This window comes from Niveispirillum lacus, assembly GCF_002251795.1.
Lineage (GTDB): Bacteria > Pseudomonadota > Alphaproteobacteria > Azospirillales > Azospirillaceae > Niveispirillum > Niveispirillum lacus.
Genome location: NZ_NOXU01000027.1, coordinates 114,485 through 229,303, shown reverse-complemented (window position 1 = coordinate 229,303; position 114,819 = coordinate 114,485). Strand labels below are relative to the sequence as shown.

Annotated in this window: 102 protein-coding genes and 1 riboswitch (2 of these 103 only partly in view); of the genes, 53 read left to right on the top strand and 49 right to left on the bottom strand. The window is 62.4% G+C overall.

Features of this window, described 5'->3' with window-relative positions; translation table 11 throughout:
• The 4 genes from CHU95_RS10170 to CHU95_RS10155 form a co-directional block, all read right to left on the bottom strand.
• Positions 1 to 403, bottom strand: partial view of a Fic family protein gene (locus CHU95_RS10170; protein ID WP_245838107.1) — the start only. The gene continues 650 nt to the left of window position 1, outside the view; 403 of the gene's 1,053 nt are visible here — the first part of the coding sequence; its start codon is at positions 401 to 403; its stop codon lies off the left edge, out of view.
• A 314-nt stretch (positions 404 to 717) separates the two neighbouring features.
• On the bottom strand, positions 718 to 2,148 hold the full coding sequence (locus tag CHU95_RS10165) for an NAD(P)(+) transhydrogenase (Re/Si-specific) subunit beta (RefSeq protein WP_207762438.1): 1,431 nt from the start codon (positions 2,146 to 2,148) through the stop codon (positions 718 to 720).
• Positions 2,149 to 2,164: 16 nt separating this feature from the next.
• Positions 2,165 to 2,593 carry an NAD(P) transhydrogenase subunit alpha part 2 gene (locus tag CHU95_RS10160; protein ID WP_094456218.1) on the bottom strand — a complete coding sequence of 143 codons (429 nt, stop codon included), beginning with the start codon at positions 2,591 to 2,593 and terminating at the stop codon, positions 2,165 to 2,167.
• 10 nt (positions 2,594 to 2,603) lie between these two features.
• Complete coding sequence (locus tag CHU95_RS10155; RefSeq protein WP_094456217.1) at positions 2,604 to 3,761, bottom strand: Re/Si-specific NAD(P)(+) transhydrogenase subunit alpha; 1,158 nt, start codon at positions 3,759 to 3,761, stop codon at positions 2,604 to 2,606.
• A 544-nt stretch (positions 3,762 to 4,305) separates the two neighbouring features.
• Between CHU95_RS10155 and CHU95_RS10150 the strand changes: the two genes are divergently transcribed.
• From CHU95_RS10150 to CHU95_RS10140, 4 genes are all read left to right on the top strand, one after another.
• Entirely contained in the window at positions 4,306 to 4,518 is a 213-nt protein-coding gene (locus CHU95_RS10150) for a hypothetical protein (RefSeq protein ID WP_094456216.1), read from the top strand.
• 102 nt (positions 4,519 to 4,620) lie between these two features.
• Positions 4,621 to 5,016, top strand: a complete 396-nt coding sequence (locus CHU95_RS22080) for a hypothetical protein (RefSeq protein WP_133065500.1) — start codon at positions 4,621 to 4,623, stop codon at positions 5,014 to 5,016.
• Positions 5,017 to 5,026: 10 nt separating this feature from the next.
• Positions 5,027 to 5,512 (top strand): ImmA/IrrE family metallo-endopeptidase, encoded by a 486-nt coding sequence (locus CHU95_RS10145; protein ID WP_165772113.1) that lies wholly within the window; start codon positions 5,027 to 5,029, stop codon positions 5,510 to 5,512.
• 129 nt (positions 5,513 to 5,641) lie between these two features.
• Positions 5,642 to 6,325, top strand: a complete 684-nt coding sequence (locus CHU95_RS10140; protein WP_133065499.1) for a hypothetical protein — start codon at positions 5,642 to 5,644, stop codon at positions 6,323 to 6,325.
• A gap of 243 nt (positions 6,326 to 6,568) precedes the next feature.
• On the opposite strand, the gene CHU95_RS10135 is transcribed toward CHU95_RS10140, so the two are convergent.
• A complete protein-coding gene (locus tag CHU95_RS10135) occupies positions 6,569 to 7,132 on the bottom strand; it encodes a hypothetical protein (RefSeq protein WP_133065498.1) in 564 nt (187 codons plus the stop codon).
• Between the two features lie 103 nt (positions 7,133 to 7,235).
• On the opposite strand from CHU95_RS10135, the gene CHU95_RS10130 reads away from it, so the two are divergent.
• Both CHU95_RS10130 and CHU95_RS10125 read left to right on the top strand, forming a co-directional pair.
• A complete protein-coding gene (locus tag CHU95_RS10130; RefSeq protein WP_094456212.1) occupies positions 7,236 to 8,207 on the top strand; it encodes a helix-turn-helix transcriptional regulator in 972 nt (323 codons plus the stop codon).
• A gap of 64 nt (positions 8,208 to 8,271) precedes the next feature.
• The gene (locus CHU95_RS10125; protein WP_094456211.1) at positions 8,272 to 9,249 is read left to right on the top strand and encodes an NADPH:quinone oxidoreductase family protein; all 978 of its coding nucleotides are present in this window, start codon (positions 8,272 to 8,274) and stop codon (positions 9,247 to 9,249) included.
• Positions 9,250 to 9,359: 110 nt separating this feature from the next.
• Here CHU95_RS10125 and CHU95_RS10120 read toward each other — a convergent pair whose 3' ends face one another.
• Positions 9,360 to 10,649 (bottom strand): ammonium transporter, encoded by a 1,290-nt coding sequence (locus CHU95_RS10120; RefSeq protein ID WP_281255158.1) that lies wholly within the window; start codon positions 10,647 to 10,649, stop codon positions 9,360 to 9,362.
• A gap of 504 nt (positions 10,650 to 11,153) precedes the next feature.
• On the opposite strand from CHU95_RS10120, the gene glgC reads away from it, so the two are divergent.
• The 3 genes from glgC to glgA all read left to right on the top strand — a co-directional run bounded on the left by glgC (position 11,154) and on the right by glgA (position 14,940).
• Entirely contained in the window at positions 11,154 to 12,470 is a 1,317-nt protein-coding gene (glgC, locus tag CHU95_RS10115) for a glucose-1-phosphate adenylyltransferase (protein WP_094456305.1), read from the top strand.
• Between the two features lie 117 nt (positions 12,471 to 12,587).
• Positions 12,588 to 13,421 carry a type I methionyl aminopeptidase gene (gene map, locus CHU95_RS10110; RefSeq protein ID WP_094456209.1) on the top strand — a complete coding sequence of 278 codons (834 nt, stop codon included), beginning with the start codon at positions 12,588 to 12,590 and terminating at the stop codon, positions 13,419 to 13,421.
• A 25-nt stretch (positions 13,422 to 13,446) separates the two neighbouring features.
• Positions 13,447 to 14,940 (top strand): glycogen synthase GlgA, encoded by a 1,494-nt coding sequence (gene glgA / locus CHU95_RS10105; protein ID WP_094456208.1) that lies wholly within the window; start codon positions 13,447 to 13,449, stop codon positions 14,938 to 14,940.
• Positions 14,941 to 14,970: 30 nt separating this feature from the next.
• On the opposite strand, the gene argB is transcribed toward glgA, so the two are convergent.
• Positions 14,971 to 15,885, bottom strand: a complete 915-nt coding sequence (gene argB, locus CHU95_RS10100) for an acetylglutamate kinase (RefSeq protein WP_094456207.1) — start codon at positions 15,883 to 15,885, stop codon at positions 14,971 to 14,973.
• Between the two features lie 178 nt (positions 15,886 to 16,063).
• On the opposite strand from argB, the gene CHU95_RS10095 reads away from it, so the two are divergent.
• The 7 genes from CHU95_RS10095 to yihA all read left to right on the top strand — a co-directional run bounded on the left by CHU95_RS10095 (position 16,064) and on the right by yihA (position 21,919).
• Positions 16,064 to 16,720 carry a glutathione S-transferase family protein gene (locus CHU95_RS10095; RefSeq protein ID WP_094456206.1) on the top strand — a complete coding sequence of 219 codons (657 nt, stop codon included), beginning with the start codon at positions 16,064 to 16,066 and terminating at the stop codon, positions 16,718 to 16,720.
• A 146-nt stretch (positions 16,721 to 16,866) separates the two neighbouring features.
• Positions 16,867 to 18,261, top strand: a complete 1,395-nt coding sequence (gene pgmG, locus CHU95_RS10090) for a phosphoglucomutase/phosphomannomutase PgmG (RefSeq protein WP_094456205.1) — start codon at positions 16,867 to 16,869, stop codon at positions 18,259 to 18,261.
• A gap of 156 nt (positions 18,262 to 18,417) precedes the next feature.
• A complete protein-coding gene (rpmH, locus tag CHU95_RS10085) occupies positions 18,418 to 18,552 on the top strand; it encodes a 50S ribosomal protein L34 (protein WP_094456204.1) in 135 nt (44 codons plus the stop codon).
• Between the two features lie 10 nt (positions 18,553 to 18,562).
• Positions 18,563 to 18,991: a ribonuclease P protein component gene (gene rnpA, locus CHU95_RS10080; protein WP_094456203.1), complete on the top strand. Its 429-nt coding sequence runs from the start codon at positions 18,563 to 18,565 to the stop codon at positions 18,989 to 18,991.
• A complete protein-coding gene (gene yidD, locus CHU95_RS10075) occupies positions 18,988 to 19,257 on the top strand; it encodes a membrane protein insertion efficiency factor YidD (protein ID WP_094456202.1) in 270 nt (89 codons plus the stop codon). Before rnpA ends, yidD begins: the two co-directional genes overlap by 4 nt.
• Positions 19,258 to 19,338: 81 nt before the next feature.
• Entirely contained in the window at positions 19,339 to 21,066 is a 1,728-nt protein-coding gene (gene yidC / locus CHU95_RS10070; RefSeq protein WP_094456201.1) for a membrane protein insertase YidC, read from the top strand.
• 169 nt (positions 21,067 to 21,235) lie between these two features.
• Positions 21,236 to 21,919 carry a ribosome biogenesis GTP-binding protein YihA/YsxC gene (gene yihA / locus CHU95_RS10065; RefSeq protein ID WP_094456200.1) on the top strand — a complete coding sequence of 228 codons (684 nt, stop codon included), beginning with the start codon at positions 21,236 to 21,238 and terminating at the stop codon, positions 21,917 to 21,919.
• 6 nt (positions 21,920 to 21,925) lie between these two features.
• On the opposite strand, the gene CHU95_RS10060 is transcribed toward yihA, so the two are convergent.
• From CHU95_RS10060 to CHU95_RS10045, 4 genes are all read right to left on the bottom strand, one after another.
• Positions 21,926 to 23,269, bottom strand: coding sequence for a sensor histidine kinase (locus CHU95_RS10060; protein ID WP_094456199.1), 1,344 nt, complete (start codon positions 23,267 to 23,269; stop codon positions 21,926 to 21,928).
• Positions 23,269 to 23,928 (bottom strand): response regulator transcription factor, encoded by a 660-nt coding sequence (locus CHU95_RS10055; RefSeq protein ID WP_094456198.1) that lies wholly within the window; start codon positions 23,926 to 23,928, stop codon positions 23,269 to 23,271. The genes CHU95_RS10060 and CHU95_RS10055 overlap by 1 nt, the downstream gene beginning before the upstream one ends.
• Positions 23,928 to 24,272: a PepSY domain-containing protein gene (locus tag CHU95_RS10050; protein ID WP_094456197.1), complete on the bottom strand. Its 345-nt coding sequence runs from the start codon at positions 24,270 to 24,272 to the stop codon at positions 23,928 to 23,930. Before CHU95_RS10050 ends, CHU95_RS10055 begins: the two co-directional genes overlap by 1 nt.
• Positions 24,273 to 24,368: 96 nt before the next feature.
• Positions 24,369 to 24,932: a hypothetical protein gene (locus tag CHU95_RS10045; RefSeq protein WP_094456196.1), complete on the bottom strand. Its 564-nt coding sequence runs from the start codon at positions 24,930 to 24,932 to the stop codon at positions 24,369 to 24,371.
• A gap of 204 nt (positions 24,933 to 25,136) precedes the next feature.
• Here CHU95_RS10045 and CHU95_RS10040 point away from each other — a divergent pair, with 204 nt between their 5' ends.
• From CHU95_RS10040 to CHU95_RS10025, 4 genes are all read left to right on the top strand, one after another.
• A complete protein-coding gene (locus tag CHU95_RS10040; RefSeq protein WP_245838106.1) occupies positions 25,137 to 26,771 on the top strand; it encodes a Clp protease/crotonase-like domain-containing protein in 1,635 nt (544 codons plus the stop codon).
• Positions 26,772 to 26,828: 57 nt separating this feature from the next.
• Positions 26,829 to 27,194, top strand: coding sequence for a VOC family protein (locus tag CHU95_RS10035; protein ID WP_094456195.1), 366 nt, complete (start codon positions 26,829 to 26,831; stop codon positions 27,192 to 27,194).
• A 207-nt stretch (positions 27,195 to 27,401) separates the two neighbouring features.
• Positions 27,402 to 28,037 (top strand): class I SAM-dependent methyltransferase, encoded by a 636-nt coding sequence (locus CHU95_RS10030; RefSeq protein ID WP_094456194.1) that lies wholly within the window; start codon positions 27,402 to 27,404, stop codon positions 28,035 to 28,037.
• A gap of 108 nt (positions 28,038 to 28,145) precedes the next feature.
• Positions 28,146 to 29,105, top strand: coding sequence for a glycosyltransferase family 2 protein (locus CHU95_RS10025; RefSeq protein WP_094456193.1), 960 nt, complete (start codon positions 28,146 to 28,148; stop codon positions 29,103 to 29,105).
• 40 nt (positions 29,106 to 29,145) lie between these two features.
• Here the strand turns inward: CHU95_RS10025 and CHU95_RS10020 are convergent, their stop codons facing one another.
• Genes CHU95_RS10020 through CHU95_RS10005 form a run of 4 tightly spaced genes read right to left on the bottom strand, consistent with a single transcriptional unit; the run spans position 29,146 to position 33,624 of the window.
• Entirely contained in the window at positions 29,146 to 29,442 is a 297-nt protein-coding gene (locus tag CHU95_RS10020) for a hypothetical protein (protein ID WP_094456192.1), read from the bottom strand.
• A complete protein-coding gene (locus CHU95_RS10015; protein ID WP_094456191.1) occupies positions 29,439 to 31,061 on the bottom strand; it encodes a cisplatin damage response ATP-dependent DNA ligase in 1,623 nt (540 codons plus the stop codon). The genes CHU95_RS10020 and CHU95_RS10015 overlap by 4 nt, the downstream gene beginning before the upstream one ends.
• Positions 31,061 to 32,080: a ligase-associated DNA damage response exonuclease gene (locus tag CHU95_RS10010; protein WP_094456190.1), complete on the bottom strand. Its 1,020-nt coding sequence runs from the start codon at positions 32,078 to 32,080 to the stop codon at positions 31,061 to 31,063. Before CHU95_RS10010 ends, CHU95_RS10015 begins: the two co-directional genes overlap by 1 nt.
• Positions 32,080 to 33,624 (bottom strand): AbgT family transporter, encoded by a 1,545-nt coding sequence (locus CHU95_RS10005; RefSeq protein ID WP_094456303.1) that lies wholly within the window; start codon positions 33,622 to 33,624, stop codon positions 32,080 to 32,082. Before CHU95_RS10005 ends, CHU95_RS10010 begins: the two co-directional genes overlap by 1 nt.
• A gap of 134 nt (positions 33,625 to 33,758) precedes the next feature.
• On the opposite strand from CHU95_RS10005, the gene CHU95_RS10000 reads away from it, so the two are divergent.
• Complete coding sequence (locus CHU95_RS10000) at positions 33,759 to 33,965, top strand: hypothetical protein (protein WP_094456189.1); 207 nt, start codon at positions 33,759 to 33,761, stop codon at positions 33,963 to 33,965.
• Positions 33,966 to 33,971: 6 nt separating this feature from the next.
• Here CHU95_RS10000 and CHU95_RS09995 read toward each other — a convergent pair whose 3' ends face one another.
• The 4 genes from CHU95_RS09995 to CHU95_RS22695 form a co-directional block, all read right to left on the bottom strand.
• On the bottom strand, positions 33,972 to 34,763 hold the full coding sequence (locus CHU95_RS09995; RefSeq protein ID WP_094456188.1) for a nucleotidyltransferase domain-containing protein: 792 nt from the start codon (positions 34,761 to 34,763) through the stop codon (positions 33,972 to 33,974).
• A complete protein-coding gene (locus CHU95_RS09990; protein WP_094456187.1) occupies positions 34,744 to 35,745 on the bottom strand; it encodes a DNA polymerase beta superfamily protein in 1,002 nt (333 codons plus the stop codon). The genes CHU95_RS09995 and CHU95_RS09990 overlap by 20 nt, the downstream gene beginning before the upstream one ends.
• An 84-nt stretch (positions 35,746 to 35,829) precedes the next feature.
• Entirely contained in the window at positions 35,830 to 36,093 is a 264-nt protein-coding gene (locus CHU95_RS09985; RefSeq protein ID WP_094456186.1) for a type II toxin-antitoxin system RelE/ParE family toxin, read from the bottom strand.
• 22 nt (positions 36,094 to 36,115) lie between these two features.
• Entirely contained in the window at positions 36,116 to 36,427 is a 312-nt protein-coding gene (locus CHU95_RS22695; protein WP_207762437.1) for a hypothetical protein, read from the bottom strand.
• A gap of 62 nt (positions 36,428 to 36,489) precedes the next feature.
• Here CHU95_RS22695 and CHU95_RS09975 point away from each other — a divergent pair, with 62 nt between their 5' ends.
• Positions 36,490 to 38,763 (top strand): NADP-dependent malic enzyme, encoded by a 2,274-nt coding sequence (locus CHU95_RS09975; protein ID WP_094456184.1) that lies wholly within the window; start codon positions 36,490 to 36,492, stop codon positions 38,761 to 38,763.
• 176 nt (positions 38,764 to 38,939) lie between these two features.
• Positions 38,940 to 40,355: an ATP-binding protein gene (locus tag CHU95_RS09970; RefSeq protein WP_094456183.1), complete on the top strand. Its 1,416-nt coding sequence runs from the start codon at positions 38,940 to 38,942 to the stop codon at positions 40,353 to 40,355.
• A gap of 6 nt (positions 40,356 to 40,361) precedes the next feature.
• On the opposite strand, the gene CHU95_RS09965 is transcribed toward CHU95_RS09970, so the two are convergent.
• Positions 40,362 to 41,372, bottom strand: coding sequence for an AraC family transcriptional regulator (locus CHU95_RS09965; protein WP_207762436.1), 1,011 nt, complete (start codon positions 41,370 to 41,372; stop codon positions 40,362 to 40,364).
• Between the two features lie 121 nt (positions 41,373 to 41,493).
• Here CHU95_RS09965 and CHU95_RS09960 point away from each other — a divergent pair, with 121 nt between their 5' ends.
• Together CHU95_RS09960 and CHU95_RS09955 are read left to right on the top strand one after the other, a co-directional pair.
• Positions 41,494 to 42,678 (top strand): acetyl-CoA C-acyltransferase, encoded by a 1,185-nt coding sequence (locus CHU95_RS09960; protein ID WP_094456182.1) that lies wholly within the window; start codon positions 41,494 to 41,496, stop codon positions 42,676 to 42,678.
• A gap of 27 nt (positions 42,679 to 42,705) precedes the next feature.
• Positions 42,706 to 43,833, top strand: a complete 1,128-nt coding sequence (locus CHU95_RS09955; RefSeq protein WP_094456181.1) for an acyl-CoA dehydrogenase family protein — start codon at positions 42,706 to 42,708, stop codon at positions 43,831 to 43,833.
• A 54-nt stretch (positions 43,834 to 43,887) separates the two neighbouring features.
• On the opposite strand, the gene CHU95_RS09950 is transcribed toward CHU95_RS09955, so the two are convergent.
• Entirely contained in the window at positions 43,888 to 44,409 is a 522-nt protein-coding gene (locus tag CHU95_RS09950) for a YybH family protein (RefSeq protein ID WP_094456180.1), read from the bottom strand.
• Between the two features lie 278 nt (positions 44,410 to 44,687).
• On the opposite strand from CHU95_RS09950, the gene CHU95_RS09945 reads away from it, so the two are divergent.
• From CHU95_RS09945 to phoB, 6 genes are all read left to right on the top strand, one after another.
• Positions 44,688 to 45,728, top strand: a complete 1,041-nt coding sequence (locus CHU95_RS09945) for a PstS family phosphate ABC transporter substrate-binding protein (RefSeq protein WP_094456179.1) — start codon at positions 44,688 to 44,690, stop codon at positions 45,726 to 45,728.
• A 153-nt stretch (positions 45,729 to 45,881) separates the two neighbouring features.
• Complete coding sequence (gene pstC, locus CHU95_RS09940; protein WP_207762435.1) at positions 45,882 to 47,345, top strand: phosphate ABC transporter permease subunit PstC; 1,464 nt, start codon at positions 45,882 to 45,884, stop codon at positions 47,343 to 47,345.
• The gene (gene pstA, locus CHU95_RS09935) at positions 47,338 to 48,657 is read left to right on the top strand and encodes a phosphate ABC transporter permease PstA (protein WP_094456177.1); all 1,320 of its coding nucleotides are present in this window, start codon (positions 47,338 to 47,340) and stop codon (positions 48,655 to 48,657) included. Before pstC ends, pstA begins: the two co-directional genes overlap by 8 nt.
• 2 nt (positions 48,658 to 48,659) lie before the next feature.
• Positions 48,660 to 49,463: a phosphate ABC transporter ATP-binding protein PstB gene (gene pstB / locus CHU95_RS09930; RefSeq protein WP_094456176.1), complete on the top strand. Its 804-nt coding sequence runs from the start codon at positions 48,660 to 48,662 to the stop codon at positions 49,461 to 49,463.
• A 161-nt stretch (positions 49,464 to 49,624) separates the two neighbouring features.
• Positions 49,625 to 50,350, top strand: a complete 726-nt coding sequence (gene phoU / locus CHU95_RS09925) for a phosphate signaling complex protein PhoU (RefSeq protein ID WP_094456175.1) — start codon at positions 49,625 to 49,627, stop codon at positions 50,348 to 50,350.
• 40 nt (positions 50,351 to 50,390) lie between these two features.
• Positions 50,391 to 51,098, top strand: a complete 708-nt coding sequence (gene phoB, locus CHU95_RS09920) for a phosphate regulon transcriptional regulator PhoB (protein ID WP_094456174.1) — start codon at positions 50,391 to 50,393, stop codon at positions 51,096 to 51,098.
• A gap of 115 nt (positions 51,099 to 51,213) precedes the next feature.
• On the opposite strand, the gene CHU95_RS09915 is transcribed toward phoB, so the two are convergent.
• From CHU95_RS09915 to CHU95_RS09890, 6 genes are all read right to left on the bottom strand, one after another.
• A complete protein-coding gene (locus CHU95_RS09915; protein ID WP_207762434.1) occupies positions 51,214 to 52,119 on the bottom strand; it encodes an ABC transporter ATP-binding protein in 906 nt (301 codons plus the stop codon).
• Positions 52,116 to 52,946, bottom strand: coding sequence for an ABC transporter ATP-binding protein (locus tag CHU95_RS09910; protein WP_094456173.1), 831 nt, complete (start codon positions 52,944 to 52,946; stop codon positions 52,116 to 52,118). Before CHU95_RS09910 ends, CHU95_RS09915 begins: the two co-directional genes overlap by 4 nt.
• Positions 52,943 to 53,845 carry an ABC transporter permease gene (locus CHU95_RS09905; RefSeq protein ID WP_094456172.1) on the bottom strand — a complete coding sequence of 301 codons (903 nt, stop codon included), beginning with the start codon at positions 53,843 to 53,845 and terminating at the stop codon, positions 52,943 to 52,945. The genes CHU95_RS09910 and CHU95_RS09905 overlap by 4 nt, the downstream gene beginning before the upstream one ends.
• A 3-nt stretch (positions 53,846 to 53,848) precedes the next feature.
• The gene (locus CHU95_RS09900; protein WP_094456171.1) at positions 53,849 to 54,826 is read right to left on the bottom strand and encodes an ABC transporter permease; all 978 of its coding nucleotides are present in this window, start codon (positions 54,824 to 54,826) and stop codon (positions 53,849 to 53,851) included.
• Positions 54,827 to 54,908: 82 nt separating this feature from the next.
• A complete protein-coding gene (locus tag CHU95_RS09895) occupies positions 54,909 to 56,600 on the bottom strand; it encodes an ABC transporter substrate-binding protein (protein WP_094456170.1) in 1,692 nt (563 codons plus the stop codon).
• 219 nt (positions 56,601 to 56,819) lie between these two features.
• Entirely contained in the window at positions 56,820 to 57,851 is a 1,032-nt protein-coding gene (locus CHU95_RS09890) for a glycoside hydrolase family 3 N-terminal domain-containing protein (protein WP_094456169.1), read from the bottom strand.
• Between the two features lie 296 nt (positions 57,852 to 58,147).
• Here CHU95_RS09890 and CHU95_RS23035 point away from each other — a divergent pair, with 296 nt between their 5' ends.
• The gene (locus CHU95_RS23035) at positions 58,148 to 59,590 is read left to right on the top strand and encodes a cache domain-containing protein (protein ID WP_094456168.1); all 1,443 of its coding nucleotides are present in this window, start codon (positions 58,148 to 58,150) and stop codon (positions 59,588 to 59,590) included.
• Between the two features lie 312 nt (positions 59,591 to 59,902).
• Entirely contained in the window at positions 59,903 to 62,518 is a 2,616-nt protein-coding gene (locus tag CHU95_RS09880) for a TonB-dependent receptor (protein ID WP_094456167.1), read from the top strand.
• Between the two features lie 142 nt (positions 62,519 to 62,660).
• Here the strand turns inward: CHU95_RS09880 and CHU95_RS09875 are convergent, their stop codons facing one another.
• The 5 genes from CHU95_RS09875 to CHU95_RS09855 all read right to left on the bottom strand — a co-directional run bounded on the left by CHU95_RS09875 (position 62,661) and on the right by CHU95_RS09855 (position 67,503).
• Positions 62,661 to 63,374 carry an ABC transporter ATP-binding protein gene (locus CHU95_RS09875; RefSeq protein WP_207762442.1) on the bottom strand — a complete coding sequence of 238 codons (714 nt, stop codon included), beginning with the start codon at positions 63,372 to 63,374 and terminating at the stop codon, positions 62,661 to 62,663.
• Between the two features lie 2 nt (positions 63,375 to 63,376).
• Entirely contained in the window at positions 63,377 to 64,231 is an 855-nt protein-coding gene (gene livG, locus CHU95_RS09870) for a high-affinity branched-chain amino acid ABC transporter ATP-binding protein LivG (protein ID WP_094456165.1), read from the bottom strand.
• The gene (gene livM, locus CHU95_RS09865; protein WP_094456164.1) at positions 64,228 to 65,520 is read right to left on the bottom strand and encodes a high-affinity branched-chain amino acid ABC transporter permease LivM; all 1,293 of its coding nucleotides are present in this window, start codon (positions 65,518 to 65,520) and stop codon (positions 64,228 to 64,230) included. Before livM ends, livG begins: the two co-directional genes overlap by 4 nt.
• Before the next feature lie 2 nt (positions 65,521 to 65,522).
• Positions 65,523 to 66,452, bottom strand: coding sequence for an ABC transporter permease subunit (locus CHU95_RS09860; RefSeq protein WP_245838104.1), 930 nt, complete (start codon positions 66,450 to 66,452; stop codon positions 65,523 to 65,525).
• Positions 66,453 to 66,588: 136 nt separating this feature from the next.
• A complete protein-coding gene (locus CHU95_RS09855; protein WP_094456163.1) occupies positions 66,589 to 67,503 on the bottom strand; it encodes a 2-dehydropantoate 2-reductase in 915 nt (304 codons plus the stop codon).
• 326 nt (positions 67,504 to 67,829) lie between these two features.
• On the opposite strand from CHU95_RS09855, the gene CHU95_RS09850 reads away from it, so the two are divergent.
• The 6 genes from CHU95_RS09850 to CHU95_RS09825 all read left to right on the top strand — a co-directional run bounded on the left by CHU95_RS09850 (position 67,830) and on the right by CHU95_RS09825 (position 79,181).
• Positions 67,830 to 70,730, top strand: coding sequence for an EAL domain-containing protein (locus CHU95_RS09850; RefSeq protein WP_245838101.1), 2,901 nt, complete (start codon positions 67,830 to 67,832; stop codon positions 70,728 to 70,730).
• Between the two features lie 328 nt (positions 70,731 to 71,058).
• A complete protein-coding gene (locus tag CHU95_RS09845) occupies positions 71,059 to 73,293 on the top strand; it encodes a DUF1302 domain-containing protein (protein ID WP_094456161.1) in 2,235 nt (744 codons plus the stop codon).
• A 47-nt stretch (positions 73,294 to 73,340) separates the two neighbouring features.
• Positions 73,341 to 74,678 (top strand): DUF1329 domain-containing protein, encoded by a 1,338-nt coding sequence (locus tag CHU95_RS09840; RefSeq protein ID WP_094456160.1) that lies wholly within the window; start codon positions 73,341 to 73,343, stop codon positions 74,676 to 74,678.
• A gap of 142 nt (positions 74,679 to 74,820) precedes the next feature.
• Entirely contained in the window at positions 74,821 to 75,738 is a 918-nt protein-coding gene (locus CHU95_RS09835) for a WD40/YVTN/BNR-like repeat-containing protein (protein ID WP_245838099.1), read from the top strand.
• A 50-nt stretch (positions 75,739 to 75,788) separates the two neighbouring features.
• Positions 75,789 to 78,161, top strand: a complete 2,373-nt coding sequence (locus tag CHU95_RS09830) for an efflux RND transporter permease subunit (RefSeq protein WP_094456158.1) — start codon at positions 75,789 to 75,791, stop codon at positions 78,159 to 78,161.
• A gap of 135 nt (positions 78,162 to 78,296) precedes the next feature.
• The gene (locus tag CHU95_RS09825) at positions 78,297 to 79,181 is read left to right on the top strand and encodes a calcium-binding protein (protein ID WP_133065497.1); all 885 of its coding nucleotides are present in this window, start codon (positions 78,297 to 78,299) and stop codon (positions 79,179 to 79,181) included.
• 70 nt (positions 79,182 to 79,251) lie between these two features.
• Here the strand turns inward: CHU95_RS09825 and CHU95_RS09820 are convergent, their stop codons facing one another.
• The 3 genes from CHU95_RS09820 to ychF form a co-directional block, all read right to left on the bottom strand.
• Entirely contained in the window at positions 79,252 to 81,126 is a 1,875-nt protein-coding gene (locus CHU95_RS09820) for an autotransporter domain-containing protein (protein ID WP_165772112.1), read from the bottom strand.
• Between the two features lie 242 nt (positions 81,127 to 81,368).
• Entirely contained in the window at positions 81,369 to 82,595 is a 1,227-nt protein-coding gene (locus CHU95_RS09815; protein ID WP_133065496.1) for a hypothetical protein, read from the bottom strand.
• Positions 82,596 to 82,968: 373 nt separating this feature from the next.
• Entirely contained in the window at positions 82,969 to 84,066 is a 1,098-nt protein-coding gene (gene ychF / locus CHU95_RS09810) for a redox-regulated ATPase YchF (protein ID WP_094456299.1), read from the bottom strand.
• Positions 84,067 to 84,339: 273 nt separating this feature from the next.
• Between ychF and CHU95_RS09805 the strand changes: the two genes are divergently transcribed.
• Both CHU95_RS09805 and CHU95_RS09800 read left to right on the top strand, forming a co-directional pair.
• Positions 84,340 to 84,765 (top strand): RT0821/Lpp0805 family surface protein, encoded by a 426-nt coding sequence (locus CHU95_RS09805; RefSeq protein WP_094456154.1) that lies wholly within the window; start codon positions 84,340 to 84,342, stop codon positions 84,763 to 84,765.
• 30 nt (positions 84,766 to 84,795) lie between these two features.
• Complete coding sequence (locus CHU95_RS09800; RefSeq protein ID WP_094456153.1) at positions 84,796 to 86,073, top strand: serine hydrolase domain-containing protein; 1,278 nt, start codon at positions 84,796 to 84,798, stop codon at positions 86,071 to 86,073.
• A gap of 129 nt (positions 86,074 to 86,202) precedes the next feature.
• Here CHU95_RS09800 and CHU95_RS09795 read toward each other — a convergent pair whose 3' ends face one another.
• Positions 86,203 to 86,523: a hypothetical protein gene (locus CHU95_RS09795; RefSeq protein WP_165772111.1), complete on the bottom strand. Its 321-nt coding sequence runs from the start codon at positions 86,521 to 86,523 to the stop codon at positions 86,203 to 86,205.
• 488 nt (positions 86,524 to 87,011) lie between these two features.
• Here CHU95_RS09795 and CHU95_RS09790 point away from each other — a divergent pair, with 488 nt between their 5' ends.
• Positions 87,012 to 88,733: a methyl-accepting chemotaxis protein gene (locus CHU95_RS09790; RefSeq protein ID WP_245838097.1), complete on the top strand. Its 1,722-nt coding sequence runs from the start codon at positions 87,012 to 87,014 to the stop codon at positions 88,731 to 88,733.
• 69 nt (positions 88,734 to 88,802) lie between these two features.
• Here the strand turns inward: CHU95_RS09790 and CHU95_RS09785 are convergent, their stop codons facing one another.
• The 8 genes from CHU95_RS09785 to CHU95_RS09750 all read right to left on the bottom strand — a co-directional run bounded on the left by CHU95_RS09785 (position 88,803) and on the right by CHU95_RS09750 (position 97,199).
• Entirely contained in the window at positions 88,803 to 89,759 is a 957-nt protein-coding gene (locus CHU95_RS09785; RefSeq protein ID WP_094456150.1) for a peptide ABC transporter ATP-binding protein, read from the bottom strand.
• A complete protein-coding gene (locus tag CHU95_RS09780; protein WP_094456149.1) occupies positions 89,756 to 90,721 on the bottom strand; it encodes an ABC transporter ATP-binding protein in 966 nt (321 codons plus the stop codon). Before CHU95_RS09780 ends, CHU95_RS09785 begins: the two co-directional genes overlap by 4 nt.
• Before the next feature lie 10 nt (positions 90,722 to 90,731).
• Positions 90,732 to 91,616 carry an ABC transporter permease subunit gene (locus tag CHU95_RS09775; protein WP_094456148.1) on the bottom strand — a complete coding sequence of 295 codons (885 nt, stop codon included), beginning with the start codon at positions 91,614 to 91,616 and terminating at the stop codon, positions 90,732 to 90,734.
• Positions 91,613 to 92,623, bottom strand: a complete 1,011-nt coding sequence (locus CHU95_RS09770) for an ABC transporter permease subunit (RefSeq protein ID WP_094456147.1) — start codon at positions 92,621 to 92,623, stop codon at positions 91,613 to 91,615. The genes CHU95_RS09775 and CHU95_RS09770 overlap by 4 nt, the downstream gene beginning before the upstream one ends.
• 10 nt (positions 92,624 to 92,633) lie before the next feature.
• The gene (locus tag CHU95_RS09765; protein ID WP_245838094.1) at positions 92,634 to 94,241 is read right to left on the bottom strand and encodes an ABC transporter substrate-binding protein; all 1,608 of its coding nucleotides are present in this window, start codon (positions 94,239 to 94,241) and stop codon (positions 92,634 to 92,636) included.
• Between the two features lie 105 nt (positions 94,242 to 94,346).
• Complete coding sequence (locus tag CHU95_RS09760; RefSeq protein WP_094456298.1) at positions 94,347 to 95,825, bottom strand: FAD-linked oxidase C-terminal domain-containing protein; 1,479 nt, start codon at positions 95,823 to 95,825, stop codon at positions 94,347 to 94,349.
• A 156-nt stretch (positions 95,826 to 95,981) separates the two neighbouring features.
• Positions 95,982 to 96,107, bottom strand: a complete 126-nt coding sequence (ykgO, locus tag CHU95_RS09755) for a type B 50S ribosomal protein L36 (RefSeq protein WP_029014073.1) — start codon at positions 96,105 to 96,107, stop codon at positions 95,982 to 95,984.
• Positions 96,108 to 96,245: 138 nt separating this feature from the next.
• Positions 96,246 to 97,199, bottom strand: a complete 954-nt coding sequence (locus CHU95_RS09750) for an SAM-dependent methyltransferase (protein WP_094456145.1) — start codon at positions 97,197 to 97,199, stop codon at positions 96,246 to 96,248.
• A gap of 444 nt (positions 97,200 to 97,643) precedes the next feature.
• On the opposite strand from CHU95_RS09750, the gene CHU95_RS09745 reads away from it, so the two are divergent.
• Both CHU95_RS09745 and ggt read left to right on the top strand, forming a co-directional pair.
• A complete protein-coding gene (locus CHU95_RS09745; protein WP_094456144.1) occupies positions 97,644 to 98,279 on the top strand; it encodes a cold-shock protein in 636 nt (211 codons plus the stop codon).
• A 334-nt stretch (positions 98,280 to 98,613) separates the two neighbouring features.
• Complete coding sequence (gene ggt, locus CHU95_RS09740; RefSeq protein ID WP_094456143.1) at positions 98,614 to 100,380, top strand: gamma-glutamyltransferase; 1,767 nt, start codon at positions 98,614 to 98,616, stop codon at positions 100,378 to 100,380.
• On the opposite strand, the gene CHU95_RS09735 is transcribed toward ggt, so the two are convergent.
• The gene (locus CHU95_RS09735) at positions 100,377 to 100,946 is read right to left on the bottom strand and encodes a hypothetical protein (protein WP_133065494.1); all 570 of its coding nucleotides are present in this window, start codon (positions 100,944 to 100,946) and stop codon (positions 100,377 to 100,379) included. The genes ggt and CHU95_RS09735 overlap by 4 nt on opposite strands.
• Positions 100,943 to 102,055, bottom strand: coding sequence for a cysteine desulfurase family protein (locus CHU95_RS09730; protein WP_094456141.1), 1,113 nt, complete (start codon positions 102,053 to 102,055; stop codon positions 100,943 to 100,945). The genes CHU95_RS09735 and CHU95_RS09730 overlap by 4 nt, the downstream gene beginning before the upstream one ends.
• Before the next feature lie 315 nt (positions 102,056 to 102,370).
• Between CHU95_RS09730 and CHU95_RS09725 the strand changes: the two genes are divergently transcribed.
• The 3 genes from CHU95_RS09725 (at position 102,371) to glcF (ending at position 105,571) form a co-directional block, all read left to right on the top strand.
• The gene (locus CHU95_RS09725) at positions 102,371 to 103,033 is read left to right on the top strand and encodes an alpha/beta hydrolase (protein ID WP_094456140.1); all 663 of its coding nucleotides are present in this window, start codon (positions 102,371 to 102,373) and stop codon (positions 103,031 to 103,033) included.
• Positions 103,034 to 103,109: 76 nt separating this feature from the next.
• Complete coding sequence (locus CHU95_RS09720; RefSeq protein ID WP_094456139.1) at positions 103,110 to 104,291, top strand: FAD-binding protein; 1,182 nt, start codon at positions 103,110 to 103,112, stop codon at positions 104,289 to 104,291.
• Positions 104,291 to 105,571 (top strand): glycolate oxidase subunit GlcF, encoded by a 1,281-nt coding sequence (glcF, locus tag CHU95_RS09715; protein WP_094456138.1) that lies wholly within the window; start codon positions 104,291 to 104,293, stop codon positions 105,569 to 105,571. The genes CHU95_RS09720 and glcF overlap by 1 nt, the downstream gene beginning before the upstream one ends.
• Here glcF and CHU95_RS09710 read toward each other — a convergent pair whose 3' ends face one another.
• The 3 genes from CHU95_RS09710 to efp form a co-directional block, all read right to left on the bottom strand.
• Complete coding sequence (locus CHU95_RS09710) at positions 105,572 to 106,516, bottom strand: alpha/beta hydrolase (RefSeq protein ID WP_094456137.1); 945 nt, start codon at positions 106,514 to 106,516, stop codon at positions 105,572 to 105,574.
• 119 nt (positions 106,517 to 106,635) lie between these two features.
• Positions 106,636 to 107,466, bottom strand: a complete 831-nt coding sequence (locus CHU95_RS09705) for an inositol monophosphatase family protein (protein ID WP_094456136.1) — start codon at positions 107,464 to 107,466, stop codon at positions 106,636 to 106,638.
• A 121-nt stretch (positions 107,467 to 107,587) separates the two neighbouring features.
• The gene (gene efp, locus CHU95_RS09700) at positions 107,588 to 108,154 is read right to left on the bottom strand and encodes an elongation factor P (RefSeq protein ID WP_094456135.1); all 567 of its coding nucleotides are present in this window, start codon (positions 108,152 to 108,154) and stop codon (positions 107,588 to 107,590) included.
• A gap of 218 nt (positions 108,155 to 108,372) precedes the next feature.
• On the opposite strand from efp, the gene lspA reads away from it, so the two are divergent.
• The 6 genes from lspA to CHU95_RS09670 form a co-directional block, all read left to right on the top strand.
• Positions 108,373 to 108,936: a signal peptidase II gene (lspA, locus tag CHU95_RS09695; protein WP_342744717.1), complete on the top strand. Its 564-nt coding sequence runs from the start codon at positions 108,373 to 108,375 to the stop codon at positions 108,934 to 108,936.
• A gap of 76 nt (positions 108,937 to 109,012) precedes the next feature.
• On the top strand, positions 109,013 to 109,516 hold the full coding sequence (locus CHU95_RS09690; protein WP_094456134.1) for a DUF3035 domain-containing protein: 504 nt from the start codon (positions 109,013 to 109,015) through the stop codon (positions 109,514 to 109,516).
• A 215-nt stretch (positions 109,517 to 109,731) separates the two neighbouring features.
• Positions 109,732 to 110,535: a class I SAM-dependent methyltransferase gene (locus CHU95_RS09685; RefSeq protein WP_094456133.1), complete on the top strand. Its 804-nt coding sequence runs from the start codon at positions 109,732 to 109,734 to the stop codon at positions 110,533 to 110,535.
• Between the two features lie 2 nt (positions 110,536 to 110,537).
• Positions 110,538 to 112,085: a 2-polyprenylphenol 6-hydroxylase gene (gene ubiB / locus CHU95_RS09680; RefSeq protein WP_094456132.1), complete on the top strand. Its 1,548-nt coding sequence runs from the start codon at positions 110,538 to 110,540 to the stop codon at positions 112,083 to 112,085.
• Between the two features lie 46 nt (positions 112,086 to 112,131).
• A riboswitch (TPP riboswitch) is annotated at positions 112,132 to 112,260 on the top strand.
• A 67-nt stretch (positions 112,261 to 112,327) separates the two neighbouring features.
• Entirely contained in the window at positions 112,328 to 114,169 is a 1,842-nt protein-coding gene (gene thiC, locus CHU95_RS09675; protein WP_094456131.1) for a phosphomethylpyrimidine synthase ThiC, read from the top strand.
• 122 nt (positions 114,170 to 114,291) lie between these two features.
• Positions 114,292 to 114,819, top strand: partial view of a hypothetical protein gene (locus CHU95_RS09670; RefSeq protein ID WP_094456130.1) — the 5' portion only. It continues 198 nt past the right edge of the window; the window shows 528 of its 726 coding nt (coding positions 1–528); its start codon is at positions 114,292 to 114,294; the stop codon falls past the right edge of the window.

The following is a 114,819-nucleotide window of genomic DNA, read 5'->3' as shown; positions in this document are numbered from 1 at the left end:
GCGGATTAAGGGTGGAGTGCTCAATACTCCTGCCGCCGATCCACACGACCTGGGCTCTCCATTCCCCTGGATTATCTTGGTAGTCGGGGTTATCGCGCATTACCTCTCGATGCAGTTGGCGAATGAGGTCAAGGCTAAAGATGTTGTGGCCAACGGCGCGTGCTTCCGGCACCAATCTGTCCAATGCCAAGGCATAGGACCGCACTTGACGGGCGTCATTCCGCGCGATGTCGTCGGCTGCTTCCTCGACGCTCAACACCTCGTCCAGTGTGCTGTTCGTGCCTTCGATGGCAGAACTCGACAGGGCTTCCTGGCGGGCAATGATCCGGCTGATAATCCAGGGATCGGAAATTTCCCGTGCCAAGGTTTCTACTTCCCGCAAGGCAGCTATTGCCTCTTCCATGACGGCTCGCCCATCCCCAATAGCAATTGGCTCCTCCGGTGGCGGCAGTGGGACAATCCCGTAGTGGCTTTCGTAGGGTGCTGGTAGCCTGACCAACGTTTGGCGAACGGCGTGGCATAAGGCTTCCCGATTCATCGGTCATAACCTTTAATATGATCTAGTTATCCACAGTTATAATTAATCTTATGATGGTAAGATACAATAAGAACCCTTATGTCACCCCCATATTAAACCTTACGCCTCCGGCCGATACAAAAAGGGCCGCCCCGTCGCCGGAGCGGCCCCTTCGTAACGCCCGTCAACCAGTCAGCGGATCAATGCCCGCTGCCCGACAGGTTCTTCACGATCTCTTCGGTCACCTTCTTGGCGTCGCCCAACAGCATCATGGTGTTGGGACGGAAGAAGAGTTCGTTTTCGACGCCGGCGTAACCGGCACCCATCGACCGCTTGATGAACAGAACGGTCTTGGCCTTTTCCACATCCAGGATCGGCATGCCGAAGATGGGGCTGGCCGGGTCGGTCTTGGCGGCGGGGTTGGTCACGTCGTTGGCACCGATGACATAGGCCACGTCGGCCTGACCGAAATCGCGGTTGATTTCGTCCAGCTCGAACACCTCGTCATAGGGCACGTTGGCTTCGGCCAGCAGCACGTTCATATGGCCGGGCATGCGGCCCGCGACGGGGTGGATGGCGTACTTCACCTCCACGCCTTCCTTCTTCAGAAGGTCGGCCATTTCACGCAGCGCGTGCTGGGCCTGGGCCACGGCCATACCATAGCCGGGGACCACGATCACCTTGGACGCGTTCTTCATGATGAAGGCGGCATCGTCGGCGGAACCGGCCTTGAAGCTGCGGTCGATGGCGGCACCACCGGCGGCGGCACCGGCGGCGGCGTCACCGCCAAAGCCACCCAGGATGACGTTGATGATCGACCGGTTCATGCCCTTACACATGATGTAGGACAGGATGGCGCCAGAGGCACCGACCAGCGAACCGGTGATGATCAGCAGATTGTTCTGCAACGTGAAGCCAATGCCCGCTGCGGCCCAGCCGGAATAGCTGTTCAGCATCGACACGACCACGGGCATGTCAGCCCCACCGATGGGCAGGATCAGCAGCAGGCCCAGCGCCAGCGCCAGGATGACGATGATCCAGAACAGCAGCGGCGACTGCGTGATGCACAGCAGGATGATCAGCGCGACCAGGGCGATGCCCAGGCCGGCATTCAGCATATGCTGACCCGCGAACACCAGCGGCTTGCCGCTGACGCGGCCATCCAGCTTCAGGAAGGCGACCACGGAGCCGGTGAAGGTGATGGCGCCGATGGCCACGCCCAGGCTCATCTCAATCAGCGAGCCGACATGGATGTCGCCGGTCTTGCCGATATTGAAGCTTTCGGGCGAGTAGAAGGCCGCACCGGCCACGAACACCGCGGCCAGACCGACCAGGCTGTGGAAGGCGGCCACGAGCTGCGGCAACTGCGTCATCTGAATGCGCTTGGCGATGACCATACCGGCGGCGCCGCCGATGGCGATGCCGGCGACAATCATGACCAGACGGCCAAATTCCAGCGACTTGCCGGTCAATGCTGGCAGCGCGATCAGCGTGGTGACGATGGCCAACGCCATGCCAATCATGCCGAAGCGGTTACCGGCCTGGGCTGTTTCCGGGCTGGACAGGCCTCTAAGGGCCAGGATGAACAGAACGCCGGAGGCGAGATAAAGAAGTGATGCGGTGACGAGCATGATGTTTTCTCCCCGATCACTTCTTGGCGGCGCCGGATGGCGCCTTCTTCTTGTACATGGCCAGCATGCGCTGCGTGACCATGAAGCCGCCGAAGATGTTCACGCTGGCCAGAACGATGGCCAGGAAACCCATCAGGGCGGACAGGCCGTTATCGGCGGCACCGGTGGCGATCAGGGCGCCCACGATGATCACCGACGACACCGCGTTGGTCACGGCCATCAGGGGGGAGTGCAGGGCCGGCGTCACCTTCCAGACCACGTAATAGCCCACAAAGCAGGCCAGGACGAAGACGGTCAGGCCGATGACGATGAACGGCATGCCGCCAGCATTGGCAAGCTGCGCCTCCAGCATCGAAATACGTTCGGTCAACTGGATCGCCTGATCGCGCGCGGCATCCAGATTGTTCAGCAGTTCCGCACCGCTGTCCGCATTGGCAAGGATCATGATTTGCTCCTCAGGCGGCGGGCTTGTTGAACGACGGGTGGACGACGGCCCCGTCACGGGTCAGGCCCGTGCCCTTTACCACGTCATCTTCCCAATTCATCTTCAGGCTCTTCGTGTCCTTGTCGACGAAGGGCGTGATGAAGTTCAGCAGGTTCTTGGCGTAGAGGGCGGAAGCGTCGACGGCGATGCGGCTGGGCATATTGATGCGGCCCACGATCTTCACACCGTATTTTTCCACCACCTGACCAGCCACGGCCCCTTCGACATTGCCACCCTGTTCACAGGCCAGATCCACCAGGATCGCCCCCTGCTTCATGGTCTTTAACATGTCGTCGGTGACCAGGACCGGCGCCTTGCGACCAGGGATCAGGGCCGTCGTGATGACGATATCCTGCTTCTTGATCGTCTCGGCGATCAGGGCTGCCTGCTTGGCCTGGTATTCCTTCGACATTTCCTTGGCATAGCCGCCGGCGGTCTGTGCCTGCTGGAATTCCTCATCCATGACGGCGACAAAGGTGCCGCCCAGGCTTTCCACCTGTTCCTTGGTGGCGGGACGCACGTCGGTGGCCGACACAACAGCCCCCAGGCGCTTGGCCGTCGCGATGGCCTGCAGGCCTGCCACACCGGCGCCCATGATCAGGGCGCGGGCCGGCGGAACGGTGCCGGCAGCGGTCATCATCATGGGGAAGGCGCGACCGAACTCGTTCGCAGCCTCGATCACAGCGCGATAACCGGCCAGGTTCGACTGGCTGGACAGAATATCCATGCTCTGCGCGCGGGTGATGCGCGGCATGAACTCCATGGCGAACGCGTCGATCTTGGCGGCGGCATAGGAGGCCACCGTGTCGGGCGCCCCGTAAGGCGACAGCCCCGCGATCAGGATGGCACCTTCCTTGATCAGCGCCAACTCGTTCACCTCGCCCTCACCCGCGGCCAGCGGACGCTGGACCTTCAGGATGATGTCAGCACCGGTCAGGGTGCTGGCGACATCGGCAGCAATCGTGGCGCCGGCGGCGGTGTAGGCTTCGTCGGTCAGTGCTGAACCCAGGCCGGCGCCTGTTTCCACCACCACCTCGAAACCCAGCCCGATATATTTACGCACCGTGTCCGGCGTGGCTGCAACACGCAGCTCATGCGCCCGGCGCTCCTTCGGAATGGCGATTTTCATGCGATCCGATTCCCCCTCTTGGAAAAGTTCCTAAAGTCTCGGCAGGCGACCCAGGGTGCCGGTGTTCCGTTTCAGGATTATGCCGGCCGTCATTATGGTTTCGCACGATGACGCATCCGGTAATCTTTGTGAAGCTTTCCGGGTGCGGCGCGTCATGGTCGGAAAGGCTTTTCCCGCCTGACGGAAAGGAATGAGGAGGGGCAGCGATAGGATCGGTCGGACGCCTGTCACGCCGATTTTGTAGTGGGTTCCCGGTAATTCTGTAACCAACCCCGAAAATCGCCAATGGGAATAAGGCATTAAGATGTAAGCGTTTTTATGGTAACCGGTTACCATGACGGATGTAACGCCGTTACCGAAATTGGCCCCGCGACCAAAGTCGTTCTTGCGCATCGCGTTGGTTTTGCGGGCCGTGCATGGAACCGTTGTTATGCGGTGACCGGAGGGGACGGTTGCATCCAGCCCAGGGTCGGAAAGCCAGGCTGGACCGCATCCGGCGGGTGGGGCAGAGTGTCGCCAGACCCAAACAGAGCCATAATTCCCCATGACCGACCCACAGATTCCCGAAAAACACGCGCTCGCCGACGCTGCCCGTTCCCTGTTCAAGGAATTGACCGACGCGGGCCGCCCCGTGGTGGGCACCGGTATCGGTGAGGGCAATATCTTTTTGCGTGTGGCCGGCCCGGACCATGGGGCACCGGCAGCGTATCGTGGTTACCCGGTCGTGGTGCTGACCGATGAGGGCATCAAGCGGTAATCCGCGTCATTTGCGGGACATGCCACCGACTCGACCCGAGACAACGGAAGCTTGATCGTGATATAATTTGTACTAGGTGTATCTGCAAGCTCCGGAATAATCATGCGAGTAGGCAACTATATAATCTTCGCTGTTAATATATTGATAGGATCATTCTGTATTTACTTCTTTGTTTCACGAGGGTATGGGCCATCCCCGGCAGATGGATGGAAGTATAATGAAATCGTTTCTTTGCTTTTTGCGGCAGCTACGTTTGTGATGGCGGCCCTAACTATTGTGTTGGCGGTGCTAGCTGTTGCCGGATACACTGCGATCAGAACAATGGCCAAGGAGGCTGCCGAAGCTGTTGCTAGTGCTGAAGCGAAGAATGTGGCTACTCAGATCGCCCGGGATACAGCCACCCCTGTTGCAGAGCGTGCTGTTCGCGAAGCTATCGCTCAAACCGGAATAGTGAAATACCAGACCGATGAACTTGTATCAGCGCTTTCTAATGAGTAAGGTGCCAATTATGACTCAGAAAGATCAGGTAAACCCAAGCGATGTCATTGCATCACACCAGCGATCGGTGCCTGTAGATCCATTTAAAATAGCCAAAGACTTAGGTATTGCCGTTTTTTTTGATTATGGAATGGACAAGAATATTGCGGGAAAAATAAAAAGAGTCAAATCTAAAGAGATAATTGATGGATTTCAGATATTTATCAATGCAAAAGACGCACCTAGTCGTCAAAGATTTACCCTGGCGCATGAGATTGCTCATTATGTCTTACATAGGGATTTAATTGGTGATGAGGTTGTGGATAGTGCTCTTTACAGAAGTCCATTGGGAGACCAGTTGGAAACGCAAGCCAACAGGCTTGCAGCTGAAATTCTGCTTCCAGCGCAGGCTGTCAGGGCTCAAGTATCAGTGGCTACTTCTCTAGGGGCGTTGGCAGAGTATTTCAAAGTATCAGAGGCCGCACTCAGGATCAGGCTGCAGGAGATCGGTCTCTAGAATTTTGTTTACAGTATGTTGTGTCATGCGGGGGTGGGTATACCTCATTCTGTGTTCGTATCTGCATGTGGCGTTGACTCATAGCGATAAACATAGCTAATGTTCAGCTCGCGACACGCGAGGCATAACATGCGTTACTTGCTCGGGAAATCAGTATCCCTTTTAGACATCCTGAAAGCCGGTCAAGAGCCATATCACTTGGCCCTAAGAAGGCTGACCAACTTTTATGATAGTAAGGGAATGGGCTATTATTCGGTGGCCAAGAGGCTTGTTGCAGAAATAATTAAGGGGCTCCCGCGCAGCGCGGCAATGGTTGTTCTCAATAAAATTAGGGACTCTAGGAAGCGTGAGCTAAATATTGCTTATATTGATGCCGTTTATGATTTGATAAATAAAAATGACGTCAGTTTCGTTTGTTCAGTTAGTAAAGATTATGCATATCAGGGGCGTGTTGCCAGGACTCGTATTGTGCCAGATGCTATAGTGAGATTGAACGGTGAATTGGCGGTCTTAATCTTCCAGCCCAGGGTTAGCTTACAGCTTGATGCTGTGACATGTGCCATGGCAAACGAGATTGTGATGTCTACTTGCTCGAGGTCTTTGGAAGATGTAAGAAGGCTCGTAATGGTTGATGTCCATAGTGATCGCATTTCTGATGGTCAGATTTTTACCGTAGAAGAGGTTATGGCTGCTCGCAGTAGAATTGAAATGATATCGCAGGTACTTCGCGATATAGCCGATAATAAGATGAGTAAATCGACTTCTGAGGATGCGGATATTGATGTGGGAGTTCTCAATCCGGTGTTTCTGTAGTTTTTCTGATGTTTTGTTGGGGCAACGCGCTCGCCGATAGTTCGTACCCGAATTTAGCGTCTATTTGAGCCAAGCCACCCGGTCGGGAACGCCAGCATCGGCGACAGGTGCGTCTTCCTGCGCGTGGGCGGCCTGGATCACGACGCACCGGCGGAGTATCGCGGCTACCCGGTTGTGGTGCTGATCGATGCAGAGATCAAGCGGTGATCTGCGGCGGCGAATGGCGCTGCCGCAGAACCGTGCTCACACCCGCACCCACTCCATATACCAATTGGCGTCCCAGGTTTGGCCGCCATCGCGTGAGACGGATTGATACCAGCGGTGGCTGGTCGGCGTGATACGGTCCCAGATGCCGCGCACCTTGATGGGCTGATCGCCATCCATCTCGTCCGCTTCGAACACGCCCTCGCCATGGCGGAAAGTGCCGGTCAGGCCCGGCGTGGTCAGCACACCGTTTTTGGCGTTCACCCAGACGTCAGACCAGATTTTGCGCTCCACCTGCAACAGCCGGATGCCCACGCCGGCAAAGTTGCGGGCGGGAATGCGCAGTTCCTCGATACTGCCGGCCCCGTTGAGGATGGTCCAGCAGGTGGCCTCGCCTGTGAATTCATCCCATTCGCCGGTTTCGGGCTTCAGGCGGCGATGGCTGATCCGCCATTCGCCGGCCAGAAAATTAAAATCACCCGCTTTCCCCGCCGCCGGTTCCGCGGCCGCCGCCGGGAGTGTAGCGGTGGCCACGCCCACGGCCAGCCCCAGAGCCGATTGCAGCATAGGCCGTCGCGCGATTACGCCGGTCTGATCACTCATTTTACCCTCCATCTTTGTGGGCCCCCGTTTGCCGGGCGACGGCGCAATTGTGACGCGCTATACCTGACATCCTGTGTCAGGTAATTGCGTGAAGGGTCGAATAATGCGGGCCAGCCGGTTGCTTTCCCTGCTGTTGCTGCTGCAATTGCGCGGCGGGCAAACGGCCGCGCAATTGGCGGCCGAACTCGAAGTGTCGGAGCGCACGATCTATCGCGACATTGACGCGTTGAGTGCAGCGGGCGTGCCTGTCTATGGCGACCGGGGCCCAGGTGGCGGGTTCCAATTGCTGGAAGGGTACCGCACCCGCCTGACCGGGCTGGCCAGTGACGAGGCGGAGGCGATGTTCACCATCGGCCTGCCGGGGTTGGCCGGGGCACTGGGCGTGGGACAGGCCGCGGCACGCGCCTGGAACAAGCTGATGCTGGCCCTGCCGGCCCCGGCGCGAGAGGAGGCGGGGCGCATGGGCGACCGGTTCCACCTGGATGCCGCCGACTGGTACCGCGTGGCCGAACCCACCCCCTTCCTGCCCGACCTGGCCCGTGCTGTGCTGGATTGCCGACGGGTGGTCATGCGGTACGAAAGCTGGAAGGGTGAGCGCGACTGGACCCTGGATCCGCTGGGCCTGGTTCTCAAGGCGGGCGCCTGGTACTTCGCGGCCCTGACCAGCGACCGTCCCCTTGTCTTCAAAGTCGCCGCCATCCGGGCGCTGGAGGTCACACGTACAGGGTTCGTGCGGCCCACTGATTTCCATCTTCCGGGTTTTTGGGCACAGCATCTGGCGGCGTTCGAGGAACGGCTGCGGCCTGACCGGGCGCATCTGTGGGTCAGCGCGCGGGGCCGGGATTTGCTGTCCCGGCTGGGTGCCTACGCGGCGCAGGCCGTCGCAGCCGCAGGGCCCCCGGATGCGGACGGCTGGGCTGATCTCACCCTGCCGTTCGAGACCATTGATCAGGCGGCCCGGCTGCTGCTCGGCCTGGGGCCAGAGGTCCGGGTGCGGGCACCGGATGCGGTGCGGGTCAGGATCATGGAGATGGCGCAGGGGATTGTCGTGCAGATGCAGACGCCGCCCCCTTGACCCGCTGACCCGTCCCCGTCACACTTCAAACAATTGTTTGAACGAACCTGCGGGAGGAGATGACATGCCCAAGGCGTTGCTGTGCAAAGGGTTTGGCCCACCGGACAGTCTGGTGCTGGAAGAGGTGGAGGCGCTGCCACTGGGCGCAGGGGAGGTGCGGATTGCCATCAAGGCGGCAGCGCTGAACTTTGCCGACACCCTGATCATCGAGGGTAAGTATCAGGAGAAGCCGCCCTTTCCCTTTACCCCCGGCATGGAGTGCGCGGGCGTTGTGACGGAACTGGGTGACGGTGTTCGGCACCTGAAGGTCGGGCAACGGGTCATGGCGCTGTCGGCCACGGGCGCGTTTCGCGAGGAAGCGGTGGTAGAGGCGGGTGCCGTCCTGCCCATTCCCGATGGGATGGATTTTGCCACTGCCGCCGGCTTCCCCGTCGCCTATGGCACCTCGCACCTGGCCCTGACAGACCGGGCGCAGTTGCAGGCGGGGGAGACGTTGCTGGTCCTGGGTGCATCGGGCGGGGTTGGCCTGACGGCGGTAGAGATCGGTAAGGCCATGGGCGCGCGGGTCATCGCGGCGGCGTCGTCGCCGGAAAAGCTGGCCGTGGTCAAGGCGCATGGTGCGGATGAGGTGATCGACTATACGGCCGAGGACCTGAAAGCCCGGCTAAAGGCATTGGCGCCCAAGGGTGTGGATGTCGTGTTCGACCCGGTGGGCGGGGATTATTTCGACGCGGCCCTGCGTAACATCGCCTGGTGCGGGCGCATCATCACCATCGGCTATGCGGCCGGTCGCATCCCGCAGGTGCCGGCCAATCTGCTGCTGGTCAAAAATTGTGCGGTGCTGGGCCTTTTCTGGGGAGCCTATCGCAAACATAACCCGCAGCGCCTGGGCCAGAGCCTGATGGAACTATTGGCCCTGTGGGGTCAGGGCAAGCTGCGGCCGCACGTGTCACACGCGCTGCCCATCAAGGACTATGCCCAGGCATTTCATCTTTTGTCAGGGCGCAAGGCGACGGGCAAAGTGGTGCTGACGCTGGGGTGATTGTCGGCTGCGCTGGCGCTTAAGCGACATTCAACAGGCTGGCCCCAAATGAAAACCGCCGCACCGGGCGCCCGGTGCGGCGGTCATTCATTCAGGCCGGAGCCTGCAACTTACTGGATGCTCTCGCCATGCAGGGCCAGATCCAGACCGTCACGTTCCGCGTCCTCGTCAACGCGCAGGCCGGTGATGGCCTTGACGACGTAGAGGATGACGGCAGTGGCAACAGCCGACCAGACAACCGTGGCCAGGATGCCCCAGATCTGGGTCCAGACCTGACCGATATTGCCTTCCAGGGCGCCAGCGGTCCCGCCGATAGCAGCCTTGGCAAAGACGCCGGTCAGGATGGCGCCGACAATGCCGCCAACACCATGCACGCCCCAGACATCCAGGCTGTCGTCATACTTCAGGGCATGCTTCAGCGTCGTGGAGGCGAAGTAGCAGATGATGCCAGCGGCAATACCGATGCCCAGGGCCCCATCAACACCAACGAAGCCTGCCGCCGGCGTGATGGCAACCAGACCCGCCACGGCACCGGAGACGGCGCCCAGGACAGAGGGCTTACCCTTCACACCCCATTCCACAAACATCCAGGCCAGGGTGGCCGACGCGGCAGCGACCTGCGTCACCAGCATGGCCATGCCCGCACGGCCATCAGCGGCAACCGCGGAGCCGGCATTAAAGCCGAACCAGCCCACCCAGAGCATGGCCGCACCGATCAGCGACAGAACCAGGTTGTGCGGCTTCATGTCCGACGTGCCATAGCCCTTGCGCTTGCCCAGGATGATGGCGGCCACCAGACCGGCAACGCCGGCATTGATATGAACAACGGTGCCGCCGGCATAATCCAGCACGCCATCGCCCATTAGGAAGCCACCGCCCCACACCCAGTGGCAGACCGGGCTGTAAACGATCAGTGACCACAGTGCCGTGAACAGCAGCAGGGCCGAGAATTTCATCCGGTCAGCAAAGGCACCGGTGATCAGCGCCGGGGTGATGATGGCAAAGGTCATCTGGAAGGCAATGAACACCGATTCCGGGATGGTGCCGGAAAGGCTGCCAACCTCCAGGCCGGACAGGAAGGCCCGGCTCAGGTCACCGATATAGGCATTGCCAGGACCGAAGGCCAGGCTGAAGCCGACAACAACCCACAGCACCGAAACCAGGGCCGCGATGGCGAAACTCTGCATCGCCATGGTCAGGACGTTCAGCTTGCGGACCATGCCGCCATAGAACAGCGCCAGACCGGGAATGGTCATGAACAGCACCAGTGCCGTCGACGTCAGCAGCCAAGCGGTATTGCCGCTGTCCAGCGTCGGGGTCGGTGCCGCGTCCTGAGCGAGGGCCACACCCGGAACTAATGCCAGGCACGCCGCGAAAAGGGTCTTCAACATACGATTCATCTGGCTCCCCATTCTTGTGGGCACGGGGCCGACCGGCCGCCGCACACGCCGCTGCCCCTCTATTCAAAGTCCGTGCCGTTGTGCAAAGCGGCGGAATCCCTACGCTCGGACGCTGGTGTCGCCTGACTGAAATTCATCGCCGCCGCTGCGACTCCGGACGATCGGTGGGGATTTGCCCAAATATTGGGCGGTTTCTATCGGAACTTTTTTTGGAAAAATCCAAGACAAACAATTGTTTATGTGGATATGCCCCATTCGAGGCACCTCGATTCAGCGGCTAAAAATGTGTCAGATTAAAAATTAGGCAAACATTCGAGTGCATGCGGGTTTCCCAGGGAGCATCGCCGAGTTGTGTGCTCTTCGCCATTTCGTTGTCTGCATTGTTTGGCAGCGTTGGAATTTCATACGTATCCAGGCGTGACCGCGTGCCCCGCATGTGACACCATCCTGCCGAAACAGGCGCCGCCCGTCGAAACGGTCGGTACGAGCGCGATGCGCGACATGATGCGCGGCATAAGGGAGGGTGGGGAATTGGTCACCAGTCAGTCCGAACAGCGTTTGGATCGTGATCTGCGGCAGGCGCCGCGCCATGCATTGGCGCTGGTCCTGGCAGGCGGGCGGGGAAGCCGCCTGAAGCAACTGACCGATCGCCGTGCGAAGCCGGCGGTGCATTTTGGCGGTAAGTTCCGGATTATCGACTTCGCCCTCTCCAACTGCATCAATTCCGGTTTCCGTCGGATCTCTGTCATCACACAGTACAAGTCGCACTCGTTGCTGCGGCACCTGCAGCGGGGCTGGAACTTCCTGCGTGGTGAAATCGGGGAATTCATCGACCTGTTGCCGGCCCAGCAGCGTATCAATGAGACCAGTTGGTATCAGGGCACGGCCGATGCCGTTTATCAGAACCTGGATATCCTGCGGTCACACAAGGCCGAATGGGTGCTGATCCTGGCTGGCGATCACATCTACAAGATGGATTACGCCAATATGCTGGCCAGCCATATTCGCACCGGTGCCGATGTGACCGTGGGCTGCATTGAGGTGCCACGCAAGGAGGCATCCGGATTCGGTGTCATGCATGTCGATGATGACAACCGGATTGTCAGCTTCCTGGAAAAGCCGGCCGATCCCCCCGCCATGCCGGGCAAGCCGGATATGGCCCTCGCTTCCATGGGCATCTACATTTTCAATGCCGATTTTTTGTACAGCCATCTGGAACGTGACGCCGAGGACCAGAAGTCCTCTCGCGACTTTGGCAAGGATATCATCCCTTATCTGGTAGAGAACGCCAAAGTCGTGGCCCACCATTTCAATGAAAGCTGCGTGCGCAACAAGGCGCAGCCGGGCACTGCCTATTGGCGGGATGTTGGGACGGTTGATGCCTATTGGGAAGCCAATCTGGACCTGTGTACCGTGTCACCCGATCTGGATCTTTATGACCGGGAATGGCCGATTTTCACCTATCAGGAACAATTGCCGCCCGCGAAATTCGTCTTTGATGATGATGGCCGTCGGGGCATGGCGGTGGACAGTATGGTATCGGCCGGTTGCATCACGTCCGGCTCGCTGGTCCGTCGTTCGCTGCTGTTCAACAAGGTCCGCATCCATTCCTATTGTGAGGTGACCGATGCGGTCATCCTGCCGGAGGTAGAGGTGAACCGGAATGCGCGCCTGACCAAGGTGGTGGTGGATCGCGGCTGTGTTATCCCTGCCGGCCTGGTCGTTGGCGAAAATGCCGAGGAGGACGCGCGGCGCTTTTATCGGTCCGAGAATGGGGTGGTCTTGATCACCCAGGACATGCTGGACCGTCTGAAGGCCTAATGGATGGTCGTTCCATCTGCGCCCCAGACGCCGGGCGCGGCCATCCGGCCGCTTGGTCTGAGGCGCAGATGGACAATGTCCCTTGGCAGAGCGGATGCAAACGGGTGGTAAGGGCAGATGAAGACCTATCCGGGTAACTTTGTGCTGGACCCGCTGGGGCGGCGGGTCACGCTGCACGGCAGTTCGGCCTTCGCTGCCCTGCATCAGGCTGGTGTGGTTGCCGCAGCCTGTCTGGACCATATCACGCCCGCGATGCAGCCCGGCGTCACCACCGCCGCCATCGATGATCTGGTGGTCGCGTTCTTGAAGGCAAACGGTGCGCTCGCGGCGACGCTGGGCTATCACGGCTTCCCCAGATCCTGCTGCATTTCCCCCAACCATGTCGTTAATCACGGCATTCCTTCGCCGGGGGAACGGCTGCAGGCCGGTGACATCGTCAATGTCGATGTCACCGCCATCGTGGATGGCTGGTATGGCGATACCAGCCGTATGTATTGTGTGGGTGAGGTGACACCCAAGGCGGCGCATCTTGTCCGAACCACCTATGACGCGATGATGGTCGGTATCGGGCAGGTGGCGCCCGGCAGGCATCTGGGCGACATCGGCCATGTCATCGAACGGGCCGCCAAATCCGTGGGTTATTCGACCGTTCGCGATTATGTCGGCCATGGTATCGGCCGTGTTTTCCATGATGCGCCAGACATCATGCATTTCGGCAAGCCGGGACGTGGTATGAAACTGGTTCCCGGCATGGTCTTTACCATCGAACCGATGTTTAACCAGGGGGGCCCCGGCGTGCGCACCCTGGACGACGGTTGGACCAACATCACCCGCGACCTGTCCCTGTCGGCGCAGTTTGAACATACGGTTGGCGTGACGGAGGACGGGGTGGAGATTTTCACCCGTTCGCCGGCCGGGCTGGATTGTCCGGTACCGTCTGTTGCCCCTTGAACCCATAACAGCCCCGGACCCGATCATGCGTGTTCTGTTCGTGACGTCGGAATGCCTGCCCTATGTGAAAACGGGTGGCTTGGGCGATGTGGCCGGCGCCTTGCCGGCAGCGCTGCGGGCAGAAGGGGTGGATGTCCGCACCCTGATCCCCGGATATCCGGGTGTCCTGGACCGGCTGGAGAATAGCAAGGTGCTGCGCGATCTGCGCGGCCTGCCGGGCCTGCCGTCGGCCGCCCCGGCCCGGCTGGTGGCAGGCCGGGGCGTGGATGGGGGCACCGTCTACGCGCTGGATATTCCCAGCTTTTTCGGACGCAAGGGTAATCCTTATCTGGGGCCGGATGGCAAGGATTGGTCCGACAATCACCTGCGCTTTGCCGCCTTGGGCCGTATCGCCGCCCTGATCGGGCTGGCCGGTGATGGGGCCACCGGGCGGGCCGCGTGGAAGCCAGATGTGCTGCATGGGCATGATTGGCAGGCAGGACTTGCGGCCGCACACCTGCATTTCCCGCTTTGGCCCCTGGCCGGGCTGAAGCGGCCGGGCACGGTGTTTACCATCCACAACCTAGCCTTCCAGGGCCTGTTCCCGGCAGAGACGGTCCCGACCCTGGGCTTGCCCTGGGACGGATTCACGCCACAGGGGTTCGAATTTTACAGCCAATTGTCGTTTCTCAAGGCAGGGCTGGTCTATTCCGACCGGCTGACCACCGTCAGCCCGACCTATGCCACCGAAATCCAAGGAGAAATCTTTGGTTTCGGTATGGATGGACTGCTGCGGGCCCGCGCCGATGTGCTGGACGGCATCTTGAATGGTATTGACACGGATGCCTGGGACCCTGCCCGTGATCCGCAGTTAAGTGCCCTGTACGACGCCGACAATCTGAGCGCCAAGGAAGCCAACAAGGCCGATATCCAGCGCGCCTTCGGTCTGTCCCCCGATATCCATGCGCCCCTGTTCGGTATCGTCAGCCGTCTGACGGACCAGAAAGGTATCGATCTGGTGGTGCAAACCATCCCGCATATTGTGGCACGTGGTGGACAATTGGCGGTGCTGGGCACCGGTACAGCGTCCCTGGAACAGGCATTGGCTGGTGCGGCACGGCATTATCCGGGCCGGGTCGGGCTGGTGCTGGGTTATGACGAAGCGCTGTCCCACCGTTTGCAGGCGGGCGTGGATGTGCTGATGGTGCCGTCCCGGTTTGAACCTTGTGGCCTGACCCAGATGTATGCGCTGCGTTATGGGACGCTGCCATTGGTCAGTCGTGTGGGGGGACTGGCCGATACGGTGACGGACTGCACCGATGACGCATTGTCTGATGGTACGGCGACGGGCTTCACCTTTGGTCCCGTCACCGTGCCATCGTTGATCAACGCCATTGACCGCGCCTTTGCCCTGCATCCGCAGACCGACCGCTGGCGCAAGGTGCAGCGCGCCGCCATGGCCCGCGACGTATCCTGGGGCGCGTCCGCCCGGCACTATGTGGACACGTACAAGGCCGCGATGGCGGCGGCGCAGGGATAGACTGACCGGGGCAGGTGCGCCGGTACGGGCTTATTTCTTGCCCACCAGCGTTCCGGCCCCACCTTCGGTAAAGATCTCCAGCAGGATGGCGTGAGGCACGCGGCCATCCAGAATCACGGCCCCCTCAACCCCGCCGACAACCGCGTCAATACAGGTTTCCAGCTTCGGGATCATGCCGCCGGACGCGGTGCCGTCGGCGATCGCAGCGCGGGCATCGGACACCGAAAGCTCCGGCACCAGTTGCTTGTCCTTGTTCAAGAACCCGGCCACATCCGTCAGCAGCAGCAGGCGTGAGGCATCCATGGCGGCGGCAATGGCACCGGCAGCCGTATCAGCATTGATATTGTAGGTCTGGCCATCTTCCCCGATGCCGATGGGAGCAATGACCGGAATGAAACCGGCGTGACGCAGCTTATGCAGGATCTGCGGGTTGATGCGGAAGGGCTCCCCCACAAAGCCCAGATCCACGACCTTTTCGATATTGCTGTCCGGGTCGCGCTTGGTACGGGTGGCCTTGCGGGCCTCGATCAGGTCGTCATCCTTGCCCGACAGGCCAATGGCGTCGCCGCCGGCATCATTGATCAGGGCTACGATTTCCTTATTGATGCTGCCGGACAGCACCATCTCGGCGATCTCCATCGTGTCCTTGTCGGTCACGCGCAGCCCGTCGATAAATTCGGACTTAATGTTCAACCGGTCCAGCAGTTTGCCGATCTGCGGTCCGCCGCCATGCACCACAATCGGGTAGGCCCCGACCTGCTTCAGCAGCACGATGTCATTGGCGAACTGCCGGGCCAGTTCCGGGTTGCCCATGGCGTGACCGCCATATTTGACGACAATGATCTTGCCGTCATAACGACGCATGTAAGGCAGTGCCTCCGACAGGGTCTGGGCCTTGGCGAGCCATTCCTCGCGGGTCAGCGTCGGGGTGACGGAAACGGTCATGGGCGGGGGCTCCGGTCGGGGCGCAAGGGCCAGGGATTGTGACGGGCAAACGGGCGTGTGTCTAACACCAGTGAGGGGTGGGGGCAATCTGCTTTCCCAGCCAACAGCCCCACAGGGCACTTGCAGCGATGTTCATGTTGTGTTCCGATGACGCGATAGCGGCCCGGGGAGAGAAATCATGGTGGGAAAGCCGGTACTTTATGGAGCGACGGGCTGCGGTTCCGCCGTGGTCGAGGCAGCGTTCATCCTAGCGGGCATGGATTACGATTATGTGGATGCCAACCCTTGGGTGCCGTCGGATGGGCTGACGGCCCTTCAATCCATCAACCCCCTGGTCCAGGTGCCGACTCTGGTTCTACCGGACGGCGCGGTGATGACGGAATCGGTGGCGATCCTGCTCTGGATCTTGGACCGGTGCCCAGGCCGGCTGGGGCCCGGCCCGGATGAGCCGCTGCGCCCTGCGTTCCTGCGCTGGCTGGTTTACCTGCCGGCCGCCATTTATCCGATGTACACGGTTCGGGATTTTGTCGATCAGTGGGTGACGGGTGAAGCGGCGATGGCCGAACTGAAGCAATCCACGGTCAATCGTATCCTTCTGTGCTGGAAGACGATGGAGGCGGCATTAAGGCCTACGCCGGAAACGTGGATGCTGGGCACCGCCGATCTCACGGCGCTGGACCTTTATGTCGGCATGATGACCCGTTGGACCCCAGGCCGCGACGCGATCCGGGCAGTGGCGCCGGGGATCATCGCGGTGGCGGAACGGGTGGATCGTGATCCGCGCGTGATGGCACTGTGGCGCCGTCACTTCCCCGACGGTTACGTCGATAGCTGACCCCTGGCGTGCCGGTAACGCGGCCACGCACACTACCGCGGCGATCAACGCTTCTGGAGCTGTTCAACAGGCTGGCGGGCGGTCGCGGCTTGTGCTTTGCTGCGCGCATAAACCTTTTAACCAACCTCAGTTCAGGTGACGGAAACATGACCCTGGCGCACAATTTCCATCCCACGGTCCTGCGCGAATACGATATCCGCGGCATCATCGGAAAGACGCTGACGACCGACGATGCCCGCGCCATTGGCCGGGGATTCGGCACCATGGTGGTGCGCGGGGGCGGCAAGAAGGTGGCGATCGGTTATGATGGTCGCCTGTCGTCGCCGGACCTGGAGGCTGCCGCCGTTGACGGTCTGAAATCGACGGGCCTGCATGTGGTCCGCATCGGACTGGGTCCGACCCCCATGCTGTATTTCACAGCCCGCCACCTGAAGTTGGATGCCGGCATGATGATCACCGGTTCCCACAATCCGCCGGATTATAACGGCTTTAAGATGATGATCGGCAAAGCCCCGTTCTTCGGCAGCCAGATCCTGGAAATCGGCAAGATCGCGGCCGCCGGCGATTTCGCCACCGGTGAGGGCAGCGAAGAAACCATCGATATTCAGGACGCCTATGTCGACCGGCTGGCCGCTGATTACGATGGTACACGCGACCTAAACGTGGTCTGGGACAATGGCAATGGTGCGGCGGGCGAGATACTGCGCCGTCTGGTCAAGAAGCTGCCGGGCACCCATACGCTGCTGTTCGATGACATTGACGGTACTTTCCCGAACCACCATCCCGACCCGACCATTCCAGAAAACCTGGAAGACATCATCCACAAGGTGGCCGAGCAGAAGGCTGATCTGGGCATCGCGTTTGACGGCGATGCCGACCGTATCGGCGCCGTGGATGAGAAGGGCCGCATTGTCTGGGGTGACCAGCTTGTCGCCATCTATTCCAAGGATGTGCTGGCGGCCTTTCCCGGTGCTACCATCATCGCCGACGTCAAGGCCAGCCAGACCCTGTTCGACCAGATCGCCAAGCTGGGTGGCAAGCCGCTGATGTGGAAAACCGGCCACTCGCTGCTGAAGGCCAAGATGGCTGAAACCAACAGCCCCCTGGCTGGCGAAATGTCGGGACATATTTTCTTTGCCGACAAATATTATGGCTTTGATGATGCGCTCTACTGCGCCGTCCGGCTTTTGGGACTGGTATCCCGCCTTGGCGAACTGTCGGCCCTGCGCGATGAACTGCCAGAGGTGCTTAACACCCCGGAAGTCCGCTTCCAGGTCAGCGAGGAACGCAAATTTGCCGCGGTCGACGAGATCAAAGCCCGGGTGAAGGCGGAAGAAGCCGCCGGTGGCCCGGAGGTCAATGATATTGATGGTGTGCGGGTCAAGAATGCCGATGGCTGGTGGCTGCTGCGCGCGTCCAACACCCAGGATGTGCTGGTGGCCCGTGCCGAGGCGTTCAGCCCCGATGGGCTGGAGCGTCTGAAAGGCGCCATCAAGACCAATCTGGCCAAGAGCGGCATTGCCGCCCCAGCCGATTTCTGACCCGGCAAGTGCCCGTGACCGGCCATCGGTTGGCTGGCCGGTTGCGGGCCTGGGTTGCAGGCGGCCTTTCCCAGCGTGGTTGACTCCGGGCCGCTTCGCCACTATAGACCACGCTTCGTTTTTGTACTCAGTAGTTTCAAGACCGGAGTAAGTACCGTGAAGCGTCCCTTCCAGCCCTCAAAGATCGTGCGCGCCCGCCGTCATGGTTTCCGCGCTCGCATGGCCACTGCCGCTGGCCGCAACATCATCAATAAGCGCCGCGCCCAGGGCCGGAAGAAGCTGAGCGCTTAAGGTTACCGGCATGGCGCCTCCCAAAGCAAAGGTGGGGCGCCTGACCAGACGGCCGGAATTCCTGGCTGTCGCGGGCGCCCGTCGCAAATGGGCCACGCCGGGCCTGGTTCTTCAGGCCCGTGCCCATGATGAGCGGCAGCACCCGAACCCCGGCGAGCCGCCGGTACGTATCGGCCTGACAGCCAGCAAGAAGGTGGGGGGCGCGGTTGAACGCAACCGTGCCCGTCGTCGTCTGCGCGCGGCGCTTGCCGAAGTGTTGGCCCCCAACGCCACGCCCGGACATGATTTTGTGCTCGTGGCGCGGGCGGAAACGGTGCGTCGGCCATTTGCTGACCTGAAGGCTGACCTCACGCAGGCTTTGAAGAAGCTCCGGGTGTGGAAGGGCAAGCGGGAAGCGGCACAAGCCGAATCGGTCCCGGCGAAGGATGAAAACGCATGAGCCCGGCAGCCTGGCTGCTCCGGGCTTTTGTGCTTTGCTACCGTTGGGCCATCCGGCCGATGATGGGTCCGCCCCGTTGCAGATTCTACCCCTCATGCTCACATTACGCGCTGGAGGCTCTGGCGGCGCATGGGGCATGGCGGGGCGGCTGGCTGACCCTGCGGCGCTTGGCGCGCTGTCATCCCTGGGGTGGGGAAGGGTATGACCCGGTGCCACCCCGGCATCCGGGACATTCCCGGAGCGAAAAATGTTGCGGCGGGCATTGATCGCCCGCCGTTTTCATGTGACCAACCGGGCGTGCCCCGGTATGTAACCGGCCATTGAATGCGGAACCTGGACCAAAACCCATGACGGATCAGAAGAACCTTATCCTGACCATCGTGATCTCGATCGCGATCCTGTTCGGGTTCCATTATTTCTACGAACGTCCGCGTTTGCTGGCGGCTCAGGCCGAAGCCCAGCGCCAGCAGGCGATGCAGGGCGAACTGGCGCCGCCCGCGGCCACGCCCGGCGCCGCCCCCGCGATCGGTGGTGATGCCGTACCGGCGGTCCGGGATCGTGCCACGGTCCTGGCCGAGACCGGTCGCGTTGCCATCTCCACCCCCAGCCTGCATGGGTCGATCAACCTGCGCGGCGGCCGTGTCGATGACCTGACGCTGGCCAAGTACAAGACCACCCCGGACAAGAACAGCCCGGAAGTGGTGCTGCTGGCCCCGGTCGGAACTCAGAACCCCTATTACGCCGAATTTGGCTGGGTCGCTGCGACTGCCGGTGACGCCGTGGCCCTGCCCAAGGCCGACACGGTCTGGACCGCCAGTGGCAGCACGCTGACACCGGAAAGCCCGGTTACCCTGAGTTGGGACAATGGTGCCGGTCTGGTGTTCGAGCGGATCTTTGCCATTGACGCCAACTACATGTTCACCGTTACGCAGCGCGTGCGCAACCAGACGGGCGAAGCGGTGGCGCTCAGTCCCTATGGTTTTGTGCAGCGTCGTGGCATGCCCGAGGTGGAAGGTACATACGTTCTGCATGAAGGGCCGCTGGCCATCGTCGACGGCACCTTGAAGGAATATAAGTATGATGACCTGAAGGAAGATGGGAAGACCATCAACCTGTCTTCTACTGGTGGCTGGATCGGTATTACCGACAAATATTGGCTGGTCGGCCTGATCCCGGATCAGTCACTCACCACCGACATGCGTGTCCTGCACCAGTACAGCGGCACCGATGTCTATCAGGTCGATTACAAGGCACCTGCGGTGACCATCGCCGCCGGTCAGGCATCGGAGACCACCCATCGGCTGTTTGCCGGTGCCAAGGTCGTGGGCCTGCTGAACGACTATACCGAAAAGCTGGGTATCGACAGTCTGGATTATGCCGTGGACTGGGGCTGGTTCTACTTCCTGACCAAGCCGTTCTTCCATGGCTTGGACTGGTTGGGCCGCATGATCGGCAATTTCGGCATCGCCATCCTGGTCTTCACCGTCTTCCTGCGTCTGGCCTTCTTCCCCATCGCCAACAAACAATATGAAGCGTTTGCGAAGATGAAGAAGCTTCAGCCCAAAATGGAGGAGCTGAAGAAGAAGCATGGTGACAACCGCGAAGCCCTCTCCATGGAGATGATGAAGCTTTATAAGGAGGAAAAGGCCAATCCGTTGGCTGGGTGCCTGCCCATCCTGCTTCAGATCCCCGTGTTCTTCGCGCTGTACAAGGTCCTGTATGTCACCATCGAAATGCGCCATGCGCCCTTCTATGGCTGGATCCATGACCTGTCGGCACCCGATCCGACGACCCTGTTCAACCTGTTTGGTCTGATCCCGTGGGACCCGCCCAGCTTCCTGCATATCGGCATCTGGCCGCTGCTGATGGGCATTACCATGTGGCTGCAGATGAAGATGAATCCGTCCAATCCGGACCCGATTCAGCAGAAGGTCTTCATGCTGATGCCCTTCATCTTCACCTTCATGATGGCCGCCTTCCCGGCGGGTCTGGTGATCTACTGGACCTGGTCCAACCTGCTGTCCATCGCCCAGCAATGGTACATCATGCGTCGCATGGGCGTTAAGGCGACTTGATACATTCCCTCAGGCGCCGGGCGGCGGCATCCGCCGCCTTGGGCTTACGTGGGCATGGGCCCATGGGCCGGCGGTCGCCGGCCTGGATGGCAGGTCCCGAGACGTTTTGATTATGAAAGCCCCCGGCCTTTGTGCCGGGGGTGTGTGTTTGAGAGAAGGAGTTTCCCCCATGGCCAAGCCGCTGACCATCACCCCGTCCCTGATCGGTGACCTGACCGAAATGGAGATCGAGGCCGGGCGTCTGCTGTTCGCCAAGGAATGTGACTTCTTCTGGGGCGCCGAAGCGGCGACCACGCTGCCCGAAGCCGTCCTGCCCGAAATCTGTTTTGCCGGCCGGTCAAATGTCGGCAAGTCGTCGCTGGTCAATGCCCTGACCGGGCGCAAGACCCTGGCCCGCACGTCCCAGACGCCGGGTCGTACCCAGCAATTGAATTTCTTCAACCTGGGCAGCCGGTTGGTCATGGTGGACATGCCAGGCTATGGCTATGCCCAGGTATCCAAGGAACGGTCGGCAGCGTGGGTTGATTTCATCAAATCCTACCTGCGGGGCCGCGTGACCTTGAAGCGGGCCCTGGTTCTGGTCGATGCCCGCCACGGGCTGAAGCCGCATGATGTCGATATGATGAAGATGATGGACCAGACGGCGGTCGGCTATCAGATCGTGCTGACCAAGGCCGACACGTTAAAGCCCGGTGCCATCGACAAGATCCGGGCGCAGGTGGCGGCGGCCCTCAAGACCCATGGTGCCGCCCATCCCGAGGTGCTGGCGACATCGGCGGAGACCGGCCTGGGGATCCCTGAACTGCGGGGCTTTTTGGCCCGCATGGCGGAGCCGGCGCCCCTCGTCGGCTGATCCTGGCTAGGCGCGTGGCAGGATCAGGTCGGCCCGCAACCCGCCCAAATCCGCCTGGTCCAAGGCGAGGTCCCCACCATAGAGCCGGGACAGATCATCGACGATGGCCAGACCCAGGCCGCTGCCGGGGATGGCTTCGTCCAGCCGTATCCCGCGTGTCAGGACACTGCCCCGTTCTGTGGCGGGAATACCGGGACCGTCATCCTCAATACGCAGCCGTAAATGTTCCGCCCCGTCGGCGGTCACGGACAGGGTGACACGACCCCGACACCATTTGGCGGCATTGTCCAGCAGGTTGCCGGCCATTTCGGCTAGGTCCTGTGCCTCCCCGCGGAAGGTCAGGGCATCGTCGCCGATCAGCGTCACCTCGATATCCCGGTCGGGATGCAGCCGCGCGATGGTGCGGGCGAGCGGGCGCAGGGTGGCCAGGACAGGCGTGCGCAGGCCCGCCCCCTTGGCCATGGCGGCGGCGCGGGCGCGGGTCAGGTGGCGGTCGATCTGCCGTCGCATCCGCTCGGCTTCCGCCTGGATCAGTGCCGATTCGGAGGGGTCAGACAGGTTGGCGGCGGAATTGGCGATGATGGTCAGCGGGGTTTTCAGGGCATGGGCCAGATTCCCTGCCTGGGTGCGTGCCCGTTCCACCATCTCTGCATTGTCGGACAAAAGCTGGTTCAGATCGTCCGCCAGCGGCTGCACCTCTGACGGGAAGGCGCCGACCAGCCGGGAAGTGCTGCCCGCCCGCAGGTCAGCCAGCGCCAGGCGCAGCCGATCCAACGGCACCAGCCCCAACCGGACCTGTGCGACGGCGGCCCCCAGCAGGCCCAGGGCCAGGATGGCGAGGGACAGGGACAGCACCTCGGCAAAGCGCCGCGTCGCGGCGGTCAGGTCGGCGGTGGTGGCGGCCACCGAAACTTCCACCGGGCTTTCCTTATCGGGCAGGCGCACAAGGCGGGACCAGACCAGCAGCGCTTCCCCGTCCGGTCCCGTCGCGGTTCGGCGGTGCAAGCCGCCGTCATCGGGAACCCCGCCATTGGGTCGTAACTGCTGATCCCACAGGGAGCGGGAGCGCAGGGCCACGCCCTGATCATCCGTGACCTGCCAGTAAAGGCCCGACAGGGGCCGCTGGAAGCGCGGATCGGACAAGTCGCGCGACACCGCCACCCGGCCGTCGGTATCGGGATGCAGGGCTACCGTCAGCTCATCCAGATGCAGTTCGGCATGGCGCGCCAATTCGGCCTCCGCATGGCTGCGGAAAATGTCGGTCAGCAGCCAGCCAGCTATGGCCAGCGCCAGGGTCACCCAGACCGCCGCCAATACCAGCAGCCGAAGCCCCAGCGACCCGCGTTGCATCAGACGGCTTCCATGCGATAGCCCTGGCCGCGTTCGGTATGGATCACCGGTGCCCCCAGCTTGCGCCGCAGTCGCCCGATAAAGACTTCGATCGTATTGCTGTCGCGGTCGAAATCCTGGGCATAAATATGTTCGGTCAGTTCGGTGCGCGACAGGATGCGGCCCTGGTGATGCATCATGTATGTCAGTACGCGCTGTTCATGGGCGGTCAGGGTGACGGAATGGCCGGCAACGGTAACGCGGCCCGTGCGCGTGTCCAGGCTGACCGGGCCGCAGGTCAGGGCCGGTGAGGCCTGTCCGCCGGCCCGGCGGATCAAGGCGCGCAGCCTTGCCAGCAATTCCTCCATGCGGAAGGGCTTGGCCAGATAATCATCGGCCCCCGCATCCATGCCCTCCACCTTTTCCTGCCAGGTGCCGCGCGCCGTCAGGATCAGGACGGGCATGGTCCGTCCCGCCGCCCGCCAGTCGCGCAGCACCGACAGCCCGTCGCGGCCCGGCAGACCGAGATCCAGCACGATGGCGTCATAGGGCTCCGTCTCGCCCATAAAGGCTGCCTCCAATCCGTCGGGCGCCGGGTCCGCCACATAACCGGCCTCGTTCAAGGCCTGGATCAACTGCCGGCGCAGATTGGAGTCATCCTCTGCCACCAGGATGCGCATCACTTCCTCTCCTTCAGCAGGTCCTTGCCGGCGGCCTTGGCCTTCAGCAGTGTGCCATCGGCGGCATCGTAGAGAAGTTCCACCAACCGGCCGTCAGCGGCCAGGATTTCAATGTCATAGACAAAGCGCCCTTGCTCCGTTTCGAGTTCCACTTCCAGCAGTCGGCCAGGATATTCCGTCTCCGCCTTTTCCATGATGGTCCGCAGGGACATGATTTCGCCCCGCTCCAGCGCCGCACGGGCGCGATCATGATCGGCGCGATCATCATCTTCATCATCGGCCCACACGTGCGGTGTGCCGACCAGGGCCAGGACCAGGCAGAGAGGCAGCAGCAGCAGGCGCATGGGCGGGGAATGGCTCCGGATTGGGACAGGGGATGGTAGCGTTTGACGTTTGAAGGGGGAACCCCGACGACGGTGGCCATCGCCGGGGTGCCGACCTCAATATACCAGACCTTCCGCCGTCAGACCGGCCAGCAGCGTCTTAACGCCGACCAGGTCCAGAGTGCCTTGGCCATCGGCCAATTCGGTCCAGGTGCCGTCATTGTTGCTGTCAGCATAGACAGTCCATTCGACGCGCCCCTTTTCGACCTCTGTCTTTACAACCAGACCGTCTTGCAAACGCCAGGTCTCGTTGCGGTCTGGGCGTTCGGCCTCCCAACGGCCATCGTCCCATTCCTGCAGGCTGGTCACGGTTCCGACGGCATCAAAGGTGAAACGGTAGGCATCGTCCAAGGTGCCAGCAACAGGGCGGTTCAGGCTGTAGGCCTCGAAATAGACGCCATCGCCATTGGCATCGGTAAAGAGCGTCACCGCCGTGCCATCACGGTCGGTTTCGGTCTTCACCACACCATTGGCCGTGACCGACCAGCTTTCGTTCCGGTCGATCCGTTCATTCTGCCAGCGGCCTTTTTCCATCTCGGCCACGGCGGTGATGGTGCCGTCGGTCAGGGTAAAACGGTAACCGCCTTCAAACGGGCTGGTGGCGGTGACGGTGCGGGCCATTTTGATCACTCCTGTTACAATGTCTGCCAAGCAACCGGCCTCTTAGGGGCCGGTGTCAGACGCGACCATAGGGGAGTGAACCTGAACGGCCCCTGAAAGCGCTGTTCAGAAACCGTTCAGGAAGCAGACAGCGCGCGTCTGCCTTGATTACGCCCGGATGCCGGCTTATCACCGCACAGGCTTAACCCTCATTCCGGCCCCCGCATGTCCCCCAGCCATCGCCTGACACAGCCGCGCACCCTCCTTGTGGCGCTGCTGATCCTGCTGCCTCTGCTGGTGGCATTCTATTCTTTGAGTCTGGGCCAGGACGGGAACTGGGACCTGCGCAATTACCATTGGTACAATGCCATGGCCTTCCTGGACGGCCGCGAGCTGGTCCAGGATGTGGCCCCGGCACAGGTGGCGACATTCTACAACCCGACCCTGGACCTGCCGGTTTATTGGCTGGCCCAGGTCCTGCCGGCGCGCGGTGTATCCTTTGTTCTGTCCTGGGTGCAGGGGCTGAATCTGGTGCCGCTGACGGGTATAGCGTGGCTGCTGCTGCCGGTATTGGCCGGTCGCGCACGGGCGTTGGGCGCGGTGGCGCTGGCCCTGGTCTGTTTTGCGGGTGCAGGCCAGATGGGTCTGCTGGGCACCACCTTTTATGACAATGTCATCAGCCTGTTTGTGCTGGGCAGCGCCTGGCTGGTGATGGCGCGGGCCGATGATGTCTGGGGGGCAGCGCCCAAGGTGGCCTTCCCCATCGTCTTCATCGCCGGCCTGCTGGTCGGGTCAGCGGTAGGCTTGAAGCAACCGACACTGCCCTATGCCGTTGGCCTGTGCTTCGCCTTTCTGGCGGTTGCCGGCGGATTCTGGCGCCGGATGTTCCTGTCATTTTTCTTCGGCATCGGCGTCATTGGCGGCATGGCGCTGTTCTCCGGCCATTGGATGTGGCACCTGTGGACCACCTACCAGAACCCGCTCTTTCCCTATTTCAATGACGTCTTCAAGTCGCCCTGGGGCGTGCCGGAAGCGTATCGGGATGACAAGTTCCTGCCGCATGGACTCTGGAACAACCTGATCTTCCCCTATACATGGCTGATGGACCCCAAAAAGGTGGGGGAGATCATTTTCACCGACCTGCGGGTGCCGGTGATGGTTCTGGTGCTGATACTGACGCCGTTCCTGGCGCTGGCCGGGCGGTTCGGGGCCAGGCACGAAGCGCTGGTGCCGTTCCGGCCCGCCCTGTACCTGCTGGTGGCTGGCGCCTTGACCTATCTGGTCTGGCTGAAACTGTTCGCCATCTATCGCTATCTGATCCCGCTGGAAATGATGGCGCCGCTGGTGGTGGTGGCTGCCATCGCCCTGTGGCCCCTGCCGCGACGGGCCAGGGGGGTGATGATCCTGGCGTTGCTGGCGCTGGTCACGGTCACCGCCCGGCCCGGCACCTGGGCGCGGGTGCCCTTCGCAGACAAGTTTGTGGAAGTGTCGCTCCCCGACCTGCCCAATCCCGACAACACCATCATCATCCAGACCGGCTTTGCGCCCACCAGTTTCCTGGCTTCTGGGTTTCCCAAGAATGTGCCGTTTCTGCGCATCCACAGCTATTTCATCCATCCTGACCATGGCGATATCCTGTTGAACCGCGCCATGCGTGAACGGATCGCGGCGCATGAGGGCGATCTCTTCTGGCTGGTTGCGCATTGGGAGGTATGGACAGCCGACCATATCCTGCCCCATTACCGGCTGGCGGCCGATATGGGTGATTGCGGCCTGGTAAAGTCCAATCTGGATGAGCCGATGATGCTGTGCCGGCTGCACAAACTGGCCGAAGGGGACGCGGCCGAGGCAATACGGTGACTGTCCGACGCATGGGGCTCATCCGGCATGCAACCTCATGTCAAGCAGGAGGCTTCGATGAACCTGATCGCCCATGTCGAAATACCCGTTCTCGATATTGAACGGGCGATGCGCTTCTATCACGCCGTGTTTGGGGTGAATTTCGGTGAGATCGTCACCATCCACGGCAATCAGATGGCTTTTTTCCCTTTTGCGGCTGACCAGAACGGTGCCAGTGGCGCGTTGGCCCAAGGGAATGTCTATGTTCCCACCCGTGATGGCGCGATCATCTATATCGGCGTCAGCGATATTGATGAGGTGCTGGCCAAGGCAGTCGCGTTGGGCAGTGAAGTTTTGTTCCCGAAGACGCTGGCTGGCGAAAACATCTATGTCGCCGAAATCGCCGACAGTGAGGGAAACCGCATCGCCATCCAGGGCGTCTGAGGGCAGGACCGCGCCGCAGGATGTCTGGACGGTGGACAAATCCTTGCCTTTTAGAGGCCCAGTGTTGATATGCGTGATTGCGGACTGGGCAAGCACGGCGTATGCGGGCTGATATTGTTTTGGCGGTTGTCGGTCGTGGCATCGGTGCTGCCGACAGAGGCGGTACAGCCCTGATCCGATGGCCCTGCTGAGATCTGGAGCGGTTTGATGAGTGATCGTGGCAAGACCTTCCTGGATGTCTATAAAAGTGGGGAATGGGGTACCAATGGTGAGGAATTCTGTTCCGGTACCGGCAGTCACGATCCGACCGTGGTCAATTGTTACATCCGTGGTGTCGGTACTTTCCTCGATTCCCTGCCGCAAAAGCCGAATGTCGTTGATTTCGGCTGTGGAGACTTCAATGTCGGCTCCCGGCTGCGCGACCTGTGTGGCCGTTACATTGCCTGCGACATTGTTCCAGAGCTGATTGCGTTCAATCAGCGCAAATTTGCTGGGTTGGATGTCGAGTTCCGGGTGTTGAATGCGTTTGAGGAAGATGTGCCAGAGGGGGACGTGCTGTTCGTGCGTCAGGTCCTTCAGCACATGAGCAATGCCGATATCCTGCGCCTGCTGCCGAAGTTTAAACGCTTCAAATATATCGTCTTTACCGACCATCGGCCCGTGATCGACCAATATCAGCCCAACTTGGACAGCGAGACCGGGGCCTATACACGTCTGCAAAGGAACAGCGCACTCTCGCTCACGACCTATCCTTTCTATCTGCAACCGCGTCACAGCTACACTTTGGGGGCAGTGTTTTCAGAGGGTGGGATGATCGTCACCACCCTGTTCCAGATGCACTGACCAGACCTATGGTCATCAAAGCGCCGCGTTTCCGCCGCAGCTTTCCCTGAATATCCGTGTTATCTCTGTGCCTATCCAACCCTTGTCCAACCGGACCCGAAATATCCCATGTCTGACAGTCTGACCCAGGGTGCGCCAAGCATCGCCGTTCTGGTGCCCTGCTATAATGAGGAAGCGTCCATTGAAGCCGTGGTGCGCGACTTCAAGGCCGCTCTGCCCACCGCCACCATCTATGTCTATGACAATAACTCCAAGGACCGCACGTCGGAGATTGCCAGGGCCGCCGGTGCGGTGGTTCGCCGGGAGCCATTGCAGGGCAAGGGCAATGTCGTCCGCCGCATGTTCGCCGATATCGAGGCGGATGTGTATGTCATGGTGGATGGCGACGACACCTACCACGCGCCAAGCGCGCCCCAACTGGTGGCCAAGCTGCTGGATGAAAAGCTGGACATGGTGAACGGGGCGCGTGTCACCGATTGGGAGACCTATCGCGCCGGTCACCGTCTGGGCAATGTCATGCTGACCACGCTGGTCACCATGGTATTCGGCAAGCGGACTGACGATCTTCTGTCCGGCTACCGCGTGTTTTCCCGCCGTTTCGTAAAGACCTTCCCGGTCCTGGCGGGTGGGTTCGAGATCGAGACGGAGCTGGTGGTGCATGCGTTGGAAATGAGCATGCCGCTGGGCGAGGTGGAAACGCCCTACAAGGATCGAGCACCCGGATCGGTCTCGAAACTGTCCACCTTCCGTGATGGTTTCCGTATCCTGTGGATGATCGGCAAACTGATCAAGGAAGAGCGGCCCATGCAGTCGTTCGGCCTGATCGCGGTGCTGATGGCCCTGGTGTCAGTGATCATCGCGGTGCCGCTGTTCATCACTTATTATGAGACGGGCCTAGTGCCGCGGTTCCCCACGGCCGTGCTGGCAACGGGCCTGGGCCTGCTGTCTTTCCTGTCGCTGACCTGTGGTCTGATCCTGGATACGGTCACCCGGGGCCGGCGGGAGATGAAGCGCCTGCGTTATCTGGAGATCCCGGCCCCGGATTTCGACAGCGGGTTTTTGAAATAAACAGACGGGCGGGTTCAGCCATGGACCCGCCCGATCCCCTTCAGGGCTTCTTTTCTTCCGTCGGCTTTTGCTGTCGGAAGGCTTCGGCCTCCTGCCGGACCTTCTCGGCCTGGGCTTTGGCTTCCTCTTCGGAAAGCAGCGTGGGGAAGACAGCGATGGTCTTCTGTTCCAGCTTGAAATAGCCCATGCCAACCCCGGCGATCCAGGCGGGAACGATCAGCGCACCGATGCCAGCGGCGATCAGACCGATCATGCGGGTGCGGGTACGGCCCATTTTAAGGCGACGGATGGTTTCATCCGAGACCGGCTCCGCCGTATAGGCGCGTTTCAGCTTCATGTCGCCACCATCCTCTCCAAAACCTCCAGCCGGTCCGCCTCTGCCGCCGGCTTATCCCAGCGCAGCCGCGCAATGCGGGGAAAGCGCATGGCGATGCCGCTTTTGTGCCTTGTCGAGCGGTGGACGCTGTCGAACGCCACCTCGAACACCAGACCCGGCGCCACCTCCCGCACGGGACCGAAACGGTTGGTGGTATGGTTGCGCACCCAGCGGTCAATCTCTACCAGTTCCGCATCGGTAAAACCGGAATAGGCTTTGCCGACGGGTACCAGCTCCCCGTCTGCCCCTGGCGTACCGCGCCAGGCGCCGAATGTATAGTCGCTGTAAAAGCTGGAGCGTTTTCCATGTCCGCGTTGGGCGTACATCAGCACGCAATCCGCCGTCAATGGCCCCCGTTTCCACTTGAACCAAGGTCCTTTGGGCCGACCGCCGATATAGGGGCTGTCGCCGCGTTTCAGCATCAGCCCTTCGATGGCCCCATCCTCTACCACCGTATCGCGGGCCGACAGGCGCAGATGGGCCAGATGGTCCCAATCGGTGAAAGCGACCAGGGGCGACAGGTCCATGCCGGGCGGGCGCGTGCGGGTGAACCATTCTTCCAGTCGCCGGCGGCGGTCATCAAAGGGTAGGGCGCGCAGGTCCTCTCCCCCATCGAACAGCATGTCATAAAGCCGCACCCAGGCGGGGAAGTCGCGCAGCATGGGCGCCGTCACCCGCTTGCGGTTCAACCGCTGCTGCAGGTCATTGAAGGGGGCCACACGGCCCTCGCGGGCCACCAGCAGTTCACCATCCAGGACCGCGTGAAAGCCCATCTGGGCTGCCACATCGGGGAAGGTGCCCGCAATTTCGTCTCCGGTCCGGCTGTAGATCCGGGCCTGATCGGCGGTTCCGCGCGCCACAAGCTGCACCCGGATACCATCCCATTTCCATTCGGCCCGGTAATCGGCGGGGTCCAGGGACTGGATATCGTTTTCTTCCAGCGGATGGGCCAGCATCATCGGGCGGAAGCCACCCGTGTCGGCCACATCCGGCTTCTGACCCGTGCCATCCAGCCAGCCGAACAGCGGGGCGTAGGGCGGGGACAGGCCATGCCACAACTCTTCTACCTGTTCGACACTGGCCTCCACACCCCTGGCATGGGCCCACTCGACCAGCGCTGTCTTGGCCATGCGGGCCGATACGCCGATGCGTAACCCACCCGTGATCAGTTTCAACAAGGCCCAGCGGCCCGTGGCGTCAAGGCTATCCAGCCAGCCCGACAGCAGGGCGGGAATGCTACCGCGCTTAGCGGTGGAAAGCCCCTCCACCACCGCCGCCAGTCCCGGTGGCGGGTGGTTGACGCCGGGCGGGGCGGGCCAGATCAGGGCCACAGTTTCAGCAAGATCGCCCACAAAATCATAGGACCAGCCGAACAGGGCCGGATCGACGCGGGTGGCGACCAGTTCCTTGATCATCCCGGCCTTGGCCGCGGTGAAGGACAAGTCGCCGGTCAGGGCGGCCAGACCGTAGCCCCGGTCGGGGTCGGGCGTATGGTCCAGGTAATCGGCGATCAGGCGCAGCTTGCCGTTGCGCGACGGCATATAGGCAAGTGCATCAAGGAGTGTGGCAAATGCCTGCATCACTCCTCTTCCCCTCTTCCGATCAGATGCAGGGGCTTGGCCGTCACACCCTGTGTTGTGGCCCAATGGACCAGGGCTTCTTCACTGCCATGGGTGACCCAGAGTTCACCCGGCGAAACATCGGTCACCGTCTGACACAGTTCATCCCAATCGGCATGGTCGGAAACGATCAGGGGCAGTTCCACCCCGTGCTGTCGGGCGCGGGCGCGCACCCGCATCCAGCCGGACGCATAGGCCGGCAGCGGGTCCGGCATCCGGCGCAGCCATTTGTCGGCCATGGCCGATGGCGGCGCCAGCACGATGCCGCCGCGCATGGAAGCGGCATCGGCGACGGTGGCGGGGCGCAGGTCGCCCAGGTCAACACCCTGTTCCTGATAAAGCGCGCAGAGCGGCAGGTGGGCGCCATGCAGATAGAGCGGGTTATCGTACCCGGCGCGGCGCAGTTCGGCGATCAACCTTTGGCATTTGCCCAGCGCGTAACAGCCGACAACAATGGTGCGTTCCGGAAAGACCGACAGCGTGTGCAGCAGTCGGGCGATTTCGCCTTCTACCGGCGGATGCCGGAAGACGGGCAGGCCGAAAGTGGCCTCGGTGATGAAGGCATCGCAGGGTACGGGTTCAAAAGGCGGACAGGTGGGATCAAAGCGGCGTTTGTAGTCGCCCGATACCACCACCCGGCTGCCACGCCATTCCATCACCACCTGGGCCGACCCCAGCACGTGGCCGGCGGGCACGAAGCGCACCATCACCTCGCCGATCTGGATTGGCTGATGATAGGGCAGGGGCTGCTGCGTCAGCCCCGCCCCGTCACCCAGTCGCGCCCGCATTATGGAAAGCGTGCCGGGTGTGGCCAGGACCCTCGCGTGTCCTGGCCGTGCATGGTCGGAATGGCCATGGGTGATCACCGCGCGCTCAACAGGTCGGGTCGGATCGACATGGAAGCCGCCCGGTTCCACCCACAAGCCCCCGCCACGGTCGGGCGGACACGGGGTGACCCAACTGTCGGGCGCGGGGATCATCAGGACCCGGTCGGCATGTGGATGACAGCCCCCGGACCCAGTGGCAGTTCCAGCATATACCAACCGCTGAACAGCAGGACCGCCCCGATACCCATCCACATGGCCAGCGGCAACATGGTGGCCAACAGCGAGCCGATGCCGAAGCTGGGCACATAGCGCTGGCACATGATCAGGATCAGCGGGAAATAGGGCAGCAGCGGCGTGATCGGGTTGGTGAAGCTGTCACCCACCCGATAGGCGGCCTGTGTGGCCTCCGGCGTGATGCCCAGCAGCATCAGCATCGGCACCATGACCGGCCCCAGGATGGCCCATTTGGCGGATGCGCTGCCGACCAGGATGTTGATCAGGGCGGATACCAGGATAATGGCGATCAGCAGCGGCAGACCGGTAAAGCCGGCATCCTTCAGGAAAGCCGCCCCGTTCACCGCCAGGATGCCGCCCAGGTTGGACCAGCCAAACAGGGCGATGAATACCGCGCAGCAAAAGGCCAGCACGATATAGCCACCCATGTCGGACATGGATTGGCTCATCATCTTCACGACGTCGCGGTCATTGCGGATGATGCGGGCGCCGACGCCATAGGCGATGCCGATCAACAGGAAACTGATGAACAGCACCGCCACGATGCCGCGCAGGAAAGGTTCGATGGTGCCATTGGCATCGCGCAGGATGGCGCCTTCCGGCACCACGGCGACGCCGAACAGGCCGACAATGGCCAGGATGGCAAGGCCAGCATAGCGCAGGCCGCGCTTTTCATTGGCCCGCTGTTCGGCGCTGGGTTCGTCCATGGTGATGGTCAGGCCGCTTGCAACCGGGGCTGTACGCACCAGCCGTGGTTCGATCAGCCGTTCGGTGACCAGCGTACCGATGATGGTGAACAGGGGCACAAAGGCGGCCATCAGGTACCAGTTGGCGGTCGCCAGCACCTCATAGCTGGGATCGACCAGACGGGCCGCTGCCGTGCTGATCCCGCCCAGCAGCGGGTCCAGCGAAGTAACCAACAGGTTGGAGGAGAACCCCCCCGAAACGCCCGCGAAAGCCGCCGCGATGCCGGCAATAGGATGGCGGCCAGAGCTGTGGAACAGCATGCCGGCCAGTGGGATCAGCACGACATAGCCGGCATCGGTGGCCATGCTGGACTGTACGCCGGCAAAGACCACAATCAGGGTCAGCATGCTTTTTGGCACAGCGCGGACCAGGGCACCCAGCGACACGCCGATCAGCCCGGTCTTCTCCGCAACCCCCACGCCCATCACACAGAGCAGGACCACGGCGAGCGGCGGGAAACTAGCAAAGATGGTCGGCAATTCGATCAGGAAACGACGGATATTGTCCGCCGACAGAAGATTGGTGGCGACCAGTTCCTTGCCCGTACCGGGGTGGATGGCCGACACGCCCATTGCAGACAGGATGGCCGATAGGACCACCAGAATGATGATGGCGATCAGGAACAGGGTGGCCGGGTCCGGCAACCGGTTCCCCACCCGCTCAATCGCCCCCAGGATGCCACCGCCCGATTTCGCCCCGGCGTCCGAAACTGCCATGTTGTGTTCCCTTGTATGGTCCGCTTTGTCGTGCGCGCCCGTTTGCCGGGCGTCGCCGGCGACCATAAAGCATGTGCGCACATTGGGCGAGGGGGCGATCAAGCAAATCTAACGATCCGTGACAGGCTGTGCCGATGGAAATGGCCAACGGATCACGCTGCGAAAGCTGCACCGATGTGGCGCTGCCCAAGCGCGGCCTGGACCCCGCCAAGGGTTACCAGTCGCCCATCAAACAGGGGCAGGAGGAGGCGACCAAGGCCGGCCTGACAGTGCAACCGCTGGGCGTGAACCAGCCGCTGGCCACGGGGGTGCGGGGGAGGGTGTTGAATATTGTGATTTGAGGGGTGCTACGATCCCGCCAAGGCAATCGTGCAAAAGGCACGGTCGATAGTTGCGCCCACCCGATCCCGGTCCACCGTCGGCAGGGGCGGTGGCGTGGGGTTAAGACGGTCGGTCAAGAATTGGTCCAGCATGGCGTCGTGCCCCTGCCGGTCCTGTTCCCCACCCTCCGCCTTTCGGGCGATCAAGTCCTGAATACGTGCCAAAAGCTCTGCGTCTGGTGTCAGGCCGGACAGCAGCGATGGCATATCCATCGGCGGCGGTCCATGGAACCGCAGCAGCCATTCCAGACAGCAGGCCGCGCGCAGAGCGTAGCAGTAATCCTTTGGCCGCACGGCGTCCCCATCCTCGCGCACCTTTTCCAGGCTGCGGCGACCGAGGTTCAGATAATGGGCGGCCAGGGCGTTGGGATCAGCGGCGGAACGCACCAGTTGGCGAATGGTGCCGACCGGTGCCGCCTCCGTGCGGTAGGTGATGGGAGAGGATAGCCATTCCAGCAGAGCCGCATTGGAACGCAGAGACAATTGCAGCGCCTTGCGCAAATCCCAGCCGCCAATATCCAGCACCGGGTCGACAGGCCGTTCAATCACATCTCGCCGGCTACTTACCGACAAGTAATCGGCCAGGGGGCGCAGATAGACGAAACGGACATCGTAGTCGCTGTCGCGCGAGGGAAAGCCCCATGACCGGCTGCCGGATTCGATGGCGAACAGGATGGTGACGCCGTTTTCCGTCTCCATCCGCTCCAGTTCCGTCTCAACCCGCCGGCGCATGCCAGGATCAATCGCTTGCAGTGCCATCGATGCCAATACTTTCGCATACTTGCGCGCGGTAGGCGCGCAGGATCAATTCTTCCATGAACAGCATATCGGGTTGTTCCGGAAGGTGCGAGGTCCCGGCGGCGTTTTCGGCCTGCTGCTGCATATCCTCCACGATCGCCTCCACCTGGTCCACGGGCACCTGACCTTGACGGATAGCCAGAATTTCCATGGCGTCGGGGCGGGGCAGGGTGATGTGGCCCGTCATCATCAATTCCACCGTCTGTCGCCCGATGCGCACAGCATGCGCCATGCTTTTCCAGTCGATGCCATTGGCAGCCGCCGAATCCAGGCTGCGCCGGCCATATTCAGCCATCAGCCGTTCCATCACGTCGCGGGCATTGCCGATGCTGGCCTGGAATGACAGTTTCTTGCCGCATACTTCCAGATGCCGCACTTGCACCCCACCCGGCATTTGCAGATCGACAAAGCCGATATGGGGATGATCGCCCTCCAAGACCTTATCCGGGTCGGCATCGGCCAGCGGCGCACCGGGACCAAGCGATCGCTCAGCCTCGCGCAGCCAGTCCCGGGCCATGGCGGTGGCGTTCACACGCTGTCCGCGGATGCCGAACCGATGCGCCTGCCGCTGGGAATAGCGTAGAGCGGCTTCCACCTTCCGGCACAGCAGGCGATGGCGGTTGGCCTGGATCTCCCGCCAGAGCGGATGCGGGTTGCCGATAATGGCGCTGTCGGGTGCGAACAGCATTTCCAACGCAAGGGTTTGGCCGTCGGCCAACAGCTCCAGATAACGCTGCAAACTGAACAGGTCACGATCCACCGCACCGGGCAGATTGCGTTGTCCCGGTGCCTTTTGCGGCCCCTCGCAGATCGTGGCGGGAACCCGCTGCAACAGGATGTCGCGCGCGGTGGGCAGGAACACGCCCTTGTAATCCAGATCGGATTGCGCGGTGGAGGTGCCGTAAAGATGCGACCCGCTGTGCATTTCGACGATCAGTTGCATGCCGGTTCCTTTGCCGCTCACCCGCTCTGTGCTGGGCGTAATCGACTTTTCCGCCGGGCACAACGCTGAGCCGCGGGATGGAGCCTATCCCCGCTCCTGCGCCCCGTGCCAGACGCGCAGGATGCGGACATCCTCCCCGTCTGTCGTTTCATAGACCAGGATATAGGGATGCACGACAGCCAGTTCCCGCGTGCCGTCGGGCCGGGCCTTGCCACGTTTGGGGAAGGTGGGCAGGCTGTTACCGGCGGTGAGAAGACCCGCCGCCATCCGATCACCCGCAGCCGGGTTATACTGGTCGATATACGCGATATGGCCGGTAAGGTCAGCGATAGCCTGATCGGTCCAGATTACCTGCGCCGTGGACTTACATTCAGTCCTGTCGCTTTAGAGTATGCGAGTAAGGGGGCGGCGGCCGTTCACCGTTTGCCAGGCGCTGAAGCCATTCTGCGACCACCGCATGCGGCACGAACCGGCCTGCCGCGACATCGGCGCGCGCATCGGCGATGGCGCGGGCTTTACGCGCCTCATCCACATCGTCGAAGATCGAACCGGCCTGTTCCACGAGAGCGACTATCGCACCCGGTTCATCCCAGGGCAAGGCATCGGGCGTGCTGACGGCTGTTGCGTCACTTTCGCAATGCCTTCGGTCTGGAAACGGTAGCATTCGATCGTTACGATGCATACCAACATACCAATCCGTACCGGCAGAACGCTGGGCGGAACATAAAAGAGGAAGTTTGGGAAATGGCCGGTATCGACAAGCGCATTACCGAGGAAGAAGCCTTGCTGCTGCACAGCAGCGGGCGCCCCGGTAAGTTGGAAATCACCCCTACCAAGCCGATGGCGACACAGCGTGACCTGTCGCTGGCCTATTCACCGGGGGTGGCCACGCCCTGCCTGCGCATCCATGCCGACCCGTCCACAGCCTATGATTATACGGCCAAGGGCAATATCGTCGCCGTCATCTCCAACGGCACCGCCGTGCTGGGCCTGGGTGATCTGGGGGCCCTGGCATCGAAGCCGGTGATGGAGGGCAAGGCCGTCCTGTTCAAGCGCTTTGCCGATGTCGATGGCATCGACCTGGAGGTCGATACAAGAGATGTGGACGAATTTATCAATTCCGTCCGCTATCTGGGTCCCAGCTTTGGCGGCATCAATCTGGAAGACATCAAGGCTCCGGACTGTTTCATCATTGAGCAGCGCCTGCGCGAACTGATGGATATCCCGGTTTTCCATGATGATCAGCATGGCACGGCCATCATCGCCGCCGCCGGCCTGTTCAACGCGCTGGAAATGACCGGCCGCGACATCAAGGAGACCAGACTGGTCATCAATGGCGCCGGTGCGGCCGCGATTGCTTGTGCTGAGCTGTTCAAATCCATGGGCATCCCGCACGGGAACATCACGCTGTGCGACACCAAGGGTGTGGTCTGGAAGGGCCGGTCCGAGGGCATGAACCAGTGGAAATCCGCCCATGCGGTCGTGACTGATGCCCGCACGCTGGCCGATGCGGTTGCCGGGTCGGACGTGTTTGTGGGCCTGTCGGCAAAGGGGGCGATGACGCCCGCCATGGTGAAATCCATGGCCAAGAACCCCATCATCTTTGCGCTGGCCAACCCCGACCCGGAGATCACGCCGGAAGAGGTGCGGCAGGTGCGCGATGATGCCATCGTGGCCACGGGCCGGTCGGATTATCCCAATCAGGTCAACAATGTCCTGGGCTTCCCCTACATTTTCCGTGGTGCCCTGGACGTGCGGGCCAGCACCATCAACGATCAGATGAAAATTGCCGCCGCCCGCGCGCTGGCAGCCCTGGCGCGTGAGGATGTGCCCGACGAGGTGGATGCCGCCTATTCCGGGCGCCGTCTGCGCTATGGCCCGGAATATATCATCCCGGTGCCGTTCGACCCGCGCCTGATCTCCACCATTCCCGCCGCCGTGGCCCAGGCGGCCATGGATACGGGTGTGGCGCGTAAGCCCATTGTCGATATGGATGAGTATCGGCGGTCCTTGCGGCTGCGCCTGGACCCGACTGCCGACAGTCTGCAACTGATCGCTGACAAGCTGCGCAGCAGCCCCCGCCGTGTGGTGTTCGCCGAGGGGGAGGAGGAGCGGTCTATCCGCGCCGCCATCGCCTATCGTTCCGGCGGGTTCGGTCACCCGGTCCTGATCGGGCGCGAGAATGTGGTGAAGGAAAAGCTGGCCAGCCTGGGCCTGTCGGGCATCGAGCCGCTGGATATCCAGAATGCCAAGTTTGGCGCGCCGGAAATCGAGCGCTATACCGACTTCCTGTACAAGCGGTTGCAGCGCCGCGGCCACCTGCACCGCGATTGCCAGCGCTGGGTCAACCAGAACCGCAATGTCTTTGCCGCCTGCATGGTCGCCACGGGCGATGCCGACGCCATGGTGACGGGTCTGACCCGCTCCTTTGCTGTCAGCTTCGAGGATATTGAGCGGGTGATCGACCCGCAGCCTGACCATATCGTGTTCGGCCTGTCGGTGCTGGCCACCCGCAAGCGCACTGTCTTCATCTCTGACACCACGGTCCATGAGCGCCCGACCCCGGAGCAATTGGCCGATATCGCCATCCAGTCGGCCCGCATGGCCCGGCAGATGGGGCATGAGCCGCGCGTGGCCTTCCTGTCCTTCAGCAATTTCGGCCAGCCCATGCGTGACCGCGCCGCCCATGTGCGCGACGCCGTCTCGCTGATGGATAAGCGCAAGGTCGATTTCGAATATGACGGTGAGATGTCAGCCGATACCGCGCTTGATTACGATCTGATGAAGCGCCTGTACCCGTTCGCCCGCCTGTCAGGCCCGGCCAATGTGCTGATCATGCCGGCCCTGCATGCCGCCAATATCGGGGCCAAGCTGTTGCACAAGTTCGGCGGCGGCAACCTGATCGGCCCGCTGCTGATCGGCATGGACAAGCCGGTGCAGGTGGTTCAGATGGGCGCCACCGTCAACGAACTGACCACGGCGGCCATCATGGCGGCGCATGACAGTCTGGCGCGGTGACGTCCTAACCGTAGGTCAGGCCAAGGCAGAAGCCTCGTCCTGACCTACGCATAATCGTCACACGCGGTCCCAATTATTAAGTTTCCGTGATGCTGTTACCCTGGCCCTGCGGCAATGTTATCTCCTCCGATCCCGCCGGGCGGCGGGAGGGATAAAGAAAAGAATGGCAGGGACAGATGCGGTGGTATGAGGTGCGACCGGTTCGGTTCGTGCTGATCGGGGTGGCGCTGGTCGGCCCGACGGCGGCGATCCTGTTGTCCTTGCTGCTGGCGGGACATGTCGAAGCGGGGGTGGCGTTGCCAGCGCTGCTGGTCAATGTCGTGGTGGCAGTGGCCATCCTGCGCATGATCCAGACCGATACCCGTCGCCTGACCGATTATGCCGAGGTGCTGGGTGAGGCATCGGCGCCGGTGCCGCCACCGGAACTGGACAGTATCACCGCGGAGTTTATCGCCTCGGCCATGGCCCGGGCGCAACAGGCCTGGCTGGACCGCGAAAGCAAGGATGCCGGCCGCGCCGGCCTGTTCGAGGCGGTCATCGACCAATTGCACGACCCGGTGATTTTGCTGGGTCCGGGCCGCGAGGTGCGGCGCGCCAATCAGGCAGCTTGCCGGATGTTCGGCGACCGTTTGCTGGACCGCGATCTGGCCAGTTCGGTGCGTACGCCCAGCCTGCTGGAAGCGACCGACGCCGTGCTGGCGGGGGGGGCATCCCGCAGCGTCGATGTGCTGCTGCCCGTACCGGTGGAGCGGACGTTGCAGGCCCGCGTGAAGCCGTTCCGGACACCGGGGGAAGAAGGGCCGCTGCTGGTCCTGCTGACCCTGCATGACATCACCATGCTGAAAAGAGCCGAACAGATGCGGGCCGATTTTGTGGCCAATGCCAGTCATGAGCTGCGCACGCCGCTGGCGGCCCTGATCGGTTTCATTGAAACGCTGCGCGGCCCGGCCAAGGATGATCCGGCCGCGCATGAACGGTTCCTGGCCATCATGTTCGATCAGTCCAACCGCATGTCGCGGCTGGTCAATGATCTTCTGTCCCTGTCGCGTATTGAGATGGACGAACATTCACCGCCCACCGAGCAGGTAGATGTGGCCAAGATCGTGCGTAACGTGGCGGCGACGCTGGAGCTGCGTGCCGCGTCGCGCAAGGTGAAGCTGCGGCTGGACCTGGCCGACCTGCTGCCGCCTGTCGTCGGGGATGAGGATCAACTGTCGCAGGTGTTCCAGAACCTGATCGACAATGCCATCAAATATGGCAAGGAACAGACAGAGGTCACGATCGCGCTGACGGCCCCGGTCGGCAGCAAGGCCGGTGCGGTGCGGGGGCCGGCGGTGATGGTGGCCGTGACCGACCGGGGCGACGGCATCGCCCGCACCCATCTGCCGCGCCTGACCGAGCGATTCTATCGCGTCGATCCCGCCCGGTCGCGCGCGCTGGGTGGCACCGGCCTGGGACTGGCCATTGTGAAGCACATCGTCAACCGCCACCGCGGCCGCCTGATCATCGACAGCGAGGTGGGCAAGGGCAGCACCTTCACCGTCATCCTGCCGGCGGTGAAAGGGGTCGCGACCAAGCGCGAGGCCGGGTGATCGCCCTCAGCCGGACGCGCGGCGGTATCGGGCTGGCGTGGTCCCGGTCCATTGCCGGAAAGCGCGGTTGAAGGCGGCGGGTTCGGCGTAGCCCAGTTGGGTCGCGATATCGGCAACAGACAGGCCGGGCCGGGCCAGGGCCGCCTTGGCAAGGTCCAGGCGCAACCGGTCCTTGATGGCCTGAAACGAGGTTCCTTCCTGGCGCAAGGTGCGACGCAGTGTGGCGGGTGAACAGCGAAGGGCCGCCGCCGCGTCCTCCGCGCCTGGCCATTCATCGGGCGGGCGGCGACGCAGCAGGTTGGCGACACGGCGGGCAAACCCGTCCGGGTTACGGTATTTGACCAGAAAACTTTCTGGCGCCTGGTTCAAGAACCCCCGCGCCGCCCGCCGGTCCTGGGCCACAGGCAGGGACAGCAGGGCGGCGTCGAACCATAGACGGCATTGGTCCTGGCCGAAGCGTAATTGTGTGCTGAACAGCACGAAATATTCCGCACCATGGGCCGGTTCGGCATAGGGCAGGCAGGCTTCCTCGATGGCTATGCGGCGGCGGACCAGCCAGCAGGCCACACCATGGATATAGACGAACAATGTCTCCACGGCGAAGACGGGCAGGGTGTGGCCGGGCCGGGTGGGGGCGATTTCCAGGGCGGCGCGCCGCCCCTCGCGCCGTACCGACACACGCAGATCGTCGAAGATGGTGTTGTAGGCCCGGCAGAGCAGGTCCAGCGCGCCCCCCAAATCGCCCCCGCCCTCCAGCGCCAGCAGGCAGGCCAGGGCAAAGCTGCCCACCTTCATGCGGCGGCTGTCCTGGCCGAAGAACTCATCATCCAGCAGTTGCGCCACCTCGCGCAGCAGGGCGGCATAGGATTGCACCGGCACCCGGGCACCGGGCTGCCATAGCAGGGCAGGCGCGATCCCGGCCTTGCGCAGCACCGGTGCGGGTTCCATACCACGTGCCAGCACGCCGTCCAGGGCCGCTGCCACGAAATGGATGGAAACGCTGCCCTTCTCCACCATGCCAATCCATTCCTTATTGACATAAGTGATCAGGAAATTTGATCGCAACGGTTATGGATGATCGGAACCGACAAGTCTACGCTGAGGGCCACCCCAGATATCCAGATGTCAGAGGAATGCCATGAGCGCCGATCCCATCGTTATCGTGTCCGCCGCCCGCACGCCCATGGGCGCCATGATGGGGGACCTGTCCGCCCTGACCGCGGCGCAACTGGGGTCGGTTGCGGTAAAAGAGGCCGTCGCGCGGGCCGGCATCGCCGCTGACAGCATTGACGAGTTGCTGATGGGGAATGTTTTGCAGGCGGGCCAGGGGCAGGCGCCGGGGCGCCAGGCGGCGCTGGGTGCCGGACTACCCCTGTCGGTCACCTGCTCCACCGTGAACAAGATGTGCGGCAGCGGCATGAAGACCACCATGCTGGCCCATGATCTGATCCTGGCCGGCAGTGCTGATATTGTGGTGGCGGCAGGCATGGAAAGCATGTCGAACGCGCCCTATCTGCTGGACCGGGCGCGCGGTGGCTACCGCTACGGCCATGCTACCGTATTTGACCATATGGCGTTGGACGGGCTTGAAGATGCCTATGAGCGGGGCCGGGCCATGGGCACCTTCGCCGAGGATACGGCCACCCATTTTGGTTTCACGCGCGAGGCGCAGGACGCCTATGCCCTGGAAAGCCTGCGCCGCGCCAAGGCCGCGGTCGAGGATGGCACATTTGCGGCCGAACTGGTGCCGGTGACGGTGAAGGGCCGCGGCGGGGACATCCTGGTGACCCGCGATGAACAGCCCGGCAAAGGCCGCCCGGACAAAATCCCCACCCTGAAGCCCGCCTTCCGCAAGGACGGCACGGTGACCGCCGCCAACAGCAGTTCCATCAGTGATGGCGCTGCCGCGCTGGTCCTGATGCGTGCCAGCACTGCCGAGAAGCGTGGCCTGTCGCCGCTGGCCCGTATTGTCGGCCATGCCAGTCACGCCCGCGCGCCGGCCTGGTTCACGACCGCCCCGGTCGGGGCCATGCAGTCCCTGTTCGCCAAGACCGGCTGGACCGCCCAGGATGTCGATTTGTTTGAGATCAATGAGGCATTTGCTGTCGTTGCCATGGCGGCGATGAAAGAGCTGGATCTGCCACATGACAAGGTCAACATCCATGGCGGCGCGTGCGCGCTGGGCCATCCGATCGGCGCTTCGGGTGCCCGCATCCTGGTGACCCTGCTGTATGCCTTGAAGAAGCGTGGTCTGAGGCGCGGCGTCGGGTCGCTGTGCATCGGCGGCGGCGAGGCGACGGCCATGGCAGTTGAATTGGTGTAATGGCCGCAGCCAGCACGGGGAACGACCATGATCCTTACTGAAGAACAGGCCATGATCCGCGACATGGCCCGGCAGTTTGCGCGCGAGAGGCTGGCGCCTGGTGCGGCCGAGCGCGACCGGACCAGCCGTTTTCCCGCCGAGGAATTGCGGGAGATGGGAGACCTTGGCCTGCTGGGCATGGTGGTGCCGGAAGAATGGGGTGGGGCGGGGGCCGATGCTATTGCCTATGCCCTGGCGATTGAAGAGATCGCGGCCGGTGATGGGGCGATTTCCACCATCATGAGCGTGCATAACTCAGTCGGCTGCGCGCCGATTCTGGCGTTCGGTACGCAGGCGCAGAAACAGCGCTATCTGCGTGACATGGCCACGGGGCGCATGCTGGGTGCTTTCTGCCTGACCGAACCGCAGGCGGGATCGGATGCCTCCGCCCTGAAAACCCGCGCGGTGAAGGATGGTGACCATTATGTGCTGAACGGCGCCAAACAGTTCATCACCAATGGTCAGAATGCCGGCGTCGCGCTGGTCTTTGCTGTTACCGATCCGGCAGCGGGCAAGAAGGGGATCTCCGCCTTCCTGGTGCCCACCGACAATCCGGGATACAAGGTTGCGCGTCTGGAACATAAACTGGGCCAGCGCAGTTCCGACACCGCGCAAATCCTGCTGGAGGACGCGCGGGTGCCAGCGTCCTCCCTGCTGGGCAAGCCGGGTGAAGGCTATCGCATCGCGTTGGCCAATCTGGAAGGTGGGCGCATTGGCATCGCCGCGCAGGCCGTGGGCATGGCCCAGGCCGCGTTTGAGGCGGCCCGCGATTACGCGCGCGACCGCGTCTCCATGGGGGTGCCGATCATCGACCATCAGGCTGTGTCCTTCCGGCTGGCCGATATGGCGACCAGAATCGAGGCGGCCCGCCAATTGGTGCTGCATGCCGCCTCCCTGCGCGGGGCTGGGCAGCCTTGCTTGAAGGAGGCGTCGATGGCCAAGCTGTTCGCGTCTGAAATGGCCGAACGTGTCTGTTCGCAGGCCATTCAGACGTTTGGTGGCTATGGCTATGTCGAGGATTTCCCGGTGGAGCGCATCTACCGTGATGTGCGTGTCTGTCAGATCTATGAGGGCACCAGCGATATCCAACGGCTGGTGATCGCGCGCAATCTGTGATGGTGCGGCGCGGAGAAACCGTAGACCGGGACGCGCCAGCGACCCGATCACGACCTATTGCGGCTTCTCCGCTGCCTTCTTCTCGGCAAACGCCTTGGCTTCGGGCGCGTGCAGGCCGCCATCGGCCAGGAATTTCCAGGACCCGTCCTGCTGCTTGCGCCAGATGGTGACATAGCGGGAGGGCGGCAGTTCCTCTTTGGTGCCGTCCGGCCTGTTCCGGAACCAGCGGGCCTTGCCCCATGTGTAGCCCAGTGTGCCATCAGCGGAGACGGCGCCATCCATCGGGCCCCAGTCAATCTCCACATCAGGGCCGAACATTTTTGCCAGATCTCTGGCATCGGTGCCGGGCACCGGGTCATTCAGCATGAGCACGCGGGGCTCACCAAACTCGGCAAAGGCCGGGCCCGGCCCCACCTCCTTGGCGCGGGCGGCGAAGGCCCGGTCGGCATCCATCACCCCTTGGGCCGGGTGGTTCTGGGCCAGCACCGGCAATGTCATGATTGTTGCGCAGGTCAGCGCCCCGAAGCTACGCGCCAACTGACGGGGGGTACGCCGGTTCTGATGCCGAAGGCCCATGCCCAGCTCCTTGCAAAAATGAAATATCCCTTTAAGTTCAATGGTGAAGTAGGTTTCTGCGGCTGCCAACAGACATTGTGTAACGCAACTGTTTCGCCGATGACACCCGCAGGTCTCTGCGGGCAGTGTCATGGAACTGTAACGTACATGTAGTATTTGCGTCTCGCAGCGCAGCTATGGTCCCGGCACCCAGCAGGGACATGGCCACATGGTACCGGCCGGCGTCAGGGGATGCCAGTGCCGAACATGTGCCGCCCAGTTAACCGGAGGCCCTTGTCGTGACCACCAAGAAGCTCGTCCTCGCCGCCGTTCTCGGCGCTGTTTCCTTCGTCGGCCTGGCCGGCGCCGCCGCCGCCCGCGACCAGATCCGCATTGTCGGTTCCTCCACGGTGTTCCCCTTCACCTCCACGGTTGTTGAGCGCTTTGGCCAGACCACGAAGTTCGGCGCTCCGATCCTGGAGTCGACGGGCACCGGCGGCGGTATGAAGCTGTTCTGCTCCGGCATTGGCGCTGATTTCCCGGACGCCACGGGTGCATCGCGCGCCATGAAGGCCAGCGAATTCGATAGCTGCCAGAAGAACGGCGTTGAGCAGATCACCGAGCTGGTGATTGGTTATGACGGTCTGACCTTCACCCAGTCCAAGAAGGGCACGCAGATCAATATCACCAAGGCGCAGCTTTTCTCGGCCCTGGCCAAGGAAGTTGAGAAGAACGGCCAGATCGTGCCGAACCCGCACAAGACCTGGAAGGACATTGATCCGTCCCTGCCGGCCATCGAAATCGAAGTGCTGGGCCCGCCGCCGACGTCGGGTACCCGCGACGCCTGGCTCGAACTGGTGATGGATGTCGGTTGTAAGGAATTCCCGGCCATCAAGGCCCTGGACGCCGCCCGCCACACTGCGGTCTGCCGCACCATGCGTGAGGACGGCGCCTTCATCGAAGCCGGTGAGAACGACAACGTCATCGTGCAGCGCCTGGTCTCTAACCCGAACGCCTTTGGCATCTTCGGTTACAGCTTCCTGGAAGAGAATATCGACAAGCTGCATGGCGTGCCGGTCAACGGCGTTGAGCCGAAGTACGAGACCATCGCGTCCGGCGAATATCCGGTCTCCCGCCCGCTGTTCGTCTACTTCAAGAATCAGCATTTCGGCGTGATCCCCGGCCTGAAGGAATTCCTGGCCGAGTATGCGTCGGAGCGCGCCATGGGTGAGGACGGTTATCTGGGTGACAAGGGTCTGGTGCCGCTGCCGGCCGACAAGCGCAAGGCCGCCGAGCAGGCCGCGCTGAAGCTGACCCCGATGGCCCGTCCGGCCTCGTAAATTGCAGGTCGGGGCGGCGTCGGGCGTGGTTGCAGAACCAGACTCCCGACCCTGTCCCGGTGTATAAGCAGATGGCGGGACCGGCGGCGTCAGACCTGATGCCGCCGGTTTGCCGTAACCGGGAAATTCCCTGACAGCGGCGGATTGAACCTCATGTCAGTCACCTTGACCGTAAGTGTCCTGTTGTTCTTGTCGCTTGCCGGATTCTGGCTGGGACGCAACAGGGCCGTAGCCGTGTCCGGCGGGCGTATCGCCAATCTGCATTCCGTACCGAATTATTATGGCTCCTACATGGCGCTGTGGGCTGCCCTGCCGGCCCTGGTGCTGATCCTGGTCTGGCTGGCGCTTCGCGGCGCTGTCATCGACTGGATGGTGTTATCCTCCATGTCGCCGCAACAGCTTGAAAGCTGGGCGCGTGTGATGCTGGCGCCGGTGGAGTTGGAAGCACTTCTGCCGTCCATCGCCGATGGTGCCTCGGCCCTGACCGAGACCAGCCGCCAACTGCTGCTGATCAATATCAGCAACTTGGCCATCGGCCAGGCGCAGTATGTGAATGCTGGCGTCATTGATGCCATCACCCCCGCCGCCAATCATCTGGCGCAATTGCGGGGGCTGGCGGACTGGACCCTGTTTGGTATCGTCGTGGCCCTGGCGGGTAGCCTGCTGGCGATCACCTGGTCGAAGATCGGCCCTGAATTCCGCGCGCGCAACAATGTCGAACGGATCATCACGGCGCTGCTGGTGCTTTGCTCCACCATCGCCATCCTGACCACGGTCGGCATCGTCCTGTCGCTGCTGTTTGAAAGCATCCGCTTCTTCACCAAGGTGCCAATCACCGAGTTTCTGTTCGGCCTGCAATGGTCGCCGCAGACGGCCATTCGCGCCGATCAGGTGGGGTCGTCGGGTGCGTTTGGCGCCGTGCCCTTGTTCACGGGCACCCTGCTGATCGCCACCATCGCCATGTGCGTGGCAGCCCCGGTCGGCTTGATGTCGGCCATCTATCTGTCCGAATATGCGCCGAAGAAGATTCGCGGCGTGGTCAAGCCGGTGCTGGAGATCCTGGCCGGCGTGCCCACCGTGGTGTTCGGCTTCTTTGCCATCCTGACGGTCGCCCCCTTCATCCGTGATGTCGGAGCGGCGTTGGGCATCCCCATCTCCTCGCAAAGTGCGCTGGCCGCCGGCGTGGTCATGGGCATCATGATCGTCCCGTTCGTGTCCTCGCTGGCCGATGACGTGATCAATGCGGTGCCGCAATCCCTGCGGGATGGGTCTTACGGGCTGGGTGCCACCAAGTCGGAAACCATCAAGCAGGTGCTGCTGCCCGCCGCATTGCCCGGTATCGTCGGCGCCATGCTGCTGGCTGTCAGCCGCGCCATCGGTGAAACGATGATCGTGGTGATGGCCGCCGGCCTGCAGGCCAGCCTGACCCTGAACCCGCTGGAAAGCGTCACGACCGTGACCGTGCAGATCAAATCGATCCTGGTCGGCGACCAGGAGTTTGACAGCGCCAAAACCCTGTCGGTGTTCGCGCTGGGTCTGGTCCTGTTCCTGGTCACCCTGGCGCTGAATGTCGTTGCCCTCCGCATCGTCCAGAAATATCGGGAAAAATATGACTGAGATCGCAGAGCCGATGCCCACAGCCATGCCCGTCTCCCTCCACACCGGCGACGCCGCCACCAAGCGACTGAAGGCGCGCTATGCCGCCGAACGGCGCTTCCGCTTCTACGGTATCCTGGCGATCCTGTTCGCCTGCACGATGCTGGTCATCCTGCTGTCCACCCTGCTGAAGGAAGGCACGTCGGCCTTTTTCCAGACAGAGGTCAAGCTGGCGGTCACCATTGATGCGGGTGTCATTGACCCCAAGGGGACCGGTAATCCCGCCGAATGGGACCGCGGTGCCTTTCAGACGCTGGTGATCGACGCGCTGTACAAGGAATTCCCGGACGTTTCTGGCCGGACCGAAAAGCGCGACCTGCGTGGTCTGGTCAGCCCCGTGGCTGGGGTGCGTCTGGGTCAGATGCTGGATGAAAACCCGGCCCTGGTCGGACAGACGATTGATGTCTGGCTGCCGGCATCCGATGGCGTCAACCAGATCGTCAAGGGCGGCATCGACCGCGACCTGCCAGAGGCTGAACGCCCCATCAGCGATAAGCAACTGGCCTGGTTTGACAGTCTGGAACAGCGCGGCGACGTGCGGTCAGCCTTCAACACCACCTTCTTCACCGCCAGCGATAGCAATTATCCGGAACTGGCCGGTCTGCTGGGTGCGATGGTTGGCACCTTGCTGACCATGCTGGTGACGCTGGTCATCTCCCTGCCCATCGGGGTGGCGGCGGCGGTTTATCTGGAAGAATTCGCCCCGAAGAACCGCTTCACCGAGATCATCGAGGTGAATATCAACAATCTGGCCGCCGTGCCCTCCATCGTGTTCGGCTTGCTGGGTCTGGCGGTGTTTCTCAACTTCTTCGGCATGCCCCGTTCGGCCCCGCTGGTCGGCGGTCTGGTGCTGGGTCTGCTGGTGCTGCCCACCATCATCATCGCCAGCCGCGCCGCGCTGAAAGCGGTGCCGCCGTCGATCCGCGAGGCTGCCTTGGGCATGGGGGCGTCAAAGCTGCAAGCGGTGATGCATCATGTGCTGCCGTTGGCCATGCCCGGCATCATGACGGGCACCATCATCGGCATGGCCCATGCCGTGGGTGAGACGGCACCTCTGCTGATGATTGGCATGAATGCCTTTGTGACGTCAGCCCCAGACAGCCTGCTGGCAAGCTCCTCCGTCCTGCCGGTCCAGATCTTCATCTGGGCGGACAAGCCGGAACGCGGGTTTGTCGAACTGACCTCGGCCGCCATCCTTGTGCTGCTGGCCTTCCTGATCTTGATGAACGGTGCTGCCATCTGGCTGCGCAAGAAATTCGAACGTCGGTGGTAAGAATGGACAGCATGACCCTGAACAAGCCCGTGCAGGCCGCCGTCACCCAGACGGTGAAGATGTCGGCCCGCGACGTAAAGGTCTATTACGGCGCCAAACGTGCCTTGCACGGCGTCAATGTCGATCTGTACCAGAACGAGGTTCTGGCCATGATCGGCCCCTCGGGCTGTGGCAAGTCCACGTTCCTGCGGACCTTGAACCGCATGAACGACACGATCGATATCTGCCGCGTCGAAGGCAAGATCCTGCTGGACGACCAGGATATCTACGATCCCAAGCTGGACGTGGTGCAGTTGCGCGCCCGGGTCGGCATGGTGTTCCAGAAGCCGAACCCGTTCCCGAAATCCATTTATGAAAATGTGACTTACGGGCCGAAGCTGCATGGTCTGGCCACCCGCAAGGATGAGTTCGACGCCATCGTCGAAACGTCGCTGAAGCGTGCCGGCTTGTGGAACGAGGTCAAGGACCGTCTGCATGAGCCGGGTACCGGCCTGTCCGGTGGTCAGCAGCAGCGCCTGTGCATCGCCCGCGCGGTTGCTGTCAGCCCGGAAGTGATCCTGATGGACGAGCCCTGTTCGGCCCTCGACCCCATCGCCACCGCGCATATCGAAGAGTTGATCGACGAACTGCGCGAGAGCTTCACCATTGCTATCGTTACCCACAATATGCAGCAGGCTGCCCGCGTATCGCAGCGCACGGCCTTCTTCCATCTGGGTGACCTGGTCGAGGTGGGTGACACGGAAGAAATCTTCACCAACCCGCGCGATGAGCGCACCCAGGGCTATATCACCGGCCGTTACGGTTGATGTACCGGGCCGCCGGCCCACCAGGTTTTGCCTTCCCCGCGACAGCGGGGACCCAGGGGCCACGGGGCCGAGACGTGGTAGCAAGCGGCCCCTGGACCCCCGCCTTCGCAGGGGAGGCCGCTAAAAGCTTACCCTGTTTATCGAATTGAGGGTCAACGCCGATGTCGCCGACCGAACATACCGTCAAGTCCTTTGAGGCGGAATTGCAGCGCCTGTCCAACTTGATCGCCCAGATGGGCGGCGTGGTGGAAGCGCAGGTGGAAGCGGCTGTGCAGGCCGTGGGCCGCCGTGATGTTGAAGGCGCCACCAAAGTCATGCAGGGTGATGCGCGCCTGGATGAGTTTGAACGCCAGATCGAACATGATGCCATCCGCATGCTGGCGCTGCGGGCCCCTGTCGGTGTGGATCTGCGGGAGGTGCTGGCGGCGCTGAAAATTTCCGCCGATCTGGAACGCACGGGCGACTATGCCGCCAATATCGCCAAGCGTTCCATCGCGCTGGCGCAGTTGCCGGTCATGCGTCCGGCCGGCACCATCCCGCGCATGGGTCGCCTGGTGCAGGAAATGCTGAAGGATGTGCTGGACGCCTATATCGACCGCGATGTCGATAAGGCCGTGGCGGCCTGGCATCGCGATGAAGAGCTGGATGATCTCTATACCAGCCTGTTCCGCGAAGTCCTGACCTACATGATGGAAGACCCGCGCAACATCACGCCCTGCACGCACCTGCTGTTCATTGCCAAGAATCTGGAACGTGCCGGTGACCATGCGACGAATGTCGCTGAAACGGTGCATTTCCTGGTCAAAGGCCAGCCGCTGACGGCCGAACGGCCCAAGGGCGATAAATCCAGTTTTACCATCATCGAACCGGTGGATAGCCAGGGCTGAACCAGCCCCATCCACACCCATCTAGCGCCAAGGGACTCCGATGAACGCCGCCTTGAAGCCGCTGATCCTGGTTGTCGAAGACGAGGCCGATCTCGTCACCCTGCTATCCTATAATCTGGAGCGGGAAGGCTTCCGGGTCATCACTGCCGGTGACGGGGAAGAAGCCCTGCTGCTGGCCGACGAACGCAGCCCGCATCTGATCCTGCTGGATTGGATGCTGCCATTGATGAGCGGGCTGGAAGTCTGCCGTCAGTTGCGCCGCAACCCCAAGACCCGCGAGACGCCGGTCATCATGCTGACGGCGCGCGGCGAGGAGGCGGACAAGGTCCGTGGCCTGAACAGCGGAGCGGACGATTATTTGTCCAAACCGTTCAGCCCCACCGAACTGGTGGCCCGTATCCGCGCCGTCCTGCGCCGCGCCTCGCCCGGTCTGGCCGAAGAATTGCTGCGCTTCTCTGACATTTCCATGGATCTGGCCGCCCACCGTGTGCGGCGCGGGGGCCGGGATATCCATCTGGGCCCGAAAGAGTTCGCCCTGCTGCGCCATTTCATGCAGCATCCGGGGCGTGTTTTCTCCCGTGAACAGTTGCTGGATATCGTCTGGGGTCACGACGTCTATGTCGAGTTGCGCACCGTCGATGTGCATATCCGCCGGTTGCGCAAGGCGCTGAACGAAACGGAAGACCAGGATGTGATCCGCACGGTCCGTTCCGCCGGCTACGCGCTGGACAACAAGACAACAATGTGACGGCGCGGTCGGTTCGCCGGCTTTGGCAGATCCCGGTGCGGTCTGTGCATCGGGATCTGGTTTGACGCCGTTGGCGACGGGAACCCGTTGATCCCCGATGATCCCGGGGACAGTGTCAGGCCGCGAACCGCACCCAATGGCCCGGCGTGACCTCCCGCAAGGTTCCTGGCCGATCACAACTCTCGCGGACCTGGGCCGCCAGCGGGGCCAGGCTGTTACCGGCCCCGAACGGGCTGCCCACTTCCGGTACCGCCGCCAGCAACAGACGCGTATAGGCGTGGCGTGGGCTGTCGATCACCTGTGCCGTGGGCCCACGTTCCACAATCCGGCCCCGGAAAATCACGGCGGTTTCTTCCGCGACATAGCGCGCGGTGGCGATGTCGTGGGTGATGTAGAGCATGGCGATGCCGCGCTCCCGCTTCAGATCGCGGAACGTATCCAGCACCGACAGGCGGATGGACACATCCAGCATGGAAGTGGGCTCATCCGCGATCAGGACGGCCGGGTTGACGGCCAGCGCGCGGGCCAGGTTCACCCGTTGCCGCTGCCCGCCGCTCATCTCATGCGGGTGCTTGCGCAGAGTGATGGCAGGATCGAGGTCCACGGCGCGCAGCAGTTCGTCCACGGCATCGCGCCGTTGAGCCGTCGACAGGTCGGGCCGATGCAGCGCCAGGGGCCGGGTCAGATGGTGTTCAACCGTATGGGCGGGATTGAGCGCGGCAAACGGGTCCTGGAACACCATCTGCACCGCCGATCGATAATTCAGAAGAGCCTGACGCCCCCGCAGTTTCGTCACGTCACGGCCGGCGTGGAAGATATGGCCGGCGCTGGCCGTCAACACATGGGTCAGCAGTTTGGCACAGGTGCTTTTGCCCGATCCGCTTTCCCCGACCAGGGCCAGGGCCCGGCCGGAATAGAGGCTGAAATCAGCGCTGTCGAGCGCGCAAAAGGCTCCGAAATGCATGCTCAGGCCGCGCGCCTCCAGCACAGGGCGGGCGCCAAATTCCGGCAAACCGTTCATTGCGGCGTCTCCTTCATGCGGACCAGCGTTTCACCCGGTTTCGGGTGCAGGGGCGGGATGGAGGCCCAGAGCCGGCGTGTATAATCCTGCTGTGGCTCGGCCACCATGGCGGTCGGCGTCGACAATTCAATCAACTGCCCACGCAGCATCACCCCGACCCGGTCGCAGAACTGGCTCATCAAAGCCAGATCATGGGTGATGAACAGGACCGCGAAGCCCAGCTTGTGGCGTAGTGCCGCCACTTCCTCCAGCAATTCGCGTTGTACCACCACGTCCAGGGCGGTGGTGGGTTCGTCCATCACCACCAGTTTGGGGCGCAACGCCAGCGCCATGGCGATGACGATGCGTTGCCGCATGCCGCCGCTGAACTGATGCGGATAATCGTCCATGCGGTCGGGTTTGATGCCGACCATCTGTAGCAGGTCGGCAGTGCGGTCGCGGATGTCGGCCTTGGTCGTGATGCCGTGTGCCTTGAACATGTCAGCGAACTGTGCCGATACGCGCAGGACCGGGTTGAGTGCATTCATCGCCGATTGCAGGACAACCGACAGATCGCGCCAACGCCAGGCCCGCAATTCTCGGCCCTGCAAGGCCAGTACATCGGTGCCGGCCAGATTGATCGACCCGCCCGTGATGAAGGCTGGGGGTCGGTGCAGGCGGGCGATGGCAAAGGCAACGGTGCTTTTACCGGAACCTGATTCTCCCGCCAGACCAAGCACTTCACCGGCGGAAATGTCGAAACTGACGTTTTTGACGGCGCGTGTCAGACCGTTGGGCGTGGCGTAGTCGACACAGAGGTCACGCACAGACAGGATGGGTTCGGTCATGCCCGGCCCCCTTGGTTTGCGGCGCGGTTGGTCAGGGCCGCCAGCACCTTGGCCGGCACCCGCACGGTGCGCAGGCGGGGGTTGGCAATCTCATCCACCGCGAAATTGATCAGCGAGAGTCCCGATCCAAAGAGAACCAGGGCCAGACAGGGGGCCGCCATTTCCCACCAGGCGCCGACCTGCAGGGCTGATGTGGATTGGGCATGGTAAAGCATGGTGCCCCAGGAGACGACCATCGGGTCACCCAGGCCCAGAAATTCCAAGGTAGCTTCGGTGATAACGGCGTACAGCACGGAACCGATGAAGTTGAAGCCGATGATGGAGATCAGGTTGGGCAGCAACTCGAAGGTGATGATCCGCCAGGCTGGTTCGCCCAGCATCTCGGCCGCCAGGATATAGTCGCGCTGCCGCAGGGACAGGGTCTGGGCGCGGGTAACGCGGGCCCCCCATCCCCAGGAGGTCAGGCCGATGATCAGCGCAATGACGAACGGTCCCGTCTGTCCGATAAAGGCGGCCAGCACCAGCATCAATGGCAGGTTGGGGATGACCAGGGAAATGTTGGTGAACAGGTTCAGTACCTCGTCCACCTTGCCGCCGAAATAGCCGGCGGTCACGCCGATGGCCGTTCCCAGCACCGTGACCAGCAGGCCGGCGGCGAAGCCCACGATCAGGCTGGTCTGGGTGCCATGGATGGTCTGGGACAGAACATCGCGGCCCATGCGGGTCGCCCCCATCACATGTTCGGCGCTGGGCGCCTCATGCGGGCTGGCCACACGCTGGTTGATGTCGAACGGCGCCACCAGGGGCGCGGCCAGGGCGATCAGGAAAAAGAAGGCCACGATGGCAGCACCGATGGCGGCCTTGCGGTTGGCAAGCAAGATGTTGAACAGCCCGCGCATGTTTCAGCCCTTCCGCAAACGGGGGTCGAGGGCGACGTAAAGCACGTCGGCGATGAAATTGGCCGTCAGCATGGCCAGCGTCATGATCAGCAACTGACCCTGGATCAGCGGGTAATCGCGTGCCGTGATGCCCTGGAACAGGGTGTAGCCCAGGCCCGGATAGTTGAAGACAACCTCCGTCACCAGCGCACCGCCAAAAGACGCACCCAGCGTCATGGCAAAGCTGGTGACGGTGGGCAGCAGGGCGTTGCGCGCGGCATAGGCCATGCGCAGGCGGCGGTCGGACAGGCCCTTGGCCGTGCCCAGCACGATGTAATCCTCGCCCAGCAGGTTGATCATGCTGTTGCGCATGGTGATCAGGTAACCGCCGACCTGGGCCAGGGCCATGGTTACAATGGGCAGAAAGGCGTGTTCAAAGACCGAGCAGAAAAATTCCAGGCTGAAGCCGGGGTCAATCTCCGGATCATAGGCATAGCCGGTGGGGAAAACCGGCCAGTAGATGGCGAACACAAACAAGGCCAACAGCGAGGTGACCAGGGGCGGCATCGCCTGCATCATCAAGGCGATGGGCGCGCCGATGCTGTCGAACCGCCCACCGCGCCGCCAAGCGGCCAGGATGCCGGCCAGACTGCCGATGGCAAAGGCGATCAGCGACGAGGTCAGGACCAGCATCAAGGTCCAGGGCAGGGCCCGTAGCAGCACCTCATTCACCGTCAGCGGATGGAACTTCACCGACAGGCCCAGGTCCCAGGTGAACACGCTTTTCAGGTAAGTGACGAATTGCGCCGGCCAGGGCTGGTCGATAAAGCCGAAGGTCTCCTTCAGCGCGGCCAGGGCTTCCGGTGGCAGAGTGCCGCCGGCCTGGGCAAACATGATGTCGACCGGATTACCGGGCATCAGGCGCGGGATCAGGAAATTGAACGTCGCAGCGACAATGAAGGCGGCGACATAGAATCCGACCCGGCGGAGAAGGAAGGCCATGGGGGGTCCTCTCCCGAAACCGAAGATCTGAAGGAAAACGGATTGTGTGTGGTTCGATGGGGGGCCGGACGGCCCCTATGGATCAGCCGCCGCCATTCACCGGCTCCAGCGCCAGCAGATGCAGCAGCCGTTCGGGCGTGCCGTCGAACACATCGGGCCGGGCCACCGGATTATCGGCGTTGAACCAGCCCTTGAAGCGTTTGGTGTTGTACTGATACCAGATCGGGTTGCTGAACAGCGGCACATAGGGCGTGTTGGCAGCCAGGATCATCTGCACCTTGTCCATGGCCCGGCGCTGTTCATCCGGGTTGATGGTGGCCACAAACGCATCCAGGGCCGCGTTCAGTTCCGGATTGTTGAACCGGGTCGGTGCTGTCCGCGTCTTGCCGGAGAAACGGGAATGGAAGCCCGTGTCAAAGGATCGGTGCGGCGTCTCCCCCGTAAAATAGCCATTGATGGCCATGTCATAATCGCCCTGGATCAGCTTCTGCGCCCAGGAGGCGGGTTCGGGCGTGGAGACGCGGGCATTGATCCCGATGGCATTCAGCCCTTCCACCACCAACTGTGTCGTGTTCACCCAGTCGGTCCAGCCATTGGGGGCCAGGATGTCAAAACGGATGGGCTTGCCATCGGGATTATCGACATAACCGTCGCCATCCACGTCACGGAAGCCGCTGTCGGCCAACAGGGCGCGGGCACCGTCCTTGTCATATTTGGCGTATTGGCCGAACTGGCGTTCGGCGTCCTGGTTCACCCAGTCCTGATAAAGGCGTCCCAGGCCGGAGGCATATTCGTTCACGATCGGATAGCCATAGCCGGCAATATCGACGATGGCGCGGCGATCCATGGCCATGCTGACGGCCCGGCGGAAATTCACGTTACGGAAAGCGGCACGGTTACCGGCATTCGGGCTGTCGAAATTGATATTCACGGCCACAGTCCCACCAGGCGGGAACCAATAGCGGTGATGGACCGGATTGGCGGCAACATAGGTGCGCTCGATATCCGGCATGAAGGCGCCGAACCAGTCCAGCTTGCCATTGCGAGCGGCGGCCAGAAGCTGTTCGTTGTTGCCGATCTGTGGGAAGGACAGGCAATCGACCTTCAGGGAGCCGGCGTCCCAGTAATGGGGGTTCCGGCACTGAACATAAAGCTGGTTGGTGAAGCGCCGTACCTCCGTCATCGGACCGGTGCCCACGGGATCGGGATTGGTGAAGGTGACGGGGTCCGCCACCTTCGACCAGATATGTTTGGGCACCACCGGAATGCGGGCCAGTTCATACAGGCTGTTGGCATTCACGCGTTTCAGTGTGAAGACCACAGTATGGGCATCCGGCGCCTCAACCGCAGCCAGTCGTTCCCAGATGTCCAGCGTGTCCAACGCTTTGAAACGCTTGAACATCTCGTAAGTGAAGACAACATCCTGCGCGGTAAAGGGCTGCCCGTCGGACCATTGCACCCCTTCGCGCAGGGTGAAGGTCAATTTCAACAGGTCTTTGGAGAAATCATACCCCGTGGCCAGCCGGTAATGCGGTCGGCCATTATGCAGGGTGTTGAAGATGATCAGGGGCTCATAGGCGAATTCCCGCGCGCTGTAGAGCCGCGTGGTTTCGTTGTACGGGTTGAAGTTACGGACCCAGCCGGTGGAGAAATTGGCCACGATGGTCAGCGTCGACGGGTTGTCCAGCGGTGCCGCCTGGGCCCTCACCTCTGTTACACCCGCCGTTGCCGGCAGCAACGCCGCCAATGCGGCAAGGTTGCGCAAGAACGTCATCCCGTTGACCCCTGTTGTCCCGGCCGGCCCCCTTGTTTCGGGCCTGTTCCGTTTGCACGACTGTCGGGCAGAGATACCCGGCAGGGCTACCCTCAACTTCGTTGATTTCGTCGTTCACCGCCATTATCGGCGGGGTTTTTGCTGCAAATGGACGAATTGTTACCCGGATTGTGGAAGGTTCTGAATTTTCCAGTCGAATTCCGGGGATGACGGTGGAGATTATTGCGGCCCGCCCAGCAGCATCTGGATTTCCGCCAAGGCCGCATCAACATCCACCATGGCCCCAGCGGGTGGCAGGGGGCGGGCGAGGCGGGATGCGGCCGCATCGGGCAGGGGCTGCACGGAAGCAGCGATGGGGGTCCATTCATCGACGTCGCCATGGCTCGACAGGACGATATCCACCCCCGCCGCCTGCACAGCGGCGGCGCGTTCGGCCAAGGTTCCACCCAGGCTTTCCATATAGATGCAGTCGGAGATCAGAACGCCGTCAAAGCCGATCCGGTCACGGATCAACTTCTCGATAGCGTCTTTGGAAATGGTGGCCGGGTTCTGTGCATCGACGCCCGTATAGACAACATGCGCGACCATGGCCCAGGGTGCCGTGCGATTCAGGCGGGCAAACGGTAGAAAATCGGTGCGGTCCAGTTCGCCCAGGTCGGTATCGACAAAGGGCCGGTCCTTGTGACTGTCGACCAAAGCCCGGCCATGGCCGGGAATATGCTTGATAATCGGCGTGACGCCGACCGACGCCATGCCATCCATGAAGGCGCGGGCCAGCACGGTCACCACCTCTGGATCGCTGCCAAAAGCGCGTTCACCAATGACGGGATCGGCCCCGGCCACCGGCACATCGGCCAGCGGCGCACAATCGACACTCACCCCGTGCTGGCGCAGCAGGCTGCCGATGGCAGCCCCGTTCAGGCGGGTGGCGCGCAGGCCCGCCAGGGCATCCTGGGCATAGAGCCGGCCGAAGGCGGCAGGGGCAGGAAAGGCGGGCCAGACAGGCGGTTCCATGCGCTGATGCTCGCCGCCTTCAAAATCAATAAGGATGGGGGCGTCGTCGCGGCCCACAGCGGTACGGAAATCATCGCACAGGCGCCGCACCTGATCCGGGCTTTCGCAATTCCGCTTAAACAGGATCAGGCCCAGCGGGTTGGCGTCGCGGAAAAAGGCCTTCTGGTCGGCGCTCAGCACCGGATCGGGGGCGCCAAAAATGACGGCCAGAGGCCGCGACGGGGCGGGGGAAGCCATGATGCCTGCCTTGCGGTAATGTCCGGGGAAGGGTCCTGGTCGCGACTGTTGCGCGAAAATCCCAGGCCCCGCGCAAAGCCTTGATCCGGGCCGCCGATCCGATCAAGCCCTCCTTGCCGGATCAACGAAATTGACGGTATGGTGGCGGGCATGTGCGGGGGATGGCGTTGTATGTCCCTGGTGAACACACCGAAACCATAGAACAGCACAGGGCGCGGCTAAAAAGCCAGGGGGCGTGCAAGGTGGGATTTTCCAGACCCGTTGTAAAGGCGGCCCTTAAACTTGGCGGACCCCTTGTGGCTGTGCTGGTGGCCGCGCTGTTCTTTATGTTCCTCGCCGTCGATGAAAAGGTCGATAGCCAGATCGACAATGCCAATCGTGCTGTCGACCGCGAATTGACGGCACTGGTTCAGAATGCCCGTAGCCAAAGTTCGGCCTTCGCCTCGACCAGCTTCATCGGTTATTCGGTGGGTCGCTATTATGGCTTCGCGTCGGCCTTTCAACAGATATCGCCGGATCCGGAGCGGGCGGCCGCGTTGCTGCGGGCCACCTACCCGCCGGGCGACGCGCCAGCGACCGAGATTCCGGCTGCCCTGACAGCCTATGCTGCCGTCCATGACCGGTTCCACGCCAGTTTCCGAGACCTTCTGGCCTCGACCGTTTTTGACGATCTGTATCTGATCGACCGGTTCGGCCGTGTTGTTTATTCCTTACGCAAGGATGCGGCCTTTGGCGCCGATCTGGCGGCCGCCCGGCAACGGGACTCGGCCCTGGGGACCCTGTTCCGGGAGGTGATGGGACGGTTGCCCCAGGCACAGGCACCCGAACAGGTGATGGTCCTGACCCAGCCCCTGCCGCTGGATCAGTCACATGGCATGCTGCTGGGCCGACCCGTGGTGCGACATGGCACCGTAGAAGGGGTTGTGGTGTTCCGCATGCCCGTCGCCAAAGTGCAGGAACGGTTGGCTCGCCTGGCCCAGGACGGAATCGGATTTGCCCTTCTGGACGGGGCCGGCAACATGGTGGCCAGCGCCCCCGCGGCCGAGCCGTTGCAGAGCTGGTCACGGCAGGGCGAACGGGTACTGGAGGAGGGGGGCTGGCGTTATGTCGTGCTGTCGGATGGTGATGCGCTGGCGGGTGGCCTACATTATATAAGGTGGCTGTTGCTGCTGGCCGGGGTCGCGGCCGTTACCCTGTTCCTGCGGGCGTTGCGTGAGCCGACGGTGGTGGCACCGGTGGGCTTCGTGCCGGTGGGCCCATCGGCGCCTTTGGATGTGGCGCCGCCGGTAAACATGCCCATTGTGCCACCGGAACGCACAGAAGCGCCCCCACCCCCGGTGTCCACCGCCATAGCCGAGGAACCGGACCATCCCGAACAGACGGAGGAAGGGGAGCACGCCGCGGCCCTGGATGCGGATGAGGGCTATCGGCGCTGTCTTGTCGATGTCATGACCCTGGCGCTGGACTACTGGCAGAAGGCCAAACGCAAGGGGAAGATCGAACTGGCCGAAGAAAGTGGGCTGTGGCGGGTCTATATGGACCGGTCATCGCTGCAGACGCGCACGCTGGACAAATATCTGCTGGTCGAGACGCTACCCCGCAACCCGCGTTGGCGGGACGTGGTGCGGACCGCAGAATATGTCCTGCGCCATTGCGGGGAACCGCCGGCCGAACGAGAAGCGCTTTCGGTAGCGCTGGGCCGGCTGAAACAGCATTTGCGTCAGGCCGAACGGGTATGACACGCCCCTGACCTTACACACCGTCCCCCCTCTTGCGTGGTTGCTGGCACCGTCCTTTTGGTATTGCCGGGCCGCGACTCCAGTAGAGATTATGTAATGTTACAGTTTAAACCTGAAATCGGAAACAAAATTCCGTCTTTTTCCGTCATTTTCGGCGTTCTGCCGGAACCGACCTTTCGGAAATCCTGCATTCAGCTTTCCTGAGGCCCACCAGCCGGGAGCAACCCGACACGTTCGGGAACCCCGCAACGGAAATCGTGCCAGCGACAGCGCCAAGGCACGGGGAACAGGGCTTACGAGGAGGCACAGGTCATGCAGTTCAAGAAAATGCTCATGCGTGGGACCGCCAGCGCGATGGCCATAATGGCGATCGCTGCGACGGCGCAGGCGCAGAGCGCTCCGGCAGCGGACGGCACACTGGAAGAAATCGTCGTTACCGGCATCCGCGCCAGCCTGGTACAGTCCATCAACACCAAGCGTAACGCCGACGCCATCGTCGACGCCATCTCAGCCGAAGATATTGGCAAGTTCCCGGACAAGAATGTCGCTGAATCACTGTCCCACCTGCCGGGTGTGCAGGTCGACCGTGATTTCGGTGAAGGCGAGCGTGTGGCCATCCGTGGCACCGACCCGGCGCTGAACCGCACGCTGCTGAACGGCCAGACGGTTGCGTCGACCGACTGGTTCATCCTGGATGCGCCGGGCCGCACCTTCAACTATTCCATGCTGGCGCCGGAAGTGGTCGGCCAGTTGGAAGTCTACAAGTCCCCGGAAGCCCGGATCGACGAAGGCTCTATCGGCGGCACAGTGATCCTGCATACCCGCCGTCCGTTGGACCTGGACCCGCTGACGCTGAACGCGTCTGTCGAATATGCCTATAATGACCGGTCGGACGATGGCGCCCCCAATGCATCGGGCCTGATCTCCTGGGCCAATGAGGCGTCGACCTTTGGTGTCCTGGCGTCGGTGACGCATCAGGTGCAGGATATCCGCCGCGACGGGTTTGAGAGCCTGGGCTATCCCACGGTGACGCTGCCGAATGGCACAAAGGCGATCATGCCCAACGTGATCAACGCCGCTCTGTTCCAGCAGAAGCGTGAGCGCACCGGCGGCACGCTTGCCATCCAGGCCAAGCCCAGTGACAATCTGGAGATCAACGCCACCGGCCTGTATGTCAAAGGCACCTACGACAACCTCAATCAGAGCCGGTACTACTTCAACAACTTCCGCGGCGCTCCCAACAATGCCGTTGTGCGCAACGGCGTGGTTGTTGGTGGCTCCTACACCAATGCCGGCACGCCGACGGCCGGCCTGATGCTGCTGGACGCCATCGCGCGTGAAAGCACCATCGAAACCTATGCCACCGACCTGAAGGCTGATTACACGGGCGACGGTTTCAAGGCCAGCGTCCAGGGCGGCTATACCAAGTCCACCGGCGGCACCAAGCAGCAATATTTCGGCGAGTTTGAACAGCTCACCGGCTACAGCTTCGATATCTCGGGCACCAATGGTCTGGCCTCGGTCACGCCGCAGATTGCCTCGACCAGCAATGCCGGCACGACCCTGGGCTTTGCCCAATTGCGCCAGCAGCCGACGGCTGACGAGGAGACCTACGCCCAGGCGGATTTCACCCGCGATGTGGAATGGGGCCTGCTGAATGCCGTGAAGTTCGGCATCAAGTACCGCACCCATGAAACCAGCCAGGATGCCAAGTTGCGCCGTGTCAACGGTGCGGCCACGCCGGTGGATGGCTTTGTGGGCGGCACGACCCCGTCCGGTTACATGAGTGGCATTGATGTGAATGCCGCGATGAAGAACTGGAACACGATCAGCGCCGACAAGCTGAAGACCTGGTTCCTGGGACGTCCGGCCTCCGGCTATGTCGATGCCGCCTATTTCGACTTTCTGCCAGCGCAGTTCTCGGTCTCTGAAGACATCTGGTCTGGCTACACCCAGTTGGGTTTTGAGACCGAAGGTTTCCGTGGCAATGTCGGCGTGCGCTATGTCCATACCGATCAGACCTCGGAAGGCCGCCGCGACCGTTTGGGTGGCCAGTTCGGCCCGCCCATCGTTCCGGCCTCGCAGATCCAGCCCATCAAGCTGGATAAGTCCTACGATGACTTCCTGCCCAGCATTAACCTGACCTTCGATCTGGACCCCAAGACAGTCCTGCGTCTGTCCGGTTCGCGCGTCATGGCGCGCGCCAACTATGCTGACCTGTCGACCTTCCTGGAAACCAACAACACCCTGCGCACCGCCAATGGTGGCAACCCGAACCTGGACCCGTACCGCGCCAACAATTTCGACGCCTCGTTCGAATATTATCTCGACAAGGTGTCGTTGGTCTCGGCCACGCTGTTCTACAAGGATATCGGGTCCTACATCTATCGGGCGACCAGCACAGAAATGCTGATCAATACCGATACCAACCCGCTGACCAACCCCGGCGGTACCACGGTTCCGCAAGCCTTTGAAGTCAGCCGTCCGCGCAATGGCGGCTCGGCCGAGATCAAGGGCCTGGAACTGGCCTATCGCGGCGACATTTACGAGAATTTCGGTATCGAAGCCTCGTACACCTTCGCCGACAGCGAGACGGCCGATGCCTCCGTGGCCCTGCCGTTCAGCTCCAAACATTCCTTCTCGCTGACGCCTTATTACGAAGACGAGTTGTTCAGCGCGCGGGTCACCTACTCCTACCGTTCCAAGTATTTCCGCGAGGTCAACCGCGCGACCTCGGTGATCAATGACAGCTATAACCAGTTGGATGCGTCGCTGACCGTCAATGTCACCGAACAGGTGGCCCTGACGGCCCAGGCCCAAAACCTGCTGGACGAAACGCAGTATCAGTATGTCGGCAACCGGGATGTCCCGTTTGCCGCTTATAAGAACGGCCGCCGCTTCTTCGGTGGTGTGCGCTTCTCGTACTAAGTTTGTGTGCGTATCGGGGGCCTCACGGTTTCGAGGCCCCCTTGGTTCCTCTCTCCTTCATGAGGCATCTCCCGACCTGCCCGGCCACCCGCAAGGATGGCCGGGATTTTGTCATTGGGCCGGATAAGGCCGGGCTGCTCCCTTAGTGCGACCCGCCCTCCAGATAGGCCGCCCGCACCTCTGGATTGGCCAATAGCTCCGCCCCGCCGCCTTCCAGCACCACCTGCCCCTGGGCCAGCACATAGGCGCGGTGGGCCAGTTTCAGGGCGTGGTAGGCATTCTGTTCGACCAGCAGGATGGTCATGCCACGCGTCTTGTTCAGGTCGGCGATGACCTCAAAAATCAGGCGGATAATCAGCGGGGCCAGACCCAGCGATGGCTCATCCAGCAGCAGGAGGCGTGGCCGGCTCATCAAGGCGCGGGAGATGGCCAGCATCTGCTGTTCCCCGCCCGACAGGGTGCCCGCCCGCTGATCCCGGCGCTTGGCCAGGATGGGGAACAGGTCCAGACAATAGGCGGCATCTTCATCGAAATGCGCCGGATTGCCCAGGGTGGCGCCCAGTTGCAGGTTCTCGAACACCGTCATGCGCGGGAAAATGCGCCGCCCTTCCGGCACCTGGGCGATGCCCAGTTTGGCCGTCTCGTGCGGGGGAAGGTCGTTAATGACCTTGCCATCGAACAGGATGGTGCCGGAGGCGGGTTTGGGCTGGCCACAGATGGTCATCAGCAGGGTGGATTTGCCGGCCCCATTGGCGCCGATCAGGGTGACGATCTCCCCCTGATTGACATGGATATCGACGCCACGCAGCGCCTCGATGGGGCCGTAGTTTGTACGAACCCCCGTCAGTTGCAGCAGGCTCATGCCCGGCCTCCTTCCTGTCCGGCCACATCCTCGGCGACGATGGCGGGCAGTTCCTCTTCATCCGGCTCGCCCAGATAGGCCTTGATCACGCGCTCATCGCTGCGGATCTGCTCCGGTGTGCCTTCGGCGATCTTACGGCCATATTCGACCACATGGATGCGGTCGGAAATGCCCATGACCAGCCCCATATCATGTTCGATGAGCAGGATACCGATGCCGAACTGTTCGCGAATGCCCTGGAGAAGTTCTCCCAGCACGCCGGTCTCCTTGGGGTTTAGGCCGGCGGCGGGTTCGTCCAGGCAGAGCAGGAGCGGGTTGGTATTCATGGCACGGGCAATTTCCACCCGGCGCTGCACGCCATAGGACAGGTTGCCCGCCTCCTCATCGGCCACCGACGTCAGGTCAAGGCGTTCGATCCAGAAACGCGCGCGGTCGATGGCTTCCTTCTCCGCCGTGCGCCAGCCTTTCAGGCCGATCAGGCCGGCCACACCGAACGCCGCCTTCTTCATCAGCCCGACATGCTGGGCCACCAGCAGGTTTTCCAGCACGGTCATGCGCGGGAACAGGCGGATATTCTGAAAGGTGCGGACCACGCCGTGGCGCGACACCTGATATCCGGGCAGGGTTTGCAGCGACACCGGCAGCTGGCCCGGCCGGTTCAGGGTCAGTTCACCCGATGTTGGCTTATAAAAGCCGGTCAGACAGTTGAAGATCGTGGTCTTGCCGGCCCCGTTGGGGCCGATCAGGGCCGTGATCCTGTTGGTTTCAGCCGTCAGATTGACACCATCGACGGCGACCAGACCGCCGAACCGCATGGTCAGGCCCGTGACGGACAGCAAAGGCGCGTTCATGCCGCCTCTCCCTTGATGCTGGACAGGCGGATGGTGGGGATACGCTGCGACAGCAGCCCGCCCGGCCGCCAGACCATGATGGCAATCATGGCAATGCCAAACACAATCATGCGGAAATCGGCGAATTCACGGCCCACCTCCGGCAACAGCACGATGAACAGCGCCGCGATCACCACCCCGATCTGGCTGCCCAACCCGCCCAACACCACGATGGCCAGGATCAAGGCGCTTTCCATGAAGGTGAAGCTTTCCGGCGACACGAAACCCTGACGCGCGGCGAAGAAACAGCCAGCAAAGCCGCCCAGCATGCCGCCCACCGCATAGGCCGAGACCTTGGAGGCCACCGGATTGATGCCCAGCGACCGACAGGCGATCTCATCCTCGCGCAGTGCCTCCCAGGCGCGGCCGATGGGCAGGGCCCGCAGGCGTTTGATCACCCAGGCGGCAGCCAGCACCAGGGACAGGGCGATCAGGTACAAAAACATCAGCCGGTGTTCGGTGGCAAAGCTGATGCCCGTGACCTCATGGAAACTGGTCAGACCCTCGGGCGGACGCCGATCGAAGGACAGGCCGAACAGCGAGGGGCGGGGAATGCCGCTGATGCCGGCCGGACCACCGGTGAAACTCTGCCAGTTCAGGATGATGATCCGGGTGATCTCACCAAAACCTAAGGTCACAATGGCCAGATAATCACCCCGCAGCCGCAAGATGGGCATCGACAGCAGGGCCCCGAACAGGGCCGCAATCAACCCCGAGAGGGGGAGGCAGACCCAGAAGCCCCAGCCCAGGGTGGTGGACAGAATGGCGAAGCTGTAGGCGCCGATGGCGTAGAAGGCCACGAAACCCAGGTCCAGCAGACCGGCCAGCCCGACCGTCACGTTCAAACCCATGCCCAACAGCACAAAGATCAGCACCGTGGTGCCCACATCCATGATGTAGCGGTCGGAGAAAGGCATGAAGGGCAGGGTGATGGCAAAAAGGGTGATGCCAATGGCAAACCCCTTGGACAATTTGGCCGTCAGGGCATCGTCCCGCTTGGGTTTGGTTCCCGCAGCCCGGTTGGGCCTACCCGCCCGTCTTGCTGACAGCACATCGCGCAGCAGCGCCACGGCAAGGCTGCCGACCAGCACCATGACGCCGGACCACACGACCCAGGACCAGCGGGTTTGCACCACCAGACCCTGGTCGGTGGATACGGTATAGAGGCCGATGAAGGGAACGGCGAGCACCATGGCGATCAGACCGCCAATGATGCTGCCTTTGAGATGGTGCTGGATCGTGATGGCCATGCTCACACCTTCTCGATATCGGGGCGCCCCATCAGACCTGTGGGCCGGAAGACCAGCACCAGGATCAGCACGGAGAAGGACGCGACATCCTTATAGGCACCAGACACATAGCCGGTGAAAAACGCTTCGATCAGACCGATCAGCAACCCGCCCAGCATGGCGCCTGGCAGCGAACCGATACCGCCCAGCACAGCCGCGGTGAAGGCCTTCATGCCGGCCAGGAAGCCGATGTAGAAGTCGATCACCCCGTAATACATGGTGACCAGCACACCGGCGACGGCGGCCAATGCTGCGCCCATCACAAAGGTCAGGCTGATGGTGCGATCGACATTGATGCCCAGCAGGCCCGCCATGGTGCGGTCCTGTTCGCAGGCCCGTTGCGCCCGACCCAGCGCGGTGCGGTTGATCAACTGCGTGAAGCCGACCATCAGGGCCACGGTCAGCAGGATGATGAACAGTTGGATGTAGGAGACATTGACGGCAAACCCGTCGCCCTGCCATAGCGTCACGCCACCATTCATGACCGGTGCCAAAGGCTTGGGCCGCGCACCCTGCGTCTGCATAACGTAGTTTTGCAACAGGATCGACATGCCGATAGCGCTGATCAGCGGGGCCAGTTTCGGCGCCCCGCGCAGCGGCCGGTAGGCCACCCGCTCCACTGTCCAGCCATAAGCGGCGGTGAAGGCGATGGCCATCACCAGGACCAGCAGCAATGCCAGCGGCACCGATGTCACCCCGGCGGCCGCCAGGATGGAAAAGGTGGTAACCGCCACAAAGGCGCCGATCATGTAAATCTCGCCATGGGCGAAATTGATCATGCGGATGATGCCGTACACCATCGTGTATCCGATGGCGATCAACCCATAAATGGCCCCCAAGGCCAGGCCATTGATGAGATATTGGAGAAACGTCCCCAGTGCTGACGCGTCCATGTGCCCCCGTCCGTATTGGCCGGTCACCCCATTCTCTGTGGCAGGGTTTGCACCGGCGAAGGTGCGCCACCGTACCGGATGGGGGCAGGGGGCAGCAAGGGTGCTTGGCGGGATTTGTGGTGATCGGAGAGGGCTGTTACGGGGCTGCCCCGCCCTCATGTACGCGCAGATGCAGCAATGCCAGATCCAAAAGCGGCGTCGCCACACCATGAACCTGCGCGCGGGCGGCGAGATGGCCCAGGATATGTTCGGCCTCTGTCCGGCCACCCCTGGCCACGTCACGCGCCATGGAGGCATTCACCGTGCTGGCGGCGTCGATGATCTGTGCGCCATATTCCGCCAGCAACGCCGGGCGGGGCGGAAAGCCTTCAGCGGCGGCCACGGCCGCGCATTCGGCCAGCAATGCCTTCATGAAATCCGTTCCCCCCGGCTGCCGGTTGATGGCACCAACCGTACCACGCATCAGACAGGTGGAGCCGGCCAGGGTGGCCAGGAAGAAGTATTTCTCCCAAAGATCCTGGGTAATATTGCCGGAGCGATGCCAATCCACACAGGTCGGGCGAAAGGCATCGGCCAGGGCGGTGACCGCTGGTTGCTGAGCCTCGTGCCGGGCCCCAAACACCAGCTTGTGGATTGTCGACAGGTGCCGGACCACGCCTTGGTCATCCAGCGTGATGGGAATATGACAAAGACCGCCCAGTACCCGCGCCTGACCGAACGCGGCGTCCAGTGCTGCCAGATGCTGGATACCGTTAAGCAAGGGCATCAGGAAACTGTCAGGTCCCATGGCTGGCAGGACGCTATCAATGGCACTATCCAGGTCCCAGGCTTTGCAGGTCAGGATGACAAGGTCATAGGGCTTGCGGGCTTTGGTCACCGTTTGGGCCGGGACACGGATGTTGCCGTGCGGGCTTTCTACCCGCAGCCAGTTTTCCATCAACTGTGCCTGACGCCGGGGCCGCACCAGAAACGTGACATTGGCACCGGCCTCCATCAGTCGCCCGCCGAAATAGCCGCCGACGCCGCCGGCGCCCAGAATCAAGATACGCATGTGGGTCCTCTTGCCTGTCCTGTTTCCCGGATAACACTGCAACCGGCATCGATTCGATGACAAATCCAACGGAACCACCGGTGGAAACGAGAGGGTCAGCGGCATTGGGCCGGGCCGAATATTGCCGCTTTTCCAGTCCGATCCGACCTATACGGAAGTTCTGAACTCTTTCAAGCTAAAGGGATTGTCATATCCAAACGTATGAAGGCAGACTATCCTTCAGAAAATATCGGCAGGAGCGGCGATCATGGGCGCCCCTGTGATGGTGGGTTATCCAAAGCAAGGGCGGACGGGGCCCGGCAGCGGATATGGTGCGCAAGGTGTGGATGAAAGCGACGTTACCGCCTGAACAGGCCGAGACGGACATCCTGCCAGTGAGCGGGGACACGGAGACGTCGGCGGTAGCGCGCGTGCTGCTGCGTAAACGCTTGTCCTTCAAACAGGCGCGTAATACCGCGCTGGTCACGCTGGCGCTGGGTCTTGTGCTGTCGACAGCCCAGATCACGATTGACCTTCTGGACATGGAACGGCAGTCGGACCAACTGGTGCGCCAGGTCCTGTCGATCATGCGCGAAGCCGCGGCGGAAAGCGCCTATTCCTTCGACCAGGCATTGGCCGACCGCGTGGTGACCGGTCTTTTTGAATATAAACCCATCTACCGTGCCGTCATTCTGGAAGATTTCGGCAACCAACTGGCCGCCCGCGAACGTCCCCAGGCAGAGGGGCAACTGAAATGGCTGGCAGAGATGCTGCTGCCGGTGGAGAAGACCTACTCCATCCCGCTGGTGATTGAACGTCACAACCAGAATGTCGGTGAACTGCGTGTTTCCATCGACCGGTTTCTGATTGCACAGGAATTTTTCCGGCGGTCGGGTGTGGTGTTGTCCACGGGTATCATCTGGACAGTGGCGCTGGCCCTGATCCTGGTGGTGATGTTCTATTCCACCCTGACCAAGCCGTTCCTGCGCATGTCGTCGGCCATTGCGGAGATCAATCCGCTGCGCCCGGCTGACAAGTTGCTGTCGGTGCCCATGCGCCATGAAGATGACGAACTGGGCTTGTTGGCCAAGACCATCAACGAGGTGCTGGTGCAGTTCGACCATTCGCTGGTCGAGCGGGTGCGCGCTGAACAGGCCCTGCGTGAACGTGAGACACGCCTGTCCGGCATCATGGACAATGTGGCCGATGGCATCATCACCCTGGATGAAGACCTGCGCATCGAAACCATGAACAGTGCGGCGGAAGCGCTGTTCGGCTATGCCAATGGCGAGGCGGTCGGCCAGCCCTTCGTGACCCTGATCGAAGAACGCGACTGGACACGGGTCGCGGTGGCGCTGATGGCCTGTTTGCGTCGGGCCGAAGAAGAGCAGCGCCCCGATAATCGCGCCGAAATCCAGGGCCGTCGCCGACAGGGCGAAGTGTTCGCCATGGCCTTCGGTGTCAGTCAGATGCGCCTGGGCGACCGCCGCACCGCCATCTGCGTGGTGCAGGACATCACCCAGCGCAAACGTGCCGAACAGGCCCTGCGGGAGAGTGAGGAACGGTTGAAACTGGCCGTGCGCGCCACGCGGTCGGGCGTGTTCGACAATTCCTACACCAAGAGCACCTACTGGTGGTCGCCTGAATTTATCGAGATGCTGGGCTATGACGCGGTCGACGCGATGTATGCCAACAAGCTGTTCGACGGGTTGCTGCATCCCGACGACAAGGACATGGCGCAGAACCAGATCGAGCGCTACCTGAATGGTGAGGTCGGTGATTACCTGTCGCTCTACCGCCTGCGCCATCGCGACGGGTCCTGGGTCTGGATCGAAGCCAGAGGGCAGGCCATCCGGGACGAGACTGGCCGACCGCTGCGCTTTACCGGCACCATGACCGACGTGTCGGACCGCAAGCGGTTTGAAGAACAGTTAATGTATGTCAGCACCCATGATCCGCTGACCGGCCTGCCCAACCGTACCCTCGTCCAGGATCGGTTGCAGCATGCGCTGGCCCATGCCGGGCGTAAGGATACGACCGTCGCTGTGCTGTTGCTGGATGTTGACCGGTTCAAGCTGGTCAATGACAGCCTGGGCCATCAGGCCGGCGACAAGCTGTTGCGCGCCCTTGCCCAACGGCTGGGAAGCTGTGTGCGCGCCGCAGATACGGTGGGCCGGTTGGGCGCCGATGAGTTCCTGATCGTCGCAGAGGATCTGCCTGATCCGCAGATGGCGGCCTGTGTGGCGGAAACCATCCTGGTCAGCCTGTCCCGGCCTTTCGGCATCGATGGGCAGCAACTGTTCGTGACGACGTCAATCGGCATCTCGCTGTTTCCCGGCGACGGCGCGGACTTCCATGCCCTGATGCGCGACGCCGATACGGCAATGCACAATGCCAAGGCGTCGGGCGGTAATGGGTATCGCTTCTTCACGCCGGAAATGAACGAAGCGGCGGTGGCCCGTCTGTCGTTGGAACATTCGCTGCGTGAAGCGCTGGAGCAGGGGCAGTTCTTCCTGCATTACCAGCCCAAGATCGCCATGGCCGACATGCAGGCCGTGGGTGTTGAAGCGTTGATCCGCTGGCAGCATCCGGAGATCGGCATGATCCCGCCCGGCAAGTTCATTCCGGTAGCGGAAGAAACTGGCCTGATCGTTCCGCTCGGCGAATGGGTCATGCGCGCCGCCCTGGCCCAGATCCAGGATTGGCGCAGCCGCGGGTTTGCCCCGATCCCGGTGGCGGTCAATGTTTCCGTCCGGCAGATTGCCACCCCAATGTTTGGGGAGCGTGTTTTCGCGTTGTGCCAGGAATATGGGGTGCCGCCCGAACTGCTGGAGATTGAGATCACCGAAACGGCGATGATGTCCAACCTCGCCTATATCGCCGACACGCTGAACGAAATCCGTGGTCGCGGTATCCGAATCGCCATCGATGATTTCGGAACCGGTTATTCCTCGCTCTCCTATCTGCGCCGTCTGCCCATCACCACCCTGAAGGTTGACCGTTCATTTGTGAACGAGGCGCCGACCAATGCCGATACCGGCGCCATTGCCGCCACCATTATCGCCATGGGCCGTCAGTTGGGCCTGAAAGTGGTGGCCGAAGGGATCGAGACGGAAGAGCAGTTGGAATTCCTGCGTCAGCATCATTGCGATGAGCTTCAGGGCTACTTCTTCTCCCGGCCGCTGCCCCCCGGCGATCTCGAAGCCCGATTCCTGCAACCCACTGGTGTGCTGGAAGTTGCAGGTTGACGTAAACGTCACAAGGGTTTGAGAGGCATTTTCGTCATTCGCAAGTGCAAAATTTCCCGTAACGCGGGAGCGGTGCCCAATAAACGGGCGTTTGACCGGACTGCCGCAAATCCGTTCAAGCCATTGGAAACTGGACAAAAAATGTGTCTTTTTTGCCAATCCGGGCATCAAACGATCCCGTTGGAGACATAACACGCATAGAAGCCTTGACGTCCCCACATGGCGGCCTTAAGGACAAGGTTACGCGAAATTCCCCCGGCTCCAGAATGGGGTCGGCCACCGGCCCACAACCGGGGAATGATAAGAATGGGATGCGAGGAGGAAACGCATGGCACACAAATTGACGCCACGGTTGCGCACGGATCGCCGGGTACTGGCCGGGGTCAGTGCCGCAGCCATCCTGGCCCCGATGCTGGCGGTGGGCAGCGCCCAGGCTGTCAGCTTCAACCGCGGTGAGTTAAGCGGCAGCTTCGATACGACCCTGACCATGGGCGCGTTGTTCCGCGTTCAGGGTCGTGATCCGAATCTGATCGGCGTCGCCAATGGCGGCCGCGCCCATTCGATCAATGGCGACAATGGCAATCTGAATTATGACAAAGGCCTGGTGTCGCTCGCCGGTCGTGCCACGCACGAACTGAAGCTGAGCTACGGTAATCTGGGTGCCTTTGTCCGCGGCACCTATTTTTACGATATGGTGAACGCCAAGAAATCCTCGACCAATGGCGCGCGCACCAACCGTTTTGCGTTCAATTCCGACACGGTGGAACGGATCGGCCGCGATTTCGACCTGTTGGATGCGTTTGTCTATGGCGACTTCGCTGTTGGCGAAACCTCCAACCTTTCGGTCCGTCTGGGCAAGCAGGTGCTGAGCTGGGGTGAGAGCACCTTCATTCAGAACGGCATCAACTCCATCAACCCGCTGGATGTGTCCGCCCTGCGCGTGCCCGGTTCGGAGTTGAAGGAAGGTTTCCTGCCGGTGCCGATCGCCGACATCAACTTCTCCTTCAATGAAAATATCTCGTTGGAGGCCTTCTATCAGTTCAAGTGGGACAATACCGAGCCGGAAGCGGCGGGTTCCTTCTTCTCCACCAATGATGCGGCATCGCCCGGTGGTGAGCGGCTGTTTATCGGTTTCGGCAACTATCTGTTCACCGATAGCCCCAACCAGGGTGCTGTTGCCGGCGGTAATGTCTTCCCCGTTGACCGTTACCCCAACCCATTGCTGAACGGGTTCCGGGGTGTGCAGTCGCTGACCCCGTTTGGCACCGTGGTGCCCCGTTCCAAGGACGATACGCCCAGCGATAGCGGGCAGTATGGTCTGGCCCTGCGCATCTTCGCGGAAGAGCTGAACGATACCGAATTCGGGCTGTACTACACGAACCTGCATTCGCGCACGCCCGTGCTCAGCTCCATCGTCGGCAGCTTGTCGCAGTTCCAGGCAAGCTCGTCGACCTTCACCCAGAACTCGTCCTACCGGGCTGAATATCCTGAAGATATTCAGTTGTTCGGGGCCAGCTTCAACACCACCATCCCGTTCGGCATTTCGCTTCAGGGCGAAATCAGCTTCCGCAAGGACCAGCCGCTGCAGCTTGACGACGTTGAACTGTTGCAGGCGACGCTGGCCGCCCCGTCCATCCTGGGCTCCATTGCCCAGGGACAGGCCGCCGGTGCCGCCGCAGGCCGGGCCCAGGGCAGCGCTACCTTCAACAGCGCCGTGGCTGCCGCCATCGCCGGTAATCCGGCGCTGCGTCCCTTCACGGGCCTGACGTTTGAACAGATCCAGGCGATCAACCCGACAGTGGCGGGTGCCATCAGCGCCGGTATCGCCTCTGCTGCCGGTTCGCCGGGTGGTACGCGTGCGGCGTTTGAAAATGCCGGCGCGGCGGCGGGTGCGACGACTGGTGCCAACCAGGCGGCCGTGGGTGCTGCTGCCCTGTTCAATACCAATCAGATCGTCCGTAAGATTGGCACGATCCAGGGCACGACGGCCGCGGCCGTCACCGCCGACCTGGCCAACCGTTACTTTGGCAAGCGCATTCAGGGCTGGGAAGAATTCGACGTCACCCAGGCTCAGATGACCGCCACTAAGGCGTTTGAGCGGGCCTTTGGGGCGGACCAGTGGGTGGTTGTCACCGAAGTTGGTGGCACCTGGATTTCCGATATGCCGGACAAGTCTGTGCTGCGCCTGGAAGGGCCGGGTACGGTCGTTGGCGGTAACCCGGTCTTTGTGGGCCGTGGCGGCATGGCCGATCTGGCCACCGACGGGTTCGCGGATGCCTTCTCCTGGGGTTACCGCGCCGCCATCCGCTTCGATTATCTGAACGCTCTGCCGGGTATCAATCTCTATCCTTCGATTTCCTGGCAGCATGACGTGAACGGCACCACGCCGACGCCGCTGGGCAACTTCGTGGAAGGCCGCAAGGCCGTCAGCCTGGGCCTGCGCGCCTTGGTGCGTGAGACCATCACGGTCGACCTTGCTTATTCCAACTTCTTCGGGGCCGGAAAGTTCAACCTGATCAACGATCGCGACTTCGTGTCGGCCAGCGTCAAATATTCGTTCTGATGCCGCGCCACGACCATACAAGAAGCTAGCGATCGAGGAGGAAACGCATGTTCCGTATGAAAACCGCTCTGTTGGGTGGCGCCATCGCCCTGGCGTTCAGCCTTCCCGCCCTGGCGCAGACCGCCGCCGATCTGGGCAAGACCCTGACGCCGATGGGCGCCATCAAGGCCGGCAACGCCGATGGCACCATTCCGGAATGGACCGGCGGCATCACCAAGCCGCCCGCCAACTGGCAGCCCGGGACCATCGAGGTGGACCCGTTCCCCGACGACAAGATCAAGTTCACCATCACGGCCGCCAACATGGCGCAATACCAGGATAAGCTGCCGGAAGGCCTTAAGGCCATGCTGAAGCGTTATCCGACCTACAAGATGAACGTGTATCCGACCCGCCGCAGCGCGTCTTACCCGGAGCGCATCTACAAAGAGACCATTGCCAATGCTACCCGCGCCAAGCTGGCCGATGGCGGTAATGGTGTGGAAGGGGCGAAGGAAGGTGTGCCGTTCCCCATCCCGAAGGAAGGGGTGGAAGCCGTCTGGAACCACCTGCTGCGCTATCGCGGTGAGGCGACGGAACGGACGGTCGGTCAGGCCAACCCGCAGACCGACGGTTCCTATACGCTGATCACCTTGAAGGAACAGGTGAAGTACCTGTACCAGGCCCCCGGCGGCGCCCCGGCCAATACCTCGCTCTACTTCCTGCAGGAAGTGACCAGCCCCGCCCGTCTGGCCGGCGAAATCCTGCTGGTGCATGAGACGATCAATCAGGTGAAGGAACCGCGATCGGCTTGGACCTACAATCCCGGTCAGCGTCGCGTGCGCCGCGCCCCGAACGTCGCTTATGACAATCCCGGTACAGCATCCGATGGCCTGCGCACCACGGATAATTTCGACATCTATTCCGGTGCGCCGGACCGTTATGACTGGAAGCTGATTGGCCGTAAGGAAATGTACGTTCCGTACAATTCCTACAAGCTGCATGCCAAGGAAACGAAGTACGACGACATTATCAAGGCTGGCCACATCAACCAGGATCTGGCCCGCTATGAACTGCACCGTGTCTGGGTTGTGGAAGCGACCCTGAAGCCGGGCACCAGCCACATCTATGCCAAGCGTCGCTTCTACATTGATGAGGATACCTGGCAGATCGTCGTGGCCGACCATCTGGATGCCCGTGGCGAAATGTGGCGTGTGGCCGAAAGCCATGGCGTGAACTACTATTCCATGCCGACCTACTGGTCGACGCTGGACGTGCTGTATGACTTGCAGTCGGGTCGTTACACGGCGCTGGGTCTGGACAACCAGGAAGCCCCGTATAAGTTCGACAGCAAGTTCACTGATGCCGACTTCTCGCCTGACAGCCTGCGCCGTGCCGGCGTGCGCTGATCGGCGGTAGAATGACGGGCCGGCCGGTGGCGAACCGGCCGGCCCTTTTCCGTCTCTGGCGGCTATTAACCAAACCTCGCCCGGTGATCCGATGCTCCGATGCTCCTCCGCCCTCCGTCCCCTTGCCACAGGGCTTTGCCTGATGGTCCTGGGAACCCTGCCCGTGGCAGCGCAGGAGGTGGCCGCCCCGGTCCTGCGTCCGGCAGTGATCGCGCCGCTCGCCACCCAATCCCTGATCCTGGGCGCGGCGCGGGCTGGTGACCGGTTGGTGGCAGTGGGTGAACGGGGCCATATCCTGTTGTCCGATGATCATGGCAAGGTCTGGCGGCAGGTGCCGGTCCCGGCCAATGCGGCCCTGACGGGCGTGTCTTTTGCCGGGCCCCAGCGCGGCTGGGCCGTTGGTCATGACGCGGTGATCCTGCGGACCGAGGATGGGGGCGAAAGCTGGACAGTTCAGCATGCCGACCCGGAATTGGAGCAACCGCTGATGGATGTGCTGTTCGCCGCCGATGGCCAGCATGGTATCGCGGTTGGCGCCTATGGCCTGTATCTGGAAACCACCGATGGCGGTGCCACCTGGAACAGCCGGCAGATCAGCGACGATGATTTCCACTTCAATGCCATACTGGCGCCGACCCCGGAAACCCGCCTGATCGTGGGGGAAGCCGGCACCCTGATGTTCAGTGCTGATGCCGGGGCCACCTGGACCGCCCTGGAAAGCCCCTATGACGGGTCCTTCTTCGATGCCTTGGTCCTGGGGCCACAGAGCTTCCTGGCCTACGGGTTGCAGGGCAATATTCTGCGCAGCGACGATGGCGGCAAAAGCTGGACGGCTATTGAAAGCAACACCACGGCCGGTCTGATGGGCGGTGCCGTGCTGGCCGATGGATCGGTGGTGCTGGTGGGGGCCCAGGGGGCCGTCCTGACCAGCGGCGATGGCGGCCGTACTTTCGCCACCACCAAACGTGCTGACCGTGTGGCGCTGGCTGATGCCATCCAGGCTGCTGACGGCAACCTTATTCTGCTGGGTGAGCACGGGCCAATCCCGCAGTCGCGCTGACGCGTCGCCATTGCCCCGCCCCGATCCCTTGAACGCCAAGGCGAACCGACATGTCCCAGTCCCCGACCTTCCTGTCCCGTCTCGAACACTGGACCTTTCGTAACCGGATCCTGATCCTGGTGGTGTTCGGTCTGCTGACGGCCTTCATGGGCTGGCAGGGCGCCAAGCTGCGTGTCGATGCCGGGTTTGAGAAGACCCTGCCGCTCGACCATCCCTATATGCAGACTTTCACCAAGCATATGAAGGAGTTCGGGGGTGCCAACCGGGTGCTGGTCGCCCTGTCGGTGAAGGAAGGGGACATCTATACGCCGGAATTCATGACCCGGCTGAAGCAGGTGACGGACGAGGTGTTCTTCGTTCCCGGCGTGGACCGCGCCAGCGTCACCAGCATCTTCACCCCCAATGTCCGCTTCATCGAGATCGTGGAGGACGGGTTTGCCGGCGGCAATGTCATCCCTGCCGAGTTCCAGCCCAATGATGAGTGGTTGCCTGTCGTCCGCGAAAATGTGCTGAAATCGGGTCAGGTCGGGCGTCTGGTGGCCGAAGATTTTACGGCGGCCCTGGTGTCCGTGCAGTTGGTGGAAAAGGACCCGCGCACCGGCGAGAAGCTGGATTACATGGCCGTTGCGCAACAGCTCGAGTCCATCCGCGCCAAGTATGAGGATGACAAGATCCAGGTCCATATCATCGGCTTTGCCAAGGCGATGGGGGACATTGCCGACGGCGCCAAGAGTGTGGTCCTGTTCTTCGCCATCGCTTTTGTCATTACCGCAGTGCTGGTCTATGGCTATGGCAAAAGCTGGATGATGACCTTCGCGATGCTGGGCATCTCGCTCTGCACCGTCATCTGGCAATTCGGGCTGTTGGTGCTGCTCGGCTATGGCATTGATCCGTTGTCGATCCTGGTGCCATTCCTGGTTTTTGCCATCGCCATCAGCCATGGCGTGCAGAATGTCGGGACCATTACCCAGGAAATGGGCAAGGGGGCCGATGCCTTCACCGCGTCGCGGATCAGCTTTGAACGTCTTTTGATCCCCGGCGCGTCGGCGCTTGTGACCGATGCCCTGGCCTTTGTCACCATCGCCATCATCCAGATCCAGATGATCCAGGAACTGGCGGTTTCGGCTTCGATCGGCATGCTGATCATCATCATCACCCATCTCTGGGTGCTGCCGGTGGTGCTGTCCTTCCTGCCGCTGGGCGACAAGTACCGCGCCCGCGTCGCGGGTCAAGTGGACCGGTTCGACAAGGTCTGGGCTTGGTTTGCCGTCTTCGCCCGGCCCAAGGGTGCCATTGTCATGGTGCTGATTGGTCTGGTGGTTTTCGGCATCTCGCTGTGGGAACAGCGGAAGATGACGGTGGGCGACACCGAGGCGGGTGTGCCCGAACTCTGGCCGGACAGCCGCTATAATCTTGACGCGCAATTGATTGTCGACCGGTTCGCCATCGGCGTGGATGTGATCCAGGTAATCGTGGAGACGAAGGCCGATGGCTGTATCGACTATAATGTGATGAAGCAGGTTGATGATTTCACCTGGGCCATCTCCAATGTCGATGGCGTGCAATCGACCATGTCCATGGCCACCGCCATGAAGACGGTCAATGCCGGCTGGAATGAAGGCAATCTGAATTGGCGCGTGCTGCCGCGCAATTCGCAGGTCCTGGTTCGAACCGTGACCCCGATTGAAACCTCGACCGGCCTGTTGAATTCCAACTGTTCGGTCATGCCGGTGATGATCTTCACCAAGGACCATAAGGCGGAGACGATCCAGCGCATCGTCGATGCGGTGGAGAAATATAAGGCGGATAACCCGTCCGAAACGGTCAGCTTCAACCTGGCCACCGGCAATGTTGGTGTCATGGCAGCCACCAATCAGGCGGTGATGGCAGCGGAAAAGCCCATGCTGCTGCTGGTCTATGCGACCGTCATCCTGTTCTGCGTCATCACCTTCCGATCGCTGGTCGGCGCGTTGGCCACGGTGCTGCCGCTGATCGTGGTGTCGATCCTGTGCAACGCCATGATGACCTGGCTGGGGATCGGCCTGAAGATCTCCACCCTGCCGGCGGCGGCGCTGGGTGTGGGGATCGGCGTGGATTATGGCCTCTATATTTTCAACCGGCTGCAATCCTACCTGAAGCACGGCTTAAACTTTGCCGAGGCCTATTACCGCACACTTCAGGAGACTGGCAGTTCGGTGCTGTTTACCGGCCTGACACTAGCGGTGGCCACGGCAACCTGGATCTTCTCCGACTTGAAGTTCCAGGCCGATATGGGCGTTTTGCTGACCTTCATCTTCCTGGCCAACATGGTCGGCGCGGTCGTGCTGCTGCCGGCGGTGGCCGCTCTGCTCTACAAGGCCTTTCCCAAACTGTATGAGGCGGAAGTGCGCCGTGCGTCCAAGCGGACATTTGCGGTGCATTGAGCCCGGCTTGACAGGATCAGGGGATATCGCCAGCTTCGCACCGCGTCGGCGGCCCATCATGGCCCTGACGCGGTGTTGATGAGCGCGGGTGATGAGCGTGGTTGATATAACAGGGCGTAAGCAGGGGCCGGGGGCATGACGCAAACTCCCCGCATGCTGGTGACCATCCCGCACTTTTTCCGGGAAGGGTCCAATCCCCTGTACGGATCAGGCCGGGAAAAGGCGGCCAGTCGTATCCAGGCGCTGCGGCGCTGCCTGTCGGCACTGCATCAGACCCTGGGCAGCAAGCACGCGGTCATCCAGGTGGGTGACAAGGTTGGCTACCCGATTGAACCGGTGCAGCGCGTGGCGCTGGATATTGTGATCTGCACAGTGGGTGAGGATCATCTGCTGGATCAGATCCAGGATCTGGGCAGCTTTTTCACCCAGGTGGCGGTCGATATTGAAGATCCGATGATGCTGGGCTTTGAATGCCAGCGCGTGATCCAGGAACGGGCCGGTGGCTATGACTGGTACGCCTTCATGGAAGACGACCTGATTCTGACTGATCCCTGGTTCCTTAGCAAACTGTCCTGGTTTCAGCGCCATACCACCCCCATGGTCCTGTTGCAGCCGAACCGGTTCGAGGTGTCGGGCGGGCCCTGGCACAAGGTCTATATTGATGGTGATCTGTCAGAGTCACTGGTCCGTCAGATCATGCCGAAAGGGCAGGTGAAGTTAAAAGCGCAGTTCCTGGATCAGGACATGCTGTTCGTTCAGGCCAAGAACCCGCATTCGGGCACCTATTTCCTGTCGGCTGAACAATTGCGTCACTGGATGGGGCGGCCATCCTTCCTTGATTACGATACGAGCCTGTTCGGGCCGCTGGAAAGCGCGGCGACCTACGGCGTGCTGCGCACCTTCCAGATCTTCAAGCCGCATATCTCCAACGCCGCTTTCCTGGAAATTCAGCATCATGGCCACGCCTTCATCCGGACGCTGAACAGCAAATTCCCCATGCAGGACGAACCGCTGCGATAGGCGTGGGTTCAATAAAAAAGGCCGCGACGGATAACCGCCGCGGCCTTTGTCTTTTCCGGATACCCGGAGATCAGAAGCCGATCTTCAGATGCGCCGTCAGGGCATGGTCGGTACGGTCGCCGCCCGCGAAGTGGCCGTTATAGCCCAGCGCCACCGCGACATTTTCGGCCGTCTCATGCACCAGGCTGGCGCCCAGGGCCAAACGGCCACGCTTGCCCGCTCCGGGATCGGTGGTGGCCAGCTCACCGTTGGCGAAGCGGCCGATGACGGCACGGTCATCGCCGTTGAACTCATGCTCGTAGGCGATGCGGACCTGCGGCACGAAGCTGGTGCCGACGCCGCTGATCTGACCGCCAACGCTGCCCAGCAGGCTGCTGGCCGTGTAATCGTCCCAGGTCAGGGACAGCGGGCCGCCGCCGGTTTCGCCAAAGCCTTCAACACGGCTTTTTGCATAGCGCACGCCAACCACCGGGCCCATTGCAAAGGAACCGGCGACCGGCGTGTAGCCGATGGTGGTGCCCAGCGCATAGGTATTGCCCTTGTAATCGCCAGAGGCGGTGGCAAAGGGGGTGAAGCGCGTGGCGCGGCGGGACTTATAATCATCGAAGCTGTAGGACAGGGCCGTATCCATCCACAGGTCGTCCGCCGCTGCGGTGACATAGGCGGTCAGATTATAGGCCGTGGCATCCAGCTTGGCATAATCATCGTCGATCTTGGCGTTCAGGTTGCCATAGCTGAAGGCAACGCCGGCGATGACGTGCCGGTCGACCTGGTAGTCGAAGCCGAAACCGGCATTGAACCCATCATAATCATAACCAGACTGGCCGGTGATCGGGTCACGCTTGCCATCAACATAGGAGCCGAAGGCAAACATGCCGAAGCGATCATCCTGGCCGGTCTGGGCGCCGATGACATTCACCGATCCCTGGCCAGTGCGGGCACCGGCCATCCGGGCGGCCACGCCTTCATTGGCCAGATCCAGCAGCCGTTGGGCGGCATCGGTGGTGACGGCCATGGCGGCCGGCGCTTCGAAGGTTGCCGAGACGGTGCCGTAGGTATATTCGGCAATCATCTGGTGTGCCGCCGCCGTGGGGTGCAGCGCATCAAAGAAGACCGTACCGGCGGCCCCGGCGGCCGTGGCGCAGACACCCGTGGCCACCAGCGACCCGCCCGGCCCGATCGGCGCGAAGCAGGGCGTGGTGACATTGGTAAAGCCATAGGTGGAGGGGGATGAGGCCAGTCCCTGGAACAGGGTCTGCACATCCACCACCGTCACAGTCGCGCCCTGGGCGCGCAAAGCGGCCGCGGCAGCCTTGATAGCCTGCGCATGCAGGTCGGAGACGGTGTTGGCGCTGGCCTTGTCGGCGGCCGACAGGCTGCTGGTCAGCGGGATGGAGCCCAGCGGCGGCAGATTGAACAGCATAAACTGACGCGCCCCGGCATTGTAAAGCCGGCCGGCCTGGGCCGTGATCACGCCGGTGGTGGCGGCAATGGCGGCCTGGGCGGCGGCCGTCGGGTTCGCCTGCGGCTGGGTCAGCACGGCGATATAATCATTGCCGCCGATCCAGATGCCGACACCGCGGCTGGCCGGGATGGTGGTTCCACCCGCCAGATAGGCATCGACCTGGGCCGTCAGATCGATGGCCGTGGTGCGGGTGGCACGGGCACCGCCATAGGCACGGCTGCTGACACTGAGACCCGTCAGGGTCGCCAGATTTTCAGCCCAGACGGGACCATTGGAGAACCGGCCATTGACATAGGGGGCGCCGGGGCGGGTGGCCGGGTTGAGGTTTCTCAGATTATCGGTGTCACTCAGGCTGTCGCCGAACACGACCAGCGAGGAGATGTCGATCCCCTGGGCCTGAGCGGCCGGGGCGTCTATGGCGATGGCGGACAGGGACAGGACGGCGGCGAGGGCGGTGCCGCCCAGAAGTTTGTGGCTCATCAATAGGTTCCTCCCATGGTCGGGCCTTGGTTTTGTTGCCCGATTCAGCACGGCCATGACCGTATCCAATGCGTGCCCGCCACGGAAGGGGGTGACGTAACGTAACCTATGTACACCGATGCATTATTCCAGCGATTGCGGCGCTGATGACACAACCGTGGCCCGATCCTGCATGAAAAACGGGCGGTTCCGTCATGGAACCGCCCGCGTCAGGACCTCCCCGATAAGCCGGGCACGGTCTGTTACAGAATGCTGGGACCGTCGAAGAAGTTTCCAATGGCCCGCAGCGAGAACGGGTCAAAGCTGCCCAGTTCCACCAATTCTTCCTTGGCGCTGCTGAAATAGGCGACAGGTGCCAGCGCCCCCGGCTGATGGGGGGCGAAATCACCCACGGCGGCGACGATGATGTCCTCCAGCCCGTCACCGTCGATATCCTGGGTGCCAACAAAATCCCACCCGAAATCCAGCTTGAACACGGTCTTGAAATAATCAATGCCGCCCATGTAGCTGGTGGCAATGTCGAAGGGCGGATGCACCCAGACACTGAACTCCCGCGTCTCCGCATTGAAAAACAGGATTTCATCCAGGCTGTCTTCGCCGTGGAAGTTACCCACCGCTGCGACCGATACCACACCGTCGGAACCAATGCCGCTAACGTAATAGGCGTCCGACAGGTCGTTCTTTACATAGAGATCACCCGTGCTCTTGTCGCGGAACAGCACATCGACACCGCCACGGCCATCCAGATTGCCCAGGGCCACAAATTCGTGGTTGCGGTCCTGGTTGTCCCAGATGACGTAGACAGTGCCGGTATCGGTGTCGACGCCGTAAATCTGCTTAGCCGGCGGTGCGTAACGGCCATTGTCGGGGTGGGGTTCCCCCACGGCGATATCCTGGTCGGGGCCGGGGACATAGACCTCGTTCCCGGTGGTCATCAGCACGCCACGCAGATCGACCTTGATGTCGGAAAAATCAAGGGTCGACAGATCGAAACTGCCCGGCGCCGGTTCGCCCACAGCGATGGGCCGTGGCGGCATAGGGTAGGGCAGGATGGTGAAGATCGGCTCTTCCCCCGGCGCGCCGCTGGGCGGGGCCGGGTCATCCACCGGGGCGGGCGTATCGCTGTAGAGGAGATAGGAGGTGAAAATCACCTCATTCCGGCCATCGCCATTGGCATCGGCGATGCCCAGCAACTCCGTCACCCGTTCCACACCGAACATGCGCGGAATGGGAAGCGGCAGTTCCAACGGCTTCTCCACCGGCTTCTCGCCGCCGGGCTGGCCGTTGAACCAGGAGAAAGTGCCGTCGTCACGGCCGACCACCACATCGGCGACGCCATCGGCAGAGAGTGCACCAGCGACCACCGCGTTGACGCCAACGGTATCGACACCCGGCAAAGGCATCGACATGCCCGTCAGCGACCGCAGGGTCAGGCCGGATTTGTCGAAGGTGAGTATCTGCGAACTCATGGCACGCATGCCTCTTAATAGGGCGGTCGCCATCCCCAAGGGGAGCGCCGCCGGATTGCCAGCCCCGATGCCAAATGGATACGCCAGACGCTGCCGGGGGTCAATAAGTTGCTTAATTCATAATGCTGAAATACGGCATCACTGTACAAACAGGATCGTACCCCATTGAAACGGCAGAAAAAACATACGGGTCCTGTTCGCGGATACCGTTGGCCGGACCGGATGATCGGGGCAAGGGTCGCCCGGGGTCGGGCGAATCGCGCGCCGGAACGGATAGGGTGGGTGTTTCAATCGTTTCCGAATGGCAAAGAAAAAGCCCCGCCGGATGACGGGGCTTTTCCTGTGCAGGGGACGCGGGTGACGAGGGCGCGGATCAGACGTTAAAGCGGAAATGGAAGATGTCGCCGTCATGGACCAGGTATTCCTTGCCTTCCATGCGCATCTTGCCGGCTTCCTTGGCCCCGACCTCACCGCCCAGCGTGACGTAGCTGTTATAGTCGACGGTTTCGGCCTTAATGAAGCCGCGTTCAAAATCTGTATGGATGACGCCGGCGGCTTCCGGCGCCTTAGCGCCCTTGCGCACCGTCCAGGCGCGGGCTTCCTTCGGGCCCACGGTGAAGAAGGTCAGAAGACCCAGCAGCCCGTAGCCAGCGCGGATCAGACGGTTCAGCCCCGGCTCTTCCAGGCCCAGCGACGACAGGTATTCCAGCTTGTCTTCGGACGGCAACTGCGACAGTTCCGCCTCAATCGCGGCAGAGATCACAACGCTGGCGGCACCCTGGCGAGCAGCCATTTCGGCCACCTTGGCGGACAAGGCGTTGCCGCTGCCGGCCGACGCTTCTTCCACATTGCAGACATATAGAACCGGCTTGCCGGTCAGCAGCGCCATCTGCTTGAACATGTCGCGTTCTTCGTTGCTGATCTCCACGGACCGGGCCGGGCGGCCATCGCGCAGGGCGTTCAGCACACGTTCCATCAGCTCGGACAGCGCCTTGGCGTCCTTGTCACCGGCCTTGGCCTTTTTCTGCAGCGGCGGCAGGCGCTTTTCCAGGCTGTCCATATCGGCCAGCATCAGCTCCGTTTCGACCGTCTCCGCATCGCGGACCGGCTCGATGGAGCCTTCGACATGGGTGATGTCGCCATCCTCAAAGCAGCGCAGGACATGGACGATGGCATCGACCTCACGGATATTGGCCAGGAACTGGTTGCCCAGACCTTCACCCTTTGAGGCGCCGCGCACCAGACCAGCAATGTCCACGAATTCAAGTTGCGTGGGCACGATCTTCTGCGATTTGGCGATTTCAGCCAGCTTGTCCAGACGCGGGTCCGGCACGCCGACACGACCGACATTGGGTTCGATCGTGCAGAACGGATAGTTCGCGGCTTCAGCCGCTGCTGTGCTGGTCAGCGCGTTGAACAGGGTGGACTTGCCGACATTGGGCAGGCCGACGATACCGCAGTTGAAACCCATGGGACGATGCTTTGCCGAATATGGTTCAGGATTGTGCCGGTTATCGGCCATTCGGATCGGGAATGCAAATGACAGGGGCACATTGCATCCCGTCATTTGGCCCGTCGCCAGGCCGGTGAACCGGCAACTTGTCACCCGCCGGGCCCGTCGGTGCCACGCTGACGCCAAGATTGGCGGGCCAAATCGGTTCAGGACGGGGTTCGTCCTTGCCTTGGCCCCTGGCGGTTTGGCACTAGAGAGCCACCATCAAGGGTCAAAGCGGTTTTGGAAGAAATGATGATGAAGCGCAGCCTGGGTTTGATGTGCCTGATGCTGATGGTGGCCGGATGCCAGACAAAGCCGCCGCCGGCCCCGCCGGCCGTGGTGGAACCGCCACCGCCGCCACCGCCTGCCAAGCCGACCAGCATCATCATGGAAGACAGCGACCTGGCTGGTTTCCAGGGCGCGTTACGCGAAATGGGAACCAAGCCAATCGACGTTCCGGTTGGCTGGGCCAACCCCACCACAGGCAAACGGGGGGCCATCAAGGTGCTGCGTGACGGCTATGATGGGCAGAACCGCCCCTGCCGTGAGTTCCATTCCGTTGTCATTCTGGAGGATATGTACCAGCATGCGACCGGCTTCCTGTGCCGTCAGCCGGACGGCGCCTGGGAAGTGGTGCAGGCCAGGGACTATCCCCTTTACCGCCATACGCCCTAAGGGGCCGGGCTGTTCAACCGGGGAAGATGCATGCGCCGTCCGCTTCTGATCACCGCCACCTTGCTGTTGGGCACCGCGCTGGGTGCCGTATGGTGGCTCGGCGGCGGGCAGGGGGACGGGCAAGATCCGGCCGGAATCCTGATCCCCGAGAAGCCGGCCGCTGCGGCACTGCTGGAGAAGCCGCTGGCCGCCGGGCCGGGGACGGTATTGCCCGTGGCGGACCCGGACAAGGGGGTGCTGTCGGAACAGGGCGTGAAGGATGTGCGTTCCTTTTTCGCCGCCTCCAACAGCAAGGCCCTGCTTGTCTGGCATGCAGGCGCCCTACAACTGGAACTCTATGCTCCGGATACACAGGCGGGGGACCTTCTGGATGCCAGCGGCCTGATGCCGGCGATGATCACGCTGCTGGCCGGGCAGGCCCAGCGCGATGGCATGCTGCCTGATCTGGACACGGGGCTTGCCACCTGGTTCCCGGAATGGGCGGGCGATGATCGCGGTCGCATCACGGTTCGCCAGTTGCTGGAGGGAACGTCGGGCCTTGCCCGCCCCACCGCCGCGCCATCCGGGGACGCTGTTGCCTGGACCCTCTCTGCGACGCTGGTGGCGGAACCGGGCAGTCGTTTTGCCCCGAGCCGGTTTGAGGCGCAGGTTCTGGGCCTTGTCCTGTCGCGTGCGGCCGGGGTGCCGGCTGCCGACCTGCTGTCCGACCGGCTGTGGCGGCCATTAGGGGCGCGGCCAGGCACAGTCACGGTGGGCGGCAACGATTCGGCCGCTTATCTGGATTGCTGTGTCAAGGCGACGGCCCGTGATTGGCTGCGCCCCGGCCTGCTGCTGCTGGAGGGCGGCATGGTCGGTGCCGCACAGCTTGTCCCGACCCCCTGGCTGGATCAGATGGTGCGGCCGACACTCTTCTCCCGCCATGATGGTTGGCGCGTTCGTCTGGGTTGGCCGTTTGAGGCCAGGAACGGCAATGGCGCCGGCAAGCCCTTTGTCGATGGCGATATGATCTTCCTGTCCGGCGATGACGGGTCCCGGTTATACGTGTCGAAGGGACGTGATCTGGTGGTGTTGCGCCTGGGATCGGCATCCACAACATGGGACGAATCGGCGCTGCCCAATCTGGTGTCGCGTGCCATCACCACGCCGCCGGCCGAGTTTCGGTCCGATAACGGCATGAAAGTGGGCAAGGCCCGCGATCTGAATGGTCAGATCGAAATGCCCCCCATCACCAAGCCGCCACCCGTACCAAAGGTTACGGTGGAACCGTTGGGTCCGTTGCCTGGCGACGCTGTTCCACCGGCCCGTTAGTGACAGCCGGGTTGGGTCGCCATGGACTGTCGTGGTGATGGGAAAGGGTGGCCGAGCGCCACGCTTTCCCACCCCTCAAACCGTCGACATCGCTGCCATACCAGCGTTCAGGAATGATGAATGCTGGTTTTACTTGGATTTGAAGGCGCGTAATTGCTTGTTAAATTCCGCTGCCAACTTCTCCATGCGAGTCGAGGCGTCATTGTATTTCTTGGTCCAGTCGCCGCCGGCCCGGCCTTTGCCTTCAAATTCGAGACAGGCCAAGTATTCCTGCGTTTCAGCCACATAGGCCTTCACCGCCTGCTGGGCCGCCACCATCTCCGCCTCGGCGGCTGTCGCGCCATCGGGCAGAGTCGGTGCGTCCTTCAGTGTGCAATCCGCATGTGCGGTGCCAACAAAACCAAGCATCGCTACGGCGAACATCGCCGCCACTACTTTCTTCATCGTCAAAGCCCCTTGTTCATCGCCACTTATCGTTGACGTACTTCCGACTTGATTTGGCTTTTGATCGGCGGTCCCTGATGTCCCGCCGGCGCCCCTCCCTGGGCCTACACCAACCGATTTTATCGGCAATTGATTAACCAGATGTTTGCAACCGGGCCTGTTCCCCCGGATTCCGCCGTCCATACGGCAGATACGCCTACATTTTCATTAAAAGCTCGGCTATACCTATGCGAAAGCATGGCGGGTCGGCAAGGGGCAATCCTACCGGCCGGTTTACGTGGTGGTTTTTAATAAAAATGTAGATAATCAACTACTCATGCCATTGCGTGTATTGCTTGCCGGGCCATCTGTGCGGGGTTCGGCCCGTACTTGTCAGAAATGACAGCACGGTCGTTCGAAAAGTTGTTGTTGCGCTTGCGCGGAATTTGCGGTGGCTGTTCTGTGTTCAGGGTCACGGTCACGCGTGCGGTAAAGGACAGGAGAGGTTCAGCGAGATGAGCACTAACAATCGGACCATGCGACCGGTCGGCAAAGCGACCTCGACTGCCAGCGGTGCCAGTGGCGGGGTCGGCGGTCTTTTCGGTAACTGGTCCATCAGCCGCAAGATCACCTTCTCGATCGCGGTTCCGGTGATCATCGGCCTGGGTGCCGTCATCGGTCTCAGCGCCTCTTCGATGAGCGACGCGATGCTGGACCTGTCGCAGCGCTCCGAAAGCCAGGTGACGGAGATGATGGCGGCGCAGATGGCTGCCGCTGTGCGCTTCAAGAATTCTGACGCCGTTGCTGACAGCTATGCCGATCTGGCCAGTGCCAAGGGCACCAGCCTGGCTGCTGTGAAGGTGGTGGATGCCGAAGGCGAAGTGCTGAACGAATATCCTACCAAGGACAAGCCGCTGCCGGCTGGCATGACCGGCTTCGATTTCACCAAGGCGAAGATCGACAAGACCGTGGCCGAGGTGAAAGTGCAGGATCTGGGTGACTTCCTGGTCGCCCAGGCCCCTGTTCGCGCCGGTGCCAACCGTGATCAGGTGGGCACGCTGACCGTGGCCTGGAGCCGCGCCAATCTGCAATCCTCCATCTCCGCCGCAGTGATGGGCAATCTTCTGGTCGCGGCTGTGGTGCTGGCCGTGCTGATCGGTCTGTTGGTCTTCCTGCTGCACAAGATTGTCGGGGCGCCGCTGAAGGACATGCAGTCCGCCATGTCCAAGCTGGCGGGCGGCGACCTGAGTGTGGCGGTGTCCGGGCTGGGCCGTGGGGACGAGATCGGCGCCATGGCGCAGTCGGTCCAGGTTTTCAAGGACAATGCGCTTGAGGTGGAAAACCTGCGCCGTCGCCAGGAAGAAGCGGAGCGTCAGGCCGCTGTCGAGAAGAAGGCCGCCATGGAGAAACTGGCGTCCGACTTTGAGAATTCCGTGAAGGGCGTGGTGGCCGAACTGTCTGGTGCATCCAGTCAGGTGCAGTCCACCGCCGAGGGCCTGTCCGCCTCGGCCGAGGAAAGCCGCGCCCAGACCAGCGCTGTTGCAGCCGCCACGCAGCAGGCCTCTGCCAATGTGCAGTCGGTGGCCAGCGCCACCGAAGAACTGGCCGGGTCGCTGGCAGAGATTTCCAATCAGGTCAACACGTCGGCCCGCATCGCCCGGGATGCCGCCAAGACCGCCGAAAAGACCAATGGCACCGTTCAGTCGCTGGCCCAGCGGGCGCAGTCGATTGGCGACGTCGTGAAGCTGATCAGCGACATTGCCAGCCAGACCAACCTGCTGGCCCTGAACGCGACCATCGAAGCCGCCCGTGCCGGTGAAGCCGGTAAGGGCTTCGCGGTCGTGGCCTCGGAAGTGAAGTCGCTGGCCAATCAGACGGCCAAGGCCACGGAAGAGATCGCCAGCCAGATCACCACGATGCAGGACGCCACCAAGGAGGCCGTTGACGCCATCGTCACCATCGGTCGCACCATTGCCGAGATCAACGACATCTCTGAGATGGTTGCCGGTGCTGTCGAGGAGCAGGACGCCGCCACCAAAGAAATCGCCCGCAATGTGCAGCAGGCCTCGATGGGCACCATGGAAGTGACCCGCAATATCGAAAGCCTGGAGCAAGTGGCCCATCAGACCGGGTCGTCGGCGACCGACATGCTGTCGGCCGCCCGCAACATGGCCCGTCAGTCGGGTGAGTTGGGCAATACTGTCGACCGCTTCCTGGCCCAGGTGCGCAGCGCCTGATCCAGCTTGGTTTAAGGGCCCTGGCCCCTGCCTGTCGATCCTTTCGGCAGGTCGGGGCCAGGGCCTTTTTTATGCCAGATGGCAGGCCACCATCCGCCCGTCGACTGTCCGCGGTTCCGGTATCTCCTGTGCGCAGCGGGGCTGGGCCAGGGGGCAGCGTTTATGGAAGGCGCAGCCGGGAGGCGGGTCCATGGGGCTTGGCAGTTCACCCGACAGCGGCGGCAGCTCCGGGGCGCCCCCGCGGTGGACGCGCGGCATGGCGGCCAGCAGTGCCCGCGTATAGGGATGGCGCGGATCGGTGAAGATCGTGTCTTTCGGTCCCTGTTCCACGGGCCGCCCCAGATACATCACCATCACCTCATCCGCGATATGGCGGACGACCGACAGATCATGGCTGATGAAGACATAGGCGAGGCCGAACTCGTCCTGTAGGTCCATCATAAGGTTCAAAACCTGCGCCTGGATGGAGATGTCCAACGCCGATACCGGTTCATCCGCCACCACGACGCGCGGGTCCAGCATCAAGGCGCGGGCGATGGCAATGCGTTGGCGCTGCCCCCCGCTGAACATATGCGGATAGCGGTCGGCCTGGTCAGGACGCAGACCGACCTTTTCCATCATGGCGATGGCGCGGTCGCGTCGTTCGGCCTTGGCCATATCGGTATTGATCAGCAGCGGTTCGGCCAGGATATCCGCCACCTTCTGCCGTGGGTTCAGGGAGCCATACGGGTTCTGAAACACCATCTGCACGGCCCGGCGCAGGGCCTTTTCATCGGCCTTTGGCACAGACGTGATGTCGCGCCCGTCGAAATGGATGGTGCCTTCCGTGGGTGCCTCGATGCGGGTCAGCAGGCGGGCGAGTGTGGATTTGCCACAGCCGCTTTCCCCCACGACCGCCAGCGTCTTGCCGGCACGGACCGTGAAGCTGGCGCCGTCCACCGCCTTCACGGTGGCCGGCGCGCGGAACAGGCCGCGTTTGACGCGGTAATGGCGCTTCAGGTTGCGGGCTTCCAGAATGACGGTCATGCCGTGGCTCCTTCAACCCGTACGCAGCGCGTCCAGCCATCGCCATCGGTGGCCAGGGGCGGGCGGGTGCCGCAGCGATCATCGGCCAGCCCACAACGCGGTTGGAACAGGCAGCCCGTGGGCCGGTCGGTGATGCCCGGCACCGTGCCGGCAATGGTGGGCAGACGCCGCCGTCCCACCGCCCGTTCGGGCAGCGCGTCCAGCAGCGCCGCCGTATAGGGGTGGCGCGGCGCGGTGAACAGGCTGTCGGCCGGGCGGTTTTCCACCACCTGGCCCGCATACATCACCTGGACCCGGTGGGCGCTTTCGGCCACCACACCCATGTCATGGGTGATCAGGATCATGGCCATGCCGCGTTCGCGTTGCAGGTCGCGCAGCAGGTCCAGGATCTGCCGCTGAATGGTGACATCCAGGGCCGTGGTGGGTTCATCGGCGATCAGCAGGCGCGGGTTGCAGGCAATGGCCATGGCGATCATCACCCGCTGGCTCATCCCGCCCGACAATTGGTGTGGAAAGGCCGACAGGCGGGATTCGGGGGCGGGGATGCCGACCTGTTCCAGCAGCGCGATGCAGCGGTGACGCAGTGCCTTGCCCGACAGGCCCTCATGCTGGGCCAGCGTCTCCCCGATCTGGAAACCGACCGTGAAGCAGGGGTTCAGGCTGCTCATCGGTTCCTGGAAGATCATGGCCACCTGCCCGCCATTCAGGCGGCGGCGGGCCTTGGGCGACAGGGTCAGCAGGTCCTGGCCGTCAAACTGCATGCGGCCGGCCGTGACACTGGCATTGTCGGCCAGCAGGCCCAGGACCGCCAGCGAGGTGACGGACTTGCCCGACCCGCTTTCGCCCACGATGCCCAGTACCTCACCCGGTTCCACCGACAGGTCGATGCCGTCCACGGCGCGGAAGGGCCCGCGTGCGGTGGCGAATGTGACGGACAGGTCCTTGATGTCGAGAAGCGGCATCTCTGTCCCCTCAGCGCTTCAGCTTCGGGTCCAGCGCATCGCGCAACCCGTCGCCCATCAGGTTGAAAGCCAGCACCGTGATCAGGATGGCCATACCCGGAAAGGTCACCACCCACCAGGCGCGCTGCAGGAATTGCAGCGAGGATGACAGCATCGTGCCCCATTCCGGCGTCGGCGGCTGTGCGCCCAGCCCCAGAAAGCCCAGGGCCGCCGCATCCAGGATGGCGGTCGAAAAGCCCAAGGTGGCCTGCACGATCAACGGGGCTGCACAATTGGGCAGGATGGTGACCAGCATCAACCGGGCATCAGACGCCCCCGCCAACCGCGCCGCCGTCACATATTCCCGCCCCCGCTCGGCCATCACCGACGCCCGGGTCAAGCGGGCATAGTGCGGGACAATCACCACCGATACCGCGATGGCGGCATTCACCAGCCCCGGCCCCAGGATGGCGGCCACGACAATGGCCAGCAGCAGCGAGGGCAGGGCCAAAAGGATATCCATGAACCGTGCGATCAGCGTATCCGATGCCCCGCCATAGAACCCGGCCAGAAGCCCCAGTGCGACGCCGACGACCAGCGACAGGGTAACCACCAGCAGCCCGATGAACAGTGACAGCCGAGCGCCATGGATCAGGCGGGACAGCATGTCCCGGCCGATATCATCGGTGCCCAGAGGGAACGCCCAGCTTCCCCCTTCCACCCAGGCCGGCGGCAGCAGGACGAAGTCACGGAACTGTTCGGCCGGATCATAGGGAGCCACAAAATCGGCGAAGATGGCCACAAAGCTGAGCGCCAGGACGATGACCAGCCCCAGCACCGCACCCTTGTTGCGACGGAAATGGCCCCAGAATTCGGCCCATGGACCAGGGGGTGCCTTCAGGACAAGATCGGTCATTTCGCGTGCCGGATGCGGGGGTTAAGCAGGCCGTAGAGCAGATCGACCGCCAGGTTGACCAGCATGACCACACAGGCGACCAGCAGCACCCCACCCTGCAGGGCGGGATAATCCCGCCGGTTGATGCTTTCGATCAGCCATTTGCCGATACCGGGCCAGGCAAAGATGGTTTCTGTCAGGATGGCGCCGGCCAACAGTGTGCCCACCTGCAAGCCGATCACGGTGGCGACCGGGATCATGGCATTGCGCAGGGCATGCAAGCCCACAATGCGGAACAGGCCCAACCCCTTGGCGCGGGCCGTGCGGATATAATCCTCGCCCAGAACCTCCAGCATGGATGACCGCGTCATGCGTGCAATGACGGCCAGCGGGATGGTGCCCAGCACGATGGACGGCAGCACAAGATGGTGCAGAGCGTCCAGAAACGCGCCTTCCTCCTCCGACATCCAACTGTCGATCAGCAGGAACCCTGTCACCGGCTCCACATAGTATGCCGCCGATAACCGCCCGCTGACCGGGGTCCAGCCCAGGATCACGGAGAAGAACAGGATCAGCAGCAATCCCCACCAGAAGATGGGCATGGAATAGCCGGTCAGGCTGGCCGCCATGACCCCATGATCCAGCGGCCCCCCGCGCTTCACCGCTGCCAGCACCCCTGCCGGCAAGCCAATGATCAGCGCGAACAGGATGGCGCAGAGCGACAGCTCGATCGTGGCCGGGAACAGTTCGGCAAATTCATCCAGCACGGGCGTCTGGGTGATCAGGGATCGGCCCAGATCGCCCGTCAACACGCCGGCCAGGTAATCGGCATATTGTTCCAGCAGCGGCTTATCCAAGCCCAACTGCGCGCGCATTTCCTCCAGCCGCGCCGGATCGATGCCGCGCTCACCCAACCGCACCTCAATCGGGTCGCCGGGCACCAGCCGGATCAGGAAAAACGCCAGCAGCGTCACGCCCAGGAAGGTCGGGATCAGCAGGGCGATGCGGGTGGCGATGAATTTCAGCATGGGGAGGCCCTCACTGCGCCATGTCCACCCCATCGAACTGATGCCGGCCAAACGGGCTTTGTTTATAGCCGATGACCTTCTTTGACACCGGCTCGAACACCACAGAATGGGCGATGGTGACCCAGGGCGCCTCTTCCTTGAAGATGCGCTGTGCCTCTTGATACAGCTTGGCGCGGGCGGCCTGATCGGGCACCTGCTTGGCTTTCAACACCAGATCCTCATAGGGCTGGTGGCACCATTTGGCGATGTTGCTGCCGCTGGTCTTGGCCGCCGCACAGCCCAGAAGGTTGTACATGAAATTGTCGGGGTCGCCATTGTCACCCGTCCAGCCATAGAGCGCCATCTGGTGCTCCCCGCTTTGGATGCGCTTGCGGTACTCCCCCCATTCAAAGCTGACGATCTTCACCCTCACGCCGATCTTGGCCAGATCGGCCTGGATAATCTCTGCCATACGCCGTGCATTGGGGTTGTAGGGGCGCTGCACCGGCATGGCGTACAGGTCGGTCTCGAACCCGTTGGGATAGCCTGCCTCCGCCAGCAGGGCCTTGGCCTTGGCGGGATCGTAGGGATAATCCTTGTTATCGGCCAGATAACCGAAAATGCCGGGCGGGATGGGGTTCTTGGCCAGGGTGCCGCTGCCCTGGAACACCTGTTCCAGGATGGATTTGCGGTCCACGGCCATGTTGATGGCCTGACGTACCCGCTTGTCATCAAACGGCTTCTTCTGCGTCTGGAAGGCCAGATAACCGATATTCAACCCCTCCATCTGCATCAAGGTCAGGTTGGGGTCCTTGGCCATGGAAGGCAGGTCGGGCGGGTTGGGATAGGGCATGACATGGCATTCGCCGGCTTTCAGCTTGGCATAGCGCACGGCGGCATCCGGTGTGATGGCGAAGACCAGATTGTCGATCGGCGTCTTCCCGCCCCAATGCTCTTCAAAGCGCCGGTACCGGACCTGCGCATCCTTCTGATAGACAACGAAGCGGAAGGGGCCGGTGCCGACCGGGTCCTGGTCATAGCGCTCGGGGGTGCCTTTCTTCAGGAGAAAGTCGGCATATTCCGCCGAGGTGATGTTAGCGAAATCCATGCCCAGGTCGGCCAGGAAGGGCGCGTTGGGCCGGTTCAGGGTGATGCGGACGGTGTAATCATCGAGCTTCTCCACCGCCTTCAGCAGGTCACCCAGCCCCATGCTTTTGAAGAAGGCGTAACCGCCACCGGAGACCGGGTGATAGGGGTGGTCTGCCTTCCACTGCCGGTTCAGGCTGAACAGCACGTCATCGGCGTTGAAATCGCGCGTCGGCTTGTAATCCTTGAAGGATTGCCACTTCACGCCGCGGCGCAGATGGAATGTGTAAGTCAGGCCATCGGGGGAGATCTCCCAGCGTTCGGCCAGGGCCGGCACGATTTTGGTCGTACCGCGCTCAAACTTCACCAGCCCGTCAAACAGGGGCCGGGTGGCGTCAAACGTGGTGCCGGAGGTGTTCAGCGCCGCGTTGAAGTTTTCCGGGCTGCCTTCGGCACAATAAACCAGCGTCTTGGGCGCCGCCCAGGCCGGGCTGGCCATGCATCCCGCCAGGACACCCATCATCATGGCGTAACGCCACGTTCCCAAACCCATGCTGAACCCCATCCGCCGTTTTTGTCGGGTGTCGCCAGGGTATGTCCGCCCTGCGTGCCCTGCATTGCGGCGCAGTAGAACAGGGGCGGGCGGGGGCGTCAATCATCAGAACCGGGGCAGATCGGGGAAAGGCAACCGTCCGCCGGCGACCTGCATCCAGCCGCTGTCGGCGCAGCGGTGCAGCGTGGGGAACAGTTTGCCAGGGTTCAGCAGGCTGTCGGGATCGAAGGCGCATTTCAGGCGTGTCTGCTGTTCCAGGTCGTCGGCCGTAAACTGATCGGGCATCAGATCGCGCTTTTCGATGCCCACCCCATGTTCACCGGTCAGCACCCCGCCGACAGCCACACACAGGCGCAGGATGGCGGCCCCGAACGCCTCTACCTTCTCCAACTCCCCCGGCTTGTTGGCGTCGAACAGGATTAAAGGGTGCAGATTGCCATCGCCGGCATGAAAGACATTGGCGACGCGCAGGCCGTACTCTCCCTCCATCGCCGCCATGCGGGACAGGACCTCGGGCAGCGCCTTGCGCGGGATGGTGCCATCCATACACATATAGTCAGGACTGATGCGGCCCACAGCGGGAAAGGCGGCCTTGCGCCCAGCCCAAAATGCCAACCGCTCCGATTCGCTGTTGGAAAGGCGTGGTGGGCGGCCATGATGGGCCGTCGTGATCGTCGCCACCTGGGCGATCAGCGCATCCACCTCTGCCGCCGGCCCATCCAGTTCCACAATCAGCAGGGCGTCCACATCGCGGGGATATCCGGCCTTCACGAAATCTTCTGCGGCATGGATGGCAGGGCGGTCCATCATCTCCATGCCCGCCGGGATGATGCCCGCCGCGATAATGGCGGCGACGGCATCACCGGCATCCACCGTGCGGTCGAAACCGACCAGCAGGGCGCGGGCCAGGGCGGGCTTGGGCCGGATGCGTACCGTCACCTCTGTGACAACCCCCAACAACCCTTCTGACCCGGTCATGACGCCCAACAGGTCATAATGTCCCGAATCGAGATGTTTACCGCCCAGGCGCAACACCTCACCTTCCATGGTGACAACCTCGATTCCCAAGAGGTTATTGGCTGTCACCCCATATTTCAGGCAATGCACCCCGCCGGAGTTTTCCGCAACATTGCCGCCGATGGAACAGGCGATCTGCGAGGACGGGTCGGGTGCATAATAGAATCCGCGCTCGTCTACGGCCTGACTGATGGCGAGGTTGGTGACACCCGACTGCACAACAACGGCGCGGTTATCGTAGTCAATCTCCAGGATACGCGACAGTTTTGTCAAAACCAGAAGTACACCGTCGGCCAGGGGCAAGGCCCCGCCCGACAGGCCGGTCCCAGCCCCGCGCGGCACCACCTTCACACCCATCGCGTGACATATCCGCAATATGGCGGCCACCTCCGCCGTGTTGCGTGGCAGTGTGACTAGCATGGGCATCTGGCGATATGCTGACAGCGCGTCCGTATCATAGGCGCGCAGCGACGCCTCGTCCGCAATCACCCCGCCGGGCACCGCCTCGCGCAGACGGCGCAGAAGGTCGGCCCGTTTTGACAGGGCGGCAGGATCGGGGGTGGGCATCGTGGGCATGGCAAGTCACCGGCTGGGGCCTGTGTCCCCTAGCATGCGACAGCGCGGAAGCGATGTGGAACCCCCAAACGCGAAAACCGCGCCGAAAGGCGCGGTTCCTGCCCGCCGGGACTGTCACATCCCGGCGCAAACCAAATCAGCGAAACCTCAGCCCTGGCGGGCCTTGAAACGCGGGTTCAGCTTGTTGATGACGTAGACGCGGCCCTTGCGGCGGATAACGCGGCAAGCCTTGTGGCGGGTCTTCATCGACTTCAGCGAATTCACGATCTTCATGATAAGCACTCTGGCGCTGGAGGCGTTCTTTGCGAGGCGCGGAACATAGTCGCGGCGCGCCCCCCTGTCAACCGGACAGGCGCATCCATGCCATGCAACCCCCTCCCGCGCTGCAAAAACCCAGCTATTCGGCGGCAATCAGCTCAGATCACCAGGCTTCAAAGCATAGAATCGGTAGTAACGCAGACCCGATGACAGGGCGGCGACGCGCCGCGCCCACATCTCCACCTCTTCTACCACGGCCAATTTGGTGTCGTGGTCCATGGCGACCGTTTCCAGATGTTTCACCAGTTCCTGGATGGCGTTCAAGATCAAGGCGCGGTGGGTGTCGGTATTGTCCTCGGTGATGCGGATGTCCAGGTTGCGCTGGGCCAGGGCTGCCGCATATTGCTCCACCGTCCAGGGGGACGGCTCTGACGGTTCGGCATGAATCCAGCCATCGAAATCCCGGCCCCTGGCATGGCCGGGATCGATCACATAATCAGTGAACAGCAATTGTCCCCGTGGCTTCAGAATAGCCTCGATGCTGTCGATCAGCTTGTCCTTGTTGCGGACCGTGTAAAAGGTCTCTTTGGAGAATATGGCATCCACCCGCTTGCCCCAGGTGAAATTTTCCATATCCGTGGACAGGATCGGTGCTTGGCGTGCCAGTCCGGATTTCTGCGACCGGAACATACCCGCCTCAGCCAGGACGGGGTTCCCGTCCAGCCCTGTGACCCAGGTGCCGTATTGTTTGGCCATGGCGCGAGTCGCCCCGCCCAGGCCGGCGCCGATATCCAGCACACTCATGGCCGGGTTCAGGCCCAGCGGCTTCACGATGGTGGGGATAAACTCGTCACCGCCGGGGGAGGAGAAACCCGGCCCCCAGATCTTCTCCACCACCTCGATACGGGTGGCGGTCCAGAGCGGCTTACCCTTACGGTTCAAATGCTTGGCATTAGACGGCGACGCATCTTCGCCCGGCGCAGTCGGTTCCTCGCCAGCGTCGTTGTGTCGACGCTGGACATCAATGCCTTCCCACCACGCCAGGAAGCGCTCCTTTAGCGTGGGTGGGGGGGCGGGCAGATCGTCGGTGCTGCGGGTAGCGGCCATGCGTTCGATAAGGCGCTGTCCTTGTTGCGACGAGTGGGAGATTACCTCTTATGCGTTTCAGGGGAAACAGTCTTGGAAGGGTGGTTTGCACGGAATGTGCAAGCCCAACAGCGCCACCCTAATAGCCGCTTCACAGATAAACTGACACCAGCCCTGGTATTTTACTGATCTGTCGGGTGGAAATAACCGCTTTATGCAGGATAATGGTCCCTAGATGGCTATGCGGTCCTTGCGTGGGCAGGCCGTCAGCCCTGCTATCATTCGGTAACAATCGACGGCTTTGATAGTGCATCCCGCCAATATCCAGTGTAGGGTCTTCATGGGATGGCTGCTGGACAGGCACCTTGCGGATATGCTTTCCGCATGGCGTCGAACCGTGTACTGTCCTTGCAGCCGGTCCACCGGTGAAGTTCCCTACACTACGACAGTCGAGTTCGAGACCACATGTACGAGCGCCGTTCTCCGCAGAGCCCGCAGATCACCCGCCGGAGCGTCACCGCCACGGTCAAATGGTATAACCCCACGAAGGGCTTCGGCTTCGTGACCCTGTCTGATGGGTCGCCCGATGCCTTCCTGCATGCCTCGGTCGTTCAGGCCGTTGGTCATGACGCTTTGGCCGATGGTACCACCATCGTCTGCGATCTGTCGCAGGGTCAGAAGGGTCCGCAGGTCGCTTCGATCCACAGCGTCGATACCACGACGGCCCAGCCGGCCCGTCGTGGCCCGGCGGGCGGTGGCGACCGCTTTGGTGGCGGTGGCGATCGCTTTGGCGGCGGCGACCGCTTCGGCGGTGGCGACCGTTTCGGCGGCGACCGCTATGGCGACAGCCCGCGCCCGCCGCGCGTTGCCCGCAGCTTTGACAGCGGCCCGACGGAAACGATCGAAGGCGTGGTCAAGTTCTTCAGCGCCGATAAGGGTTTCGGTTTCGTGACCCCCGATGGCGGCGGCAAGGACGTGTTCGTGCACATCACCGCTCTGGAGCGTTCGGGTGTCCGCGCCCTGACTCCGGAACAGCGCGTGCGTCTGCACACCAGCATGGGCCAGAAGGGTCCGCAGGCCAACCGCGTCGAGATCTTATGATCTCTGATCGGCGTTTGCCCTGACGCTTTGGTGTCAGTTCGGTAAAGGATTGGCAGCGTTGCCCTGGTGGTGGCGCTGCCGATTTTTTTTGTGTTCCGCGTGGGTTCAACTCGGCGCCGTACCTGGGTTTGGTCTGCGCCTGTTCGGTCATTGTTATGGTCGACCCCTGTCGGCTTTTGTTCGTTATTGGGCGGGCCCGTTGTGGCCCGCTTCCTGTTTCTGGGGTGTCTGCTCGGCGCTGCCGGATGGACAGGGCGCTCGGTCGCCGCAACTAGCGCTTGCCAGTCCCGGTTCCACCGGGTGACCATGTAAAAAACAGGTCCCGGACAGGCTGATGCAATTCTTCCCCCATTCGACCGTCTCCCGCCGTCTGATCGCCGGTGTTCTGGCCTTATGCCTGATGCCGTCGGCCGCCTTGGCGCAGCAGGCGCCGGAACCGGCATCCGCCGCCAGGGTGAAAGAACTGGTCACCGCGCGCCGTCACATGGTGGTGGCGGCCAATCCGCTTGCGGTGCAGGCCGGGCTGGATGTGCTGCGTCAGGGCGGCAATGCCGTGGATGCCGCTGTTGCGGTGCAGGCCGTGCTGGGGTTGGCGGAGCCACAATCATCCGGCCTGGCTGGCGGCGCCTTTATGCTGCTGGCCGAACCGGGGGGCAAACTGACCACCTATGACGGGCGGGAAGTGGCTGGTGCGGCTGTAACGCCGACCTTGTTCATCGGGCCGGATGGCAAGCCCATACCGTTCCTGGAGACCTTTCCGCAGGGCCGGGCTGTTGGTGTGCCTGGTGTGGTGGCCATGCTGGCCCAGGCCCATGCTGCTCATGGTCAACTACCCTGGGCCAGCCTGTTCAAGCCGGCCATCGATCTGGCCGATGCCGGTGTGCCTGCGTGGCCACGCATGGTTGGCATCCTGACCGAGTGGCAGCGCATGCTGGGCAAGTCGCCCGACCTGCTGCGCGATTATTACCGGGAGGGTGGCCGGCCGCCGGCTCTGGGTGAGCGTATCCCCATGCCGGAACAGGCAATCAGCCTGCGTCTGCTGGCCGCTGCGGGGCCGGACGCCTTTTACCGGGGCCCCATTGCCAAGGCCATTGTTGAGCGCCTGGAGCAGGCTGCCGGTGAAAGCGGTACGCCGGTGCTGAGCCTGGAGGATATGGCGACCTACCGGTCGGTGGAGCGTGACGGCATCTGCATGCCTTACCGGGTGTGGAAGGTCTGCGGTATGGCTCCCCCCTCGGCTGGCGGGGTGGCTGTGCTGCAAATTCTGGGCATGCTGTCGCAGCACGATCTGCGCGCGATGGGTAAGGATGATCCCCGTGCCTGGCACCTTCTGATGGAGGCCAGCCGACGTGCCCATGCTGACCGTGAGGCCCATATTGGCGATCCCGATCAGGTGGCCGTGCCGACGCGGGGGCTGATTGACGCGGGATATATCGCCAGCCGCGCCGCCGGGATCGACCCGGCACGCGCCGCCAGCGGCCCGGTGCCGCCAGGCGAACCGCCCTTCCGCACAGGCGCGCTCTACCCCGCCGCCGATGCCCCGGATATTCCCTCCACCACCCATTTCTCCATCATTGATGATGCGGGGCGGATGGTGTCGATGACCAGTTCTGTCGAATTCGCCTTCGGTTCCGGCTTGATTGCCGGCGGGTTCGTCTTGAACAACCAGTTGACGGATTTCACCTTTGTACCGGTCAAGGATGGCAAGCCGGTGGCCAACGCGCCGGGGCCGGGCAAGCGCCCGCGTTCTTCCATGGCACCGACCGTCGTGTTCGACCAGAAGGGGAACCCGGTTCTGGCCATCGGCTCTCCTGGTGGGACTGCCATCATCGGCTATGTGGTCGAGGCGTTGGTCGCCATGCTGGACTGGGATCTGGACCCGCAGGCGGCGGTCAACCTCCCGATCCTGTTGAACCGCAATGGTGCCACCCAAATCGAATCGGTGCCTGCTGCTGATAAGCTGGCAGCAAGCCTGGCGGCGATGGGGCATCAGGTGAAGCGGGATAATGCCAATAGCGGCATCCATATCATTCGTGTCACCCCGGCTGGCATCCAGGGTGGCGCCGATCCCCGCCGTGATGGTGTGGCGATGGGGGATTAGCCGAGCCGACGCGCGGCCGCTACCGCCAGCGCCATGGCCTCGACCCGCGACAACCGGGTGGCGGCGAGGGTCAGGTTGCCCAGACGGAAGGCATCCAGCAGCAGGCGCAGTTCGGCCGCCATCGCGTCTTTTACCTGGGTTGTCGCCCGGGCACGGGCGGTCTGGTCGGGAGCGGCGATGATGTCCAGTTCCCAGGTCCCGCCATTGACCGGCTGGACCGGGGCCGCATTCGCCAGGGTCAGCAGGGCCCTGGCCCGGCAGGCCGGGTCGCGCAGGGTGGCGGCGGCCTGTTCACGGACAACCCGATGTGCCGCCGCCAGCGTTACCGCCTTGTCGCCTTTGTCCAGGAACCGGGCTGGGGCCAGGATGCGGGCGAATCCGGCCAGTTGCCGGTCGATGGCCGAGATGTCCAATTCGAACTGTGCTGTCAGGCCCAGACGGGTGAAGGGATCGACTTCTCCTGGCGGCTGGATTGTACCGCACTCATGGCAGAACAGGGCGCGAACCGTGACATTGGCGGCGCAATGCCAGCAGGGCAGGGTCGGCTCCACAGCAGTTTCCTTCACGATGCAGGCCGGGCGCGGGCGGCCAGCGGCAGATAGCAGGACAGGAACCGGTCGATATCCTGTTCAGTGTTTTCCCAGCCCAAGCTGACCCGGATGGCGGCGCTGGCAATCTCTTCGCCCAGACCCATGGCGGTCAGCACGGCTGAGGACTTGACCTTGCCAGACGAACAAGCCGATCCGGCGCTGACGGCGATCCCGGCCAGATCAAAAGCCATCAACTGGCTGTTGGCAGGCTGGCCGGGCAGGGCGAGGCAACTGGTATTGGCGACACGCGGGCTGTTGGCACCGATGATCCGAACCCAGGGGGCGGTGTCGCGGATGCTTGCTTCCAGCCGGTCACGCAGCACAGCCAGGGTGCCATAATCGGACAGGCAGCTTTGTGCGGCCTGGGCTGCGGCGCCGAATCCGGCGATGGCCGCGACATTTTCGGTACCCGCCCGCATGCGCCGTTCCTGACCGCCACCACGCAGCAACGGGGCCAGCGGCACCGAAGCGGCCGCCAGCAGGGCGCCCACCCCCTGCGGCCCACCGATCTTGTGGGCCGACAGGGTGGCCAGATCCAGGCCCATTGCCGCCATGTCAAACGGGATGCGACCCGCTGCCTGGACCCCGTCGCTGTGCAGCCAGCCACCGTACCGATGAACCAGATCGGCAATGGCGCCCAGCGGTTGGATGATCCCGGTCTCGCTGTTGACTGCCTGGATGGACACCAGTGCCGGTCCGGCGGCCAGCATTTCTTCCAGGGCCGTCAGATCAATCAGCCCGTCAGACCCCACCGGGATCAGCGCGCTGTCGGTAGTAGCGCATTCCAGGACCGATGGATGTTCCGTGGCCCCCAGCAGCAGACGACGACCATGCCGGGCAGCCAGGGAAAGGGCGTGATTATTCGCCTCTGTACCGCCACCGGTAAAGGTGACCTGGGCCGGGGCAACACCGGCCAGGGCGGCGACCTGATCACGCGCATCTTCCACACGCCGCCGGGCCTTGCGCCCGAATCCATGGATGGAGGATGGGTTTCCAATCAGCGCCAGGGCATCGATCATCGCCTCTCTGGCGGCGGGCCGCAGGGGCGTTGTGGCGTTCCAGTCCAGGTAAAGAGGTGGGCGCATGGAATGCTTTTCCGCCAGAGGCTTGATTTCCCCTGCAAAGAGGCTTGAATACGAATATGGGCGCTGTGGTATAGTCCGTCTCCATATCAACGCGGTTAACGCGCTGATACAGTCCCGTGGACGGCGGGGCGTGTCCTGATCAGGGGCACGGCTCGACGGCCCACAACCGCCTGAGGCAGTCCTATAGAATGACAGGGATGGACGGTCAAGAATCGCCCCTCTACCAAGGCCGCCCGGCCTTGGGTTGTTCGCTGGCCGCTGCCGATCGCCTGTTGACGCTCGCCCCTCGCATGTCTGACCGGGACCGGTGCATCGATGCCTGACGTGATCATGAACGGCCCTGCCGGCCGTCTGGAAGGTCGTTACTCTCACAGCAAGTTGCCGAATGCGCCGATCGCCCTGCTGCTGCATCCGCATCCGCAGCATGGCGGGACGATGAACAACCGCATCGTCTACACAATGTTTCATGCCTTCACCAAGCGCGGTTTCTCTGCCCTGCGCTTCAATTTCCGGGGTGTGGGCCGCAGCCAGGGCACCTATGACCGGGGCGAGGGCGAACTGTCTGATGCCGCTTCGGCGCTGGACTGGTTGCAGACCTATAATCCCAATGCTTCGGCCTGCTGGATTGGCGGGTTCAGCTTCGGCGCCTGGATCGGAATGCAGTTGCTGATGCGCCGTCCGGAACTGGATGGGTTCCTCTCGGTGGCGCCGCCGGCCAATATGTTCGATTTCAGCTTTCTGGCCCCATGCCCGGCTTCTGGCCTGATTGTGCATGGCGACCGCGACGAGATTGTGCCCGAGGCCTCGGTCACCCGTCTGGTCAACAAGCTGTCGGCACAGAAGGATATCAAGATCGACTATCGCCGCCTGGAAGGGGCGAACCATTTCTTCAACGAGAAGTCAGAAGAACTGGGCCGGATTGTCGATGATTATCTGGATGTGGCGCTGACCAAGCCGATGGGGCCGAACGCGGTGTAATGGACTGGGGCGGGCGGCCGGTTCGGCTTTGCCCCCCCATTCCCGCTGCGCCCAGAATGCCGATTCTGATCGTGCCATGGCAGGGTCCATGCTTTCCGACCTTCTCGATGCGGTCCGCGCCGGGCAAAACCTGCGCGTCACTGGTGGCGGCAGTAAACCGGGACTGGGACACGCGGTCGCCGGTCAGGCCCTGTCTGTGTCGTGCCTGCGCACGGTCATATCCTATGAGCCGGCGGAACTGATCCTGGTTGCGCAACCGGGCCTGCCCCTGGAAGAACTCAAGGCCCTGCTATCGACCCATGGCCAGGCCCTGGCCTTTGACCCGCCTGATCTGGGGCCGCTTTATGGCCAGCCAGCCGGAGGTGGCACGCTGGGTGGCGTTGTGGCCACCGGTCTGTCGGGGCCAGGGCGGGTGAAGGCCGGCGCCGTGCGCGACCATGTGCTGGGCATGACGGCCATTGCCGGGGATGGCCGCGTGTTCCGGTCGGGCGGTAAAGTGGTGAAGAATGTCACGGGCTTTGACCTGCCCAAATTGCTGACTGGGGCCCATGGCACTTTGGGCATCATGACGGAGATCGTGGTCAAGGTTCTGCCGTCCCCGCCCGTGTCGAAAACCCTTGTGCTGGCAGGCATTGAAGGAGCGGAAGCTACGCGCGCCCTCGCCGATGCGCTGGGTTCGGCGGCGGAGGTGGGGGCAGCCGCCTTTACCCCTTCCTATCTGCCCTTGGATGGGTTGCTGCCTGACCGCACACCCTGCGTTCTGCTGCGGCTGGACGGGGTTGCAGTATCGGTGGCCGAGCGGTTGTCGGCGCTGGAGCAGCTTTTGCACGGACGAGCGGCGATGGCGGTGCTGGCGGGCGACGAATCGACCATGCTTTGGGCATGGTTGCGCGATGCGGCGCCGCTGGCGGAGCGCCCCGAGCTGGATGTCTGGCGCCTGTCAGTGCCGCCCATGGCGGGGATGGGGGTCCTGTCAACCATCCGTGCCGCCATTCCGCGCGCCATCGGCTGGCTGGATTGGGGTGGGGGCCTGATCTGGCTGGGCTTGCCGGGTGGCATGGCGGATGCGGGGGCCAGCGTGGTCAGGGGTGCCTTAGGCGGGGATGGGCATGCGACCTTGATGCGTGCACCCGATGCGGTAAAGGCCCTGGTGCCGGTGTTCCAGCCCCTGCCCGGCCCCCTGGCCGCCCTGACGGCACGGGTCAAGGCGCAATTCGATCCCGCCGGCATCCTGAACCCCGGCCTGATGGGGATGTGATGCAGACGCATTTCACCCTGGCGCAACTGGCCGACAATGGAACCGCAGAGGCGGAGAAAATTCTGCGGACCTGTGTGCATTGTGGATTTTGCACGGCCACGTGCCCGACCTATCGCCTCACCGGGGATGAACGCGACAGCCCGCGTGGCCGCATCTACCTGATTAAGGATATGCTGGAAAGCGGACGGGATGCCGGGCCTGTGGAGACCCACCATATCGACCGCTGCCTGTCGTGCCTGTCCTGCATGACCACCTGCCCATCGGGTGTGCATTACATGCATCTGGTCGACCATGCCCGCGCCCATATCGAGAAGACGGCCAGGCGCCCGGTGAAGGTGCAGTTGACGCGGTCGGCGCTGGCGCTGCTGCTGCCGCATGCGGGGCGGTTCCGGGCGACCATGCGGCTGGTGAAACTGGCCCGGCCCTTCCGCACCCTGCTGCCGCCCGATCTGCGTGGGATGCTCGACCTGGCGCCCGACCGGGTGCATCCGCGTCAGGCGCAGGAAGGGCCAGCCACCTTCCCGGCGCAGGGGCCGCGGCGGATGCGGGTGGCGCTGCTGCCCGGCTGTGTGCAACCCGCCCTCAACCCCGCTATCAATGACGCCGCGATCCGCCTGCTGACCCGGTTGGGGGCGGAACTGGTGATAGCGAAGGGGCTGGGCTGCTGCGGTGCCCTGACCCACCATATGGGCCGTGATGGGCACGGCTTCGCAGCGGCTAACATCCGCGCCTGGATGGCGGAGGTGGAAGGCGAAGGCCTGGACGCCATCATCGTCACGGCCAGTGGCTGCGGCACCACCGTCAAGGATTACGGCTATATGTTCCGCGACGATCCCGTGCTGGCCGGGCCGGCGGCGACCGTGTCGGCCTTGGCACGCGATGTGACGGAGGTGGTGGCGATGCTCGGCCTGCCGGAGGATGTGGCGGCACCCCGGCCGCTGCGTGTGGCCTACCACGCCGCCTGTTCGCTCCAGCATGGGCAGAAAGTGAAGGACCCGCCGCGCGACCTGCTGCGCCGCGCTGGCTTTACCGTGCTGGACGTGCCCGACGGGCACCTGTGCTGCGGATCGGCGGGGACCTATAACTTGTTGCAGCCGGAATTGGCCGGGCAGTTGCGTGATGCCAAGGTGGCGGCCATCGAAGGGACAAAGCCCGATGTCATCGCCGCCGGGAATATCGGCTGCATGACCCAGATCGGGTCCGGCACGGCCCTGCCCATCGTCCATACGGTGCAGCTTCTGGACTGGGCGACGGGTGGGCCGGTGCCGCAGGGTGTGTAGTTATTGCTTGGCCGTTACGAAGTCGGCCACTGCCTCCACCAACCCGGCCGTCAGCGGCAGGTTCGGATCGGTATAGGTGGCTATGTTGGCCGCCCGGTCACTGCCGCTGACCGTCTTCAGGGCATGGGTCATGCCGGGGATCAGCATCAGGGTCGCTTTGGGTGACGCAGCCTTCAGCGCTTCAGCATCTGCGACCGATACCTGGATATCCTGGTCGCCGTGAATGATCAGAACCGGCTTGTTGACTTTCGCGAGCAAAGCTGCGGGGTCCTGGGCGTAGAGACTGATCAAGAAGCCTTGTACCTGCGGCGCGAACAGGGGCATGAGGGGTGCTGGCACGTCCACCGGGTCGACACGTTTGCCGGCCTTCAGCGTTTCGATGCCCTTTTCTGCCGCGGCCAGATAGGGCGCAAAGGCTGGGTTGGCCCGCAACTGTTCCATCACCGCCTTCTCCAGGGGACGTCCGGGGGCGGAAATAAGGATCAAGCCGCAGAGATCCGGCACCTTGCCCGCAGAGGCGACGGCCACCAGCCCGCCTTCGCTATGCCCAAGCAGCCAGACGCATGCAGCACCCGTTTGCTTTCGGATTGAGGTAACCCAGGCGGCGCTGTCGGTAACATAATCGTCAATGGTGACGGCGTTGGGGTCCGGGATGGCGGACGCACTGCCGAACATGCCGCGCTTGTCGATCCGCACGCTGCTGACGCCCTTTGCGGCAAGCCCCTCAGCCAGGAGGCGGAACGACGCTGCCTTAACGCCCAGGGGATTGTTGCTATCCCGATCCGTTGGGCCAGAACCGGGGATCATCAGGACGACCGGGGATTTTGACCCCGCATCTACCCAGGTTCCCCGCAAAGGACCCTGCGGCCCCGGTGCCTCGATTCCCGCTGCGGTTGCGGTGACGGACAGCAGCAGGCTTGCCAATAGCAGTGTGACGCGACGCATGGGCCCCCAACATTCTGGTTATGCCCAAAAATGTACTACTTGGAGTTTATTGGCACAAATGGAAAGCCCTGCGGATACTTTATTATCCACAGGGCTTTCTAATGGAAATTATGATAAAATTACGCCTTCGGCTTTTCTGCCGGTGCCACCTTAGGCTTCCCCGCGTTGCGCAGGACGACCGCCAGATGGGAATGCAGGTTGGCGTTGGCGGCCAGGATGGAACCGCTGGACAAGGGGGACTTGCCAGGACCGATCTCGCTGACAAAACCACCGGCTTCTGTGACCATCAGCAGCCCGGCGGCCATGTCCCAGGGCTTCAGGTCAGCTTCAAAGAAACCGTCATAGCGGCCGGCGGCCGTGTAGGCGAGGTCGAGCGAGGCCGCACCCCAGCGACGGATGCCGGCCACCTGGCCCATCAGGGCTTCCAACTGCTGCAGAAAAACAGGCGCATTGCCGTGGCCGCGGAAAGGGATGCCGGTGGCGATGATGCTATCGGCCAGTTGCCGGCGCGAGGAGACGCGCAGGCGGGTATGGTTCAGGAAGGCGCCAGCGCCCTTTTCTGCCCAGAACATCTCGTCATGCACAGGTTCATAAATGACACCGGCGATGATCTCGCCGTCGCGTTCCAGGCCGATGGAGATGGCCCAGTGCGGCAGGCCGTGCAGGAAGTTGGTGGTGCCGTCCAGCGGATCGACAATGAAGCGGTGCGAGCCGTCCTTGCCCTTGATCTCACCCGTCTCTTCCAGCAGCAGGCCGAAATCGGGGCGCGCCTTCTGAAGTTCCTCGCGGACGATACGTTCTGCCTTTTGGTCGGCGGCGGAAACGAAATCGGACGGACCCTTGCGGGAAACCTGCAAATGTTCGACCTCGCCAAAATCGCGCAGGATGGCCTTGCCAGCTTTTTCGGCTGCACGGGTCATAACGTTCAGAATGGCCGAACGGGCTGCCATGGTCGAACACTCCACAATGACGAAGAAACTGCGGGATCAATTCCCGCCTATTAAAAGCGAAACGCCCGCGCGATAAAACCCGCGCGGGCGTCCCGATGAAAGCGGAAGGCCGCAGGACCCATCAGTCCTTGAAGCGTTCCATATATTCGCCGGTTTCGATGTTCACGACGATCTTGGTGCCAGCCTCGATATGCGGCGGAACCATGACGCGGGCCCCATTCTCCAGAACGGCGGGCTTGTAGGAGGAAGAAGCCGTCTGGCCCTTCACCACCGGGTCAGCCTCAGTGATCAGCAGGACCACGGACTGCGGCAGTTCAACAGAGAGCGGGGCGCCTTCAAAGGACTGCACCACGACTTCCATACCATCGGCCAGGAAAATCTTGCCGTCGCCAATGATATCGCCGGGGATGGTCACCTGTTCGAAGGTTTCCTTGTCCATGAAGGTGTAATTGTCATCTTCGGCGAACAGGAACGTCATCTCATGATCGTCCAGACGGGCGCGTTCGACGGCTTCGCCGGTGCGGAAGCGCTCGATATTCTTGTTACCGGTCTTGACGTCCTTCATTTCCAACTGGATGAAGGCGCCGCCCTTACCGGGCTGCACAATCTGGGTACCGGTGATCACATAGAGACGGCCGTTATGCTCAAGGATGTGACCCTTGCGCATGGTGTTCGCATTGACCTTCATGACAGGCTTCTCAAACTTTAAAGGAATCGAGCGGCGCGGAACCTAACAGGTTGCCCCCCAACAGGCAAATGGCCAGTGTCCCCGCCCGCCGCATAGGCAACCGGCGGGCCGTGCAAGGGCCGCATTGCGGATTTTTAACATATCGCCCGACCATTTGCCGCCTTTCCGCCGTGTTTAGGGTATAAGGCAGCGGGAAAGATGACACGCGGCACGGATGGATGATGGAAGTGGGCGGTGGGGTCGCGCGAGCGGCCGTGGACAAGGAAAAGGTCCGCAAGTTGCGTCTGGTCACCGGTATCGTGGCGCTTCTGGCCCTGATCCTGGATCAGGTGAGCAAACAATGGGTGTTGACCAGCTTGCTGCCCTGCCTGTCAGGGCCGCCAGGCCCGGAATGTGCCGTTGTCACGCCCTTCATCGAGGTGACGGGCTTTTTCAACATGGTGGTGGCCTGGAATTTCGGCGTCAGTTTTTCCATGTTCTACAGCCAGCATGACCTGATGCCCTATGCGCTCAGCCTGCTGGCCGTCGGCATCTGTGGCGCGCTTGTGTGGTGGAACCGTCACAATGACCGGATCGTGGCAGCGCTGGCCACCGGCATGGTGGTCGGCGGGGCCATCGGTAATGTGATCGACCGGCTCCGCTACGGCGCCGTCGCCGATTTCCTTGACTTTCACGTCGCAGGCTGGCACTGGCCGGCATTCAACGTGGCGGATTGCTGTATCGTGGTCGGGGTGGGCCTGTTGTTGATCGACGGGCTGTTCTCCGACGCGGAGCAGCGCTAGAGTGCCAGCCATCAGTTGTACGGGCAGGCCGTTTGTTGAAGACTCTGCTCCTCGTTCAAAGGGTACGGATCGGACCATGGTTGTGTTGAAGCAAGTGCGCAAGGCGGCCGTACCGGCCATCACCGTTCTGGCCATGGCGGGCCTGCTGTCGGGCTGTGGCCTGTTTGGCGGCCATGACGCCCCGGATGAATTCATGGTCGTGGCGCGCGCCCCGCTGGAGGTGCCGCCCGACTTTGCCTTGCGGCCGCCGCAGCCCGGCAGCCCACGCCCACAGGAAATGGAACGCGACACCCGTTCGCAGGCCAGCGTCTTTGGTGCCAGCACGGCCGGTTCCGGTGCGCTGATCGACCCGCGCACCAACCCGCAGCAGACCATTGGCGAAGGTGCGCTGCTGGCGCAGGCCGGCGCCGATGCCGCCAACCCCGATATCCGCGCCATTGTTGACCGGGAGAATCCCGGCGTTGTGGTGGGCAGCCCGACCTTCCTGGACAAGCTGATGTTCTGGAAGGATGACCAAAATCCAGAAGTGCTGCCCCCGCCGGGCGGCACTTTGTCGACCACGCGTGAGACCGGCAAGTAAGGTTTCGCTTGCCTGCAGGCACTGGTTTGGCCGTCCTCGACCGTCAGCGTCCCGCAGCCTGCGATCTTCGGCATACCGGTCGCTGACCTTGTTGCTGTCAAAGCCCCGTCCCATCGGCGGGGCTTTGTCATTTCCGGGTTCCGGCAACCCAAACATGTTGATGCGCGGCATCGCGCCCGCTTCCCAAGGCGCCGGGTCCGGCCTATGTTCGGCCTATGACCGATGCGAACACGCCCCACACCGCCGCCGCCTCAGGCACGCCACCCCGTCCCCCCGCCGGGGAGGAAGGACGATTTTTCGGATATCGGGAGATTGACCCGACCGAAAAGGCGACCCTGGTCCGGGGCGTATTTGGCAGTGTCGCCGGCAAATATGATCTGATGAATGACCTGATGTCGCTGGGCATTCATCGTCTGTGGAAGGATGCCTTTGTCGATCTGGTTCGCCCGCGTGACGGCGAAGCGCTTCTGGATGTGGCAGGGGGCACGGGCGACATCGCCTTTCGCCTGAAGAAGCAGGCGCCGGCGGCGATGGTCACCGTCTGCGATCTGACCGAATCCATGGTGCGGGTGGGGCGCGACCGGGGCGTGGATGAGGGGATGCTGTCGGGTATCGACTGGACGGTCGGCAATGCCGAGGATTTGCCGTTTCCGTCGCGGTCGATGGATGCCTACACAATTGCCTTCGGCCTGCGCAACGTGACACGTATCGACAAGGCCCTGGCCGAGGCGCGGCGCGTGCTGAGGCCTGGTGGGCGCTTTTTTTGTCTGGAATTCAGCCATGTCGTGATCCCGGTCCTGCGGGACATCTATGATGGCTATTCTTTTCATCTGCTGCCGCGCCTGGGGGGGCTGGTGGCCGGTGATCGCGAGAGTTATCAATATCTGGTGGAAAGCATCCGCCGGTTCCCTGAACAACAGGCCCTGTGCCGCCGGATTGAGGCGGCGGGCTTTACCGGGGCCAAGGCACGCAACCTGTCAGGCGGTATTGCCTGTATCCATTCTGGCTGGCGCGTCTGAGGATGCTGCGCGCGCTTCGCAATCTGGCCCGTATGGTTGCCATTGGCCGTATCCTGGGGCGTCACGGTGCCTTGCCCGTCGAACTGTTCCGCGACAGCGCCCCGTTCCTGGCCTTCATCCTGTCGCTGGGCAACCGTAACAAGGCGCCGGGCCGCCCTGGTCAGCGCCTGGCCGCCGCCTTGCAGGCATTGGGGCCAAGTTTCATCAAGCTTGGACAGGTCCTGTCCATCCGCGCCGACCTGGTGGGCGAGGAGGTTGCCAACGATCTGGCCGACCTCCGTGACCGCTTGCCGCCCTTTCCTGCGGACGATGCCCGCGCCATCATTGAGGCAGAGCTGGAACGGCCGATTGCCGAACTCTACACCCGGTTCGATGATCAGGCGGTGGCGGCGGCCAGTATCGCCCAGGTGCATTTTGCCCAAACGCCCGACGGGCGGCTGGTGGCCGTCAAGGTGCTGCGGCCGGGCATCGAGCGGGCTTTTCAGCAGGATATCGACCTGCTGCTTTGGCTGGCTGACTGGGCTGTGCGTGTGCAGCCAAAATTGAGGCGCCTGAAGCCTGTGGCGGTGGTGGAAACCTTTGCTCGCACTGTCGCCCTGGAAATGGATTTGCGGATGGAGGCGGCGGCGGCATCAGAGCTGGCCGGGAACTTCACCGGTGATGCCACCTTCGGCGTGCCCAGCATCGACTGGGACCGCACCGCCAAGCGCGTGATGACACAGGAACGCATCATCGGCTTTTCCATCGACAAGGTCGAAGAGATCCGCGCCGCCGGTTTGGAGACAGACCAGTTGCTGGCCCATGCGGCAGATGCGTTTTTCAACCAGGTGTTCCGCGACGGCTTCTTCCATGCCGATATGCATCCCGGCAACATGTTCGTGACGCCGCAGGGCCGGCTGGTGGCCGTCGATTTCGGCATCATGGGCCGTATCGACCGGCAGACCCGGCTCTATCTGGCCGACATGCTGATCGGGTTTCTGAACCGGGATTATGATCTGGTCGCCAAGGTGCATTTCGATGCCGGATTCGTGCCGGCCACCCAGGATCAGGAACTGTTCAAGCAGGCCGTGCGGTCCATCGGTGAACCGCTGCACGGGCGGCCCCTGTCCGACATCTCCGTGGGCCGTCTGCTGGCCCAGCTTTTCGCGGTGACTGAGAAGTTTCAGATGGAGACGCAGCCGCAATTGCTGCTGCTGCAGAAAAGCATGCTGACGGCGGAGGGCATGGGCCGCGTCCTGAACCCGCATGTGAATATGTGGGACCTGTCCCGACCCCTGATCGAACGCTGGATGATTGAGAATCGGGGCCCCGAGGCGCGGATCGCCGACCTGATCGGCAATATCACTGGTATCGCCCGGCGCTTGCCCGGCCTGATCCGCGATCTGGAACGGACCGCCAATATGCTGGCCGAAGGCGGGGGCCTGCGCCTTCACCCCGAGTCGGTGCTGGCCCTGGCAGCGGTGCGTGAGCGGGAGGGTCGCCGCTGGCGCCGCCTGGGCTGGGCTGCATTGCTGCTGGCGGCGGCGGGGCTTGTGTTGGCCGTTCTTTAAGCGAACCATCCGGCTTGACACCCCACCCCCTCCTCCCCCACCTTCCCTCCCGTCCAAGGGGAACCCCGGCAAGGGGCTGAGACACCGCAGGGACCGCTTATGGGCGGCACCGGCGCGGGAACCCTTCGAACCTGATCCGGGTCGTACCGGCGTAGGGATGGAAGCATAGGGGCCCCGTCTGCCCCGACATTGCCGCCGCACCCCGTGCGCATGCCCGGATCTCCATATCAAGGGAGGTCCAAATGCCCGATACCAACATTACCGATCCCGACTTCCGCGTGACCACCGGCCCCCTGCCGGCCTCGCGCAAGGTCCATGTGGCGGGGGAGCGCTTTCCCGACATCCGCGTTTCCATGCGCGAGATCGACCTGTCGCCCAGCGCGAACGAGCCGCCGGTGCGGGTTTATGATCCGTCCGGCCCCTATACCGACCCGGCCATCCGCACCGATATCCGCCTGGGCCTGCCCGAGTTGCGCCGGTCCTGGGTGACGGCGCGCGGCGATGTAGAGGCCTATGACGGGCGGGAGGTGAAGCCGGAGGATAATGGCCTGCGTGAGGGCCAGGAAAGCCCTGTGCCGCTGTTCGACCGGGCAGCGCGCAAGCCTCTGCGCGCCAAGGCCGGGGCGAATGTCAGCCAGCTTCATTACGCCCGCAAAGGCATCATCACGCCGGAGATGGAGTATGTCGCCATCCGCGAGAACCTGGGCCGGCAGCGTCTGGCCGAACAGGCGGCCCGCGATGGGGAGGATTTCGGGGCGTCGATCCCCGATTATGTGACCCCGGAATTTGTGCGGGACGAGATTGCGCGCGGCCGCGCCATCATCCCCAACAATATCAACCACCCGGAGACGGAGCCGATGATCATCGGCCGGAACTTCCTGGTGAAGATCAATGCCAATATCGGCAATTCGGCGGTGACCTCATCCGTCGCAGATGAGGTGGATAAGCTGGTCTGGGCCATCCGCTGGGGTGCGGACACCGTCATGGACCTGTCCACGGGCCGCAATATCCACACGATCCGCGAATGGATCATCCGCAACAGCCCCGTGCCCATCGGCACCGTGCCGATCTATCAGGCCCTGGAAAAGGTCAATGGCAAGGCGGAGGACCTGACCTGGGAACTGTTCCGCGACACGCTGATTGAGCAGGCCGAGCAGGGGGTGGATTATTTCACCATCCATGCCGGGGTGCGCTTGGCCTATATCCCGCTGACGGCCAAGCGCGTGACGGGTATCGTCAGCCGGGGCGGCTCCATCATGGCCAAATGGTGCCTGGCCCATCACAAGGAGAACTTCCTTTACACGCATTTTGAGGAAATCTGCGAGATCATGAAGGCGTATGACATCGCCTTCTCCCTGGGCGACGGTCTGCGGCCCGGCAGCATTGCGGACGCCAATGACGCCGCCCAGTTCGCGGAGCTGGATACGCTGGGCGAACTGACCCAGATCGCCTGGAAACATGATGTACAGGTGATGATCGAGGGGCCGGGCCATGTGCCCATGCACAAGATCAAGGCCAATATGGACAAGCAGCTAAAGGTCTGTGGCGAGGCGCCCTTCTACACGCTGGGGCCGCTGACCACCGATATCGCGCCAGGGTATGACCACATCACCAGCGGCATTGGCGCTGCCATGATCGGCTGGTTCGGCACCTCCATGCTCTGCTATGTCACGCCCAAGGAACATCTGGGCCTTCCCGACCGCGACGATGTGAAGGTGGGGGTGATCACCTATAAGTTGGCCGCCCATGCTGCCGATCTGGCCAAGGGCCATCCCGGCGCCCAGGAGCGCGATGATGCCCTGTCCCGCGCCCGGTTCGAATTCCGCTGGCGCGACCAGTTCAACCTGTCACTGGACCCCGAAACGGCGGAGAAATATCACGATCAGACCTTGCCGGCGGAAGGCGCCAAGCTGGCGCATTTCTGCTCCATGTGCGGGCCGAAATTCTGCTCCATGAAGATCACGCAGGAAGTGCGTGACTATGCGGCGGCGCAGGAGGGGATGGCGGCCATGTCGGCGGCGTTCAAGGAGAAGGGCGGGCAGGTGTACCTGTCAGACAGGCCGGTGCCGGAGGATCATCACTGATCAACGGGGCAGGGGCGGGCGGCGTAACAACTGCCCGCCCCTTCTTTCACCATGATCCGGACATAAAATGGTCTTGTCGGCATGGCCTAACCTTACCCTTGCGGGGTAACAGGGAACGGGGCATGTCGATGCGCACCGTCAAATATTGGTTGGCTCTGTCGGCATGTGTGTTGTGTGTCTGGTGTACTGGCCGGGCCGATGCCTCCGTCAGCGCGGATATGCCCCATATCTGTCCGCTGAATGGGGAGCGGTTCATGGCAATGGTGCCTCAGTCCGCGTCATTCGTTATCATCCGGCTGGACTTTCGACAGGTGGGGTCGGCGGTGTCGCCCTGGCCCATGGTGACCTGTCCCGGTAACGGCTTTCCCCTGTTTGAACAAACCTTCAGTCCGGAAGAACTGGTCAAGCTGAAGGCCTTTGCAGAGACGGCTGAGTATCAGACCCTGCGCAAGGATCACCCCGTCTATTATCTGGTCGCGCGGTTGCAGCGCCTGCTGAACCGACCGCTGGACCATATCGCTGCCAGTATGGTCTACGCGTCCTGGCAATCCGAACCGGATGAACAAAGGGCGCGGACCTATCTGGCGGAGGCGCTGCCGCTCTTCCAGGAATTCCTGGAAAGGTCACCGCCAGCCGATGCCAAGAAAGCG

Coding starts and splice junctions, on each gene's coding strand:
- CHU95_RS10130 (WP_094456212.1), top strand. CDS start 7,236: ATGCGGGCCAGCCGGTTGCTTTCCCTGCTGTTGCTGCTGCAATTGCGC.
- yidC (WP_094456201.1), top strand. CDS start 19,339: ATGACGGATCAGAAGAACCTTATCCTGACCATCGTGATCTCGATCGCG.
- CHU95_RS09825 (WP_133065497.1), top strand. CDS start 78,297: ATGACGCAAACTCCCCGCATGCTGGTGACCATCCCGCACTTTTTCCGG.
- CHU95_RS10165 (WP_207762438.1), bottom strand. CDS start 2,148: ATGCTCGTCACCGCATCACTTCTTTATCTCGCCTCCGGCGTTCTGTTC.
- phoB (WP_094456174.1), top strand. CDS start 50,391: ATGAACGCCGCCTTGAAGCCGCTGATCCTGGTTGTCGAAGACGAGGCC.
- CHU95_RS10030 (WP_094456194.1), top strand. CDS start 27,402: ATGAGTGATCGTGGCAAGACCTTCCTGGATGTCTATAAAAGTGGGGAA.
- ychF (WP_094456299.1), bottom strand. CDS start 84,066: ATGGGTTTCAACTGCGGTATCGTCGGCCTGCCCAATGTCGGCAAGTCC.
- rnpA (WP_094456203.1), top strand. CDS start 18,563: ATGGCGCCTCCCAAAGCAAAGGTGGGGCGCCTGACCAGACGGCCGGAA.
- CHU95_RS10145 (WP_165772113.1), top strand. CDS start 5,027: ATGACTCAGAAAGATCAGGTAAACCCAAGCGATGTCATTGCATCACAC.
- CHU95_RS09880 (WP_094456167.1), top strand. CDS start 59,903: ATGCAGTTCAAGAAAATGCTCATGCGTGGGACCGCCAGCGCGATGGCC.
- CHU95_RS09805 (WP_094456154.1), top strand. CDS start 84,340: ATGATGATGAAGCGCAGCCTGGGTTTGATGTGCCTGATGCTGATGGTG.
- efp (WP_094456135.1), bottom strand. CDS start 108,154: ATGAAGGTCAATGCGAACACCATGCGCAAGGGTCACATCCTTGAGCAT.
- glgC (WP_094456305.1), top strand. CDS start 11,154: ATGCGCGGCATAAGGGAGGGTGGGGAATTGGTCACCAGTCAGTCCGAA.
- CHU95_RS09995 (WP_094456188.1), bottom strand. CDS start 34,763: ATGGCACTGCAAGCGATTGATCCTGGCATGCGCCGGCGGGTTGAGACG.
- CHU95_RS10035 (WP_094456195.1), top strand. CDS start 26,829: ATGAACCTGATCGCCCATGTCGAAATACCCGTTCTCGATATTGAACGG.
- ggt (WP_094456143.1), top strand. CDS start 98,614: ATGCAATTCTTCCCCCATTCGACCGTCTCCCGCCGTCTGATCGCCGGT.
- CHU95_RS09765 (WP_245838094.1), bottom strand. CDS start 94,241: ATGGGTTTGGGAACGTGGCGTTACGCCATGATGATGGGTGTCCTGGCG.
- CHU95_RS09685 (WP_094456133.1), top strand. CDS start 109,732: ATGACCGATGCGAACACGCCCCACACCGCCGCCGCCTCAGGCACGCCA.
- glcF (WP_094456138.1), top strand. CDS start 104,291: ATGCAGACGCATTTCACCCTGGCGCAACTGGCCGACAATGGAACCGCA.
- CHU95_RS09970 (WP_094456183.1), top strand. CDS start 38,940: ATGCGGTGGTATGAGGTGCGACCGGTTCGGTTCGTGCTGATCGGGGTG.
- livM (WP_094456164.1), bottom strand. CDS start 65,520: ATGGCCATCACGATCCAGCACCATCTCAAAGGCAGCATCATTGGCGGT.
- CHU95_RS10025 (WP_094456193.1), top strand. CDS start 28,146: ATGTCTGACAGTCTGACCCAGGGTGCGCCAAGCATCGCCGTTCTGGTG.
- CHU95_RS10015 (WP_094456191.1), bottom strand. CDS start 31,061: ATGCAGGCATTTGCCACACTCCTTGATGCACTTGCCTATATGCCGTCG.
- CHU95_RS09690 (WP_094456134.1), top strand. CDS start 109,013: ATGGTTGTGTTGAAGCAAGTGCGCAAGGCGGCCGTACCGGCCATCACC.
- CHU95_RS10155 (WP_094456217.1), bottom strand. CDS start 3,761: ATGAAAATCGCCATTCCGAAGGAGCGCCGGGCGCATGAGCTGCGTGTT.
- CHU95_RS09975 (WP_094456184.1), top strand. CDS start 36,490: ATGGCCGGTATCGACAAGCGCATTACCGAGGAAGAAGCCTTGCTGCTG.
- CHU95_RS10060 (WP_094456199.1), bottom strand. CDS start 23,269: ATGCAACGCGGGTCGCTGGGGCTTCGGCTGCTGGTATTGGCGGCGGTC.
- CHU95_RS10000 (WP_094456189.1), top strand. CDS start 33,759: ATGGAAATGGCCAACGGATCACGCTGCGAAAGCTGCACCGATGTGGCG.
- CHU95_RS09950 (WP_094456180.1), bottom strand. CDS start 44,409: ATGGGCCTTCGGCATCAGAACCGGCGTACCCCCCGTCAGTTGGCGCGT.
- CHU95_RS09960 (WP_094456182.1), top strand. CDS start 41,494: ATGAGCGCCGATCCCATCGTTATCGTGTCCGCCGCCCGCACGCCCATG.
- glgA (WP_094456208.1), top strand. CDS start 13,447: ATGCGTGTTCTGTTCGTGACGTCGGAATGCCTGCCCTATGTGAAAACG.
- CHU95_RS09900 (WP_094456171.1), bottom strand. CDS start 54,826: ATGGCCTTCCTTCTCCGCCGGGTCGGATTCTATGTCGCCGCCTTCATT.
- lspA (WP_342744717.1), top strand. CDS start 108,373: ATGATGGAAGTGGGCGGTGGGGTCGCGCGAGCGGCCGTGGACAAGGAA.
- CHU95_RS09910 (WP_094456173.1), bottom strand. CDS start 52,946: ATGACCGAACCCATCCTGTCTGTGCGTGACCTCTGTGTCGACTACGCC.
- CHU95_RS09815 (WP_133065496.1), bottom strand. CDS start 82,595: ATGAGTTCGCAGATACTCACCTTCGACAAATCCGGCCTGACCCTGCGG.
- CHU95_RS10020 (WP_094456192.1), bottom strand. CDS start 29,442: ATGAAGCTGAAACGCGCCTATACGGCGGAGCCGGTCTCGGATGAAACC.
- CHU95_RS09750 (WP_094456145.1), bottom strand. CDS start 97,199: ATGGCCGCTACCCGCAGCACCGACGATCTGCCCGCCCCCCCACCCACG.
- CHU95_RS09760 (WP_094456298.1), bottom strand. CDS start 95,825: ATGCCCACCCCCGATCCTGCCGCCCTGTCAAAACGGGCCGACCTTCTG.
- pstA (WP_094456177.1), top strand. CDS start 47,338: ATGACTGAGATCGCAGAGCCGATGCCCACAGCCATGCCCGTCTCCCTC.
- CHU95_RS10135 (WP_133065498.1), bottom strand. CDS start 7,132: ATGAGTGATCAGACCGGCGTAATCGCGCGACGGCCTATGCTGCAATCG.
- CHU95_RS10010 (WP_094456190.1), bottom strand. CDS start 32,080: ATGATCCCCGCGCCCGACAGTTGGGTCACCCCGTGTCCGCCCGACCGT.
- CHU95_RS09860 (WP_245838104.1), bottom strand. CDS start 66,452: ATGGACGCGTCAGCACTGGGGACGTTTCTCCAATATCTCATCAATGGC.
- CHU95_RS09915 (WP_207762434.1), bottom strand. CDS start 52,119: ATGAACGGTTTGCCGGAATTTGGCGCCCGCCCTGTGCTGGAGGCGCGC.
- CHU95_RS22695 (WP_207762437.1), bottom strand. CDS start 36,427: ATGCATCGTAACGATCGAATGCTACCGTTTCCAGACCGAAGGCATTGC.
- yihA (WP_094456200.1), top strand. CDS start 21,236: ATGGCCAAGCCGCTGACCATCACCCCGTCCCTGATCGGTGACCTGACC.
- CHU95_RS09770 (WP_094456147.1), bottom strand. CDS start 92,623: ATGCTGAAATTCATCGCCACCCGCATCGCCCTGCTGATCCCGACCTTC.
- CHU95_RS10125 (WP_094456211.1), top strand. CDS start 8,272: ATGCCCAAGGCGTTGCTGTGCAAAGGGTTTGGCCCACCGGACAGTCTG.
- CHU95_RS10005 (WP_094456303.1), bottom strand. CDS start 33,624: ATGGCAGTTTCGGACGCCGGGGCGAAATCGGGCGGTGGCATCCTGGGG.
- CHU95_RS10050 (WP_094456197.1), bottom strand. CDS start 24,272: ATGCGCCTGCTGCTGCTGCCTCTCTGCCTGGTCCTGGCCCTGGTCGGC.
- CHU95_RS10045 (WP_094456196.1), bottom strand. CDS start 24,932: ATGGCCCGCACCGTCACCGCCACCAGCCCGTTTGAAGGCGGTTACCGT.
- CHU95_RS10140 (WP_133065499.1), top strand. CDS start 5,642: ATGCGTTACTTGCTCGGGAAATCAGTATCCCTTTTAGACATCCTGAAA.
- argB (WP_094456207.1), bottom strand. CDS start 15,885: ATGACCGTTTCCGTCACCCCGACGCTGACCCGCGAGGAATGGCTCGCC.
- CHU95_RS09955 (WP_094456181.1), top strand. CDS start 42,706: ATGATCCTTACTGAAGAACAGGCCATGATCCGCGACATGGCCCGGCAG.
- CHU95_RS09780 (WP_094456149.1), bottom strand. CDS start 90,721: ATGCCGCTTCTCGACATCAAGGACCTGTCCGTCACATTCGCCACCGCA.
- CHU95_RS09775 (WP_094456148.1), bottom strand. CDS start 91,616: ATGACCGATCTTGTCCTGAAGGCACCCCCTGGTCCATGGGCCGAATTC.
- pstB (WP_094456176.1), top strand. CDS start 48,660: ATGGACAGCATGACCCTGAACAAGCCCGTGCAGGCCGCCGTCACCCAG.
- CHU95_RS22080 (WP_133065500.1), top strand. CDS start 4,621: ATGCGAGTAGGCAACTATATAATCTTCGCTGTTAATATATTGATAGGA.
- CHU95_RS10055 (WP_094456198.1), bottom strand. CDS start 23,928: ATGCGCATCCTGGTGGCAGAGGATGACTCCAATCTGCGCCGGCAGTTG.
- CHU95_RS09850 (WP_245838101.1), top strand. CDS start 67,830: ATGAAAGCGACGTTACCGCCTGAACAGGCCGAGACGGACATCCTGCCA.
- CHU95_RS09835 (WP_245838099.1), top strand. CDS start 74,821: ATGGTCCTGGGAACCCTGCCCGTGGCAGCGCAGGAGGTGGCCGCCCCG.
- CHU95_RS09790 (WP_245838097.1), top strand. CDS start 87,012: ATGAGCACTAACAATCGGACCATGCGACCGGTCGGCAAAGCGACCTCG.
- CHU95_RS09840 (WP_094456160.1), top strand. CDS start 73,341: ATGTTCCGTATGAAAACCGCTCTGTTGGGTGGCGCCATCGCCCTGGCG.
- pgmG (WP_094456205.1), top strand. CDS start 16,867: ATGACCCTGGCGCACAATTTCCATCCCACGGTCCTGCGCGAATACGAT.
- map (WP_094456209.1), top strand. CDS start 12,588: ATGAAGACCTATCCGGGTAACTTTGTGCTGGACCCGCTGGGGCGGCGG.
- CHU95_RS09855 (WP_094456163.1), bottom strand. CDS start 67,503: ATGCGTATCTTGATTCTGGGCGCCGGCGGCGTCGGCGGCTATTTCGGC.
- CHU95_RS09890 (WP_094456169.1), bottom strand. CDS start 57,851: ATGGCTTCCCCCGCCCCGTCGCGGCCTCTGGCCGTCATTTTTGGCGCC.
- CHU95_RS09725 (WP_094456140.1), top strand. CDS start 102,371: ATGCCTGACGTGATCATGAACGGCCCTGCCGGCCGTCTGGAAGGTCGT.
- pstC (WP_207762435.1), top strand. CDS start 45,882: ATGTCAGTCACCTTGACCGTAAGTGTCCTGTTGTTCTTGTCGCTTGCC.
- yidD (WP_094456202.1), top strand. CDS start 18,988: ATGAGCCCGGCAGCCTGGCTGCTCCGGGCTTTTGTGCTTTGCTACCGT.
- CHU95_RS09745 (WP_094456144.1), top strand. CDS start 97,644: ATGTACGAGCGCCGTTCTCCGCAGAGCCCGCAGATCACCCGCCGGAGC.
- CHU95_RS10120 (WP_281255158.1), bottom strand. CDS start 10,649: ATGAATCGTATGTTGAAGACCCTTTTCGCGGCGTGCCTGGCATTAGTT.
- CHU95_RS09705 (WP_094456136.1), bottom strand. CDS start 107,466: ATGGCAGCCCGTTCGGCCATTCTGAACGTTATGACCCGTGCAGCCGAA.
- CHU95_RS09720 (WP_094456139.1), top strand. CDS start 103,110: ATGGCAGGGTCCATGCTTTCCGACCTTCTCGATGCGGTCCGCGCCGGG.
- CHU95_RS09710 (WP_094456137.1), bottom strand. CDS start 106,516: ATGCGTCGCGTCACACTGCTATTGGCAAGCCTGCTGCTGTCCGTCACC.
- CHU95_RS09895 (WP_094456170.1), bottom strand. CDS start 56,600: ATGACGTTCTTGCGCAACCTTGCCGCATTGGCGGCGTTGCTGCCGGCA.
- ykgO (WP_029014073.1), bottom strand. CDS start 96,107: ATGAAGATCGTGAATTCGCTGAAGTCGATGAAGACCCGCCACAAGGCT.
- CHU95_RS09730 (WP_094456141.1), bottom strand. CDS start 102,055: ATGCGCCCACCTCTTTACCTGGACTGGAACGCCACAACGCCCCTGCGG.
- CHU95_RS09845 (WP_094456161.1), top strand. CDS start 71,059: ATGGCACACAAATTGACGCCACGGTTGCGCACGGATCGCCGGGTACTG.
- CHU95_RS09965 (WP_207762436.1), bottom strand. CDS start 41,372: ATGGTGGAGAAGGGCAGCGTTTCCATCCATTTCGTGGCAGCGGCCCTG.
- CHU95_RS10160 (WP_094456218.1), bottom strand. CDS start 2,593: ATGATCCTTGCCAATGCGGACAGCGGTGCGGAACTGCTGAACAATCTG.
- ubiB (WP_094456132.1), top strand. CDS start 110,538: ATGCTGCGCGCGCTTCGCAATCTGGCCCGTATGGTTGCCATTGGCCGT.
- CHU95_RS10095 (WP_094456206.1), top strand. CDS start 16,064: ATGGTGGGAAAGCCGGTACTTTATGGAGCGACGGGCTGCGGTTCCGCC.
- livG (WP_094456165.1), bottom strand. CDS start 64,231: ATGAACGCGCCTTTGCTGTCCGTCACGGGCCTGACCATGCGGTTCGGC.
- CHU95_RS09830 (WP_094456158.1), top strand. CDS start 75,789: ATGTCCCAGTCCCCGACCTTCCTGTCCCGTCTCGAACACTGGACCTTT.
- CHU95_RS09785 (WP_094456150.1), bottom strand. CDS start 89,759: ATGACCGTCATTCTGGAAGCCCGCAACCTGAAGCGCCATTACCGCGTC.
- CHU95_RS09820 (WP_165772112.1), bottom strand. CDS start 81,126: ATGAGCCACAAACTTCTGGGCGGCACCGCCCTCGCCGCCGTCCTGTCC.
- CHU95_RS09800 (WP_094456153.1), top strand. CDS start 84,796: ATGCGCCGTCCGCTTCTGATCACCGCCACCTTGCTGTTGGGCACCGCG.
- thiC (WP_094456131.1), top strand. CDS start 112,328: ATGCCCGATACCAACATTACCGATCCCGACTTCCGCGTGACCACCGGC.
- phoU (WP_094456175.1), top strand. CDS start 49,625: ATGTCGCCGACCGAACATACCGTCAAGTCCTTTGAGGCGGAATTGCAG.
- CHU95_RS09990 (WP_094456187.1), bottom strand. CDS start 35,745: ATGCAACTGATCGTCGAAATGCACAGCGGGTCGCATCTTTACGGCACC.
- CHU95_RS09905 (WP_094456172.1), bottom strand. CDS start 53,845: ATGCGCGGGCTGTTCAACATCTTGCTTGCCAACCGCAAGGCCGCCATC.
- CHU95_RS10150 (WP_094456216.1), top strand. CDS start 4,306: ATGACCGACCCACAGATTCCCGAAAAACACGCGCTCGCCGACGCTGCC.
- CHU95_RS10040 (WP_245838106.1), top strand. CDS start 25,137: ATGTCCCCCAGCCATCGCCTGACACAGCCGCGCACCCTCCTTGTGGCG.